Genomic DNA, 115343 nt, shown 5'->3' with positions numbered 1-115343 from the left:
GATAATCTGTGATCATATCCGGTTTATGCAGTGTACCAATTCGCAGCCATTTTTTTGTATTTGTATGACTATCAATTTGATAAATATAAAAAGTATGTTCACCACTTTGGGGAAATGGTGGTAAAGGTTTACTGATTAATCCTGTTCCCGGTTGTTTGACACCATCTTGTAAATAATGAAATGTTTCCATGGTCTTACTATCATTATTATCAACTGCAAATACTAAATGATAAGCATGAGGTTGATCAACGGTGGCTGCTTCTAAAACATTAACAGCAATATCACCATCATTTAAGTTATGCTGGGGGTTTTCTATGGCTATATTCCATTTTAAATTACCATTATTAAATAAAGTATTTTCCGGCGGAGATATAACTGAATTAATGTTAATACCAGGTACATCTATTAAGTAATGGGGATTACCTCGACATAGTAAAATACTAAATTGTAAAGCTTGATCAATCTCAAATTGGATTTTGATTTTTTTGAGAAATTCCTGTTCTTCCATACCCAATTTATCCATTAATATTTTACCGTCAAAACTCCCCCACAGGCGAAAAGTTCCCTTTTCATAATCTTGACGATGGATAATATTAGTTAATTGTATACCCTGCCAAGGTGTCCGCACTTTGGCAACGGTGTCTAAAGGTGCAAGTTGATATAGTTCTTGTCCAGCGGTAAAAATTGCCAATGGTTCGTTACTTTGGGTTTTGCGTTTGAAGTTACAGGGAAGATAATAAAACAGGTTTTTAACATCAATTTCTAATTGATTTGCGCCCTTGCGTAACAGATTTTTAGATTCTTCAGGATCAAATCGAAAACGACGCAATTTTTCGGCATAACAAGCACCTGCGGAGGTGGCAAGTTTTGTAAATTCTAAAACAAAAGTAATCCGTTCTGGGTTCCAAACAAAATATGGTGATTGACTAAATTCTTCATAAATTTGTTGTTGAACTAAATCAAGATTACAAGTTTTTCCAGATAGAATTAACCAATCTACTTTTTGATTAGGTTCTGAATTGAGACGACTTTCTATTAAACCTTTAGCAATACCAATTGCTTCTTTAATAGATGAGATGATAGCCCGGTCAAATTGTTGATTATCTAAAGTTAAGGAAATAGATTCAGGGCTTCTAACTTGAAATTTAACTGAACTTTGGGCTAGAAGTTCGCCTATTTGTTGTTCATTTAAAGTGAAGGTTAATAAAGAACCATCTTTGGGTTTTTTTTGTCCTAATTTAAGTTTAGCAGCTTCAGCATGATCCCACAATGTATAAAAGGTTTGCAGTCGTTGGGGTGCTTGTTGCCAACGAGTTGGTAAGACTTTTTCGGCTGTATCTAAAGCATCTTTAAAAGCAACGTCACCTTCGGGATTTTCTTTATCTATACATTTTAATAAACTACCGCTTTGAAATTTTCCGTTTTCTAAAAAACGTTCGTTTAATTCGGAGTTAATTAAGTCTTCTAATTTATCACTTTCAATGTCACCTGTAGTGACTGCGGTGAGAAGAAAATCAGAAATTGCAACTTTTAATAGGCGAAAAATTCGCAATGTAATTAATTCACCACCTAGTTGTAAATGTCCCGAAGAACCTAATAATTTAGGAGTTAATTTATAGTAACGTCCTCCTAAACCTCTATCTTCATTGTCTGCAAAAAATGGAGTTTTATCTTCTAGGGTAAGTTCAATTAAAGCTAAGTCTGTTGTACCACCACCAATATCTAAAACCAGAACATTTTGTGACCATTTATTCCCATTTTGACGACAACGAGTTTTGAAAGATTCAATGCCAATATTCAAATTACCGCCAAATTCTCGCCACAGAAAAAAGATAGCGACAGAAACCGCTTCGTCATAAGCTGTTTGTACATCATCAATACCTAATTCTTGTACCAGTTGCTTAATTTCTTTGCGAACTATTGGCGGGGCTACGGTGGGATAAGTGACAACTGCTGTTAAAAAATCGCCTTCAGAAAACCTGCGTCTAGCCCGTTGACGATAATCTTCTGTTAACTCAATTAATTGCGCCCAAGCTGCTTGAATTAGGCGATTAACTTGAATATTTTCTTCTTCGTTTTCTAGGATAATTGGGAAAGATCGATCCTGTCCAAAATAGCGTTTGGGTGAATGATGAAATCTGCTAATAATTTCTTTGACTGAAACAGTTGTTCCCTGGGCTATTGCTTTTTTTCTGTTATCTCTTGCGTCTCTACCCATCTGTAGTTTTAATGGGATTAATTGCGATACTTCCATTTCACTGGGAATTTCTGTATTGCGACGGTCAATATCTAAGATTACAGGAATTAAATTTTGTGATTCTAATGTAGGAACACGAAAAACTTCATGATATATAGCATAAAGTTTTTTACTAACAGCCCGACGAAATCTATCGCTTGTTCCTAAACATAATTCAATTTGTCGAATGGCTTCTAAAAATAATTCTTTGTGATCACTTTCAAAAATCTCACTTAATTGATCTGGTTGTATTTGTAAGTTTTTGCTAATATCAACTAGAAACTTTTCCCACTCACTAGCACTAACATCTGCTAAGGCTAAATCTGGGGGAGAATTTAACCATTCAGCCATGCGTTGTCTTAATCTCAGTTCTTGTTCTTTGGGTAAAACTTCTGCAATGGGGACTTCAATGGGATCAAAAAGTGTAACTGTGGAGTTAGAAGTACCAAAATCTAAAGCTAACCAACCCGGAAATCTTTTCTTTTGTTTTTCGTTGAGTTTTTCACTCAGTTGTTGACTTAAATTATTTAGATAGGTGTCAAATTGCGAATTGTTCATGGCTTGATGATTTCTTGTAAATGAATTTGGTGATTTTTGTATGGGTATAAACCAAAGATCACATTCGGCGGATATATGTTTAGATATAGACAAGTTTGGTTGTCCTGCACTGTCAGAGTCGAAGTATTCAACAATTACCTTTAAGGTACAGTCAACTAATGTTATTAAAGGTGAATCTAATTGACATATATCCTGTCCTAATTGACAGATATTAATGATTTGTTTGGGTGTAGCTGAGTGAAATTGTCTATAGGTTCTTTGAATTTTTGCTGCTAATTGATTTGGTGTCCCCCTCACTATACAGGTAATTCGAGAAATGTACGGAATGTTGCTATTAACAGCAACAATTTGAATCGAAGGTAGATGCAACTGTGAGTTTTCTTTAACACCTAATTTAAAACTAGGTGGAATCTGAATTTCCACAGGCATTTTTAATGGTCCTTATTTAAGTTGATGGTTGATCACTGAATGCTGATAAATTAAATAAGGCAGAATTAATGAGGTCAGATCCCCGAATCCTAAGATCAATTTATCATTTATTTACACAATTTGAAAAAGAAGTCAGGGATCTTATGGGAGATTGCTATAAATAAATAATTCAGCCTCATTAATTGTAGCAATATCGGCTAAAATGTCTAACCAGGTGGGAATAGCTAGTTCCCCTTGTGAATCTCTAGCTGCAATATATCTTAGTAGTGCTTCTTGTTTGGAAAGGTTTTGCAAACTGGGAATTATTTGATCTAAAATTCCATTGATTTCTATATTTACCTGCTGATTACTTTCATTGACATATTGTACTAGGTGGAGATTAGCACTAGCGGTAATTTCATCCCTTAGTCGCAAAACAAAAAGTTGATGATTAGCACTTTTCAGTGATGTTTGATTTTTCTCAGGAGACCAATCAAATATTTGTCCTACACTGTGTTTTTCATCTTGTCTCGCTAGGGGAAAAATACTGGCTGGGTTGATAGTTTGATCATGGTTATTTATTTCAGTGATAATGGCTTCTTTCCATTGACGAGGATCACATCCTAATAACAGTTTATAAAATAAATCAGCTTCTTCAGATCCAAATTTTTCTTCAATTTCTTGTTCCATTTCTGGCTGAAGAATGGCTTGCAGTTTTTCCCGTTCTAAGGTGATTTTATGGGCTAATGAGTTCAATAAGTCTATCACAGCTTGACGAATGCGATCGCTGGCAAAGTTTTCCAATTCTTTAATTGTTTTCTCAAAGGCTGGATAAAAGTCATCACTCTTAGTTGGTAGAGAGGTATTCACCCGATTTCCTCGATCAAATAATTTGCCGGCTGCACCTTTAAATTCCGCTAGGGTAATTGTACCATTTTGGATTTTATTAAATAATAATGTCCACTGATTCCAATTCAAAATTCTTAAAGTTAGTTCATCTTTAATCACATCACTAACTACAATTCCTCTTCTATCTTTCAGTTGTTCTTTCCCTAAATCTTTTTGAAAGTTTCTGTAGATTTTATCTAAACTTTCTATGGCTGATCTTAATTCTATCAAAGCCGGAGTATCAGATATAGGTATGCCTTGTTCGTGAATTTCGGCAAGAATTTCTTGAAGATATTCTTGTTGTTGACGAATCGTATCAGCAGCCCGACGGCTATCTTCATATAATTGCTTTAAGCCGTGATTAGCAACATGACTTTGAATCAATTCTCTTAATTTACTAATACCACCATCTTGAGCGAAATAACCTAATTGTCTTCCTAACTGATTACGACTATCTCCTGCTAATAAACCCGCGCTTAAATCACCCCATTTTTTTTGTAATTTCCTCGATTTTTCCAGATAATCTGGATAATCTAAATTCGCCAGAAATTCCGCAGAACCAGCTTTAACTTGACTAGAACGTTTGGCTAATTCAGCTAACCCTAATAATGGTGATAATAAAACAATTCGGTCTTTTTGAGAAGTAAATGCTTCCGCACCGTCAATAATAGTTTTTAGAACTTTGAGTTTTTGGAAAACTGTACTTATTTGTAATGGTTGATCATCAGATTGATTAGCAATTAATAAATCCAGTTCCCTTTCTCCTCCCTCACCTTCTAAAGGTAATTGATCAAAACGTCCTACACCTACTAGAATTAAATCCTTGATGTCTTGTCCATGGCGTTGTTGCTGCATCATGGTAAAGATTTTATTGGCGCGATCGCTCCCCGGAGATTTACCATTAAGTAAGACTAAAATTGTCTGTACCTGCGCCAATTCTCGTAATGATAAAAATGTATCTCTAGTTCCAGAATTAGCCGCACCTAAACCGGGAAAATCTAACAGCACAAATTCTTCCGCACCTGTGAGATCCCAAATTTCCCGTGATATTTTCACTTGAATATCAACACGACGAATTAAGAAAAAACTATTCCGTAATAATTGAATAGTTAATTTTTGCGGCGCACTAGATAAGCGAATATGCGCTGGTGGTAAATCCTCAAATTTCAGAGATTGAATCGCCAGGGGCATTTCTGCCAGTTGTAAACCTTCACGGGCTGTAATACCATCAATTTGGTAAAAGCGACCGCATAAAGCCTCACCATAAGCCTGATAAGCCCGCAAAAATAGCACTAACTCCCGCAGCAAATAACGCAACTCTAAATTATTGGAACTTTTCCAAACTTCCTCACACCAAATACTTATATCTTTACCAGTCTTAATTTTATCTACCTGCAAAGGTGTAACACCAGCGGATATGGCGCGACGGTTTGCTTCTTTCAGCATGAAGTGTAAGCACTCATTTACCCCGTCATGGGATAAATACTCTACAGTGTAATTATTTACTTGAGTAGTTGCAAAATCATCCTGGACTTGAATATGAATAGCGGTGACATTACCAGTGGTGGGATTTTCACTCACCGGTAAAGCGTCTGCATAACCAATGAGACTCCCTAGCAGCAAACTTTTACCACTACTAAATTCCCCCATTACGCCGATTTTCACCGGTGAGGTTGCCAGTTCTACCGTTTTCACAGCGGCTTCTCGCAGCCGCAGCAGACAATCATCAAGGCTAGTGGGAACCCAATCTTCCTCTTGGGAAGGATATTGGGGTACGGAGTCAATTTTGCGGAGGATAAATTCACCGTACTCTTTTATTCGCGCCAGCTTATCTGGTTCCATAGAGTGGTCTTTCGTTTCAGTTCATTTTCACAACAGGGTTATAACACAAAACCCAAAAATCACCACTACCAATGTAACAAAAAGTGGGCGGATCATGTCGAACCTGAAAAAGTTTTTTGGTGATAGAGTGGCGCAAGCCATAAAGTAGAAGTTATTTACAAGTATCATAACTCCTGACTCGGTGACTCCTAGCCACCACGAAAAGACTTTTTCAGCAAGCCGCAATTATTTGCCTATTTTGCGTCTAAGTTGTTCTAATTCATCTTCGGTTTCCCAACGGCGAAATTTATCTTCTAATTCATCAAAATTACTTTGAGAATTACTAGTAGTATTCCAACCATAGTTTTCTAACTTTTGCTGGCTTTGTGCTTTGGTTCTGGCTGTTTGCATTTCTGCTGCTTTATTTTGTACCTCTTGGCGACGTTTTTGAATTTTCCCAAGTAGTTCTTGTGATTGGGTAATGCGTTCTTTTAGTCCTTGCATATGTCCCCACATTTGATTTCCTTCCCGCAATAATGCAGCTTCTCGCTGTTGGGCTGGAGTGATTAGATCTTGTCTACCCGCAGCTTGGGCTTTTTGAATACGGATATGCCATTTTTGAATTTCTTGGGCTGTGGAAAGAATTTCATCTTGCGATCGCTTCTCTTGTAATTGTAACTCAGAAATTAACTTTAATGTGTCTTCTTCCTGTTCCCGCAGTTGTTCTAAAAGTGCTTCTAACTCTAAATGAGGGTTATTCCGCAAAAATTCTTCTAGACGACTTTCTAAAAAGCGACTTAGATCATCAAATAAACTCATTGTTAAAGCTCCAAATCTCAAATATATGTCTATTTTATCAGCAAATTACAAATTAGTTAAATTGGTGTAGTCCAATATTTAATTCCTTGGATGATTTTTTGTTGTAACCCGAATTTCGGTAAGTCCTCCTCTCTCCAACCTAAATATGTCCAATGGGGAAGATCATTAACTACTGTTTGAAACCAGCCATTTTCATTTAAAATCTGTTTTTGAGTCGGTGTTAATATTTCTAAATCAATTGCTAATCCCCACAAATGTTGTGATGTCCCTGGAGGTGCAACTAAACCAAGAATTTTTGTCTCTTTTCCAGCTTTGACTTGGGTTAATATTTCTCTATTTGCGTATTTATTCCAAAATCTTAAATTAGTGGCAAAATTACGCAAACAGTCCCCAGCATAACCAGATTTTAGAGCAATATTTTCTAACTCTTTGGCTTTATTTAAAGCTGCTGCTGCTCGTTTTTGTAAATAACATTCTTCTGTACCATTTACTAGATCTATACTGATTTGATCCTGAAAAGATTGGGTTTCTATTTCATTGTCTAAAATGACTTTTTCTGGTAGTTTAATTTCTGAGTCTTGATTAATAAATACTGTTCCATAGGAACGTAGTAAGGTATATTCAAATGTATCAATCTCAGGAACTGTGGGAATTTTATTGGCAATTGTTGTTAAAAAACGCTGTTGATCATCTAATTTCTGATCAGGAATAAATGGGACATTTACATCTATTTTTGGTTGCTGACAACTTCCATTAAATTTACTTACGCATTCTTTGACAATTTCAGGATTTGATGTTAACTGACTTTGGGAAATTTTGTGAGCAAAGACTAAGGTAACACTGACAAAAATAATTATAGTAACAAATGCTGCTATTTTCTGAATTAGTTTCATGAAAATATTATTTATTTTGAAAATTCCGATTTCATCATATCTTAGATCCCAGACTTCTTAAAGAATTCCGGGATCTTTTAAGAAGTTGGGGAATCTTGTTTTTTATTTTTTGTAACTTTAGATCAAATTCTTGTGTATAATTATTAATTATAGAATCAGGTCTATTTTTTAGTTCATCAATTATAATAAACAAAATTGATACTTAATACACCTTCGTAAAATGATGAATTTAAAAAACTCCCGACTGCAAACTTTACTTATTTATGCCATACTAGGAGCGATCGCTTTAGTCATGCTCTTTCCCATGTTATGGCTAATTAGCACATCACTGAAGTCACCAACGGAAAATATCTGGCAATCACCACCCGAATTATTACTTAGTCAACCTACCTTAGAAAATTTCTCTCAAGTCTGGCAATCTCTACCTTTTGCCACTTATTTATATAATAGTATCCTAGTATCTGTATTAACTGTCGGTTTAAATTTGTTGTTTTGTTCCTTAGCAGCTTATCCCTTAGCTAGACTATCATTTGTGGGCAGAAACGGAATTTTCATTGCTATTGTGGCCACAATTATGATTCCCTTCCAAATCGTCATGATTCCTTTATATATTCTCACAGTGCAATTAGGTTTGAGAAATAGTTATCTAGGGGTAATTTTCCCTAGTTTAGCTTCTGCTTTCGGTATATTTTTACTACGTCAAGCCCTGATAACTGTACCAAAGGAAATTGAAGAAGCTGCTCGTTTAGATGGTACTTCTGAGTTAGGATTATGGTGGTATGTAATGCTACCCGCTATCCGTCCAGCGCTAATTACTCTGGCTATTTTTGTCTTTATTGGCGCTTGGAGTGACTTTTTATGGCCTTTAATTGTGATTCAGGATGAAAGTTTATACACTTTACCTCTGGGAGTTGCTAAGTTAGCGGGGACTTTTTCTTTAGATTGGCGTTTGGTGGCCGCTGGTTCAGTAATTTCAACTACTCCCGTGTTAGTATTATTTCTGTTCTTACAAAAATACATTGTCCCTACGGATACTGCTAGTGGTGTTAAGGGTTAATTAATATTCTAAATTAATATTAGAGGGTGTTTTTCAAGTCAATGGCCAATTCTCGTTTACAATTATTAGTTTTAAGCAATGGTCATGGAGAAGATATCATTGCTGTACGGATTATCCAGGCTTTACAAACATTATCTTCCCCACCTGATATCTTTGTTTTACCAATAGTGGGTGAAGGACACGCTTATCAAAAAATAAACGTTCCCATAATCGGTAAGGTACAGAATATGCCTTCTGGGGGTTTTGTTTACATGGATAGCAAAGAGCTAATGCGTGATGTCAGCGGTGGTTTGATTCAGTTAACCTGGAATCAAATCAAATCTGTACGCCGTTGGGTGAGGCTACAAACAAGCTTAGGGAATCAAAAGGCTATTCTAGCTGTGGGGGATATTGTCCCCCTGTTATTCGCAGCTACAAGTGGTGCTAATTACGCTTTTGTGGGTACGGCTAAATCAGAATATTATGTGCGCGATGAAGCGGGTTTATTACCACGAAAATCAAAATCCGCAAAGTGGGAAAATTTTTCTGGTTCAATTTACCATCCTTGGGAAAGGTGGTTAATGAGTCGCAGCCGTTGTCAGGCTGTGTTTCCTAGAGATTCTCTGACGACGAAGATCTTAAAAAAGTGGTCAATTCCGGCTGTAGATGCAGGAAATCCGATGATGGATGGGTTAAAGACCAATTTTAGCAGCCCAGGGTTTGATCGTGGTAATGCTGAACACAAAGAACAAATTCGTCCTTTGATTGTGACTCTGTTGCCCGGTTCTCGCGCCCCGGAAGCTTATAATAATTGGGAAATGATCATGGTTTCTGTATCTGCCCTGGTTGCCAGTTTACAACAACAAGATTCTTTATTCTCTGGTGCTGGGACAATGATTTTTTTGGGGGCGATCGCTCCTGGTTTAGATTGTGGTATTTTATCTCAAAGTTTACATATTCAAGGTTGGCGACTTTGTGATCAATCTCCTGTACAAATTTCTGACCCCAATAGCTTGACTTTTAAACAAAAAAATGCTTATCTAATTTTGACACAAGCAGCCTATAATGAGTGTTTACATTTGGGTGATTTGGCCATCGCTATGGCGGGGACTGCAACGGAACAATTCATTGGTTTAGGAAAACCAGCCATTGCTATTCCTGGTGATGGCCCCCAATATAACGCCGCTTTTGCAGAAGCCCAAAGTCGGCTGTTAGGAATATCCCTAACCTTAGTTAATCAACCATCTCAGGTGTTACCAGCCATGCAGTCTCTACTGAAAAATCCTGATCTTTTGCATGACATTGCTAAAAACGGGTTACAGCGTATGGGACTTGCGGGTGCTGCACAAAGGATTGCAGAATGTTTACAGGAAAGATTGGTAAACTGATTAAGCTACCAAGCCAGAACGTAAAGCCCGAACTGCTGCTTGAGTACGATCATCAGCACAGAGTTTGTTTAAAATATTGCGAACATGAGTTTTTACCGTTCCTACGGTAATATATAATTTTTCTGCAATTTGTCCATTACTGCAACCACCCACAATCAATTCTAAAATTTCCAGTTCCCGTTGGGTGAGGGGGTAGGTTTCTAAAACTTGTTCATATTCTGTTTCCAAAGCCTCGATTTTTACAGTTTTCGGCTTATCGGATGATTGATTGTCAGCAGAGCTACCCTGACGTACTTTTCTTAATACCACATTAGCGATCGCTGGATCAATCCAAGAGTTACCACTGAAAGTGACTTGTACAGCTTCAGTAAATTTATTAATACTTGTTTCCTTCATATAATAAGAATCTGCCCCTGCTGCGAAGGCCGCCAAGACAGAATCTTCTGTATTATCCATCGTTAAAATCAAGACTTTGGTTTGTGATTGTCCTGTTTCAGCCTGATAACGTCTAAATTTGCGTGTCAGTTCAATTCCGTCCATATCTGGTAGACCAATATCTATCACAGCCACATCTGGTTTCGTCGTTTCTAAAAGTTTTAATCCAACAGTCGCATTAGCGGCCTCACCAATCACTTTAAAGCCGCCGTGTAACTGCAATTCAGTTCTGAGTCCCATACGGGTTAAATCATGATCTTCGATTAATAGAATACTAATTTCACTCATTGTTACACCCATGATAATCGGATTACTGCTGAGGTAGTTTCAGGAGGTAAGAGGGGATAGGTAGTAAAAAAGCTTGTTCGCCCTGCTTCTGAAGTTTTTTATGAATAGCTATATTCTATACATTCTACACGAACTTACTAACTAAAACTTTTTCTAAGCATTTTTTTAACAGTTGCATCTGACTCACCCGTATTCAGGATAGACGATCCTGTTACCAATTAACATCTACCAATGGGAATAATAAATCAGCAATTTTTGAATTTGGGTAGATGTAAAAATCTAGCTAAAGATATATAGATATTTCTCCCAAAACAAATGAGATTATTGAGACGAGTTGGAAAAATTACAGTTAAACACTATCCCCAAATTTGTAATTGACTAAATATAGCAGTTGCCAGCTAGGGGAGTAGTTTTTATTTGGAAATTTCACCATTATTCAAGTAAAAATACCCAAGGTTTTGGTACACAATGTTTCCATGCAACTCTCACTAATGGGTGAAGACAGTTAACTAATTGCTAATTTACAATATTTTCAACTAGATAAAGTATTTGATTTTACTACAGTGAAAATAAAAACCGATGGAAGAAACGCTAAAAATTTTAGTTGTAGAAGAGAATGAAGTAGAGCGTGTGCTATTAAATCTAGCTTTGAGTGAAACAGGTATTAGTATAGAACTTGATGAAGTCAAAGATAGTCATCACACGCTCTCGGCTCTGATCAATAATCACTATGATTGCATATTTCTCGACTATCACTTACGAAATCAAGATTGCTTAACATTAATTCACAAAATAAATTCTTCAGCCATCAAAGTTCCTTTAGTAATTTTAATAAATTCAGGAAATGAAGCAATAGCTGGAGAGTGTATTAAAGCAGGTGCTAGTGAGTATTTTATCAAGTCTACATTATGTTCAGAAACCATAGCCCAAATTTTACGAAGTGTAATTCGTATCCACCGCACCCAAATGCAGCTAGAGTTAGCAAATCAACAACTTAAAGAAAGTCATGAAGAGCTAATTCTCAAGCACAAAGAATTAGCAGCACAACAGCAACAGATTCATTTACACAACCTCGCATTTTTAGAAATATCAAGGTTAAAATCATTATTTTTAGCCACGATATCCCATGAATTACGAACCCCAATGAATGCGATTATTGGATTTTCCCAGATTCTATTACGTCCCAAATTTGGTAATTTAACAAATCAACAAATGGACATGGTAGAACGAATCCTCAAGAATGGTAAAAAATTACTAGTGTTACTGAATGAAATTCTGGACTTTTCTCACCTAGAAGCCTGTAAATTAGAACTCAAGCCAGAAATATTCGATTTATCAGAAGTTGTTAATAATACGGTGACAGAAATCCGTTCTTTAGCTGAAGCTAAGAATTTATCTTTGCTAGTCAAAGGAGATTTAGATAATAAATTAGTATTTAATGATGCAGTGCGATTACGGCAAATTTTAATGAATTTGCTTTCTAACGCCATTAAGTTTACAGAATCTGGAAATATTTTCGTAGAAATCAAAGAAATACATCAAAATAGAGTTACAATTGCTGTAGAAGATACGGGAATTGGTATTGCTCCTCAAGATTTTCAAAATATTTTTGCAGCATTCCATCAAGTTGATCAAGGTATCAGCCGTAAATATCCGGGTACAGGTTTGGGTTTAGCTATTGTTGATTCGTTAGTACGCATGATGGGAGGAAAAATATGTATCGAAAGTCAATTAGGAGTCGGTTCAATGTTTAAAATAGAATTACCACGGAAAATAAATTTGATAGCAGATTTAGGTAATATAGTTTCTCCTACTCATCAGCATCATTTTCATTCTATATATTCCTGTAAGAAAGCATCAATAAATTCAACACATTTGAAGTTGTAGATGATTAAAAGGTTGATTAATTATGTCTATTCTAAAAAAAGATCGAATTTTGTCCGTTGATGATAGCAAAGATAATCTGATTTTAGTGGAAGCAATTTTAGAGTATGAGGGATATCATATTGATTCAGTTGCTAATGGTGAAGCAGCTTTAAAAAACGTGGTAGAATTAGAACCAGATCTAATTATTTTAGATGTGATGATGCCAGGAATAAATGGCTATGAAGTGACGCGAAGAATCCGTAATAATCCAGGAATAAACTATATTCCGATTTTGCTATTGACAGCTTTTGACGAATCTAGTGTTGTGGAAGGTTTAGATGCTGGTGCTGACGATTTTATTCGCAAACCCTTTGACACAGAAGAATTATTAGCAAGAGTGCGATCGCTGCTAAGATTAAAGCACAGTATTGACGAACAGCGAAAAATGACACTACAGCGAGAAGATTTTGTTTCTCGTCTTACCCATGATTTACGTACTCCTTTAGTCGCTGCTGATCGAATGCTTAATTTATTTTTGCAAGAAGTCTTTGGCGAGATTTCTCCAGAAATGAAACAAGCAATTAATATGATAATTCGTAGCAATCAAAATCTCCTAGAAATGGTGAATACTCTCCTAGAAGTTTACCGTTTTGAAGCTGGGAAGAAAAGCTTAAACAGGGAATCGTGTAACCTCATGGAAATCGCCACTGAAGTAGTGGGTGAACTCAGTCCCTTAGCAGTTGAGAAAAACTTAATTCTAAAATTATATCCTCATGAATTAAACCAAACAGGAAATAATGGAGGAATTGTTAACGGCGATCGCTTAGAATTAAGACGAGTATTCAGTAATCTCATTGCTAATGCTATCAAATTTACCGATACAGGTAGCATAGAAGTCCGCATTTTTGAAACCTTATCCCCAACCAATCATCCAAGTCAAATAATCATCGAAGTTCAAGATACAGGCTATGGTATTGCAGCCGAAGATCAAGGAACAATTTTTGAGCGATTTCGCCAGGGAAGGAATAAAAGATCAGGTAGTGGTTTAGGACTACATCTTTCACAATGTATTGTCGAAGCCCATGGAGGTAAAATGGAACTTTCTTCAGAACTTGGTAAAGGTAGCACATTCACAGTCAGATTACCCAAGGTCACTTGATTACCATTAATAAATACAAGGACTTTGAACCTGATTCCCTATTTCCTATTCCCTATTCCCTATTCCCTGCTATATTCTTGAAACCGAACATAGCTGAAATTTTCTACCTAGTAACCGCCGAATAATTGCTTCTAATTCCTCGATCATATAGGGTTTACTAATGTAATCATCAAAACCAGCCTTGAGAATACTTTTTTTATCTTCAGTTCCAGTCAACACCGTGACAGCAACTACAGGAATATGACAAGTTAATGATTCTCCCTTGAGATATTGAATAACATCTAACCCACTCATACCTGGTAAGAAAATATCCAATAAAATTAAATCAGGCTGATACTCCTTAGCCATAAATAGCGTTCTTGAACTTTCTTTTTGACAAATAGATCGACAACCTAATAATTCTAGGGTATAGCTCATTAGCAATAGACTGTCATCATTATCTTCTACTGCTAAAACCAAAGGCTGTTGATGTTTTTGTCGTTTTTCATCACTCATAAATGAATGTGCTAAATACATCTCTTCTCCAGAGTAGTTAATAGGGAGTAGTCGTTTTTATGAGTAGAACGGACGAACCCACAAATTCTCATTGGTTGTTTATCTTCAGTAATTGGAACGGGAAACAAAAATCCAGTTTTAATCCTTTTAGTAGATATATTTTGATTATATGCAAAACTGCTAATAAATTTATTTACAAAAATCAACAAATTTATCATCCTACTTCTTCGAGAAATAGGGTTTATTGTTTTTATTTTTACTAACCATGGAGTTACTATTTAATTTTTAACCCAGCAGACAGGAGATAATTTTGCTAAATACTAAATAATATTGCTCAAATAGCTAAATTATGAGTAGAATAGTTGACACGAGTACCATTTGGGAATATAATATATTACCAATAATGGCTGTAACAAAAAATTGTGCATCATTGTCTCAGCAGAGAATAATTTAAATTATGGATTTTGACTATTTCAGAACTAACGAAAGTAATAACACCAATAAAAACTGTCAAAACTTATTATCTAGCGGTTGGCGGCCATTTCAAAGAGATTTTGATTGGGAATATTTCGGGAAAATTTTATTCCATGATACTCAGGAATTAACCCAGAAAAGTATTAATCTAGTCAGTTATTATGCTGATGCTTTAGCTAGAAAAGAATATGCTTGGTGGGCAAATATTTTAAATTTAGCCTCGGATTATACTCGTGGTGAATTTCAGAAATTTTGGAATTATATCACACCAGATATGCTCACTCCAGAACAGCGCCATAAAGACATTTTGAGTACAGAAACACCTCTTGTACAATTTGTGAGCCGTAATAGTATTCCTATTGATTATGTGCTGAATCTTCTGCAAGAAATCACCGTTCTCCGAGTCTTAAAATTATTAGAACGTCCTGATATTATCACTCAATATTACTCAGAAAGAGACTTTTATTTTCCCGTAGAAAAATTTGTGAACTGGGAAAGATTAGATGTGGTAAATACAGTTTATGCTTATTGGTCAAAACATGATATTTGGTTACAAATTGAAGCCTATGAAAGGGGCAGAAGGAATTATACTTTAATGTCCCAAAATATGAAACCTTTAATTAATAAAGCGACCTATGATTTAGCAGTAATGCTGAGTGGATATCAAAGTCGGGTGGGGAAAGTTCATAGTCAATATCCATTGCGGACATTTCCCCAAGACATCCAAAATTTTAGCGACTTAGTTCAACAAACAATTCTAAATCAAAACCAATTAGCAGTTGTAGTTCATGGCGCACCAGGTACAGGAAAAACAGCATGGACCCAGAGTATAGCTAAAGAAATTCTTGTCCCTTTAGGATATGTAATTTTCATTTTAGATCATGATGCTATTACCAACTTCGTCCCCCCAACATATTTAGAACGCATTTGTATTATCATCAACGAAGCTGATAATCTAGCTCAAGATCGGGCTTCAGAAGTGGCACAATATAATAACAAAACTGAGCATATTTTAGCCTTATTAGATGGCACATTATACCAGAGTATAATTGATGAATCTGGCATTCAAATGAAGCAGAAGTTAGTAGTATTAATGACTTGTAATACCACTGAAAGATTAGATCCAGCCATGTTACGCAAAGGTAGAGTAGATTTAATGTGTGAGTTTGTCAAGAAGTTCGTTTAATCACTTATTATATCTTCGACTGATATTAGAAGTCGGGTATCTGGTATAACTGTATTGAGAAGAGCAACAATTAGTTTTGAGTTTATGATTGGACAAGAAAAACAAGATCACCAAGCGGTAACACGATTATTTTCTCATCTAGAATTTGATGGTAATAAATTTCAACATCAACCAGGTAGTGTTTTAGGAAATACAGCTTTAATTGTGGGAACTACTGTTGGGGCTGGAATTATTGGACTACCAGCAGTAACCTTACCATCCGGTATTATACCATCTACAATTGCCATTATTTTTGTATGGTTTTATACTTTAATATCTGGTTTAATAATTGCGGAAGTGACTTTAAATATCATGCGAGTTGAGGGTATTCCCCATTTAGGCTTATTAGCAATTATAGAAAAGATTCTTGGTAAAGTTGGAGCGAGAATTGCTGGAGTCGCATACTTATTTAATCACTATGCTTTGTTAGTGGCATATATGACTAAAGGTGGAGAAGTTTTAACAACGACAGTTAACCAAGTTTGGAAGTTAGAAAATATTTTACCTCCTTGGGCAGGAACAGTGAGTTTTTCCCTAATATTTGGTAGCATGATTTATTGGGGAAAAAATAACTTTATTGAAAAATTAAATGAAATATTTACCATTATTTTACTCATGGCCTTTGTGGGTTTATTATTATTAGGAGGAAGCCAAATCCAAAGCTCTCAATTCTTAGTCCAAAATTGGACTGCTATTGGTGGTTCTCTTGCTGTTATATATGTGGCCATGTTCTACCATTCTGTTATCCCCTTGGTTGTGACTCAATTAGAAGGAGATATTCCCAAAATTCGTCAATCTATTATTATTGGTTCTGTGATTCCACTCTTGATGTTTTTGGCTTGGAATGCGGTTATTTTAGGCTGCGTGACTCCAGATATTGTACAACTTAGTCCAGGAAATGAGAGGATATTTGACCCATTAAAAATCCTCCGCAATGGTGCTTCTGGAGAATGGTTTGCAATGTTATTATCAATTTTTTCAGAATTTGCCATTGTCACATCATTTATTGGTATTACCTACGGTTTAACGGATTTTTTTAAAGATATTTCTTTGATTACTAAAAGCGAAATTTCTCGTTTACCTCTTTATTCCTTGGTATTGCTTCCACCTTTAAGTTTAGGAACATTTAATCCCACCATATTTTTCCAGGCTTTAGAATACACAGGTACGTTTAGTATTTCTATTTTAGCAGGAATTATGCCAGCATTAATGAGTTGGAAACAAAGTCAAAATCCAGAATTTTTCCATAGTAACCATCAAACCCTAGTTCCGGGAGGAAAAATAACATTAATATTCATCATTATGGGCGGAATCTTTCTTATAGGTAGACAATTTTTTTCAATATATAAATCCTAAAAATGACTAATTTCCGGTTAATAAAATGATGCGAGAAAACCTAATATTTTCTTTCTGGAGTTTGTTCGCTTTGGCTTAGACCAACATACTAGTTTTTGGTGATCATCTACATAATTAATATTCAAAAGTGAATAAAACCCCTCTTGTCGGGTAATGACAAAAGAGGATTTGGAGCTAAAGTCCGGTAGGGTAATCGGGCTATTTAATATATAATATTTAAAGTGGTTTAATCCAGTCCCCCTTTAGATATATAAATTGCTGATAATTCTGTGCAATTGGTATTATTTCAAAATTTATGGCTCTTCGGTACTTCTTATACTAAATTATTTTACCAAACCCGAAAATCCTGATATGGCAAGGATTTTACGTTAATTCATCGGTTAATTTGACATTGATTTGGTATTAAAAACATAGTTTATCCATGACCCTCCCCAGTTTATCATCGTTGAGATATTCTGGTTTGACTCCTCTTCCTATTAAATGCTCACAAGCTAAGTAGGTTGGCGTTAAAAATTGTCCTTATAGTGAGGGAACAGGGAAGAGGTTTTGGGCCACTTTACTTTTCGTTACTTATGTCGGTTTTTTTCCGTTCACCTACTTACAGCAGTTTTCGGCGATTTAAACCAAACTTTGATTACCTTCTTCCTTTGCGTGTTTCCTACTTTGCGCCTACCCTTCGGGATCTCTAAGAGAGATTGCGCGAAACAAAAACCGTGGTTCATTTACCTGAAATTCGCTGTAATTCAGATTAATTATTTAGTTACAGCAGCATAACCTTGAATATTTTCTGGGTCAAACTGCCTTAAAATCCGAGTAGCTTGACGGGTCAGAGTTTCCGAACCTTGGACGACAATTAAATACTTACCCGCATCTAAGCGATTACGATAGGGTAAAGCATCACCACCACCCTCAAACAAACCAACACCACCCCCCACAAATACACTACCCATAGCCCCGCTACCAGCACCCAAAATTCCGCCGATTACGTGATTACCGATTTCTCCAGCCCAAGCAAAGGTATCTAAACCAGTAATCAAACTGAAAGTAAAACCGGAAAAAAAGCCAAATGGGACTAACCAAATCGCCATTAATTTTACTTGTTTTTTTGCTTCTTCTTTGGGATCAATTAAACCAAATTCATCAGCACTTTTATAACCTCTACCAAGAATAGTCCCATTTATGCCTTCTTTTTCTAAAGCTAAATCGGCGGCTTCGGCTTGGATACGATCTGATAATACAGCAACAAGATAATTCATTAATCTTAAACTATTTTTTAAATTCCAGTTGACATCATCAGTATATTCACTAATCAGGATTGATCTGATTTTAGCAAGTCTAGAGGCTCACAAAAGTTATTTACACCTTGTTTAAGAACATAAATTAAAACCGGTGTGGCCAGACTTCTCGGAAAGGTCTGTATTGTCCTCAGATGTTCTATCATCTCTTGAATTGACCCATTTAGCAAGTCTTCTCGATATTCCTGTTCACAAATTACAGCCCGCCATTTTTTGGCTAAGGCATCTAACCATTCAGAATTAGTTTGTTCCGGTTGTTGTCCAGCTTTAATAGCCAGAGTCATTACCGCGTCTTCTAAATCTCCATCGCAGTCCTCTATCAAGTCTAATGCTTCCATTGCTTGAGAATCATCTACCATCAGAGAACGAAATTTTGCAATCTCTTGTGATGTAACTTTAGTCATGATCATGAGTTTTTGACCAAAAATCTGGGATACAAGCCCCGTCCACTTCGGCAAGCTCAGTGCATCGCTTTTAGGACGGCTTTATGTTAAAATTTGGTTATAGTCGCCATAGGGCATTGGGAGACTTTAAACGGACATGGAGGGACGATAAGACCACTTGTGGCGTGTTCCAGTGAAGTGTCAAGAATCATCGCACCTTCAGGTCGGTGAGTATGTCAATAGTTTAGCACTTGCAACATCATTGATCCTTGGTCATTTCTTGTAGGTTGGGTTGAGGCAAGAAACCCAACCTACTAATCTTACCTCTTATTTGACTCCTGATTCCTCTAACTGTTTTAATCCTTTGGCTGTAACATATCTTTGTAATTCTGTTAAGGCTCGATTGTAGTCTAATATGGCTCTGACGCGATTTCCCTCGGACCGTGTTAAATCATTTAATGCGTTAATTACATCGGTTTGAGTACCTACACCTGCTTGGAATCTTAACCGCGCTAATCGTAAAGATTCTCTAGCTTGTTCTAAGGCTACATTAGCAGTTTGTACGTTCTCTAAACTTGAGGCTTGGGTGGAATAAGCTTGTTCTACTTGAAAGCGAATCTGGTTTTTTTGTTCAGAAAACTGCGTTTCAGCAATCGCAATACTGGTTTTAGCTTGGGCTGCTCTTGCAGTTCCTGCTCCTCCACCATATAAATTAATGCTGGCTTGTAGTCCTAATGAATAACCATCGCTCACACTAGTTCCATCATCAAATTGATCTAATAAGTTATATCTCCCTACTAAACTCACCTGTGGACCAGAAGACGCTAAAGCCTGTTTTATCTGTGCTTCGCCGATTTTCCGCTGTGCTAAAGTTTGTTGTAGTTCAGGACGGTTTTGATAAGCTAAAACAATGCTCTGTTCTAGTGGTTGCTGCCATAAACCTGCTAATTTTACTGGATCAGCCGCACTAATGCTCACTGACTGAGACAAATTTAACAATGGCGCTAATTTGCGGCGGGCAATTTGTTGTTTAGAGAGGGCATTGGTTAATTCTTGTTGAGAATTGGCTAGGTTTACTTGCGATCGCAATACATCAAAACGAGTACCAACGCCAGCTTTTTCTAAGGCCATGGCATCTTTCAAACTAGCTTGAGCATTTTCTACCGCTGACTGGGTAATTCTCACGTTTTCGTCGGTTTCTTGCAGATCATAATATGCCTTAGACACATTTAGACGAATTTCCTCAGATTGTCTTTCGATATCTAATTCTTGTACACGTATCCTTTCTTCAGCCTCCTGAATAGCCCCATTACGTCTACCGGAGGTATACAAGTCATATCTTATCTGTGCTGTTCCGGTAAAGTTTGTGTTCGCTGGAGCATCATCTAGCAAAGGATTTGTTTTTCTAGCTTGGTCAATGCGTAGTGCCGTCCCAACGTCACGACCATTTGTTAAATCTCCGCTTAAATCTACACTAGGAAATAAAGCCGCTTGAGCTTCCCGCAGAACTGATTTACTGCGTTGCAATTGTAACAGGGACACTTGTAAATCATTGTTATTCCGTTTAGCCAGTTCCAAAGCCTCTGACAAACTAATTGGCCGAGTTGCCTGTATTTTTACTTCCTCCGCTTGTCCTGGAAATAACAGTGGATTCGGGTTAGGATTTAAGTCATTAGGAGTATTAGTAAAATCTACGGACTGACTAGGTGCAGGTTTTACATTCTCCCCAGGAAGAGGTGTACTAGTTTCTGGTGTATTAGGAACAGTTGTTTGAGCTATCCAATCAGAAGTTTTTTTAGGTAAACAGGTGTTAGAGGCAAGTAGTAAAGCTGCTTGACTCTTCTGCTGTGGGCATTTCCGAGATTCTAGTAATTCTGATACCCTAGTATTACCGCTGGTAAATTGCTGCTCAGAATTGGGATTATTAACAGCCAGCAAATTATGATTGGATAGATCAGAAAAATTGACAAATCTACCATCATCTTTTTTAAGTATTTTTACTTCCTGAATATCAAGATTATTGTCAGCGGTAATTATTGGCAGACTGTAGTTAACAGCAGGCTTTATACTACCCTGACGGAAATAACTGCTAAATAATAATCCTGGGTGATTTGTAACTTGTGTGAATGAATTTCCACTATTGGTAGAAATCAAAACATTAGGATAAGACCCTGGCTGTACCTCACTCATGTTCATAACATTAGCCCAAGCGGGCTGAGTTGTTAATACTGCTACCGTAAAACCGGGTAAGAAACTATGGAATAATTGCTGTCTTTTCACCGCGTCCCCTCACAGAAAAAAATATCAATTTAGCGGCAGAATACTTGTCTTCACCACAAAATATAGCATGATCCATAGATTTGTGAAGGAATATCGCACTCTTCCTATTTTAAGCATCAGAACTCTGTTTGTCTTCAAAACCCTTGACAATGCGAGAAAGTTCTGCTTTTTCATCTATAATAACGCGAGTAGGCGCACCGCTAATAATTCGCTCATAGTTACGCAGTGAATCTTTAATATCTGGTCCGTCGGCTGTGATATTATATTCACGAATGCCCTTATCATGCCAAGAGCCTCGCATTTTAAAGACGTTAATTGCCCGCGACATTTCTCCCCGAATCTCTACATACTGCAACATCAAAATTGTGTCTGTAATTGTGGAAATATGGGAGTCGGTAATAGAATGAGAACCGAGAAACTGGTCTGTAGTATTGGTAAAAAAACCAGTGATTTCTTCTTGTTTAGCATAACCTGTAACCCCAATGACAAATTGACGAAAAGCGTTATTACTAACACCTCTAGCCATGGCTGAAAGTGAATCAATGGCAATGCGAGCAGGTTTAAAATGAGATATTTCTGATTTAATAATTTGTAAATGATCTTCTAAACCAGTTGATTCGGGATAGGTACAAATTATTTTTAACAGTCCTTGATGTTCTAATTCCTCAAAATCAATCCCCCATGAATAAGCATTACGTGAAAGTTGAGCGCGAGATTCTTCATAGGCAAATAATATCGCTCTTTCACCATTAATACAGCCATCTTGGATAAATTTGCTCACTAATAAGGTTTTACCAGTTCCTGTAGCTCCTGTTGCTAAAATAATTGAGTCTTTAAAGAAACCACCACCACACATCTGATCAAGGATTTTCACCCCAGAAGATACTCGCACATTAGAGGATCTTTGTGTTAATCGCATTGCTCCCAAGGGGAATATATTAACTCCTTCGTTGGTAATTGTGAAGGGATATTCACCTTTCATGTGAGTTGTTCCCCGTAATTTGAGAATTTCAATAGTTCGACGACGGCGTTCTCCTTCTAAAACGTTGCGAACAATCACTACATTATCGGAAACAAATTCTTCAACGCCAAAAGATGCTACTGGTCCATATTCTTCACCTCTTTCAGTGGTAATGATTGTGGTGACGTTTAATTGTTTCAGACGCGCTACTAAACGGAAAATTTCCCGTCGCACTACTCCTACAGCTTCATATTGTTGAAATATGGCTGTCATTGAATCAATGGAAACTCTTTTTGCTTTATATTTACGAATTGCATATTGTAACCTTTCAATCAGGGCAGATAAATCAAAATTACCGACTATATCTTGACCTTCGGGATCTGGAGAAGCGTCGAGAATAAATAATTTACCTTCATCAATTAAATGTTGCAAATTCCAATTAAAAATATGGGAATTTTTAATAATATCACTGGGTGATTCCTCAAAGGTAACAAATACTCCTGGTTCGTCAAAGTAGGTGATGCCATTATAAAGGAATTGCAGTGATAACAAAGTTTTTCCTGTTCCGGAAGTGCCACTCACTAAGGTGGTTCTACCAACGGGTAAACCGCCATGACTAATATCGTCAAAGCCCTCGATCATTGTCCGAATTTTTTCTACGCCACCAACGGGTATTTTTTTTTGGTCAAACTGCTCTTTTCTTGTCATGTTATCTAATAAGGATATTCAACCTGGTTTTTTAAAATCAAGAAAGTTTTTGATCATTTTTCATAAATACGGCAGAATTTACGCAGTTAGGAGTCTTTTGGTAAAATCCGCTTAATAATTAAATTGATTTTTTATGAAAATTTTGTACTTCTTTTACCCCCAATCTACTGTATTTTATCCTACTCTTGTTCATATTCTTCACTCAGTTCTTCATAAAGCAGATCCAATCCAATCAATACTCTTTCTCTATCTGTAAGATCACCAATAATTTTCCGAACCGGAGGAGGCAAAATTTTTGATAATGTCGGAGTGGCAAGAATTTTATCTTCTTCAGCTAATTGGGGGTTTTTCAGGACATCAATTACTTTTAAGGCATAAACACCTTTAAATTCTTGCTCTAAGATATCTTTGAGGGTTTTTAAGGCTCGCACTGAATTGGGGGTGTTTCCTGCCACGTAAAGCTTGAGAACATAGGTTTTTTTGGCTTGATTCATACAATATAGACTCCTAAAAATAAGCAATAAATGTGACAAATAAACAAAGCAAAGGTTTTATCTATACTTCTAGTATTTACTCACAATGACTGGAGATGGAAATTCTGCTTGGCCGCATTCAATTCAATTGATTTTAGCAACAGTAGAACGATAGATTTCACAAAGATGTGCCAAAATATCTATTAAGGTTAAACGGTAATCTAGTAATGTTTCATCGCTTCTCCCTTCTAGTCTTAATTGTTTGGCAAATTCGTCAATGATTTCCATGTGTATTTCTATAATTTGTGGCACAGGAATATTAGCATAAAATAGGGCGTTGATAAATTTATCAATTTTTTCTTTTATTGCTTTGTCGGTTAGAAAATAATTTACAATAATTTGCCGATAATCTGATTTCAGTTGCTCTAATATCTCCTGTTTTTCGGTAGTAGTCATATCCTGAAAATTTTGTGTCTTTCTCTGCTGGGCAAAGGCCAGAAAATAATTATTTTTTCTATCTAATGTCTGATTAGGTAAATAGTATATCTGATCAGGTGTAGTAGTAATTGGCAGAGAATACCATTCGCTGATTAATCGGTAGTATTGGCTAAGGAATTTATTCATGAAATTCCATCCGTGAATAAGTAAACCTTTGTGCCTCCTTTGTGCAAATGGTCTACCGGAAATTTGTTTTATATTTATTATTTGTAAAAGCAATATAGGTACTAACATTTACGGTTGATAAATCATGGGTATTATGTAGGAGTGACATATATAAGTCAGTAACTAAGCATATTTAGTTGGCTTAAACAGGATAACTTATATTAATGGGCGTACTTAGGAATCATTGATAAGTACATTAACAAATCAAACTTGGACTTAGGTTACATTACTTTACTCCTTGATAAGATACTTAAACAAACTTAAAGAATTGTCGCATTTTAAATCATTATAATTCCTCAAGGTTCTAAAGCGAATCTTTGGAGTCATAATTATTGTTGTAGTTGTCACTTTCAAAAGTAATGACTTTCAATACAAGTAATAATCTTGTCAAGATGGTTACTTGTTGACTATGAAAATTCACATCTCGCACCGTGAGGGGGAAAATCATCCAAGATTGGCTTTGAGTTCATTTATTTTCAGTCCGTGGACTGTGCCGAAGTCATAGCCAAACCCCCAGCCTGGCTCTTAATCTAGCCTGTAGCTTAAGGCTTATCTACCTGTAGATAGTATCAAAATACTGACCGTATGTAACACTGATGAAAATACCAAAACTATTCAATATTTGGTTTGTCTGGATTTATCTGCTTTGAGGGAAATTCTTCAGCGCGGTTTGTCAATGTCAGGGCTTACCCACAAGTTACGAAACAACAAACGACGAAAGCATAAACCAGAAAGCAGCGTTCGCAAAGCACCCGCAAGGGACAGAACAGGAAGGAAAGAAGGTTTCTCCAGATTTCTCCAGATATTATATTGTGCGTAATTCCTAAATATGTAACCGGAATCCCACAATAGCGTAGCCATTCTCAATATTCTGGCCGGATACTGCTTCAGGCTTGAAGACCATCTCAACGAAGGCTAATGGTGAGGCCGGAGTTGATCATCAGCAGAATGACCACTGAGGAATTATATCAATGCTACAGTACCCGCTTTATCAATTTCTAGCAAATGTACCAATCTGCTTAGAAACAAATACTCTAGCAACCGTGCTGGATATTTTTACCAACCAACAGTGCGATCGCTTGATGGTAGTCAATTCACAACAAGTCCCAATTGGTTTGTTATACTCTGCTCGGTTACTGCCACAATTATTAGCAGCAACCACTGATGACTACCTTTTAAATTTACAGCGACCACTCTCACAGCTGGATAAATCGCTTTTAGAACCAATACAAACCATATCAGCAGCACAGAGTCTAGAACATTTCCGCCTATTTTTACAATACCAAGAAACTCAACAACAAAGAAATTTAGATTGGGCATTGGTTGACTCAGATGGTAAACTTCTGGGAATAGTGGACACTTTACGCTTATTGCAACTCTTAGCTCAAAACAAAAATCCTATTAACTCAATCATCAATCAGGAAAAAGAACCGCCAAAAATACACACATCCATAGTCCATTTGTTAGGGCAACTGCCTTGGCCAATTATGTTACAAAATAGTCATGGCAAAGTAATCACCCAAAATCCTGCTTGGTGGCAACAATTGGGAGCATTAAAAGACATCGAAGGTGTTAGAAAACAGGTAGAGACCATACTTGCCCCGACTCACTCTCAAAAATCTGCTTATATTTATGCTCATGAGTCCGAAAATCTGAAACCAGATCCTTTCACGAGTCCCAAAACAACTGTCTCCCCAACGGTTTTTTCAGATGACTCATCATCAGCTTTACCATTTCTGGAAGAGTCACCCGTCAATGTAAATAGTGGTTCTGACCGCTGTGTTTTAGATACGCATCTGGGTATTTGTACTTGTGTGGTGCAAATCAAAAATGGTCAAGAACGGGTTTGGCAATTTGCCAAAATCCCTTTGGATAGTAGGGAGTTGCAAGTTTGGGTTTCTGAGTCACCAGTGCCGGCAACTACCGATGACCTATGGCTAATATTAGCAACAGATGTAACGGAACAACAACAACTTTGCAAGGAATTGGCAACAAAAAACGCCGATTTGATTCAACTCAATCGCTTAAAAGATGAATTTTTAGCTTGTATCAGTCACGAATTAAAAACACCACTAACGGCAGTTTTAGGACTATCTCGACTACTTGTAGACCAACAGTTGGGACAATTAAATGAGCGCCAAGCTCGTTATGCTGGGCTAATTCACCAAAGTGGCAGACATTTGATGAGTGTGGTTAATGATATTTTAGATTTGACTCGCATGGAAACTGGACAAATGCAACTCACTTTCACCCCAGTACAAATTCAGGTAGTCTGTGAACGAGCTTTATCAGATGTAAAAAATATCTATCAGCAAAATAACAAAACTCAACAATTATCCCCAGCAGAAAATCAAAGTTCGTCTCATCGTCAATTTAGTCTGGCCATTGAACCGGGTTTAGAACAAATGGTAGCGGATGAATTACGCTTGCGTCAAATGCTGGCACATCTACTTTCTAATGCCTTTAAATTCACAGAAGTATCTGGAGAAATTGGGTTACGGGTAAGTCGTTGGGAAGGTTGGATTGCTTTTACTGTCTGGGATACAGGTATTGGGATTCCTGAACAACAACAACATTTAATCTTTCAAAAATTCCAGCAATTAGAAAACCCCCTCACCCGTCAGTTTGAAGGAACGGGTTTAGGATTAGTCTTAACCAGAGCTTTGGCTCGCTTACATGGTGGAGATGTCAGTTTCCTATCTCGTGAGGGTAAAGGTAGTCAATTTACCCTGCTTTTACCACCGAGTCCACCAAAACTCAGTTTTAACGACTCTGAAGATATAAAACCAGAAAAGCGGGAAATAGGCAACACTGCCAATTCTTGTCGTCAAAATCTCCACAATTCTCCACAATACCAACCTAATTCCTCCCCAAGATTAGTGTTAGTGGTGGAAGCAGTAGCCCAATATATTGAAGAATTAACTGAACAACTCAAAGGTTTAGGTTATCGTGTTGTCATTGCTAGATCGGGAACAGAAGCATTAGAAAAAGCTCGACGTTTACAACCAAAGGCTATATTTTTAAACCCTTTATTACCTTTACTCTCAGGTTGGGATGTTTTAACTATATTGAAATCTGATGCTTTAACTCGTCACATTCATGTTGTTGTCACGGCTACAGCGGCTGAAAAGGAGCAAGCACTTACTAAACAGGCTGATAGTTTTTTAAGTTTACCCATCAAACACCACCTATTGACTACACTATTAGAAAAATTATCCACATCTCTAAAAGTTCAGCATTCAGGGATGGAAAATAATCAAAATCCTCAGATTGTCCCTCTACGAATTCTCCGGTTAGTAAATCCAGAATTAGAAGCGGTTAATCTCTACCCTTCCCTCCGAGAACATCGAGTTATTGAAGTAGATGATTTAGATCAAGCAGATTTGTTAGCACGAGTCTGGCAGTTTGATGTGATATTACTAGATATGGAAATTTCTACGGCTCGCACTTATCTACAACAATTAACTAAACACCAGCGATTAGCAACTTTACCATTGGTCACTTGTGATGTTGCTACTACTTTAGCCGCTTCCCAAATACCAGGATTGTCTGTATTTCCTTGTTTAAGTCCCTTGCATCAGGAAAATGATGCCCACAATTACCAGGGAAATGCTTTATCATCTGTATTACAAATTGCTGCCGGCATCAGTTGTCCACTCAATATTCTCGTGGTAGATGTAACTATGTTGCATGATTTACCCAAAATCAATCGCAAACCAGTTAAGAATTATCAGTTAATTAAAAATTCTACTCTCAATCTCAAAAATCAGCCCGGTAATAGAGGCTATGAGTGGTTTCAAGCTCTAATTCAATACTTACAAACTGCTGGTTTTAGAGCTTCTATTGCTAGTTGTTGGTCGGAAGTTTTACAACAAGTTAGTCATAAAAGTGTTGACTTACTATTAATTTGTTTACAGGAAACGCCGATGCATCAAGAAGTACACAAAGCTATACAGTCCTTGGGGGATTTATCCTTTAAATTACCCCCAATTTTGGTACTTGACCAAAAATTAAATCAGCCTAATTATCACAATCACAATAGTACAAAATCCCGTAAGCAAAGATATACATCTTCTGTAGAAACTGCGGTAAGTGAAATTGCTACCCAGATATTACCCCGTTCTATTTCTATGGAAGAGCTATTAACTCAGATAAATCAAGCTTTATCTAGTTAAGTAGGTGAACGGAAAAAACCGACATAAGTAACGAAAAGTAAAGTTGCCCAAAACCTCTTCCCTGTTCCCTTGTTATAAGGACAATTTTTAACGCCAACCTACTTAGCTTAAACATTGTGGTGCAGGCATCTTACCCCCTATATCTGCAGCCATAAAAGTTATCTGTTTCAAGATAAGTTGGACTTACAGCAGCAAAACCCTTTAACTGCAAGGCTTTGTGGTTAAAACTTGTACCTCTTTGACTTGCAATCAATATGCTGTATTCTTTTTGTCTATTTTCACAGAAAGAGGAATACGAATTAAATGATAAGATCCTTTTACGACTAGACTTTTATAAGTATCTGGTTGTAAGTCCATTTCTTGAAATTTTCTTTGTTCAATTAGCATTAATAATGATGATAATCTAGTTTTTTGAGATTCTTGGTTTTGAATGTATTTTAGAGCTGCTTGGGAAAGTTCAATGTAATTAACATTTTGTTTCGTGTAGAACGTCAGAGTAGGTTTTTTAAACCCAACCATAATTAATTCTTCATTGGGTTGTTTTAATTCAACAATTAGGGCCGATAATTCTCTCAGAGGTAGTTGACGCTGTTGGTCCATGATCAAAACGGCAGGCATTAAAGCAAGAGCAACAAAGGCCATAAATCCGACTAAATTAATGACGATAATCTGTCGGTAACGGTGAGTTAATATCGAGCCAGACGAGATCAGAGCAGTTATTAACCAAATTATGCCCCCATATTTGAGTATACCTGATTTCTCCATTTCTGCATATAATTCAGGAGCAGCAGGATCAAGTACAACAATTTTGGTAAGATTAAACAGGGCTATGGAAATAAATGTAAGGAAAATTACATTTATCCAAGCACTGATACGTAAAAAGGCGAGATGGGTTGGGGTGGAGTTTTGTGAAGTGGGGAAAAGATCACTCCAGGATAATGCCACAAGAATAGCTGCTGCTGGCATCAAGGGTAACACATAACTGGGTAATTTGGTGACGGAAACGGTGAAAAATCCAAATACGCCCAAAAACCATAAACTGACAAATAAACCTAATTGTTGAGAACGTTCTTGTTGTAACCAATATAATCGCCGCCACAATTTTAGCCTAAATAGGGACGCAGGGATATATACTGCATAAGGCGCAAAACCCAGCAACACAACTAAAAAGTAGAAATACCAAGGCGCTGAGTGACCATTGACGACTTCCGTAAAACGTTCTATGTTATGATACACAAAGAAAGCGTTAATAAAATTCCAGCCATTACGCCAAGTTACTAAAATATACCAGGGAAGTGATAGGACTAAAACTATAACCATGCCCAAAATCGGCCGCATTTCCCGCCAAATCTGCCAAAATTTGCCGATATACAAGGCAAAAGCAATCATAATTAGTCCTGGTAAAACAATTCCTACCGGACCTTTGGTTAATATTGCTCCAGCAATTAAAACATAACTTGCTAAGTACCATTGATTAGGAAATTGCCAATTGGCAATGACAACTGGTCTGTGATTCTGAGCATATCCCAGAAAAAAACATAACAAAGTTGAACCTATACAGCCTGTGAGTAACATATCAGAAACCCCAGTTCTGCCCCAAACGATCATTTCTGGGTTAAGTGCTATTAAAGCTGCGGCCACCGCTGCTGTTAAGTAACGTCTGGGTAAGTTGGTAACTTGTTCTAATTCGTCCTTTTGAGTAAAACACCACTGTACAGTATAAAACGCTAAAGCAATTACGCCCATGGCTGCTAATACAGAAGGGATACGGGCAGCCCATTCATTCACACCCATAATAGAATAGGCGATGGCTTGACACCAATAAATTAAAGCTGGTTTGTCAAAGCGAGCTTCACCGTTAAAAAACGGAGTAATCCAATCACCAGTAAGTAGCATTTGTCGGGAAGCTTCGGCAAAAAGTGGCTCAGTTTCATCAATTAAGCCCACACCTAAATTCCAGCCAAAAGCTATCCAACCAATTACCAGTACCCATAGAGAAGAGAGAGCTACAACTAGAACTGGACGCTGCTGTAAATAATGAAACCACTTATCAACCATTTTACCAGGAATACTCAATTTTATGCTCATGAATTTGTACTTAAAGACGCGGTAATCGTGTCCTGGCTAATACACAATAGTTTATAATCAAACAAAATACAAATAAACTCCTGCTGTTATCAATTACCTATTTTGTAAGACCAACTGCCATTCTTGTCTTTGAGGTTGCCATTGGGGGGAGGAAGTTTCCCCGACAACACAGGGTCCCCAATATTGCCGAGAACCATCTTGGGCAAAAGCTACTAAAATGTCGCCTTTCTCCAGTCTTAAATTAGCTTGAGGCAAGGATAAAACTAATCCTCTCTCACTTCCTTCTTCTGGTGCAAAATCCCAATGAGCGGGAGGAGTAGATTTGATTTTATTAGCATTGGCACTTTTTTGAGATAATTGTCTGGCTAATAATACCAGACGTATGGGTTGAGTTGTTTTGTTGCTGACGCGCAGCAATCCTGGTACTTTAGTTGTAGTATCTGAATTAACCTGATCAGACAAAACGGTAGACTCTCTTTTTTGGCTACTTGATTCTACTGGTTGACTTGGTATACTATTAATTTCAAAATCAGTCACTCTAGGCAATGTGTTAGGGGTGACTGTTGATGCTGTTTCTGGATTTGTAGACTCAAAAGATATGCTGATATTTAACCATGCTGCTATTATTCCAATTAGTCCCAATGCCGCAAAAGTAATCATCAAGTTACGATACTGATACATGGAATTTTTCATAGTCGGATACATTTAGAAATAAAATTTTTGGTAGGCTAAATCCAATGGTTATTACTGATCCCCAATGGGAAGTAAAAGGGTTTACTTAGATTATCTAAAGTAGATTATCAAATTTCACAGCATCAAAACTAGTTTTTCTCACCCTGTTTTCTGTTCTTTGCTACCATGCAAAATACTCGTCTCAACAACCTGTTAGACACCATAACTAGAAGCCTAAGTCAATGGTTTCTTAATCCTTGGCGACGGTTATCATTGATACTAATTAGTTTTCTGTTTGGCTTTTTTTTGGGATCAGCAGTATCAACAACCGCTGGACAAAAGGCAGAATTAGACATCGTGGTAGCTGCATTTTTAGTGATACTTACTGAAATATTCAGTAGAATATTTTACAGTCGCTCCTGGTTGGCGCGGGCAGCACTTTGGGTAGAAACACTCAACTATCTGAAAGTTGGTTTTATCTACAGCCTATTTCTAGAAGCTTTGAAACTGGGTTCTTAATTTTATGAGTAGTGAATGGCTAAGTAAAATTTTGACAACGGATACGTCTTGGCAACTATTAGCACAAGCCGCCGCCCTGGCAGATCCTTTGAGAGCTAAGGTATTTAATATCACTGCTGATAATGTAGCCCCAGTTATGCAAAGGAGAGGGGACTTATTAAAGTTAGTTTTCCCTGATTTTAGTCAGTTTTGTGAAACTACTTTAAAAACTGAACCCCAAAAAATGTTAGAGGTACTATGGGATTTGTGGCTACCTTTGAGTATCAAAATTGCAGACCAGCGTCAACAGTTAGGTAAACCTTTTATCCAAGGTATTTTAGGTTCACAGGGAACAGGTAAAACTACCATGTCTAAAATACTGGGTTTGATTCTCCAGCATTTGGGATACCAGACTTTAAGTTTGTCTTTGGATGACTTGTACAAAACTTATAATGATCGCTTGGCTTTAATACAACAGGATTCTCGTTTGCTTTGGCGCGGACCGCCTGGAACCCACGATATTCACCTAGCTTTAAGTGTACTCGATCAAGTTGCTCAAGGCAAGGGTCTTGTCATGATTCCTAGATTTGATAAATCTGCTTATGGGGGCGCTGGCGATCGCACTACTCCTGAGTTTATCACAAATCCTGTAGATATTGTTCTCTTTGAAGGTTGGTTTGTGGGTGTACAACCAATTAATCCCAGAGCGTTTTTAACAGCACCACCACCTATTATTACAGATGCAGATAGACAATTTGCTGCTGATATGAATGCTCAACTTAAAGATTATTTACCACTTTGGGAAAGATTGAATAGTTTAATAGTCCTTTATCCTACAGATTATCGTTATTCTTTAGTATGGCGAAAACAAGCGGAAAAACAAATGATTGCTACTGGTAAATCAGGAATGAATGAATTACAAATAGAGGAATTTGTGAATTATTTTTGGCGTTCTTTACACCCCGAATTATTTATTAATCCTTTAGTGAAATCATCCTCTGTTGATTTAGTAATTGAAATTAATGCTGATCATAGTTTTGGAAAAGTTACATCCCCGACTTTTTGAAATGAACCACTCCAGGTACAGAGATCACAGAGGTAGTGAGAAAGGAGATATTTACATCTCTTTTATGAGCGATATACTGGTACGTACTTGAATGGATAAATTTTAGCCCCCTCCTCCCTTGCGGGGAAGGGGTTGGGGGTGGGGTTCTGGTATTACTTCCCTTTTTGCAGTATTTCTACTAAATCATAAAAAGGTTGCCAATTATCATTTTCAGTGATTTGTTCCCAAACTGACTCAATTACAGGTCTTAATAATGCTGTTTTTGGATTAGTTTCGGTTAAATTTTTCCCAATTTTATCCATTTGTTCAAGATCAAAATGATTCAGGATTTTATGATAGAGAAAACACCAATTATCAAAGATTACTGATTGTCCCAACGGGGGGATAATTTCTGAACCATTCATTACTAAAGCTGGATCATCTCTCCATTTACTAGAAAAGGTATTAGCTATATCAGCAAAGAATTGATGATAACCAACTTGACTATCATGTAAAAAGGTAATAGTTAATCGCAAAAATTCATCAGCTTCCTCTAATTGTAAATCTGCAAAACCCAATTTCCTCAACATCAAAGCTCGATATTCGGTTTGATAATATTCACCGAATTTAGATAAACTAATATCTAAATCATTTTGGGGAATTATCGCTTTTAAGGGTTCTTGCAAAAGTTCTAAATTCAGTTTGCAAATTCCCGGTTGTTGACTGTAACAATAACGTCTATAATAATCGAAATATGCCGCTGTAAATTGCAGATCATAGGTAGGAATAAAAGCATAGGGTCCATAATCAAAACTTTCCCCGGTAATTGACATATTATCAGTATTCAGCACTGCATGACAAAAACCCGCTGCCATCCATTGGGCTACTAATTTTGCAACTCGTTGCACTAATTCGGCGTAAAATAAAGCATATTTATCATCTTCAGCCTGTAAATGAGGGTAATATTGCTCAATGACATGATCTAAAAGCTTTTGAGTTAAATCAGGTCGTTGGAAATAGTTTAATCGCTCAAAAGTCCCAAATCGAATATGTGATTTACTCATACGTATCATCACAGAGGAACGAGTCGGTGAGGGTTCATCACCACGCCATAGTTGTAAACCTGTTTCAATCATACTTAAACAGCGAGAAGTACCCACACCTAAACGATGAAGTGCTTCAGCTGCGAGAACTTCCCGCACTCCCCCCTTTAGTGTTAGCATACCGTCACCACCGCGCGAGTAGGGGGTTCTCCCAGAGCCTTTTGTACCAAAATCGTATAATTCTCCGTCAATACCCCGTACTTGTCCATAAAGAAAGCCTCTACCGTCACCTAATTGGGGGTTATATTGTCCAAATTGATAACCGTGATAACGCAGGGCTAATAGGGGTTCTCTGTACTCAAATTTACCAAATGCACTAATAAAATCCTCGTCTTTTACGGATTTGGGATCAAGTCCTAACCGGGGTAATAGTTCGTCATTACGCCAACGGAGAGTATGTTGAGGAAATTCTTCTGCTACAACTTGATCGTAATATTCATCACCAAGAGATTCTAGGGCTGGTTCATAGTTGAGGGTCAGCAAAGGATTGGTAGAATAGGTATGATTGGGAGTTTCATCCAGAGTCATTATAATTAGGCTTAATTGATATTTCTTTAATAATAGACAAAAAAGGTCTACCATTGGCTGATAAACCTACCCTGAAATTCATTTTAGCGCCAATAAGTAAAGTTTACTAGAGTAAACTGGGGATTTTTAGTCATCTTCAGATGACTTTGGCTATGAGAATGGGAATTTATTCCCAGGCGGTCTTCAAAAAATCCAGGCTTTAAGGATTACAATATTCACATAAACTAGGATCAGCAAATTCTTGATTGTTGGGAAATAATTTTTGTTGGGTAAAACTGCATTTTTGACATTTAAAAATTACTGCTTTAATTGATGAAGTTGGCTGATGACAAAGTTCACAAGGTAGTCCGGGTATTTTCTGATTAATAATAAAACCAGGAGTATTACATCGGGGACATAAACTATTAATTTTATTAATTAGGTCTTGAGTAGTAAGGGCGATATTTTTCATCCTGGTAGGATTATACATTGCTCTCATATCTGTTTCTATATTAAATTTACCCTTTGTGTTTTTTATGGCAATTTCTACTGAATTGATCAAGTTTTCTTGGCTGGTAATACCTTTAATAAATTCTGTTTTTCCTGTGGATATATTATCAAATGAAACTACTAAACCATGTTCAGGAAAACCTACTTTTTTTCCAAATTCTTCAGCTTCTTCTAAACTAGAGATAGTTTGATGATTAAAGTTAGTTTCTGTGGAAAATACTTCACCAATAATTTCTAAATTATTTTCTTTATCCAAAAAAATAATTATTTCTCGGTTAGCATAAATATAGGGAATTAGGGGATGAGGTGTAAAACTTCCTTCACTAGCTATCGCTATTTTTTGATCATACATTTCTAAGGCTTTTTTAGCTTTTAACCTAGCAGTAATAACTTGTGTATCTGGACGTTTAATTTCTCTGGTGAAAGTCCCAAAAACATCTGTATTTAACCCTTCAGTAACTATCACATTCATTCCTAAATGTTCTTTCAATAAAGGAGAAATTACTTTTTCTTTATTGTGCATTGTCGCTAAAATAGCCCCGCGATTATTATAAATTGACATAATTTATTTCTCCATAATTATCTATAAATGACCGACTTTTTGAGGTATTATAATTCTGATCTCCAGTGGGGATTTGTCAAACTGGTGAAAATATGATCTTCCCATTTCCCATTAATCATTAAATAATCCCTAGCATATCCTTCGACTACAAAACCGAGTCTTTTAAGAACATTACCACTGCGGCGATTATGCGGCATATAATTAGCCATAATGCGGTGGAAATTTAATTCTTCAAAAACATAATTAATAGCAATAGAGAGCGCTTCTTTCATGTAACCATAACCTTGTGCTGATTCTGCTAAACTGTATCCTAACTGACAAAACTGAGCAGCATTATAAACAAAGTTGTTAAAATTAGCAGTTCCAATTACAATTCTTGGCTGATGTTGTAAATAAATAAAAAGTTTTAATGAATAGTTATTGACAAATTCCCAAAAACTGGTTTCTACTTGATATTGCCAATATTCTTCAGTAAAAAAATGTTTATCCCATTTAGGATAAAATGGCGTAAGATGTTCTTTATTTTCCGTAAAATATTTGAGTATATAGGGAATATCCTCTATCACGGCCATTCTTAATAATAGGCGATCGCTCCTCAAAATTGGTGGCTCTGATGTCATATACTCAAATGTAAATATTTTAAGAACAGCTATACTAATGAAAAATTAAACCACAAGACTACAAAAAGGATCATTACAGTGGAAATACGCTACAATTGGCAACCAACAGAGATTTTAACAATATATAACACCCCATTTCTAGAGCTAATTTACCAAGCCGCTACAGTGCATCGTCAATATCATAAACCAGAACAAATACAAGTTTGTAAGCTTATCTCTATTAAAACTGGTGCTTGTCCAGAAGATTGTGGTTACTGCGCTCAATCTTCCCGCTACAAAACCGAGGTAAAACCTGAAGCACTGCTACAAAAAGCAACAGTGATGAATATTGCGAAAACAGCCAAAGAAAGCGGTGTTAGTCGGGTTTGTATGGGCGCTGCTTGGAGAGAAGTCCGGGATAATTCCCAATTTGAGGAAGTCCTGGATATGGTCAAGGACGTAACCAGCATGGGTTTAGAAGTATGCTGTACCTTGGGAATGTTGACAGAAAACCAAGCCAAGCGTTTAGAAGATGCGGGATTATATGCTTATAACCATAATCTTGACACTTCAGAGGAATACTACAGCACTGTAATTACTACTCGAACTTATAGCGATCGCTTAAATACAATTGCCAATGTTCGCCAAACTAATGTTACCGTATGTTCGGGCGGTATTCTCGGTTTAGGGGAAAATATTAGCGATCGAGTCGGAATGTTACATACTCTCTCCAGTTTACAACCTCACCCCGAATCTGTACCCATCAATATTCTTTCCCAAGTTCCCGGTACACCCTTAGAAAATCAACCCGATGTCCCAATTTGGGATGTAGTGCGGATGATTGCGACTGCTAGAATTATTATGCCTCAATCTGACGTGCGGTTAAGTGCGGGTAGAGCAAGACTTTCCCAAGTAGAACAGGCTTTATGCTTCATGGCTGGTGCAAATTCCATCTTTTCCAGCGATGATCATAAAATGTTGACTGTAACCACTCCCTGTCCCGATTATGACGCAGATAAGGAAATGTTGAATTTACTTGGTTTAGAAATGCGTCCCCCATTTCAAAAGCAGGAAAAAACACCAACTCCAGCGATGATATAACAAAAGTAGGTTGGGTTAAGCGACAGCGCAACCCAACCAATTGACCTAAATTATCTTCTATTTCATTTAGAAAAATTGATATAATCAAAAATAGCCATAAGTCACAGCAAATTTTTAAGCGTTAAATAATATGGATATTGAAAAACTGAAAATACAAATCGAAGAACAGAGAAACTTATTAAACACCGATAGACTTGATGTTTCTTTCGGAGAAATAATGCGTATGTATGAAGATAAAGAAATTGTTATTAAACCTGCATTTCAAAGATATTTTCGTTGGGATGAAGAACAGAGAACACGCTTTATTGAATCTATACTTTTAGGTATTCCCATTCCTCCAATATTTGTAGCCGAAGATGGAGATGGAGTATGGGAATTAGTTGATGGACTACAAAGAATTTCTACTGTACTTTCGTTTTTTGGAGTTTTGAAAAGTGAAGATGAAGGTATTAGAAATAGAAATAATTGGGAGTTGATGAAAGGTGAAAGAGTAGAATCTTTAGAAGGATTCACTTATGAAACCATACCAAATCAATTTCGACTAAACATAAAAAGATCAACTTGCAGAGTTGAAATTCTGAGATGGAATAGTAAATATGATATGCGCTTTGAACTGTTCAATAGATTGAATACTGGTGGTTCTCCGTTGACTACTCAGGAAATTAGAAATTGTATTTACAGGGATATTTCACCTAAGTTTAATGATTTTCTTAAAGAACTTGCAGCTAATCAAGATTTTCGGACATTAATCGCTTTAAGTAATGAGCAATATGAGCAATTATATGATGAAGAATTGGTTTTGAGATTTATTTCTCTTTACAACAATCTCAAAGAAGTCCGCACCAGTATTTCACAACACATGACTAAATTTATGAAAGATGCTTTAGAAAATGAAAGTTTTGATTATGACGGATACAAAAAAATATTTACTCAAGTATTTGCATTGCTTAAACCTTTAGGAACAAAGATTTTTCGTCAGGATGACGGCAATTTTGCCACTGCGCTTTATGATGTTATTACAATTGGTGTGGCAGAAAACTATGATTATTACAAATCTCAACCATCAGAAGTGATCTTAAATAAAATAGATAAGGAAGTACGTAAAGATACAATTTTAATCAAGTTGTCTAGAAGAGGAGGAAATAATCAAAAAGACAGAATTATCAATCGTCTGACAGAAGCAAAGAGAATATTTGGAAACATCAATAAATAATGACTAATCAGATTACTCTTTTAGAACAAGAAATAATGTCAGACATTGAAGAAAGAAGAGAATTAATGTCACGGTTAAGATTGCTGTATGTCAGATACGGATTTTCGCAAAGAGATGAAGAATTATTTCTTTACCATTCAATCCCAATAATTTATTCTATTTGGGAAGGTTTTATTCAAACTGCTTTTAAAATATATGTTCAAGAGTTAAATAAATTAGAACTTACTATTGATAAAGTTTGTGATTCAATAATAATATATCATATTGAATATACATTTCCCCAATTTAAACAATATCCAAGTCCAAATAACTTTCAGGACAAAGTAAAGTTTTTCAATAAGTTGGGTATGTTTTATAAAACTAATCCACTGATAATAACAGAAAATGTAAGCACAGAAAGCAATGTAGGTTTTAAAGTCTTAAATAGAATATTATCTAATTTTAATTTGGATAAAATTCTAGACTATCCAGAACCTGGATCTGCATATTCCTTAACAGAAGAACTCGATAAATTCCTCCTCAAGATTAGAAATAAAGTTGCTCATGGAGAACCTGGTTCTATAGTAGTAAAGAGAGAAGATTTAGAAAGAGCAATTAAGCTGGTTGATAAACTTATGGATTTAGTGTTTGAGAGAATTAAAACTGGGTTTATAGAAAAGTCCTATCTCAAATAGTAAATATCTGAAATTATGTTCGCCCAATCACTTACGATATAGTTCATCATTGTACTTCCTTTTCCCAATTACCAATTACCCATTACCCATTACCAGCCTCAACAGATACGATCAGTATGCAACTGGACATGATATAATAGCAACATTTATTTCTAAAATACTATGCAACCTAAGCATCCTTGGTTACAAAAATGTATACAAAAGCTGGAAGAACTACCCCAGATAGAGACAACAATAATTATAGAACCTTTTTTAGAAAACACTCTCGCGGATGGACTTTTAACTATATATACGCCTCACAACAAAATCCACCAATATATAGTTGAAATTAAAGTTCCTATTACTTTAGATACAGTTGATGCAAATATTAATTATATCCATCATCTGCAAGAAAAACTAAGCCATGATAAGAGAACACTGCTCATTACAAATGCACTTTCTGACGCAGTTATGGATTCCTTGCTAGAAAACAATATTGAATTTATTGACACCACAGGTAATATTTACCTTAACAATTCATCACTATATATTTTAGTTAGAAGTAGTTCAACACAAAGGAAAAAATCTAAAATTACTACCAGCACACTAAAAGTTGCTTATCCTATACTTCAAGACCCATATATTTTACAATATCCTACTTTAGAAATGATAGTAAACGTTGCAGGTGTTGACTCTAAAACTGTAAAACGCAGTCTCGAAACTTTGTATCAACTGAATTATTTACAGCGTCAACGAAATGGAACATATAGAATTGAAAATTACACAAAGCTTTTAGAAAGATGGGAAATGGGATATATAGAAAATTTGCGTCCAGAACTTTTAATAGGGACATTTAGCACCAGAGAAAATATAGATTTTAACGATATATCGAAACAAATACTAGAAATAGCCCGAAATCAAAAAATTATAATTGGGGGAGAATTAGGTGCTGCAATTATCACAGGTTATTTAAAACCTATCAGCATGACTATTCATATTCCTGAAGAATATAATTATCGGACGATAACAACCATGTTACGTCTCAAACCAGATCCCAAGGGAAATATTATCATTTTGAAGCAATTTGGTAATAAAAATCAAGCTAAATATGACTCATTTGAACCTGTAGCAGATCCTTTACTTATTCATGCAGAATTGTGTTTATATCCAGATGAAAGACTAAAAGAAACAGCTAAACGTCTCTATGAAAAATATATTATTACAAGACAAGAAATAGCGGAAATGGTATAAACATGAAAAACTCATATCCTCAAATTGACTTAGAAACTAAAAAATTTCTTACCGATTTTAAATCTATTATTGATTCTTTAGAAGTTCCTATGCTGTTGATAGGCGCTCAAGCAAGAATATTAATCTTTGATAGTCAATATCAAGTTCAAGGTCGTGCAACAAAAGATTGGGATGTAGCAGTAAAATTAGATAATTGGGAGAGATATAATCTACTGATTAGTATAATGACGACTGGACAAAATCCCCTTTTTAAGAAAACTAGAGTCATTCACAAGTTTATTCATATTGAAACAGAACTGGAAGTTGATGTTATTCCTTTTGGTGATATAAGTAAACCAAATCAGGAAATTAACTGGCCTGATGGTAATCAAATGAATATTTTGGGTTTAGAGGAAGCGTTTGTAAATACAGAAATTATAACAATTGAAAAGTTAGAAATTCGGGTAGCTGATATTGACGCTTTTATAGCTTTGAAATTATTAGCTTGGAATAATAGAAGAGAAAATAAAGATTTAAAAGATATTATCACAGTATTACTGAAATCTCCTAATGAAGAAGATGAACAGCGCGTTTATGATGAATTTATTGATGAAATTATAGAAGGAAGATTTGAAGTAGACGAAGCGGCTATTATTTTTATAGGTAGAAATATCTAAAATAAATTTAAAAGTGAAACTATTAACAAAATCAAACAAATTGTCGAGATAATTTTGGGACAAGACACATATATTTCCCAATGTATGCCTAAAATTTTAGATATTGAAGAATGGGATGAAACTTTTGATAAAATAGTGAAACGGTTTGAATCACTTCAATATGGATTAACTAAGGAGTTGTGAATGCTAATAAATAATTAAATATTTAGTTTATAGACTAAACCCACATAAGGTGGGTTTAATTAACGTTTAATTATAGCCCACATTCCGCACCCTTAACTGTAACAATTATTGGTTATTATTCTGAATCTGTTCACTTTGAGGTAATATATAAGTTAAATCTCCAATAGCTTATTTGCTTGGTAATTTTGGGTGTTCTTGGGAGTATTTACTGACTAGGTTGGATACTTCCGGGTTATAAAGTCGCAGGTAATTCCAGTAATTACCGAATACTTGACGGACATAATTCTTGGTTTCATCAAAGGGAATTTCTTCCACAAATTCATCAGGATCTCTTTTGGGTATGGTTTGCAACCATTTAGCCACGTTACCCGGTCCTGCATTATAACTAGCGATCGCTAACATGGAATTATTGTTATACTGTCGGTGAGTATAATCTAAATACCAAGTCCCCAACATAATATTATCATTGGCATTTTCCAAATTGATTTTTTTGATATCTGCATTCATTTGTGGGGCTATCCACGCTGCTGTACTGGGCATAACTTGCATTAACCCTGTTGCACCCACAGGGGATTTAATTTTTGTCTGAAACCGAGACTCTTGCCGCATCAAAGCTGTTACTAACAGTGGATTAAGTTGACGGGAAATAGACCATTTTTCAATTTCCTGAAAATAAGGAAAGGGATAACGGGCTTGCCAGTAGATGCTTTTTTGGCTTAAAGCTTGATATTCGGCTTTTTCGGCGGGTTTTTCCCGGTCTTCTAATTTGGCAATTTTCTCAATCCCAGCCAGGTACTCACCCTTTGTTAATTTCATCAACCCTTCTGTAAATTCTTCAGCGACACTAGGCTGATTTTTACTCTGAAACTCCGTTTCCCATTGTAACCAAGCATCACGGTCTTGTCCTAATAAATACAATTCTTTAAAGGTTTCAGAACCCGCAGGTGGTACAGGACGTTGAAATGGTATAATTGTCGGGTTCATCAAGCGCAAGCTGTCAAAATTACCTACATTTAAACCCAAAATACTCGCAGAACGCCAGGCATAATAAGAGTAAGGAAATTCACTAATCACAGACTTATAAGCTGTGACAGCTTCCTCTTGCTTACCTAATATCGTCGCCCATTTACCTACCCAAAATCCGGCTCTGGGTGCTAAAATACTACTCTTGTTATTAATGGTAATTGGTTGCGCCCATTCCCATGCCCCTAAATAGTCATTGTTTTTTGCCTTGGTTTGGGCTGTTTTCCAACGAAATTCTGCCGCTTCATCACTGTTACTATATTTACCTATTAATAATTTATATGTGCTATCAGCCGATTCATGATCTTTCAAAGTTGTTAATAATGTGGCTTTTTTGACCAATGCTTGCGGCGCTATTTCAGGAAAATTACTAATAATTTCGTCAAGATAGGTAATAGATTCTTGACCTTTGCTAATGTCTGATAATCTTAATAGAGCTATACCTGTTTCTGTCGCAGTGGGGAATTTTTGCAGCAGTTGTTGATAAACCGTAACGGCTTGATCTTGCTGTTTATTTAATTGTAATCCCCTAGCAATGCGGTAGAGGCTGGTGGCCGTTTTCGGGGCTTGAATATAAGCATCTTTAGCTTTCGTGAATTGATTATTATTCCAGTAAACTGAACCAATTAGTTCCCAGTCTCCTGGTTTGAGTTGGCTTTGTTTGACTAATTGATCTAATACACCCACAATTCCCGGCTCGTCAGCGGCGTATTTAGCTAGGATTAATTGTAAGTTCGGCTGATTTGAGTTATCTTTTAAGCTTTTGCGGATAATTTCCCAAGTCAGAGGATGGGAGGGAAATTGTGCGATCGCTTGATTATATAATTTTGGTTGGGCGATCGCATATATGGCTTTGACTACGGCCGCTTCCTTGCTATATTCCTTTACTACCTTTTGGCGCAAATCTGAAGCTTTCCTATCTTCACCTAAAATATCATGAGCTTGGGCTTGTTTAAGTAAAATATAAGGAGCTAAAACAGGATAGTCTTTTTCTAATCCTACCAATAAACTCAGCGCTTTTTTTCCTTGGGAGGTTCCCACGTAATCACAGGCCAATAGATAACGAGCCCGTTCCCGATCTGGTGAACTACCTTTTTCAGCAATTTCCTGGAGTTTTGTTAATCTTTCTGGTACAGATTCAGACAACAGAGAAAATACAACTGACTTAACTTTATTAGCCTCAGATAACCCTTCTGGCTTACTCTGACTCAAGTTCAACCATTGACTTAGGGTTTTGCCAGCTTGGGGGGCTGACACCATTGCCCCAGCCAAAAAGGCACATAGTCCAGCACCAGCAAGCAGATAAATTTGTCTTTTTTGTAGTTTCTTTAACATTGATACTCGCTGTTTGCCTTGTGTCTCCAAAAGTTGGCGATTAATCTCTTTGCAACTCTAACATTAGGGTAACACCCATGACCAACTTTTACAGCTATAGTGGCAGACTTTCCACTAATTTAGAGCAATTCTTTGGTCTCAACAGGGAATAGGGAATAATCAGTTACCTTTTAAATATCCCCTAATTCGCCCCCCCACACCGGACAAATGGCAATAAATCCTCTAAAATCACCTCATGATAATGTTCTTGGGGGTAATGTCCCACATTATTAAGTTTGATAATTTCACCATTTGCTACAGATTTAACCAAGTTTTCCGCTATATCTACAGATAACCAAGGATCTATCATCCCCCATTGTACTAAAATCGGTTTTTGCCATTCTTTTAACCCATTTTCTATTTCTATCATCGCTTTTTCTAATTGTAAATTGCGAATTGTCCCTAGGAGACTTCTCCCAGACGCAGAACTTTTCAAAAATGGTTTTCTATAAACATCTAAATCTTGATCCTCAATGCGGTAACAACTACCACTTTCTAAGGTTCTATCCACTAATAAGGGGTCCTGGGTGATTATATCCCCAGCTAAAGGTAAACCCATTTGTTTGATTTTCCAAGGGATTTTCACCGACGTAGAAATCGGTGTATTTAAAATGGCTATATTAGCAATTTTATCAGCATGACGTAAGGCGTATTGTAACCCAACTGAACCTAAAAATCCTTGGACAACTAAGGAAAATCTCTCTAATTTTAGAGCTTCAACAAATCCTGCTAGTGCTTTGATAAATTCATCTGGAGTATAAGCAAAATCCTCCTTCTCTGGTTTACCTGAAAATCCGCAACCAATCCAGTCAGGAGCGATCGCTCTAGTTCCCTGTGCTGCTAAACTAGGAATAATATTCCTCCAACTATAACTTTGAGAAACTAACCCATGTAACAATAACACGGGAATTAAGTCCGTTCTACCCATCGGTTCAGCTTCCCGATAAAACCATTCTAAAGAATCTACTGTAATTTTATGTTCTTGAATTGACACTTTATTTTCCTATGTGGGAATTGAACAGTACCGCACAGATAGCACAGAACTTTCCTATCATCCTACTAGGTAATAGGCAACCAAATTTCACAAGACAAAAAAATAATTTTAAATATTTTTCGCATTTTATGAGTTAAGAGTATTGACTGGCGGCTGGGAATTTGCTATACTAAATCCTGACAAGGAAGAACCATCTCGCCATAAAATCACCGAAAATACCATCTTCACAAATTCTTATCCCTATTAATAAAACTCTTGTGGGGTGGGCATCTTGCCCGCCTATCTCTACTTTACTCAAATCATACAGGGGTTTCCGCTCTTATGAGGTACATCTTAAGCCCCCTCCTCGCACCCCCCTCAATCCCCCCGCTGCGGGGGGAAGAAAAGGATAAACTTTTGATATGGGAGGGGGTTGGGGGTGGGGTTCTTGTACCTCATAACATCGGGAAGTGCTGTATATACTGTAAGTTCAAATAATTTTCAATTTTTTTCGCATTTTATGAGTTAAGAGTATTGACTTGCGGCTGGGAATTTGCTATACTGAATCCTGATAAGGAAGAACTATCTCGCCATAAAATCACCGAAAATACCATCTTCACAAATTCCTATCCCTATTAATAATCAAACTCTTGTGGGGTGGGCATCTTGCCCGCCTATTCTACCTTACCCAAATCATATACACTGTAATTTCAAATAATTTTCAATTTTTTTCGCATTTTATGAGTTAAGAGTATTGACTCGTGGCTAGGAATTTGCTATACTAGATTCCGATAAGGAAGAACTATCTCGCCATAAAAAATATCCTAAACCCCAATTCCCCGTCCCTCTTCTCGCCATAATTGATTTAACCTAGTAGCCGGCATAGTTAAATATAGAACATCACCAGGGGCCAAAATAGTTTCCAATAAATCCCAGCCTTGGACAGTTTCGTGATTGATTTCCACATATAAAGGCACAAAATCCGCAGACTTAGCTACATCCTTTACCCACTCATCACAAAAAGGGTGTATAGGTGTAATCACAGTCGCAAAAGCTACCCATAAACTATCGGCGATCATACCATTACCAATAATCCTACCACCAATAGCCGCAGCAGCAAAAGCAGGAGCGGCTAATTCAGCGGGACTGAGTACAGCTTCAAAGTCAAATACCTGTTGCGCTATACCCGCGAAATCAGGATCAGCATAGTTGACAATTACAGGAATATTTGGCGCTAAAGCCTTCGCTTTGAGAGCAATTTCCAAATTCGTGGCATCATCACTAGTAACGGCTAAGACTGAGGTAGCAGTATTTATGTTACTCCTTTGTAAAGTAGCACGAAAACTAGCATCAGCCAGGATCACAGGAATACTCATGTCTCTTGCAGTAGTTACAAATCTGTTATTAGCGTCTGTTTCAATTACTACTACTTCATGGCCACTCAGATGGAGTTGTTGAACAATTTTAATACCAATACCACTTAACCCACAAACAATATAATGATTACGTTCAGGAATTCTGGCTGCGTCTAAAAATTGCTTTAAACGACTACCCAGAATAAAATCTGTTAGCATAGCATACCAAATCCCAATCACCGCCGCCCCAATGAGCATAATCACAACGGTAAATAATTTAATACTATCCGGTGCATTTTCTACCACTTTATCATTACCACCGGCTCCCGTAATCATGCCTACAGCAAAATATAAGGCATCTATAAAGGAGATACTATGTTTAGTGGAAATATAAGTAAATGTAGATAGTAGAATAATTACTAATAGTGCAATGGCCATACCAGTAACAGATTGGGCGTGCTTTTGAAATTCCCTGATATTGGCAAATATTTTGACCAGTTTTCTGATTAGTGATTTACGCGGTTGACGAATGCGCGGTTGTGTGCCGATAATTAAGCGATCGCCTACTCTTAATTGTTGTTCTGATAAAACCGCAGAAACTAAATTCATTTTTCCCTGCACAGGTACATAATAAATTAGCATCCGTGTAGGATCTTCCCATAAATCACTCAGTTTTTTACCTTTCCAAGGATGATTTTCGTGAATATATTCCTCCTGAATTGGCCAAGTTTGCTGGAGTAATTTAATTTGTCCAATAGCTTTATTTCCCAAAGCTGCAAAGGTAAATACTGGTGCTGCTAAACCAACAACACTCATACTTAAATGGTTTGACAAGGTTTGATCTAAACGCTCACCTAAATTTGTATTATAAAAACGATTAATAATCCGAATTTGCGGGTTTAGAACTCTTGCTTGCATCATAATTGACAAATTCAGCGCATCCTCAGTAGTTGTAATTACTAGAGTATGTGCTTCTTTAATTCCTGCTGCTTGCAGGGTAGAAGCTGCTTGTAACTCACCAACAATCACATTAGCAGCGGTTTCTCCAGAAACGGGTTGGTGGTGAATACCGACAACTATAGCGCCCTGTTGTCTCAGTAATCGCAAAATCTTATATCCAGTAAGTCCTAAGCCACAAACAATAATTCGAGGTTTCATAAAACAGCAGCATAAAGCATAATAATTTGTATAAAGGGCTATCAGTTATTCAATACCTATGCCAATTGTCCGAAAATAGGTCTCAAACCCAATAAAATCCTTACCCTATAAGCGTTCCAGGCTGTTGGCGAAGGTATTAAGTTATTAGAAATAATTCATATATAGGAATAATATTTGATTTATGAAAAGATACGGTTGGTGCGTCAGATATTACAAATCTGTTTATTGATAGAATTTATGCAGTAGTAAAGCACCCTACAATACCTAATTTTTTTCAAAAATCAAATACGAGTTCTATAGTTAGGAAACAGAGAACAGGGAAGAGGATTGAATGTTTTTTCCTGTATAGTTTTCTAGGTAGGGCTGGCTGATGATTAATTATTTCCTATTCTTGCTCAATTTGCCCCACAATAACTGTAACTGCTTATACACCAGCGACTTTAACTTCTTTGTCGCCCCCTCAATACAATTCCTCCAAACAGCAACAAAACTCCCAACCAAATCAAAGGTTGTGCTAACCTAATTCTTGTACCTTCCTGACTACCATTTTGTTCAGGTTGAGGAGTATCTACAGCCTTTCCTGTGGCCACAGTCACCGCAAACTTTAACTCAAAAGGTTGAAAACTTCCCCCATTGACAGATTTACCACTCAATTGCAACTGATAAGCCCCTGGTTTAGGAAAAATAAATTCTGTTCCTGGTATGCCTTGATACCGTTCAGCCTGAATGGGTTTTAATAGAGGTTCAATTAATGCCGGTTCTCCTGTGACATGAGGTTCAGCATAAACAGCTAATTGACAATGACAATCTTTTAAAGGAATTACCTGACCACCTTTACGGGTCAGGAGAAACCAAGCTTGAGTAACTTCTCCAGCGCGGGGATTATCATTAGGTTCTAAGTGGACAGTACCACCTACGTCTGCTGATATTTTTACTGTATGGGCTAAAACTTGAGTATTTTCAGCTACTATTAAACTAGATAAAACTAATAATAATAGATACTTAATTTTGATTTGGTGATAAGTAAAAATAGTCAAGATATTTAATCTAGCGCGATTTCTTGGGAGGAACATAAAACTTTTCTAACCCTAAATATATCCAAAAATATCGAGAACGTACCAATAAAACACCAAAGGTAATTATCCCCAACAAAATGACGGTTAATTGGTTTTGGAAGTAATGAGAACCCATTAAAACTGTATGAATAGCACTTAATAATAAAGCTGGTACACTAAAAAGATGAATTTGCCGCCAATATTTACCTAGTGACTTTTGCATAAAATCAAAACTTGTACAAGCAGCAGGAGTTATTAATACTAATGCTACAGCCCCAGCGCCCATTCCCCATTGAAATTCTAACGGTAAAAACCAAAAAGCGCTGAAATTCCAGTTTAGGGAGTGTTGAAGATGATGAATACTATGTACCCCAGATAGCACAAAAGCCCCAACTCCCAAAGCCCGACGGTAACGCAGTGGTGCAGACCAAAAACTATTGACAGGCCGAGCAATCAAGGACAGAATTAAACAGATTAGGGCAGCGTGGCCGCTATAGTCTGTCATGGTGTCTCCTGTCCGCAGTAAGGTAATAACACCAATAATCAAAGTTACCCACCCACCCAACTGGAATAATTGACTACGGCGATCTTTACTAATTAATGCCGTAGAAACACCTACACCTACCATGATGGGTAGTGTACCAATCCCAAAAGCTAACATTGTCGCTGCACCTTGCCACAAATTCCCTGTAGCCGCTGCTTTGATTTGGGCTGCGTATAAAAAACCACAGGGCATTAATCCCCATGTCATGCCCAAAAGTCCTGGTGTCCACCAATGAGTTTGTGAAGATAACTTCATCATGCCCGCACTGAGGCGGCTGTGTAAGTTACCTTTTAATATAGGGTGTAACAGGGGAATATGGGGTAAAAAGTCTGGTTTAATTTGTCCTAAACCAAACCAAATCAGCATCATACCGGCAATTATGGCTATCCAGCGCCGCAAGTCGCTGCCAATTCCCGCTAGTTGTCCACCTTCTACTAAGACTGAACCTAGTGAGCCAATGCCAGCGCCGACTAAAGTATAACTCAACATTCGCCCCAAGTTCAGTAAAGTATGAAATTTTAATTGTTGTTGCCAACTCGGATTTTCTTGCTGCTTGGAAAGGGAAAAGGCAACTGTTAACGGTCCGCACATTCCAAAGCAATGTCCAAAACTGCCCAAAAGACCTAGCAGGATTATAAGTGACAAGTCTAGCATATTAATTAAATTATGGAAACTGGAAAAGTATTCTATTTTTCATCTCTTACCATGGTGTCCATGTCAAAAGACAAGTTGTCAAACTTGCTATGGCCACGCTAGAACAATATCCCCGATTAGTGTAGGGTGGGCAATATCTAACCTACGTATATTTTACAGGATAATCCAAATATTACGTTAAAATTTAACAAATAAGAGAAAAATTATTTTCCAGTGTTTCCAATTTTTCCAGTTTTCCTTAACTTATGTTTTTGATTTGCTCTTACGGGGGTTTGAGGATTTAATTGTGGATTAGTAGTTGTTTTAGTAGTTGTAGTTGCTTGGGGTGTATACTAGGTGTAGAATCAGCAGCAAAAGCATTCTGAGACATTGCACCTAAAGTTAAGAAACTGATTAAACCTAGACTGAAAATTACTTTAGTTGTAGTTTTCATTGTTCTATCTTTCCTGATGTTAATTTTGTGCAAGATTGTTTTCTTGCCTATGTTTAACGATAGGAAGTAAAAGTAAAGAAGTTGGAAAGATTTTTAAATATTTTAAAAAATCCAGAAAGATAGCTATACACCAGTATTCAATCCCTGGATAATTAGTAACTTAATATACAGTAATATAATGAAATGAGGTACAAACATAAAGAATTAAACCCTTTGAGTGCGGGCATTTTGCACTATGACAATAATAATCACCGTTGCATGAGTGCCTCTTGCCTTGTGCTATATACTAAAAAAAGACCCCCGGTTGTAGACCGAGGGATTCTGCAAGTCGGAATTATCGCACAAAGACATTCGCGTACCTAACATAGCAAAGCAACAACTCAAAAAAATGCCAAAATGCCAAAACTTGAAATATCAGTATTTTTGGGATTCCATATTTTAAGTTTGATTAAAAATGTTTATTTTTTGCCAATAATCTTCTGCTTGAAGAGATAAGTAGGTGAACGGAAAAAAACCGACATAAGTAACGAAAAGTAAAGTAGCCCAAAACCTGTTACCAGTTAAGAGTTGCCTTGTCATAACGACAATTTTTAACGCCAACCTACTTAGTCTTACTGAATGGTGTTTTCCCAGGTAATGGAACTTAGACAAAACATAACATAAATATGACTTAGGCACTAGTTACAGAATAACAAACCACTTCAGGTACACAGATAAGAGAGAAATAAGGGTTTGAGAGGTATTCTGTGTAAGTTGTAATAAAAACAAAAAAGAGTATAATGGATATCTCCAAAAATGAGGTATTAACCCTGACCACACAGGGCTTTTATGTTCTTTTTACCAGATATCTATTGCAGATTGCTTTGGATGTGCCAGTAGAACTCACAAAAGTGTCATCATGAAATTTGATCTGATAGTAGGGAAGGGATTTTAAATGTCCAATAAATATCTACCACCATTCACATATTTATGAATAACCAAATGAATAACCAGCCCAAAATAATTGTCCTGGATGATGATCCCACCGGTTCCCAAACCGTCCACAGTTGTTTACTATTGATGCGTTGGGACGTGGAAACCCTGCGTTTGGGATTAAAAGATGATGCCCCTATTTTCTTTATTTTAACCAATACTCGTTCCCTCACCCCAGAAGCGGCCGCATCTGTCACCAGAGAAGTTTGTCATAATCTCAAACTTGCATTAGCAGCGGAAAAAATTGTCGATTTTCTCATAGTTAGTCGTTCTGACTCCACTTTGCGGGGACATTATCCCATAGAAACCGATGTGATTGCCGAAGAACTAGGCCCATTTGATGCTCATTTTCTCGTCCCGGCATTTTTTGAAGGTGGAAGAATTACCCGTGACAGTATTCATTATTTAATTATTGATGGTGTTCCCACTCCCGTACATGAAACAGAATTTGCCCGTGATTCGGTTTTCGGTTATAATTATAGCTACCTTCCTAAGTATGTAGAAGAAAAAACCAAAGGACGAATAAAGGAAGATACTATTACCAGATTTTTACTTACAGATATTCGTGGTGGTAGTTTGGAACGCTTGTTACAACTTGAGAACAATGTGTGTGGTGTCGTGGACGGGGAAAATCAGGAAGACCTCAACACCTTTGCTGTTGATGTATTAACGGCCGCAAGTCAGGGAAAACGATTTTTATTCCGTTCTGCTGCTAGTATTTTAACAGCTTTGGCAGCCTTACCCCCCCAACCCATTGCCGCTGAAAATATGGCAGAATATGTGCGCGGTGGTAAACCCGGTGCAATTATTGTCGGTTCTCACGTTAAAAAGACAACTCAACAGTTAGAATCGTTATTACAAGTCGAAGGAACAGTAGGCATAGAAGTTAATGTTAGCAGATTGCTTGATCATGGGGTGGGGGAATCTGCTAAACTGCTAACAGAGATTCTAGAAAATGTCAACGTAGTACATAATGCTGGTAAAACTCCAGTAGTTTACACTAGCCGGCAGGAATTGACTTTTAAAGATGTTAAAACTAGGTTAGATTTTGGCAGCACGGTTTCGGCTTTACTCATGGATATTGTTCGAGCTTTACCATCTGATATAGGATTCCTCATCAGTAAGGGGGGTATTACTTCTAATGATGTCTTGAGTACGGGACTGGCTTTAACTTCGGCTAGATTACTTGGTCAAATTTTGGCAGGTTGTTCAGTGGTAATTACACCATCGGATCATACTTTGTTCCCTAATTTACCAGTAGTTTTGTTTCCCGGTAATGTTGGTAATGCTGATGCTTTGGGGACGGTTTATCAAAGATTGGTATGTGAATTGACAATTATCAATTGACAATTATCAATTTTAAATCTCAATGTTGGTATATTTTGGTTAGTATTGCATGACTTCTGATTCTGCTAAACCTAATGAAATGAACTCTGAAGTTCCTACTTCAGAGTCAATTGATCATGAGGTTGATCAAGGGGTAAATAATTCTAATTCTGGCGAGATACATACAGATTTTGCTAAACCTAATGAAATGAACTCTGAAGTTCCTGCTTCAGAGTCAATTGATCATGAGGTTGATCAAGGGGTAAATAATTCTAATTCTGGCGAGATACATAGAGATTTTGCTGATCAGGCAGAATCTAGTTCTATACTCCAGAATGCTGAGTCGAAATCTGTTGTTGCCTATTTTCAAGGTAATTCTGCTACTGAGAATATGGCTACACCACACAGGCTATCACAATCTAATATTCCTAATTTTATGGAATCTGGTTCTATTTTGTCTGATTTAACAGATGAGGACTTAAATTATCAGCTACAGAAAGCAGATCAAAATATTCAAGTTCAGTTGAAAACTCAAGGAGAGCGTCTATTATTAATTTTGCCCAGTGAATCTCAAGTACCACCATCAGAATTTAGTTGGTGGGAGATTTGGCAACAAATGAAACAGCGTTTAAATGCAGGCGATCGCTTACGAAAGCCAAACACAGCTCTGCATCTGGTAGCTAAAGATAGGTTGTTAGATAACAGACAACTGCAGGATTTGGCAGAAACTTTAAACACATATCAAATACAACTAAAATCCGTAGCCACCAGTCGGAGACAAACGGCGATCGTTGCTTGCACCCTGGGTTACTCCGTAGAGCAAATCCAAATAGAAACACCCCTGAGTGCCGATTTTCAAACTACCCCTACCCCACTGGCAGATGCTCTTTATCTGCAAATGACAGTCAGATCAGGTGTGGAAATTCGTCATGCCGGTACAGTAATTATCCTGGGGGATGTCAATCCCAGTGGTATCATAATTGCAGATGGGGATATTCTAGTTTGGGGACGATTGCGGGGAGTTGCCCATGCTGGGGCTGGAGGTAATCAGGAATCTCTGATCATGGCTTTGCAAATGGAACCGACCCAATTGCGAATCGCTGATGCTGTCGCAAGAGCGCCAGAAAAATCCCTAACTAATTTCTTGCCCGAAGTTGCACATATTACAGATGAAGGAATTCGCATTGTTAAAGCCGCTGATTTTTCTCGCAGTCAATTAAATAGTCGGACGCGATTAATTACACAAAATCTGAGCTAAAATTATTACCTAGTCAAGAATCTGTATGTAATTAATTTCGTCAGGTGACTTAATTAAAATCAATCAAAAGCTCTAAATATTTTACTGTTTCTGAATTTTATACAGCATTATCATGAGTCGCATTATTGTCATTACCTCCGGTAAGGGAGGAGTGGGTAAAACCACAGTTTCAGCTAATTTGGGCATGGCCTTAGCCAAAATAGGCAAGCAAGTAGCCTTAATTGATGCGGATTTTGGTCTGAGAAATTTAGATTTACTACTAGGATTAGAAAATCGCATCGTTTATACAGCAGTGGAGGTCTTAGCTAGAGAATGTCGTTTAGAACAAGCCTTGGTTAAAGATAAGCGACAACCTAATTTGGTACTCCTCCCAGCGGCCCAACATCGTAATAAAGAAGCGGTGACACCTGATCAAATGAAATTATTGGTAAATGCACTGTCTCAAAAGTACGAGTATGTGATGATTGACTGCCCAGCAGGGATTGAAATGGGATTTAAAAATGCTACTGCTCCAGCAAAGGAGGCTCTTATTGTCACTACTCCCGAAATTTCCGCCGTTCGTGATGCTGATCGTGTAGTGGGATTACTTGAAGCACAAGGTGTGAAAAAGATTAACTTAATAGTTAACCGGATTAGACCGGCAATGGTACAAGCAAATGATATGATGTCTGTACAAGATGTTCAGGAACTTCTAGCTATCCCTATAATAGGAGTAATACCCGACGATGAGCGTGTGATTGTCTCTACCAACCGTGGCGAACCTTTAGTATTATCTGATACACCATCTTTGGCGGCCACAGCTTTTGAGAACATTGCTCGGAGATTGCAAGGGGAAACTGTGGAATTTCTTGAGCTTGACTCATCTAGTAAAAACATCTTTTCCCGCTTGAGAAAGATGTTTTGGTCAAAACTTGTTTAATTAACTTCCCTAACTTCCCAGTTTCTCGTGCCTTACACATACCAGCAATGATTCTTGAAATTTTAGAAAAACTTTTTGTTCGTAGTCCCGATAACAGTCGCAATGACGTTAAACGTCGTTTGCAATTTGTTATCTCCCATGACCGTGCTGACTTGAACCCCCAGACTTTGGAAAAAATGCGGCAGGAAATTCTGGAAATCGTTTGTCGCTATGTGGAAATAGAAACAGACGGTTTGGAGTTTTCCTTAGAAAGCAATCAACGAACAACGGCTTTAATCGCTAATTTACCAATCCGTCGGGTTAAGGAAACTCTCGATGAGACCCAGTTAGAAAACACTGATATTTTACTTTTATAGTTTGTCGTTTGTCTAGAAAATAGCCTTACTTGTGACAATACCTTGGCCAACATCCTGAAACCCTGTTAATCTGGTAAGAATTTTATTGGGTTTCAAACCTATTTTTGGAAAATTGGCTTATGTATTGTTGTGACGCGACTATGAAGTAATTGGCGTTGCTGATTAAGAGTATGATTTTATTTCACGCAGAGGCGCTCCATTCTCAAAGGGTAAGAGTTTCATTTTTTTGATTTTTCAATTTCATACCCCAATTCAGCAACGCCAAATAATTTAGTGATTGAGATTGATCAATTATCGAGATGCAACCTGTGGATCAGCCCAAATTCTAGTTTTTTCACCAAAGGTTATCGGCTGGTCTTCCTCTGCTGAAATATCTACGGTTTTCCCATCATTAGCCACTTGCACCAAAGGCCAATTTTCTTCCCCTAGTTCACCCGCACGAAATAAAACATTGTTAGGTTGCTTTTTACTCCAACCCAACAAAATGGCTATTTTTTCGTGGTCATCTTCTGATTGCACAGGATTAACTACATTGATATTATTTTGTTGACGATTCCAAATTACAGCCTGATCCGTAGCATCTGCTGTGTTGAAAATAGCCACAAATTTACGTGCTAGAAAGCGATCGCCTTTTTCAGACCAACTAACAGGCACTAATACCCCGATTTTACCATCATTATCAGCTTTTTCAGACAAACTTGCCTCTTTATTTAATAAAGGATCAATCTCCTTATCGGTTGATATCATCACCCGCAACTTCTTAGTTTGTCTATCTTCCATAAACAACACGCTCTTAACTCTGCTATTGTGCATTTCTGGCTTCACTTCCATTTGCACCCGGCTATAAATCGCATATTTGCCATCAGGTGACATTACTGGTAAGCTGCGGTAATATCTGACACCAGAAACACCTCTACCACCAATCGCTTCCTGAGTTGCCATAATCCATTTCCAAGGTATGGGATGGGGGCTACCTATGGGATCATTATGTGTTATTTCTGACTCATTTATCCCCTCAATTACGGGTATTTCTCCGGTTTCATCTAGTTGTAATTTATTCCCTCCAGGTATAACTGTTGATGTTGCTAATACTTCTGATTCAGAACCCTTATTCTCTAGAGAATTAAACTCAGCTTCTTCCTTTGTGTTCTTTAATTTTTGACTTAAATTAACTTGATGAGTGGATATTTGTTCTTGAGCTTCTACAGCATCAACTGATGGTACAGTTCCCTCAACAGGATTATTCCCGGTTTGCTGGTTCTCTGTTTTTGCTTTCGTGATTACTTTATTGGTTGATAATGACTGTATTCCTTCCCCAATAGATATTTTTCCTGTCTGAGAATTGACTTGAGCAAATTGTAAATTTATTTTCCCTTGGGCATCAGATTTGTCATTTCCTGAATTGGTATTTGCTACTTGGGATTGTTTAGCTAAAGTACCATGAAGAGACATTCCTACAAAGGTTGAAATTACAATAGTAATAGCAATGTACTTGATAAATGGTTTAACACGGAACCATCCTAACACCAAAAGTGATTTAAGCATGATGAGACTCTCTGGAGGCAGTTGCTAAGTGCGGGCAGTATTTATACAGGAATGATAAAAGCTATGACTATATAATATATATATCAATAAAGCAAAAGCTTTTACAGGATAATTTATGCAAATGTTACAAGGCTTTACAAAAGTTTTAGTGTCACCATTCACCCCTCATAATCTCTAATATAATATACATACAGCAGCTTTCAGCTATCAAAGGCTTTGTGATTCAAACTCGTACCTGGTTTGCAATATGCTGTAAGGAAGTTATTATTGATGCACAGTCAATAATAAATAAATATGCTCAAGTGCAAACACTCAACCTGACAATTTACTGGTGTAATTAGTAAATTATAGGATGAAGCCAACGCAGTTTATTTGAAACGTGGGTAGTGATCGAATAATTTTGATTTAGTAGATAAATGGTCAGGTGAAGGACACAGTTAGACACACAAAACTTGTCAATAGTAGATGCAATTAGCGATAACTTCTCTTTGAGACACTTTGCGTTAGCGCGGCCTGTAGGATTTAGGAGACGCTTCCTCTAGCTTGCTTTTGCTCCATAGCCAAGTCGGTGGTTAGCATCACTTAACTAATTGACTTGACATCATAGTTAATTTCGGTCATTTTCACTGGACTAATAGTAGACACTATACCATGAAACCTTGAAAATTCATATCCTGCCGGGAAAAATTCTGTAATTAAATTTCGTGGCAGAGATAATTTCATTGATATTTAGATTTTGCAGTTGTCAACAATGGGGAACACACCTAATATTGATTAATGACTTATGACTCGTGATTAATAATTAATAACTAATGAAAGTAGTATTTTTTGGCACTCCTGATTTTGCAGTTCCCACCTTGGAAAAACTTTTATTAAATAGTGATTTCCAAGTATTAGCCGTTGTCACTCAACCGGATAAACGTCGAGAGCGTGGGAATAAATTAACACCTTCACCTGTGAAAACTTACGCTACAGATCATCATATTCCAGTTTGGCAACCTGAGAGGGTGAAAAAAGATGTGGAAACCTTAACACAACTCAAACAAATGGAAGCTGATGTATTTGTAGTTATTGCTTACGGTCAAATTTTGTCTAAGAAGATATTAGATATGCCAAAGCTCGGTTGCATTAATGTACATGGTTCAATTCTACCTCAATATCGGGGGGCGGCACCAATTCAATGGAGTTTATATCACGGAGAAAAAGAAACGGGAATTACAACCATTTTAATGGATAAAGGGATGGATACAGGGGATATGATTCTAAAAGCTACTACAGACATTCAATTACTAGACAATGCTCAGATCTTAGGGGAAAAATTGGCTATTATTGGTTCAGATTTACTAATAGAAACCCTATATAAACTGGAACGTCAGGAAATTCAACCTATTCCCCAAGATCATAGCCGTGCTACTTACGCATCTTTGATTCAAAAGCCTGATTATAATTTAGACTGGGGACGAAGTGCTATCCAATTACACAATCAAATTCGCGGTTTCTATCCTAATTGTACTACTGTTTTTCGCAATCAACCATTTAAAATCACTGCTAGTGTTCCCCTAGACATTGCCTATATTCAAGAATTACCAGAGCAGTTGCAAGAAAAAATACACAAGATATCTAAATCAATGGTATCAGGAAAAGAAGGAGAAGTAGTTAATATTATTAAAGGAGTAGGGGCAATTATCCAAACGGGTCAGGGTTTATTGCTATTGCGAGAAGTACAGTTAATGGGTAAGCGGCCTCAGTCAGGATGGGATTTTGTCAATGGAACTCGGTTGACAGTGGGTGAGGTAATGGGTAATGGGTAATGGGTAATTGGTAACTGGTAATTGGTAATGGGTAATGGACTAATGACTTTCATAAAAACGGCAGGACTTACAGGGTCCTGCTGGGTTAACTGCACAACGAATAATTTCCGAAAGAGCATTATAGTTACAAGTAGCATCACCAATAACCCAACGTCCCTCTACTAAAGTTTTTTCCTCTGGCCTTTGGGCTATTTGTACGTAAATAGCGATATTGTTTAATATATAGCGTCCACCTTGAAGCTGGTATCTATGACAACGCTCTAAGACTGCGTAGGTTTTCCCAGCAAAATCTAAATAATTTCCCGGTTGAGGTGTCCAATCAAGCTGTAATTTACCAAGAGATTGACGCGGATGTGTTAAAATTACCTCTGTGGGTAAGAAATTTAGCTCCATAATATGTTATCTGATTTACTTATTGAGCATATTATCACTAATTAGGATGTTTTTGCTAGAATTTAGGTCTTATCTAAATAAGGTTAAGCGTTTTTTGTTAAGTTATATAAATTATCTATATTTATATACTATTTAATCTTTGATCATAACTTGACAGGTATCTGAAAAATTATATAGATTATTAATTATAGGTGTTGTAGATAACTTCCAGGAAAATCACGATTAGTTTACATATCTTTACAAATCGGCACTTACGGGGAAAAGTGATTTAGGTAAACACTTGATGTCTATGTTGTTGATTATGACTGAATCAGAGGGATATTGGTAGATAAATTGTCCAAAGTGTCTATTACATTGTTTAAAGTTATGTAGCCTTTTGCTTACAAGCTATCAAGCCCTGGGGTAAACTATGCCTTGATTATGATTTTGTCATTCATTCTAGAAGAACACCCAAGAGGAGAAGTTTTTCAATGTCTCATACCGTAAAAATCTACGACACCTGTATTGGCTGTACACAATGCGTCCGCGCTTGCCCCACCGACGTACTGGAAATGGTTCCTTGGGACGGCTGTAAAGCTGCTCAAGTGGCTGCGTCTCCCCGCACTGAAGACTGTGTAGGTTGTAAGCGGTGTGAAACTGCTTGCCCCACCGACTTTTTGAGCATTCGCGTTTATTTAGGCGCTGAAACAACTCGCAGTATGGGCTTGGCTTACTAGGAATTGCAAATTTCTACAATTTCTAAATTCTTGGTAATTTAGTGTTGGGGAGTGAGAAGGGGGAAATATTGAGATTCTTCCCTCATTCCTCAACATTTTTGTTGTTCTTTGTGAGTGGTCAGTGGTCCGTTGTCCGTTGTAAAAGGTGAATTACCCATTACCCATTACCCATTACCCATTACCCATTACCCATTACCCATTACCAATTTGCTTTTATCTGCTAAAGTGGCTGAACTATCCCAGCAACTATACTTAAAATTTAATCATCCTGTAATTGGAGTGGTTTAAGCAATGTGTGGAATAGTTGGATATATAGGCACTCAGGCAGCGACAAATATTTTACTGGCTGGTCTGGAGAAGTTAGAATATAGGGGTTACGACTCGGCAGGAATTGCCACTATTTTGGAAGGTGACGTGCATTGTGTGCGGGCTAAGGGTAAATTACTCAACTTGCGTTCTAAACTAGAACAAATCGAAAATCCTGCCCAAATTGGTATTGGTCACACTCGCTGGGCAACTCATGGTAAACCAGAAGAGTACAATGCTCATCCTCATTTAGATACAGATTTGCGGGTAGCAGTAGTGCAAAATGGTATTATTGAGAATTACCGAGAGTTACGAGAACATTTAAAAGCTTTAGGTCACACATTCCGTTCGGAAACAGATACAGAAGTAATTCCCCATTTGATTGCTGAATGTTTAAAGCATTCTTCTGATAATCAAGTTTCTGCTTCTGTATTTTTAGATGCAGTGCGTAAAGCTGTAAGTAAGTTAGAGGGAGCTTATGCGATCGCTGTTATTTCTGCTGACTACCCTGATGAAATGATTGTAGTTCGTCAACAAGCGCCTTTAGTCATTGGTTTTGGCCAAGGTGAGTTTTTCTGTGCTTCAGATACCCCAGCAATTGTTCCCCATACCCGCGCTGTATTGCCCCTAGAAAACGGGGAAATTGCTCGTTTGACTCCTTTAGGGGTGGAGGTGTATAACTTCGCTGGACACCGCTTGAAAAAGCATCCTCGCACCCTGAACTGGAATCCTATTATGGTGGAAAAGCAGGGATTCAAACATTTTATGCTCAAGGAAATCTATGAGCAACCGGGGGTAGTACGGGATTGTTTAGAGGCTTATTTTTCTACGGAAGAGAGAGAAAATACTGATCAATCACCAGTAAAGTTAGGTCTAAATAACGAATTTTACGCAGATATAGAACAGATTCAAATTGTTGCCTGTGGTACAAGTTGGCACGCTGCACTAGTGGGTAAATACTTATTAGAGCAATTGGCAAAAATTCCCACTCAGGTACAATATGCTTCTGAATTTCGGTATGCACCATCACCGCTAACGGCTAATACTCTGACTATTGGCGTAACTCAGTCGGGAGAAACTGCTGATACTTTGGCGGCTTTGTCTATGGAAAAGGAAAGAAGACAGGGTAAAGAGGGTAAGTATCAAGCACGACTTTTAGGAATCACGAATCGCCCGGAGAGTAGTTTGGGTAATATGGTTGCAAATATTATCAATACCCATGGGGGAATTGAAATTGGTGTAGCCGCGACGAAAACTTTTGTAGCGCAATTGATGGCTTTTTATGCTTTGGCCTTAGATTTGGCTTATCGTCGTCATCAAATTAGTAATTTGAGATTTGAGGAAATTCTCACCGGGTTACGGGAATTACCAGGGGAAATTGAAGCGATTTTAGAAACTCAAGAACGTTATATTGAGCATTTAGTACATGATTTTTCAGAAACGAAAGATTTTATCTTTATTGGGAGAGGAATTAATTTTCCCATTGCCTTAGAAGGAGCTTTAAAATTAAAGGAAATTAGCTATATTCATGCAGAGGGTTATCCTGCGGGGGAAATGAAACATGGACCAATTGCGTTATTAGATACTAAAGTTCCTGTAGTAGCGATCGCTGTTCCTGGTAATGTATATGAAAAAGTGATTTCTAATGCTCAAGAAGCTAAAGCCAGAGATTCTCGTTTAATTGGGGTAACATCTGTTAAAGATGGTGAAGCGGGGGAGATATTTAATGATTTAATTCCGGTTGCGGAAGTGGAGGAAATTCTCTCACCAATTCTCACAGTTATACCGTTGCAATTGTTAGCTTATCATATTGCGGCGCGGCGAGGTTTAGATGTAGACCAACCAAGGAATTTAGCTAAGTCTGTGACAGTTGAATAATTGATATTTTGCTGATTTAGCAAATAATTAGGTGGGTATTGCCCACCTGATAAAATTGTATCTTTATGGAGTTATTTTTGAATTGTGAGCATTCTCTAAATCATGCAAATTATTAAAACCTAATAATGCCTCGCTTGAATTTTCTAAAACGCAATTTTATTATTCGCAATAAAAAGCGTAAAGAAAAACACACGCTAATTAATCAATACTTGATAATTTTAACAAAATTACCTATAATTAGGAACATTAATTAAAATTCGGGCAAATAAATAATATGGATTTCTCAGCTTGGTGGCAATGGATTATCAATTTTCTTTTACCTTTAATTGCAAAAATAGCTCCAGTAGTTGTGTTGATAGTGAATTTGCCAAAAATTTATGCTTGGGTGAGAGGAGTAATTGTCAGAATTGAAGTTAAACAGTTTACTCCAGGACTTACGCAAAATATCTCTCAAACCCTCTCTTCTTCGTTCTCTTCGTTCCTATCCCTGACGGGACGCTCCGCGAACGTGGTTCATTATTCCGTGACTTGTGCGTAAGTCCTATGCTCTTGTCGAAAGAGTTCCCGGCTTAGTCGATTTTCAACTTAATTTATGTATGCACGCCTCACATGGAAAGGCAGTGCTTAAAGGAATTTATCTGGTAAACGATAAACATAAATTCCATTTACGATACAATGAGCCAATTTGCTTATATAATGAACCAGATAACAATACACCAACTAATAAGGCAGAAATAAAACTTGCCATGCCTATGATTGAATTTGAGTTCACCCAATTTGTAGAGGATAGATTTAAAGAGTTGCTTTGCAAAAAATTGGAACAATCTCAAGTGGATATTCTCGGATTTGAAATTCCTGAAAATTCATTCAAATGTTTAACAATGGCTGGTAGATTAAAAGGAAAACTTGATGGCATAAATTTTTCAAATATTTCTTTGGAAAATTGGAGTGTCTTGGTTGAATATGGTACTGATAAATGGACACACACCACCAAGACAGAACTTAAGTCTTCGATTATTGACAATAATAAAACCATTTATTAACTATCAATACCTCCGTTTAATGATTCGAGTTGCAACAGCCATGAATTAAAGTGAGGCTAAGGATACAAACCCCGATCATTCAAAGCTTGAGCCACCCTACCTACACCCAAAGTATAAGCAGCTAACCGCAGATTTACTCCCCTTACCTTTGACTCATGAATCACCTTACGGTAAGCTTGAACCATTAAATATTCCATTTCTTTATTAACTCGTTCCTCGTCCCAGAACAGGTAGGAAAGACCTTGTACCCATTCTAAATAACTCACTACCACACCCCCAGCATTGGCTAAAATATCTGGTAAAACAGTAACACCACGGGCTTCTAAAGCTCGGTTAGCTTCTAAAGTTACCGGACCATTAGCAGCTTCCGCGATAAATTGCGCTTTGATTTGATTAACATTCTCTTGAGTAATTTGGTTTTCTAATGCAGCGGGAATTAGTACATCACAGGATAAAGTTAGCAAATCTGCATTACTAATAGGTTTACCTTGGGGAAATCCCACTACACTGCGGCGGTTTTCAGCAGCATAAGCTTTAACAACGGGAATATCAAGACCAGCTTCAGAAAATATACCTCCAGCACCACTGGAAACAGCGATAATTTTCGCACCTGCTTTATGTAGCAATTCTGCCGCAGCACTGCCCACATTACCGAAGCCTTGAATCGCTATCCGCGCTCCAGCCAAGGATTTACCATGATCTGCCAGGGATTCACGGATGATAATCATTACACCGCGTCCTGTCGCCATTTCTCGTCCTAGTGAACCACCGATAGATAGAGGTTTGCCTGTAACTACTCCTGGAACAGAATGACCAACATTAACAGAGTAAGTATCCATCATCCACGCCATTTCTCGCGCTGATGTTCCCATGTCTGGAGCAGGTATATCTACTGATGGACCAATGTCTTTAATTAATTCACTAATATAACGGCGGCTAATTCGTTCTAATTCCCCCACACTGAACTTTTTGGGGTCTATGGGAATTCCCCCTTTTCCACCACCATAGGGAATACCTAACAATGCACATTTCCAAGTCATGAGCATGGCCAGGGCGGAAACTTCCCGTAATGTCACCGCTTCATGGTAGCGAATACCACCTTTATATGGTCCTAAAATATCCGAATGCTGTACCCGGTGTCCTGTCAAAACCCGCACATCTCCATGGTCCATTTTCACTGGTATGGAAACTGTGACAACCTTGCGGGGATGACTAAGTATTTCTACGATACTTTGATCTAATTTTAATTCTTTAGCAGCCCATTCTAAATAGCTACAAGCTTGATCATACGGGCAAATATGAGCGGGAGAATCACTTTCCATAAGTGGGAGAGAGGTTGTTACCATAATATTTATTCCTGAGCATAGTATCTTTGTCAACTGGATTCATAAGGTTAGCTTACCCTGTTTTTTGCGAAATATATGAATTTTGTATTTTTTGTTACAATTTTATTGATCTGATTCAATGGTATGTGATGAACGGAATAAATGATGATGTTGAGGATGATATAAACGGGAGCGTCCGGTTACTGGTAAAAGCGCTGGACTGATTACATAAAGTGTAGTTCGTTGTAATTTCTCTTCATGAGTACAAGTGGTCATTTCTGCTAAAGTAACAACGCGGATTTTTTCATCCGGCCAGCCTAAGCGATAGCAAATTGCTACGGGAGTCTCTGGATTATAATGTTCTAACAACTGAGTTTGTGCTTCAGTGATATGATGGACACTCAGATATAAACATAAACTGGCCTGATGTGCTGCTAAACTCGCTAATTCTTCCCTAGCGGGAACATAAGTGCGTCCACTAATACGAGTGAGGATAATAGTTTGTACTAAACCGGGAACAGTTAACTCAATTTTCAATTTAGCTGCGGCTGCTTGAAAAGCGCTGATACCGGGAACAACTTCAAAAGGAATATTAGCCGCTGCTAATACCTGCATTTGTTCATGAATAGCGCTATAGAGACTAGGATCACCAGAATGCAGTCTCACAACAGATTTATGGGCTACTACGGCATCAATCATCAGTGGTAAAATTTCTTCTAGAGTCCGATTTGCAGTTTTGATAATTTCCGCATCTGGACGACAAACAGCTAAAATCTGTTCAGGGATCAAAGAATCTGCAAATAAAATCACATCAGCCCTAGCCAACAACTTTTGCGCTCTAACCGTTAATAAATCAGGATCTCCCGGTCCTGCCCCCACAATATAAACTGCTGGGTCTAGAGAATTTTGGTAGTTACTAACACTTAAGTTACTCGTATATTCCTTCATTAACTTTGCTCTGAAAAACTCCGACAAAAAACTTTTGGCAAATCCTTCAGTACCCTTCCGGATTAACTACTTTTGAATTGTAGAAATAGATGGTAGATGCACCCTGGTTAAGCCCTGGAGATTAATTACTCTGGGGCATTTTTTATTTTTAGTCATCTCCCTTGAAAGAGGAAACAACATCAGGTAAAGGACGCTTGAGTACATACAGCCAAGCTAAACCAACCATTCCTAAAAACATTCCTCCTAAACTGACCATTTGTGCCATTCGTAAAGGTCCTAGCATTAAGCTGTCCATGCGTAAACCTTCAATCCAAAACCGCCCCAAGCTGTAGGCTACCAAGTAAACTAAAAATAAAGTCCCTACTTTCAAAGGCGGTTTTTTAGATAAAGCTCGGAAAAACAAAGTTAGCAACAGTGCAAAAACCATGAAATTCCACAAAGACTCATAGAGAAAAGTGGGATGAAAATATTCAAAATTAACTAAATCTAAAGGACGACGTTCTGGGGGAATATACAACTTCCAAGGCAAACCAGTGGGACGGCCAAAGGCTTCCGAGTTGAAAAAATTTCCCCAGCGACCAATTGCTTGCCCTAAAATCAAGGAAGGCGCGACTAAATCAGTTAATTGCCAAAAGGATATTTGATTAAGTTTAGCAAAAATCAACGCCGCCACAACACCGCCAAGAATTGCCCCATGAATAGCAATACCTCCTTCCCAAATGGCAATGATCTTTTCTGGGTGTTGAGAATATTCTGACCATTGAAATAAGACATAATAGAGCCTAGCTGCAGGAATAGAGGCAATTACCAGCCAAATTGATAAATCATTGAGTAAATCTGGGTTAACGTGACGACGTTTGGCCAGATATTGGGAAAGGGTGACACCAATTAAGACAGCAGATGCAATTAATAACCCATACCAGCGAATAACAATTGGTCCTAATTTAACTATAATCGGACCTGGAGAAGTAAATTGAAACCCCAAGGGCAAAATCGAAAAATCCACTACCATGGAAAATTACCTATAGGAATATGAAATCTACAAAGACAAAGACAATAATAAGGCAAGAGGCCAGTTGGTTTGATTGTGTTAACCTACTTAGTCACTAATTCCCAATCATGAAGCATGAGATGTTAGATTTAACTAAGTTATGGAAAAAAGCTGTTAGTTTATTTAATATCTAGACCTAAGTAGGTGAGCGGAAAAAAACCGACATAAGTAACGAAAAGTAAAGTTGCCCAAAACCGTTCGGCTGACGCTCACGGCGAAGCCCCTTCCCTGTTCCCTGTTCCCTGTTCCCTGTTCCCTGTTCCCTGTTCCCTGTTCCCTGTTCCCTTGTCATAACGACAATTTTTAACGCCAACCTACTTAAAATAACATTGTGATTGCTATTTATCCTGGTAGTTTTGATCCCATCACCTTGGGACACTTAGACCTAATTCAGCGTAGTAGTCGCCTGTTTGAACAGGTGATAGTTGCCGTTCTTCGCAATCCGAATAAGATACCATTATTTACAGTCGAGCAAAGATTAGAACAAATTCGTATAGCTACAAAACATTTACCAAATATAGGAGTAGACAGTTTTGATGGTTTGACTGTAGAATATGCTCAAATGCAACAAGCACAAATTTTGTTGCGGGGGTTAAGAGCGGTATCCGATTTTGAAATTGAGCTACAAATGGCTCATACTAATAAAACATTGTCTACTCAGATTGAGACAGTTTTTCTGGCGACATCAAATGAGTATAGTTTTTTAAGTAGTAGTGTGGTAAGAGAGATTGCCAGGTTTGGTGGCTCTGTTGATCATCTTGTTCCCTCACACGTTGCCCGAGATATATACCAATGCTACAACCAAGTTCAATCTCAGCCCATGAGTCCAACCAAAACGGAAAAAATCCTACCTCACAAGATTATGTAAAGGGAATCCCTCAAAATGGGAATCCAGTGCCAACGGAAGGGGTGGATATTCAGCAAGAACTCAACCGCTTAGAGGACATAATTCTCGATAGCATGAGGATTCCCTTGACGGGACGTACCCTAGTAGATGAAGATAAATTACTCGAACAACTTGATTTTATCCGCATATCTTTGCCGACGGTTTTCCAAGAAGCATTAGATATTTTGACGCAAAGGGATGAAATTCTCCTAGAAGCCGAAGAATATGGACAACAGGTTGTAGACGTAGCCCAAGCCAAAAGGGCGCAAATTTTGGCTGAAAGTGATATTATTAGGCAAGCACAACGGGAAGCTGACCAACTGCGACGACAAGTCCAGCAAGATTGTGAAGCGATGATACAGGAAACCATGGCAGAGGTTGAGCGTAAGCGTCGCGCTTGTCAGCAAGAGTTAGAAGAAATGCGCCAAAGTGCAATTTCTCAAGCTCAAGAGATTGAAGATGGTGCTGATAAATACGCTGATCATGTTTTGAGTAATATGGAACAGGATATTCAAGAAATGTTACAAATTATTACTAATGGTCGCAAACAACTACGTGGAGATAATCCACAGCGGAGTTCAAATAATTCTAATAGTTCTAAAAAGAGTTTTCCTAAGTCAACAACAAAATAAACAAAACTAATAATAGTGTTAGTAAATCAAAATATGAATTTGTATCACGCAGAGGCGCAAAGACGCAAAAATCTAGTATAAGCCTTTTCAAGAATTATTCTTAATAATGGTTAAATAATTAGGTTAGGGCTTGCTGAAAAAGTGGAAAAAGGCAAGAAAAAAATTTACCAAGTAAGTAGGTAGACGGCAAAAATCCTAACTATGTTAAGATAAGTAAATACGGAAAATGTACTTATCGAGGTGAAGAATTATGGGCGTAGAGCCAGGGTATATCTTCAATTTACCGTTCTACCACTTTTTTGTATATATTGCGGACAGGTGTATTAGAAAAAATGTTTAATTTATCCAAAATGAATCGCTTTTGGCGTTTACCTGTAGGTAATAATTGGCAACAAAATAAGGGAAAGTCACCAGTTAAAGAGGTGGAAGATTCAATTCCTTTACGATTGCTAGTGCTGGTATTGGTTACATTGGGGATTGTAGCTACGGATATTGCGGGTGAAACTCAATTTAGTCTGTGGACAATACCACTGACTATGGTGGGGACATGGTGGAGTTACTACTGTCGTGGTCGTTCTAATATTCCAGTGCAGTTTTGTATTGCGATAGGAATGTTATTGGCTTTGGGGGCTTTTTTTGGCCGGTTTGCTGGTAATTGGAATGATACCCGGCTGAGTTTGGCAGAATTATTGATTCAATTGCAAGTGCTACACAGCTTTGATACACCTCGACGCAAAGATTTAGGGTATTCTATTGTAATTGGGTTGATATTGGTAGGTGTGGCGGCAACATTGAGTCAAACTATGGCCTTCGCGCCTGTGTTACTATTATTTTTGGCTGTTGCTTTGCCAACTTTGACCCTAGATTACCGTTCCCGTCTGGGTTTGAAGCAATCCAATGCTGAAAAATCCCCAAAAAAGAATTATCCTAGTTTTAATTTTAAATTTCTGATTTTAAATTTTTTGTTGATTGTGGCTTTAGGGCTGGGGATTTTTGCTATTTTACCCAGGTTTCCCGGTTATCAACTTCGATCTTTTCCTGTGAGTGCGCCGATTAAAGCCCCAGAAAATTTTACAGGACGTAGTATTATTAATCCGGGTTATGTGCGTGAAGGTAAGGGTAATAGTAATGATAGTGGTCGAGAGTCGGGAAATGCCGGCGAACCGGGGAAAATAGACGATAATTTTTATTACGGTTTCAATAGTGAGATGAACCAAAACCTGCGGGGAGAAATGAAACCCAAGGTAGTGATGCGTGTGCGATCGCAAGCGGAAGGATTTTGGCGCGTCCTGGCTTTTGACAATTATACAGGTAAAGGCTGGAAGATCTCCCGCCAGGATCAAGTTACCACCCTCAGACAATCACCTTGGTCTTACCGTATTTCTATTGACTCCCCACCCTTTATTAATATGACAAAGGAGGTGGTACAAACTTATAATTTGGTATCGGAATTGCCTAATCTAATTCCGGCGATGTCCTACCCGAAAGATTTATACTTTCCTACGCCAATGATAGCAGTTGATCAAGAAAATGGTTTACGTGCGCCAGTAGAGTTATCAGTAGGGCTAACATATACTGTAGTTTCAGATGTTCCCTACCGCGATCGCTCTTTGCTAGGTAAAGCCTCCACTAAATATCCAGCCAATATTAAAAAGTATTATCTGCAAGTTCCCCCAGAAATTGCCGATAAGGTGCGAAAACGGACTGAGGAAATACTGGCTAGTTATGATCAACAAAGGGTTTCCCGTTCTCCAGGTACTAAAAACCTCAATTCAGCTTACGAAAAAGCTCTCTATTTGGCTCAGTATCTCAAACAAAATTACGCCCTGCCCACAAATCCCTTAGAATTGCCTTATTTGGGTGAAAAGGATGATTTAGTGGCAACCTTTTTATTCAAAAATAAAGGTGGTTATCCCGACCATTTTTCTACTGTATTAACGGTAATGCTACGTTCAATTGGCATTCCAGCGCGGTTAGTAGCGGGATTTGCTCCGGGTGAGTTTAATCCCTTTACAGGTATGTATGTTGTCCGTAATACGGATGCTTACGCGATGACGGAAGTTTATTTTCCTAAGTATGGCTGGTTTAGCTTTGATCCAATTCCGGGACATCCCTTGATTCCCCCTTCCATAGAAGAAGAACAAACTTTTAGTGTTCTGCGTCAACTTTGGAATTGGGTGGCTGGTTGGCTACCTTCACCAATTACAGCTATTTTAAATACTGTGTTTGGGACGATATTTAAGTTGTTATTTCAAGGGATAGTCTGGTTTTTGGCTTTATTTACGAAAGGTTGGTTAGGGGTATTAACTGGTTTAATTGTGGTGACAATTGCGGCTTTCTTTGGTTGGTTAAGTTGGGGACAATGGCGCAGGTGGCTAAATATCCGTTGTTTAAATAAATTACCACCCATGGAAAGACTTTACCAACAAATGCTGCAATGGACTGCTAACAAGGGTTTAGGTAAGCATCCTAGTCAAACACCTCTAGAATACGCCCAGGTTTCATACCAATACCATTCTCTAGAGATAGCTGAAGTAATAGATGAAATCTGTCGTGCTTATGTAAGTTGGCGTTATGGTGATTATAATCCTAATTGGCGGCAGTTACAACAAAAATGGCAAAAATTAAAGAAAGACTCATCTGTTGACTTGTGAGGGATGAGACAGAGCCAAAAGAACAGCGTTCCTAGCCTCTAACCAGGAACGACAGAAATTCTGCAACTCCACAATTCAGTTAAATTCAGGACTTTTATAATTTATAATTCACGTAAATTCAGTATATATTTGGAAGAGGGAATAGGGAATAGACAGGAAATACAGAGATTCGTGTTTGTTCCGAAAATGTTGAATTAATTTTGCTCAGGCAGTTATTTTCAGTTGAATAGCCAATAATAAAGGCCGTTGATCTAATTCTGGGAACTCCACCGCCAAAGTATAAGTTGCAGCAATTCCATCAATTTGTAACTCTATAATTGGTATTTCGGAAGTCTCAGATTTTATAAAATCTTGAGTATTATTAGCCTGGAGGTGTAGAATCCCAGGTATGGGTAATTCACCCTCAACAATTAACTTCGTAAATTTGCCTATATTCCATAACTCTACTCGGATACTCAGAGTTCCCACAGTAGTCAGCCATTGTCTTTCCACTAAGGGCTGAGTAGATGAAATCGGCAAAGTTAAATTTTCGAGCAGTTGTTTAGCTGCCATTAAGGACAACGCCATTTGTTGACGTGGTAGTAAATCAAAATAATCGCTCTCAATATTAGGTGCTGTCAAAGTATCGGCAGAACGATAAGAGCTTCTCAAGACTAACCCAGCCAAATCATTAATAGTCTGGGTATCCTTAGGGAACATACTTTCCACCACCTGAACTAATTTAGCTCCTAGTGGTACAGGAGATGCCAATAATACGTGAGCTTTTTCTAACAATTGCCAGAAAACTTTCTCAGGGAGAGGAATAGGCAAATTCAACTTAGACTGATGGAGAGTCCACGCCCAAATAGGAACTAATTCGGGTGATTGTTCTTCAACACATTCAGGATACTCTACTAATTGTGTTTCCCAGGGGAACAAAGGTGGATTTTGTATTATTTGGTCTTGTAAACGACGCTTAATAATGGCTTGAAAACGTTCTTGCACAGTAGGAATTTCTCCCGATTGAAAGGTTTGGGGCCTTTCTCCCAAGCTCAGTTCACCATAAAAAGGCCACCGTCTTGAGATAAATGTCTACCCCGTCAATTTCCTCACATTCTAACAAGCCATACCCGTAGGTGTTGAAGTTATAATTTTTCAATACCCAAGCAAGTTGATAATTTTGTGAAGATTCACAAGTCACCATTCATGGGTAGATGCACTAGATCCGGAAACTAGGGAGTTACGAATTTCCCAAGCTTCTTCGAGAATCTTAAACCAACGTTTCTGTAATTGTGCCATTGACAAGCCGACAGTCTTGGCTATTTGCTCGTCAGATTTTCCCTGCTGTTTTAAATCTAAGATGAACTTTTGTTTATCATCTAGCTGGGCTAAATAAGTTTCCCATTGAATCGGAGTTAAACCCAAATTAGTGGGTAAAGAAACTTCTAGCCACTCATGGACCAATTCCCAGCGATGTAAAAGAGAAAACCGAATTAAATGATATTTAAAGCGTTGCTGTAAGTAATCACGCTGCCGAGATGTTAAACCCAAAATTGACTCAATTTCTGGTGCTGATAAATCCTGAAGACGAAGAGCAAAGTAATCGGCACAGTCAGATTGTTCTTTTTCCTTTAAATAGTTGATTAATTCTGTAATTACAACGGAGCGCAGCGTATCTTCTTCCGGTTCAGGTTGGGAAGCCATAGCCGAACGCAATTGATGAATAACAGGCTCTTCCCAAGAACTGTCAGACTCACCGCTACCTCCTTCCGAAGCTTGTTCTATATCTACACTTGTTTCTGGAGGTTGCTGTTTTGAGAAAGTTTGCGCTCGGAGAATAATTAGTTGTTGCTGTCTTCCAGGTAGGGGAATCCGGCGTTTACCATATCTCTCGGTAAATGCCATGTATTCTCCCAATTCCAATAGAGTCTGTGGGCGATAGGTGGGATCTAGTTGGTTCTCCCTTCTAAAAGCATTTAAAGCCTCCAGATAAAAACTCTGAAGAAAATCTTCAATGATAGTCAACCGCCCTTGATAGCTTAATTGCTTGTGAGGAGGATTAATATAACGATAAACGATGGCACTCAGTGTGCCGTGTAGTTCTACCCTGCCACGACTTGAACCTAATTGATAATATCGGATACACTGTTGTAAGCGATGTTTAGCTAGGCTCATGGCTGAACTTTCTATAGACCCGGAAGTTTGAATGCGTTTACTTTCATTACAAATCCGTAGGACTTCATTGGTAATTCTCACAGATACATCATGACAATTTTGCTCCGAAGCCCTAGTTGACTGTCGAAGCTCCCTAAACAGGAATTGAAAGATGACCTCGACGCTGATAGAAATTTTCCCCTGAGTAGTTGCGATTGTGGCTGAATTCATAGTCCCAGTTCTCAAAAAGACCCTAACATATTTTGGACACGACTTGTTAGACTTTGGATATTAGCTTCATAGTTTTTTTCTTGAACCCAAACTAATTTACATTGAGGGTGTGGCCGCCAAAAAATATTGAACTCGTAAATCTCAATTTTCTGGGGTCTTCCTCTCTTATGTTTTAGCCATTACCCAAAAGTCATTAACAATTCATGATGGATTTAGAAGCACAAATTCAATTGCTGATAGATAATGCACCCCAGGATGGTATGACACCACAACTTATGGTATCAATCGCTCCTGTGTTAATCGCTATTGCCCAAAGGTTAAAACACCACCAATACTTTATTCTCGAAAATTCTGACCATGATTGGGTTTTAACAACATTGAGCAACCGCGCAAATCCAGGAATAGAAAAGCAAGTTATTTACGCTTTCCCTACCATACAGGATGTTTCCCTAATCTCAGATGCTGGGCGTGACCCTCTTATGCTGCCAGCCTCCATGTACGTCACCCACCTTTTGTTCCAATTAGTAGCTGTCAAACCATTACACAGCATAGTTTTTGTAGAAACACCAGGAATTATCACTAATACTGTCGAAGTGCGACGATCTGAACTGGAAACACTGATTGGGCAACAACTACAAAAATTTAGACGCTCAAGAAAAGTTCCTCCCCATATTGCCTAAACAGCCCGAAAAATTCAAAAAAACATAGGAAATCAACTGGGATTAAGGAGATTTAACATCCAAAATCCCAAATCTTAAATCTCCCTAAATTTTTTAGTAGAGCCGACTGAGTACATGTCCAGTCAAATCCATTAAAGCTTGGCGTGATTCTGATGGATCTAAAATGCTGATATGCTCAGTGGCCAGTTTAGCATGGTGTGCAGCTAATTCTTTAGCACGCTCAATACCTCGACTATCATGAATTAGTGCCAATGCCTGCTCTAAATCCCCACTCTGGGCAAACTCTCTGGCAATTAAGGCCTCCAAGTCAGGTTTTTCTTCTAAGGCGTATAAAGCTGGTGCTGTTAGGTTGCCACTTTTGAGATCAGAACCGACTGGTTTACCCAGAGTTTCTGTTGAACTGGTGAAATCAAGAATATCATCTACTATCTGAAAGGAAAGACCTAAATGGCGACCATAACTATGCAAGTGTTCGGCAGTTTCTAGGGATGCTTCACTAATTAATCCAGCGGCTTTAGAACTGTTGGCAATTAATGACGCTGTTTTGTAATAGCTCTTTTGCAGGTAAGTTTCTGTAGAAAGACTAGCATCAAAACGATTTAGTCCTTGCTGGATTTCCCCAGCTGCTAAATCCATAATTACTTCTGAAAGTAGTTTGACAACATCCAAATTGTTGAGATTCGCTAAATACCACGAAGATTGAGCAAAGAGGAAATCCCCCGCAAGTACAGCAATGCGATTACCAAACAAACTATGTACAGTCGGTACACCACGGCGGACACTTGACTCATCTACTACATCATCATGTACCAAACTAGCTGTGTGGATCATTTCTGTAATTTCTGCTAATCGTCTGTGACGCGCTGTGATATCTTTGTTTAACATAGTCGCCCGCGATATAAGTAGCACTATGGCGGGTCTGATGCGCTTACCCCCAGCACCGAATAAATGTTCGGCTGCGGCATAAAGAATGGGGTGGCGATTTCCAACTAGCTGTTTAAGGTTATCTGCTAGTATTTGCAGGTCTGCTTCCACAGGGGCAAACAGGGAGGTGGCTGGGGTCATGGATGGGCGGACTCTGGCTTAGGTTACAAAAGTTTACATATCCTTTAATTTTAAGATAACCCAGTAGCACGGCAAAGTTTTCCTCCAGCAATCTGATTTTCAATATCTATATCTATGGTCACGAGGCAATATTGACATACTTCCTCGTCCTAAAATCCCAGGATTCCTTGCTTCATTGGGTTGTGCTAGCAAAATAGTCTTATTATCCCTCGACGTTCGTTGATAGTCTCCTCATGCCGTAAATAAGGCTACTATATCTTGTTTTATCATAAAGCTGTCCTAGAAGGACGGGGCTTTTATCCCATATTTTTGGTCAAAAGGAAAATTTTAGATTTATTCAGCAAACTCTCTATATGAGTTTGAAAATATGTTACGATGGGGGCTAATTCGCTAAAAACCCTATTAATGGGGTAAGGATTTTATTCGGTTTGAGACCTATTTTGAGAAAATTGGCATAGGTATTGAATCAGGAATTACTTAAAAATAATAGATTTTTGTTAACTTGAGGAAGAAGTAAGTAATGATCCAAGATGTAACGTGATACAAGCAACACTTATATTTAATAAATTTAAGCTGGTTGTCAGCAGTAAAAAAATTTAAAATTTAGTCTAGAAGATAGCTTCAAATTCAGGCCGATTGTGTTACGCTAGGTTGTAGAAATATTAAATTTTTCAGATTATTCACTTCCGAAGTAAAATCATCACAGCGTGTTTTTGCTCAGTAGTGTTGTGAGTCTAAAATAACTCCCTGCCAAAGAGAAGATGGAAATTATTCCTATTTAAACTCTGTACGGCAAGCATACCTTTTGAGTTGAATTATGCTTTTCCAATCATGGAACTAACTCAACGTATTCAGCCCACCTTGAGTATCAGCGCATATCTATTTAAATTGGTGTGAGGTCAATAACACAGGCTAGGTAGACTGCTGATGAGCGCAGTTATTGGTTACTATGTAGCAATCTTACTGCTGTCAGATGTATAGCCTGGGAAGGTTGATACTAAAGAAAATAAATGGACTGACCAGAGAAATTCGGGTTTTCCTCTGGAAGTCCTGGTGTAGCTAACTACAGAAATCAAGAAGACACTTGGTTGACTGGAGTTTTGCTAATTTTGTGTGCAATTTTATATTCCTTAGCAATCAAAGATGGTGGAACAATGATTTACGGAAATATGCCTATGATGATATTTATTTTAGCTGCTGGCTACTTATTTAGTGTATACCTATTATTAGCACTAGCAAAGCGAACGGGCAGGAAAGATGTTCGTCGAAGCAATTCTAATACTATCCGAGATAATTACAAGCAGCAGAGGGGACTAACTGCGAATGTCACCGGAGTAGTCAATAGTCAATGACGGGGACTTTCCAGGAGGGGAGGGGGGAAGCAGGGGAAGAATTTTCTTATTTTCTCTCCCTCGTGACTCCTGACTTTAAGATACAACTGCATCAGCAAAACATACCTGTTCTACCATGGGAGTATAGCCCAACCACTGGAAACCAGACTGAGTAAATTGTTGAGGACAACCGCTGACCGCGAAGCGGGTAGGCATGGGTGGATGAGTATTTTTAATACCTAATATGTCTAACTCTTGGGAGCAAGCTGCTACCACATAAACCGCCGGGTCAATTAGCTTGACTTGGGTGGGGAGGAGCGATCGCAAAACTGGTGATAAATGAGGATAATGGGTACAACCATAAACTAAAGTATCTATTTCTTGGTGAAGTAAAGGTTCTAGATAAGTTTTGGCTATTTGAGTAGTATAAGGGTCATGGATGCGATTTTGCTCAATTAGGGGGACAAACTCCGGACAACTGACCTGCCAAACTTGGACATTAGATTTAATTTCTAAAATAGCTTGACGATAGGCATTACTTTGAGCCGTTGCTGGGGTAGCAATAACACCAATACGCTGCCCTTGCTGAACAGCCGCCTTTGCACCCGGTAAAATCACACCTAAAATGGGGAAATCAAATTCTTGACGGACAATATCTAATGCCAGAGCCGAACTGGTGTTACAAGCCATAATTGCCATTTTAACCCGTTGCTGGTGCATCCAGTGGAGGATTTCCCGGACAAATTGCAGAATTTCTGTTTGAGAACGAATACCATAAGGAAGACGGGCTGTGTCCCCCACATAAATAATTGATTCATTGGGAAGCTGTTGATACAGTTGTCGCAGTACGGTTAGTCCGCCGACACCGCTATCAAATACCCCAATAGGAGCGCGTTGAGGTTCTTGAGGGGAGAAAGCATGAAAATGACTATCAAAAATAGAAGGTGAATACACAGCAAATATTAATTTAGATTGTGGTTAGTGGTAAATAGAAAACAATATACCATTTCCTAGTCCACTGAGGTACAAAATTATCTGCGTTTATCTGCGGTTAATTCTCTATTCCTGTACCTATGAGGATGGGAAATGCTATGATTAGCGTTGTTTTAAATAATTGAGAACACCACGAGCTATGCCCTCAGCCATACGAGTTTGATACTCTGATGATCCTAAACGGGGATTATCTTCTCGACCAGTCATATAACCTGTTTCCACTAAAATAGCAGGCATAGAATTTTTTCTCAGCACATAAAATCTAGCTTTACGAGTTCCTCGATTATTCAGGGTACTGATATTTTGGAGAATGGCTTGACGAACAGTTTCTGCTAAACCATAACCACTGTCATAATAATAGACTTCTAAGCCATTGACATCAGGGCGATTATCCACGGAATTGGCGTGAATGCTGACGAACAGAGTAGCATTAACACGCCTGGCTATATCTACCCGTCCTTGGAGTTCCACAAAAAAGTCAGCATCTCTAGTCAGTACCACCTGCACACCATTTTGCTCTAAAATCCTAGCCAATTTTATACTAATAGGTAGAACAACATCCTTTTCTAGCAACCCACCTAGTCCAGGAGCGCCAGAATCTTTACCACCATGTCCCGGATCAATAACTACTAAAATTTTCCCTTTAGGGACTGGTAGAGGTGGCTGGGGTTTTGTTTGAGAAGTATCTGCGCTAAAACTTGGGGGATCTGGTCGTGGTATAGGAGGGACAGGGGGTATAATTCCAGGGCGTTGAGCGCGGAGGGTAGTTTGTAATGGTAGTGCTAACAAACCAGAGGTGACTTGATTGAGTACACCAAAGCTAACACCGGAAGCAGGTTGAACAAGAACAACTACGGTATTGGGAGCTTGGGGTTGAAGACGGACTTTAAGAATAGGGCTGTGAGCATTAAAACTAGGACCTTGGACCTGATTGGCTAACTTAGCATTAGGAATGGTGATGCGAAATAGACCTGAGCTTCTATCCCAGCCAGTGGTAGCAGATATTCTTTGATCTGCCCGAATCAGTAGTTGTGTGCCGTTTCCACCCATTTCCACAGATTGAATAATCGCGGGGGAGTCATTAGCTGATGGTGTATAAGATTGATCATCATTATTAGATGATTTACTAACACGATCTGGGATGACGATAAAACCGCTATTACTGCTAGCCATTGCTCGCCAATTACGACTAGTGCTATCTAACTGCAAGGTCATGCGAACAACAGACGGACTACTTGGTAATTGGCTAAATTGGATGCGCCGGACACCATAGCGATTAATTAATAAATCCCGTTGTCCCATATTTGGTGATAAAGATGCACCAATGATATCAATGTTTACAGAGCGATGATCATTGCTGGGATTGACTTGCAATTGAGGATTACCACCACTGCTACTAATAAAAAAACCATCTCCTGTGACTTGTAATTTCTCTATCTGAACTACGGTTGCTGGCGATATTTCCTGTTTAGATGGGGTAATGGGATTTGTTGTGACTACATTGTAAATACTTTGAGGGGGCAGTGTAGTTTGAGATGATATATCTGAAGGCGGTAGTGTTGATGGTTCTTCAGTTTCCCCAGAAGCAACTTCTGGCTTCGGTAATTCTACTATCCAGCGGTTACTACTTATGGGAACAAATTTGATTAGGCTAGAGTTGAAGGTGTAACCAGGAGCAAGTTCTACAACTAAGCGTGTTGTTTGTGCGTCAAATTGCCCAATGCGGACAGCGCGAATTTGGCCACCAATTTGTTGTATTAATTGCGGACGACCAAATTCCGTCCCTGGTAAGTCAATTACCAAGCGAGTCGGGTCAAAAATCAGTTGGGCTTGGGGTTGGACAGCAGTAGATGTATTAATTTCCAGCCGATTTTGATTAGGATCAAACCGCCAAGATTCTAATTTTCCAGCCAAAGCAGGGGAAGATAGCATGAAGACCGTGCCAAAAGTGCTGGGTATTAACCAATGTAGTTTCACAATCCTTTCTCCTGATTTGCATTCATCATCATTTGTCAATATCTCAATTTAGAGGCTAATCTTCACACACTTCACCGCTTTAACTTTGACTTTGCTCAAGTCCAAGATTGTGGCGTTGCCATAATACACGGCTAATGGCGTAACATTTTAGCATATAATTTTAGTTTTAAGATTTTTTGAGCAAATTTATTTTTCTGGCATTGGTGATTATGTGTGGTGTTGAGTGTTATAAATTACTATTTATCTGGATCTTAAATACTGAAGAATCCCCTGGGCGATCGCATCTGCCATTTTATTTTGATAGGCTGGACTATTGAGATTGGTAACATCTTCTCTGCCAGTTACGAAACCAGTTTCTACTAAAATTGATGGCATGGAGTTTTTGCGAAGTACATAAAATCTGGCTTTGCGTACATTCCTGTCTCTAACATTGAGATTTTGCAGAATTTTACTATGGACAATGCGAGCTAATGTTAAACCATTATCATAATAATAGGTTTCTAAACCGTTGACTTCTGGACGATTCGCACCTGCTGAATTAGCGTGAATACTCACAAATACATCAGCTTTAGCCCGTTGGGCTATGGTTATTCTTCCTGGTAAGGTAACAAAGTAATCAGAATCTCTAGTCATAATCACCTGAATACCGTTTCGTTCCAAAACTTCAGCAATCCTTTTCCCAATGGGTAAAATGACATTTTTTTCCTGTACTCCCCCGATACCAACCGCACCTGAATCTTTACCACCATGTCCGGGGTCAATGACAACTACTAATTTTCCTTTGGGAACTGTGGGTTGAGGTCTGTTTTCTGGCTGTTGTGGATTTAGGTCAGGTATTTCTTGCTTTGGTGGTGATAAAGGTGGTAAGATTAAAGGTGGTCTCATTAAACGAGATCCTTGTAGTTTTAAAGCCAACAGGTTGTCTCCGGCTGGATTAATAGGTCCAAGGCTAATACCTGACGCAGGTTGAATAAAAATAACTACAGTATTTGGCGGTTGAGGTTGAAGACGGAGTTTGAGTATAGGACTATTAGTTTCAAAGGTGGGACTTTTGATATCCGGCGCTAAGTTAGCGTTGGGAATAGTAATGCGAAATAAACCAGTGCTTCTATCCCAACCAGTTGTCGCAGATACAGTTTGATCGGATCTAATCAGTAATTGTGTGCCATTATTCACAATTGCTACAGACTCAATAGTTGCAGTCGAGCCGTTATTATCGTTATTATTTATACTTGGCGGCAGATTCCCATTTTCAGGTAAACTCACAACTCCCCTGCTAGGAAGCAGAACTAAACCGCTGCTACTGGAAGTTACTCGCCAGTCAGGGCTATTTTCTTCTACCCTCAAGGTCATACGCACAGATGTTGGTGTGGTTCGCAATTGAGTAAATTCAATGCGGGAAACACCGTATTTATTAACTGCTAATTTTCCTGGGGTTAAGTTTGGTGATAAGGTTGTATCTAGGATATCAACAAATATAGTAGTTTTATCACGGCTTCTGATGGTTCTTGTTTGAGGACTACCGCCATTAGTACGAACAAAAAAGCCGTCACCAGTAATTTGTAAATTCTCTAACTGAGTTTTTCCCCCACTACTACTCGCTATTGGTGAAAACTCAGGTTTAGATTGGGGGACGATATTAACTAGATTGTAATTATTATTAGTAGTATTTTCAGGATTTTCCCCCTGGGGTGATAGAGACTCCCTTTCTAATTTTGGTAATTGTACAGTCCAACGATTAGCACGTTTAGGGACAAATTTTACCTGATTAGGGTCTAGGGTATAACCAGGACTCAATTCTAAAACTATCCGTGTTGTTTGTTCGTCAAACTGGCCAATACGAATTTCCCGCACTCCTCTACCAGGTTGGGTTAACTGAGAAGGTCCCAATTTTACACCCGGTAAGTCAATTACTAAGCGAGTGGGATTAAAAATTAGTTGTGCTTGTGGTTGGACACCACCACTTGTATTAATTTCTAACAGGTTTTGATTGGGGTAAAATCGCCAAGATTCCAGGGTTGTGGCTAAACTCGGCGACGATAGCATGAGTATACTTCCAAAAGTACCGGGTAGCAACCACTCTAATTTCACAGTTCTTTTCTCCTGATTTATATTTATTGAATTAGTGAATATCAAATTAATATCTTTAAATTTCTCAAAAATTTGATAATTTATGACACTATTTCCATTATTTTCCTACACCTGAGAGTAAGAAGTTTATCAAAAATCCCTACTACACAAACGGAGTCAATACTTAGACAAGTTTAGTCATACCCTGGACTAAGGAAAATTTCCGGGTTTTGTTTGTATGATCTACCTGTTCTAGTGGTCAATGTCAATAAGAAATACCAAAAATACCCACCACTGTCAACTGCTGACATACAGCACTTCCCGATGTTATGAGGTACAAGAACCCCACCCCCAACCCCCTCCAATATCAAAAATTTATCCTTTTCTTCCCCCCGCAGCGGGGGGATTGAGGGGGGTGCGAGGAGGTGGCTTAAGATGTACCTCATAAGAGCGGAAACCCCTGTAAAAAATGCGGGTTATTCTCCTTACTAAAAAATCTACAGTTTATAACACTTAAACAGGGAAAAATAGATCGATAAAAGATGATCATGTCTACTAAATAATGGGAAACAAAGAAAAATTTATCAAACCAACGGGGAAATTCAATTAACCTTTCTATTTATTTTCTAGGTGAGATGATAACAATACCCAAAGAGACGGATCTTTCATGAGATAAGTTTCCTTTAACCTCCTTACTTAGTCAACTTAAAAGGCACAACAGATATAGAAAAACTAAATAGTTCGATTATAGCATTAATTCACCAGTTATTGACATGATTAAGGAACAAGTCGGGGATTTGAGACTTTTGTTGATTCAACCCCCTAAATACTTGCTTTTTAAATATAGGAATTTGCCTTCATTCCTGCTATAATAGTTTTTCAGTTTTACTATCTAAGTTGGCTGTAGTGTTTGATTCGGGAAATACGATTCTTAACAGGGGAGGAGCGATAAATGTGGTAATAATCACCATCATAATGATTGCTGCCCCTAGTGGTTTGGAAAGGACACCACTAGCAGCACCTACACCAGCGAATACTAAACCTACTTCACCCCTGGGAATCATTCCTACACCAATAGCCAAGCGATTAATTCCCGGTTGACCAAATACTGTTAGTCCTGTCACCACTTTACCAATAATGGCGACGGTAATCAGGAAAGTTGCCATGATTAAGGCTTCTTGATTTGTGGGAATGGCTGGGTTTAAGACTCCTAAATCAGTTTTTGCTCCCACAGTCACAAAGAAAACTGGAACTAGCATATCCGCAATGGGGATAACTTGCTTTTGTAATTCCTTGCGTTTGTCCGTTTCTTCGAGAACTAAACCAGCAGCAAAAGCTCCCAGAATTGCCTCTAAATGGATGACAGAGGCTAGGTAAGACATGATTATGGCAAAAATGAAGGCCGGGATGACTAATTCCCCTCTAGTTTTAAGTTTATCAGCGATCGCCACAAAGGATTTATTAAATACATTACCAAAAACCACCGCCCCAATCAAAAAAGCACTGGCGCTAATAATTAAATAAACCACATTACCGACATCAACCGCGCCATCTTTAGCTAAACTAGCAACTACAGCCAGCACGATAATTCCCAAAACATCATCAATAACCGCAGCACCCAGGATAATCTGTCCCTCTTTAGAATTTAAGCGACCTATTTCCGAAAGCACTTTAGACGTAATTCCAATACTAGTTGCAGTTAAGGCCGCACCAGCGAAAATAGCAGGTATAGCACTAACACCAAATATTGTCATTAACCCCACAGTTCCCGCAGCAAAGGGAACTATCACCCCCACGGTAGCCACAACAAAAGCCTGAATACCCACGGCCATAAGGTCTTTGAGATTAGACTCTAAGCCAATTTCAAACAAGAGGATAATCACACCCAATTCTGATAAAACCGAAATCACCTCAGACTGGGCTGCAAATACCTGTGGTGTCGCTTCTGGACTTAACCCAGCGGTGATTTGCAAAAAGGACATAATCAAAGAATTAGCAGCGTCTGTACCACCTTCAGGGAATATCAACAAATGCAGTACAGAGACACCGATAACCACACCCCCGACAAGTTCACCTAAAACCGCTGGTAAACCGATTTTGTTGGATAATTCCCCCCCCACCTTGCTGGCAAAGTAAATCACGACTAAACTCAATAGTACGGCCGCTAATACCATGGAACTATCTGCTGTTTCTGTGGCTGTAGCCAATAAGGGAACGTTAAAGTTGATTTCCATGAAAAACTGTATTGGTTATACAAAGATCCTTTTTTTTATTTTTACCTATTTTTGGTGGTAATTTGTGCAGTTAACTTGATCTGATCTGCTTTTGGTCGGAATTGAAAAGTTTTATCTCCCGCAGAGACGCGAAAGCGCAAAGAGTAAGTCCTGAAATAGTAGGGTGTGTAAGCATTGCGTAACGCACCTGAATCTATAGGTTTATTATTATACAGAAATAGTAGGGTGTGTAAGCATTGCGTAACGCACCTGAATCTATAGGTTTATTATTATACAGCCTATTAGGTTTATGAGGTACACCCCTTACTTGAAGGGGTGGAGTATTTTTGTACCTCATAAAGTTGAACTCTACTGTAAATTTGGTGCGTTACCTCGCGGATTTTATTTAATAGTTGATTTTATCATCTTTTAACGCTTCTAACGCACCCTACATACTTACTACTAATTTGCTATTTCTGGTCCAATAATTTTAATTCCCTGTTTTTCTTTTTCAGCTAATTCTAAATTTAATAGCAGCAGTCTTTCTAAAATATCATCTTCTGGGTTGAATTGATAAGCTGACATTACCAGTTTATCCAGTTGTTGATGTAGTTTATAAAGTTGACTGCTCGGTTCGGTGAAAAATTTATTATATAATGTAGTGATTCCCCATTGTTTGGTTTCCATTTGTTGACTACGATATTCATGTAGTTCTTCTGTTTTAGTGCGAATTTGTTGGACTAGGTTGATATCTACTGTTTGCGGAAAGGGGAAGGTTTCAAAACAAGTGTTGTGAGTGTAACGAGTGTCACCTTTTAAAGTCGAACTTTGCGCTTTTACCCAAACACGATGTACGTTAGATGTGAGAATACCAAGGATATAAAAATCATCTAATGCGAGAACAGTAATAGAGTTATTAGGTAGCCAATCTTTATTAACTCGTGAAAAAATAAACCATTTAGAATGACAAGGAACTGCAAAATAAAATGATAAAGTAGATAATGCTGTTCTCATTGCTGGTCTTTTTTCACCATATTTCCACCAATTCATTCTGGTAACATCTCTACGATTACTATCACGTTCATATTTAACATAGGTTTTAATGTGTTCAAAAGGTAATTGATAATCACTAGCATCCTCAAGACTCATATCATTAAAATCAATAATCCATCTTTTCGGTGTACCATGAGGATTATCTGTTAAATCTTGTGCTGAAATAGATTGTTTAAGAACATCTTGATTTTTTACATCTGTTTTTATCCAATCTGTAACCTGTTGTTCAGTTACAAAAAATCCTTTTCCCACAGGAATTACACCCTGAAAGCATTTATTGAGATTTACTTTTAACCGCACAGCTTGAGAAACATCAACACTAGATTTTAGAGAAGAATTGATTTGTGAAACTACAAGATCATCTAAATAATATTTTCGCGGTTTATCCTTACACCAATTAATAATACTCACATGAACCTTCGCAGCACCAGACCAAGGTTGTGTAGAAACAGCCTCATGAATATAACCACCATTTTGAGTAATATAATCTAAAGCCGCAATTCTACTTTTACCTTGACTTATAGAATTAGTACCAACCAAACCAACTCTACCCTTCTCATCAATTTTATCATGAGCCAACCGAAACCAATAAGCACAAAAATCTACATCTTTAACTTTCGGAAAACGTTGAAAAATTCTATCTACATATTCATCATTCAAATCCATTCTCATGTTTTTACCACCTAAAAACGGTGGATTTCCAATAATAGCATTAGCTTTGACCCATTCACCAAACAAAGCATCTTGACAAACAATATTATCATCCAAAGTATCCAAAGGTAAAGCAGGTTCAGTTAAACATAAATCATCAATCGCAATTTTCCGCGCTATCATCAAAGTTACCCGCGCTAATTCCACAGCAAAAGGATTTGTATCCATACCATAAAACTGTAAAGGTGTTACCAAACCCATTTCCATTTGTTGACTTTTAGACCCATTCAAAGACTGGATTTTTTCTAAAAGCATTCTTTCCACTCTTTTCAATTGCTGATATGCTATATAAAGAAAATTTCCCGAACCACAAGCAGGGTCCAAAACCCGATAACCTTGTAATTCTATCTGTAATTTTCCCAATTCCTTAACTGTATTTGCTTCCTCAATTTTATCCTCCCAATAACGACTAATTGTGGGACGGACAATTTTCATAATATCTCCCTCAGAAGTATAATGAATTCCCTTCGCGTGACGTTCTTTCTTATCTACCGTTCCCTCAAATAAATTCCCAAAAATCGCCGGACGGACCTTACTCCAATTCTCCCGCGCAGAAACATCTAAAAAATTTAATTCTTCCCTAGTTAATTCAATGGGGTCAATGCGAGAAAATAAACCCCCATTAAAATAATCTACACCTTGATAACGTCCCGCAGGAGTTTTCCCCGGTAGATTCATTTCCCGAAACAAACCACCTAAAAGATCATAGGAACTTGACCCATTCATACAATCTTGAACACAAGAAACAAACAAATCACGGGGTAACAACTGTCTATCTTCCGCAAACATAGCCAACACACATTGTAAAACAAACCGCTGTGCTGTTAACTTTTCAATACCCCTAGCTTCCAACTCTAATAATAACTCTCCCATACGACGAGCAGCCCTTTCCGTCACTTCCACCTGGTTATTTTGGAATATAGGAGTTTTTTGACCTAATTCCATAAAAGCCAACGCTCCCGACCGTGCTGGTAGTTCCTCAAGGGAGATTTTATCTACAGGTGTATCTATCTGAATATCAAAATCAAAAATCCAGAATTGATCAAAATTACATAAGATCACATATTTAGGACGGTTAGGAACTAACCTAGTCCAATAATCAAATGCTTGGGAATAATGTTTATTTAGGTCTTCTCCGCGCTTTTTCATTTCAATTAAAACGCGAGGTTTCCAAACCAAATCAGCAAAACCCGTTTTTCCAGATTTACTACCTTTTTTAATAGCTTCCTCATATTTCGCACCAGCCTCCAAAGCACCTTCATGACCAAAAGCCCGAAAAAATCGGTCAAGAAAAGTTTGTGCTTCTTTACGTTCCTGTCCGGTGATGTGTTGGTTGCAAAATTGGACGAATTTAGATAAACTTTCTGGTGTTGATGATGTCATAGTTTTTTTTCCGAACAACAAGATACCCAACCTGTCAATAATTACAAAAATAACATTTAATTTCCCCAGCAAGTCGCGCGAAAAAAGTAGAATTAGGGGTTGACAATTGATTTTAAAAATGTTATTATAGAACCGACAAGGAAGAACTATCACCAAATAATAAAGTTCAACAACAGAGAAAAACCCTGGAAAACCTCTTACCTTCCTGTTCTTCGTGACTTCGTGGTTAATTTATCTCCTCATCAAAGCCCGCGAAAAAAGCAGATTTAGGGCTTGACAATTAATTTTAAATGTGTTATCATAGAACCGACGAGGAAGAACTATCATCAAATAATTAAGAGATTGGTATTTATTGACTTAAAATAAGAGACTGTGGTATAGGTTCATTAAACCAAAGACAAAATGCGATCGCTATTTAGGAATCGCTGTAATGAAGCTATTGGTTGTGAAGTTAAACCAATTAATAAAAGACTTAAACCCAGTAGCTAACAGAAATGGTCGTAAATATGGATTTACAAGAAACCCAACTCCAAATTTATCAACTAAAGCAACAAATGACTTTAACTTTAGATCATCCAAAATCAGTGAAATTACAAGTCAAAAATATCAGCTTAATTCAAAAACAACTACGAGCTATTAAAAAAGAGGTGAATTTAGCTATTCGAGAAATTAATCAACAAGCTACACAAACTACCCCTGATAGTATCGTCTCTGTTGCTTTAGATTTATTTGGTAAACGTAAATTAGCAGGTCAATTAAGACAAAGTACCAGAAGGGCTATTCAGTCAGAAAAAATTAGCTTGAGACAACCTTACATGGATATTAAAGATTATATTGACCAGTTGCTTTTGGAAGGGGATAAATTGAAGCTAGAAGCAGAACAATATTTATCGTAGCATCTAACTATCATCTCCTTCATTACCTCATGGTTAATTTAACTCTTCATCAAAGCCCGCGAAAAAAGCAGATTTAGGGCTTGACAATTAATTTTAAAAATGTTATCATAGAACCGACGAGGAAGAACTATCATCAAATAATAAAGTTCAACAACAGAGAAAAACCCTAAAAAACCTCTTACCTTCCTGTTCTTCGTGACTTCGTGGTTAATTTATCTCCTCATCAAATCCCGCGAAAAAAGTAGAATTAGGGGTTGACAATTGATTTTAAAAATGTTACCATACAATCGGCGAGGAAGAACTATCACCAAATAATAAAGTTCAACAACAGAGAAAAACCCTGGAAAACCTCTTACCTTCCTGTTCTTCGTGACTTCGTGGTTAATTTATCTCCTCATCAAATCCCGCGAAAAAAGCAGATTTAGGGCTTGACAATTAATTTTAAAAATGTTATTATAGAACCGACAAGGAAGAACTATCACCAAATAATAAAGTTCAACAACAGAGAAAAACCCTGGAAAACCTCTTACCTTCGTGTCCTTCGTGACTTCGTGGTTAATTTATCTCCTCATCAAAGCCCGCGAAAAAAGCAGAATTAAGGCTTGACAATTAATTTTAAAAATGTTACTATAAAACCGACGAGGAAGAACTATCATCAAATAATTAAGATATTGGTATTTATCGACTATTGACTTAAAATAAAAGCGTGTCAGATACGGAATATTTTAGGTTAATGGGTATTTTCGTACCTCACGAAGTTGAAGGGTAAGTCGGTCTAAATTTATACGTTTATTTTCGATTAGAAAGATGCTTCCAGCACGCTACACGGACGCAGCTAAACATACAATACCCACTTTCGTGGGTTTATAAGCCTTGATTTTTCATTGTTTCAGGTATCCCTTACGGAACCGCGGGAATGGGTAGACTTCGCTTGTGTAGTAGCGTATCCCTGACGGGAGGCGAAGCCATATTATATTCGCCCAATACTTTTAAAACATCCTCTTAAGGCAATTTAGCAGAATCAACGTCCACAGTTTCTCTAGTCGGAGGTGTATAACTAGATGTATTTTTGGTACTATTTTCTACAGTCCCCTTTTTAGCCTTCCAACCATCAATTACTAATCCCGAAACTTCAGTAACGAATAAAGTTACAAGGAAAACATCATCAATTTGACCAATAATAGGAATAAAATCCGGAGAAATATCCAAAGGGCTGATTAAATAGGCCACAGTACCAATAATTACCCACCAACGGTATTTAGGATTACGTAATGTATTCCGATACCATGTATACAGGGATTGAATTGAGAAGTTCATACTCTTAACCTCCAGTGATTTTTTTATTTTGGCAAATAATCCTCTAAACTCCCGGTGGGAATAACCGTCAGATTGTGTATAGAAGATGTTACTTCTTAGCAATTAATTAGAAAATTTTGTGAATTTTGCATTAATCTCTAAAATGAAAATGCTTTGATTACTAGTAATGGAGTGAGGAAACCAAAACAGTGGATATTTCAGATTTGTTGAATAAGAGCGGGACCTCTATAGTTTTTGACTTGTTCAAGAAGGGTGGTCCTTCTATGTGGCCTTTGCTGGTTTTATCAGTGCTATCACTAAGTGTGATTTTTGAACGTTTTTGGTTCTGGTTACAGATTCTTACCCAGGAAACACAAATAGTTAATCGTGTTTTGGATGCTGCTGGTGAAAATTGGGAAATAGCGGAAGCAATTGCTGAAAAAGCAAGAAATCAGCCTATTGGTAGGTTTTTATATGCACCTTTACGTCTAAAGAAAAACGATCCAGAAACCTTTAGATTGGCGCTAGAATCAACCGCAGCAGACGAAATAGCAGGAATGCGACGGGGGGAAAAACTTTTAGAAGCTGTAATTGCTCTCTCGCCCCTGCTAGGATTGTTAGGTACAGTCTTGGGTTTGATTCATTCCCTGAGTTCAATTCGTATTGGTGATTTAGGTACAGAGTCTGCTGCTGGTGTTACAACTGGGATTGGGGAATCTTTGATTAGTACAGCCGCAGGATTAATAGTAGCAATTAGTAGTTTGGTATTCTACCGCCTATTTCAAAGTTTTGTTGTTAACCAAGTTAAGGTTTTCAACAAAGCGGGAAATGAATTGGAATTACTCTACCGTCAGTACCCTCCTGATCCTCATAAAATGAATTTAGGGATAGTCTCAAATGGAAAATCATTTCCCGACAATTCTGTAATTGAGTCAGAGGGTACAATTGATAATTCCCCCTTGAACTCTTTACCAGGAGAAGAAGATGAAAGTTAAGTTAGACACTCCCAGTGAAGACGTTCAGATTCAAATTATCCCCTTAATTGATGTTGTTTTTTGTATTCTGACATTCTTTTTATTAGCAGCTTTACAATTTACTCGTCAACAAGCAATTAATGTTGATTTACCTAAAGCTAGTACAGGTACAAGCTCTGCTGCTAATTCCCAAACTAAAAATAACATTTTACCCGTGACAATTGATGCTGTGGGGATGACCTATATAGAAAAAGAACCTGTAAGTCGGGAGCAATTGGAATCGCGTTTAAAGCAATATATCCAAACAAATCCAGAGGGTATTTTAGTATTAAATGCGTCACGTACAGCAACTTATAATGATGTTATTGAAACATTAGATTTGCTACGAAAAGTGGGAGGAAATCGAGTATCCTTGGGTATTATTCCCGGATCATCTCAACCACTGACAAATTCACCTAGCTTCCCTACTATTCCTATTCCGGTAATACCTAATAATCCTAGCAACCCAGGAATTAACCCACCAGGAAACTTCAATTCTTTACCACCCGGTAACCCAAATTTAGCTCCTGTTCCAGGAAAGGGAATAACTCCTGGTATCTTAATTCCCAATAATACTTTACCGCAAGCACCTGTAAAACCGGGAAAAAATAATTCCTCTCCTCAAAATTAATACCATTTCGCCAGAAATTTTGTTTTTGTATGTTTATATTATATCTCTCCATATTTTCCTCAATTACGAGTTTATGGGGAGATTTTTATTGATAAGGACAGTAAACCTAAAGATATTTAGAATAAATTCCAGTTCTGGAAAAAACTTCTGTTAATTTGTAAATAATTGGTTAAGCTACAAAGATTTTTACATCCACAAAACCAAGTTAACCAGGTAATTTATCACCAATCACCATTTACGTTTCAGGGGTTATGGTAATGGATATTACGACGCTGTTAATTGTTTGGTTAGTCACCGCTGTTAGTTTGTTTTTTATTAGTAAATTACCTTTGGGAGTGGAAATTGATACTCCAGAAAAGGCGATTTTATCCGCAGCAGTTTTAGGTATTATTACAGCACTTGTGAAGCCAATTCTCAAACTTTTGTTTGTGGTTCCAAGTTTAGCCAGTTTTGATTTATTATCTGGTATCTTCACCTTTATGATAGCTGTTGTTTGTTTTAGTATTGCTGCTTGGTTGGTAGATGGTTTCTATTTGCGTTTTGGTATTTGGAGTGCTATTTTAGGCGCTTTTGCACTTACTATTATCAATAATATTATTTACAAATTATTGGGTGTATAACTGGTAATTGGTAATTGGTAATTGGTAATTGGTAATTGGTAATTGGTAATTGGTAATTGGTAATTGGTAATTGGTAATTGGTCATTACTTCCTATCACCTATCACCTATCACCTATCACCTATCACCGATATCCATTACTTATTCATTGATTCTAGATGGTGCGGTAGTTGTCTCCGCTTGTTGTTGTCGTTGATCCCGTTTTTTGCGGTCTGCTGACAATATATCTGCCATGACGATGAGTGCTTGCGCCATTTTTTCTAGGTTAGAACTGTATAGTTCTAAATCTTTGATCAGTTTGTCTTCTGAAAGATGTAACCCTTTGGCTATCGTTTTTAGTGCTTCAGTTCGTTGTGTATCATCTTTGACCAATGCCGGAGCAGATTCTGCCAATAATGCAAATAAACCAATAGCAAATAAGCGACTGTATTTAAAGTTAGAATTGGCTGCAATTGCCTCTAGTTGTCTTTGTAAATCTGCATCTTGATTTAAGAGAGTTGCTTGACTCAAACCGACAATTAAATCCTGAACTGGTACCTTGGCCGCTAAAGCTTGTAATCTAGAAGCATCTTGTCGGTAGCGGTGGGGGTCCTGTTCCACTGCGTGACAAATTGCTTGAAAAATTGACTCTTGATCTTGTTCTGGCTGGTAGCCAGCCATGAAGCGGTCAAAAGTTGTCACAACGCCCAAAGCATAAATCCCATCATAGCTAAAATCAACATTGACTGACAGTAGGTGCATTTCTACCATCAATTCTTCCACTACCCGGCGGTAAATAGTATTAATCGGCCTGGTATGAAGGGTGTAGAACGTTTTTTTTGTATCAGATACTGTACGGACGTTATTCACAAAGAGAATTTTTAAGAGGGACGTATTTCCATTTTCTAGTATGAACCAATTAGGGCTAAATAGTTCAAGTTCTCTTGAAGCTATATTCCCGGGTAAGCCCACCACAGTTAAGGTAAGTATCAAATCATGTATATGGGATGATACTTACCTATAAATGTCCTTTAGTGTCATGGTTTTTTAGGCGAATAACCGGAAGTTGATAACTGTCAATTATCAATCAATTATCAATAAATTATCAACTGCCTATTCTTGAATTGGTTTCCAGTTAATCCAATCTTGAGGTTTAAGGAAAGTCTCATACAACTCGGCTTCGGGAGAATTTGGTTCTGGTTGATAGCCATATTCCCAACGGACTAAAGGTGGTAAAGACATGAGAATTGATTCTGTGCGACCGTTGGTTTGGAGTCCAAAAATTGTTCCTCGGTCATAAACCAAATTAAATTCTACATATCTACCACGACGGTATAATTGAAAATTCCGTTGGCGATCGCCGTATTCCATGTCATGGCGACGTTGTACAATGGGGGTATAGGCTGGTAAAAATGCCCCAGCACAGTCTTGAACCAAAGCAAATATATCTTCCCAAGTGCGTGATGGTAAATCCCCCACCTGATTACTATAAATAGCAGCGTCCCCATGAGGATCTGGACCGCGATATATAGAACCTTGACCATCTTGATAATCTAAAAATAAACCGCCAATTCCCCGTGTTTCTCCCCGATGTTTCAGATAAAAATACTCATCACACCAACGTTTAAACACAGGATAATATTCAGGATGATGTTGATCACAAGCTTGTTTTAAAGTCTTATGAAAGTGTACTGCATCTTCAGCAAAGGGATAATAAGGTGTTAAATCTGCCCCACCACCAAACCACCACACAGGACCTGCTTCAAAATAGCGGTAATTCAAATGCACCGTAGGTACATAAGGATTGCGTGGGTGTAACACCAAAGAAGTACCAGTTGCGTAAAAACCATGTCCTTCTGCTTCTGGACGTTGGACTAAAATCGAAGGTGGTAAATGAGAACCCCAAACTTCAGAAAAATTCACACCAGCTTGTTCAAATATTCTACCATCTCGTAGTACACGCGATCGCCCACCACCCCCTTCTGGACGCTGCCAACTATCTTCCTGAAACTTACCAACACCATCTAATTTTTCTAAACCCTGGGTAATTTGGTCTTGAACATACTGCATAAACTGACTAACTCTAGCCTGAGCATTGACACCAGGGAGAAAATTAGATGATTCTTTTGTGATAGTGGGGGTTTGTGAGTTGGTTAACATAGATTCCCGAACCTAAAATTACAATTTCTAAACAATTACAAATTTTTGTTGTCAAAACTTGTCAGCAGTCAGAGTCAAAAATCCGGCTTAATCTGTCAGAACAGCTTTTTATTAGAGGTGAAAACACAACCGTTCAAAACGCCTGTCAATCTCCTTTAGCACGGAAAGTTATTCTTATCCACAGATATCATATCTGAGGGATCATTTTCCTAGTTATACAAATAATCTTATGATTTTGTTTACAGACTTTCTCCATAGTTTTTTTCACAAGGAGGAGTTTGAGTACAATTTTTTCAACAGTCATAGTTACCAGACAAAATATCAAGCAATGTTAAGCATTGTCACGGTTATATGCAGCAGATCAAAATCATACCAAATTGGTTATCCAAACTCATCCACGGTAAACGTCGGCGGTTTTGTGCGTCCCTAGTGCGAACCTATCGAGAAATCAGTTCTGCCTCCGTAGATGAACTTTGGCAAAAAGTCGTAGATTTAACAGATGTTTCCTGGCATCCCCTACTTAAAAGTACCAATGTTCCCTTAGGATTAGTCCCCAAGCCGGGCTTAATTTTTCAAGCAGTGACAAGGTTTTGGCCAATTCCGATTCGGATTTTTGTAGAACGAGTCAGTCCTAAACAGACGTTAAGTATCCGGGTTTTAGCAATTCCTGGTATAGAAGAAAGAGTAATATACCAAGTAGAATCAACCCTTTGCGGATCTTACTTATCTTATTCTGTGACTTTGCGTGGTTGGTTATCCCCCCTCATTTGGTCTTTATCTCGTCCTTATGTAGATCGGGTGGCTAGAGCGCTGATAGAATCTGTAGAAAATCCTGGATTATCCCATAAAAAATCTTTACATGGTGGCTGCTTTGATTTTTAGAGTCTGGGAAATTCTTGACCAATGACTAATGACCCCAACAGGACTTACGCAAAATATCTCTCAAACCCTCTTTTCTTCGTTCTCTTCGTTCCTTCGTGGTTCATTATTCCGTGACTTGTGCGTAAGTCCTACCCAATAAAGTTAAGATTCATCTATCAATGAAAATTTTTTAAGCTTTATAGAAGCAGCAACGGTAAACACATTATGTATGATGTCTTAGATTCCCATTCAGTCCTGGAAGTGTTGCGACCAGTAGAAGATCCAGAACTTCGTAAAAGTCTGGTAGAACTAAACATGATTCGCAACGTTAAAATTGACGGTGGCCAGGTTAGTTTCACTTTGGTGTTAACTACCCCTGCTTGTCCTCTCAGGGAATTTATAGTTGAAGATTGTCAAAAAGCTGTTAAAAAGTTGCCCGGTGTCACAGATGTAATTATAGAAGTCACAGCAGAAACACCCCAGCAAAAAAGCTTACCAGACCGCAATGGTGTTCCCGGAGTGAAAAATATTATTGCTGTTTCTAGCGGTAAAGGTGGTGTTGGTAAAAGTACAGTGGCGGTAAATATTGCAGTTGCTTTAGCACAAACCGGGGCTAAAGTCGGTTTATTAGACGCGGATATTTACGGACCAAATGATCCCACCATGTTGGGTTTGAGTGACGCTGAAATTAATGTTCGTTCCAGTGATGGCCGCGACATTCTCGAACCAGCATTTAATCATGGTGTTAAACTAGTTTCTATGGGCTTCTTAATTGATAAAGATCAGCCTGTCATTTGGCGTGGTCCCATGCTCAATGGTGTAATTCGGCAGTTTCTCTATCAAGTAGAATGGGGAGAATTGGATTATCTGATTGTGGATATGCCACCAGGAACAGGAGATGCTCAATTAACTTTAACCCAAGCTGTACCCATGGCAGGGGTTGTAATTGTGACTACACCACAAACTGTTTCCCTGTTGGATTCCCGTAAGGGTTTACGGATGTTCCAGCAGTTAAATGTACCAGTTTTGGGAATTGTGGAAAATATGAGCTATTTTATACCCCCAGATCAACCAGATAAACAATATGACATTTTTGGTTCTGGGGGTGGTTCTAAAACAGCCACAGAATTAGGAGTCCCCTTATTAGGATGTGTACCATTAGAGATTTCTACGAGAATAGGCGGTGATAATGGTGTACCAATAGTTATTGGTGAACCTGACACAGCCGCAGCTAAAGCCTTAACAGCGATCGCTCTTACTGTAGCAGGTAAAGTATCAGTTAATGCCTTGACATAGAATTTTGGGAAGAGGTGATTGGGAATAATTTATTACCAATTACCCATTACCAATTACCCCTTACCAATTACCCAGTACCCCTTTAAAGCCCTCCGCCTCACACAATGTTATCAAAACCTTCTTTCCCGAAAATGCGTTGGCAATATTGGCTCAAGCCTTGGCAACAAATGGACGGGCTATTGTTTTTTTTACCCGTTGCCGTTAGTATGTTTGGTGGGCTGATGATTCTGAGTACAGAACTCAACCAACCTGTAACCGACTGGTGGTGGCACTGGTTAATAGCCGGTATTGGCTCAACTATCGCCTTATTTTTAGCTCGTTGTCGTTACGAAAATCTAATACAATGGCATTGGTTTATTTACGGGCTAACTAACTTTAGTTTAATAGCGGTCATGTTTGCCGGCACTAGTGCCAAAGGCGCACAGCGTTGGATTAGTATAGCTGGTTTTAATGTCCAACCCTCGGAATTTGCCAAGATAGGATTAATTATCACCTTAGCTGCTTTATTACATAGGTCTACAGCCTCCACACTGGAAAGTGTTTTCCGGGTTTTGGCAATTACGGCTATACCTTGGGCATTGGTATTTTTACAGCCAGACTTAGCCACATCTCTTGTATTTGGGGCTATATTTCTGGGAATGTTGTATTGGGCAAATGCTAACCCCGGCTGGTTAATACTCATGATTTCCCCTGTCATAGCCGCCATCTTATTTAGTATATCTTGGCCATTATCAACACCCATAATGTTATCTAAAGAAATATCATTGAGTATATTAGGTTTAATATGGGCAGTGGCCATGGGAATAGTCGGTTGGTTTAGTCTGCCCTGGAAGAGATTTGGTATTGCTGCTATTGGTTCATTATGTTTAAATATGCTCGGTGGTGAATTAGGTATTTTTGCCTGGAATCATATATTGAAAGAATATCAAAAAAATCGGTTGAGTGTATTTATTAACCCTGAACATGATCCTCTGGGTGCGGGTTATCACTTAATTCAATCGCGTATTGCTATTGGTGCTGGTGAAATTTGGGGCTGGGGTTTATTTAAAGGTCCTATGACTCAACTGAATTTCGTTCCTGAACAACATACAGACTTTATTTTTTCGGCCGTTGCTGAAGAATTTGGCATTGTGGGCTGCTTAATTTTACTATCTATCTTTTGCTTAATTTGTTTGCGCTTACTTCATGTAGCACAAACCGCTAAAGATAACTTTGGTTCGCTTTTAGCCATTGGCGTTTTATCCATGATTGTGTTTCAACTTATTGTTAATGTTGGCATGACCGTGGGTTTAGCACCAGTGGCAGGAATTCCTTTACCATGGATGAGTTATGGGCGATCGGCCATGTTGACTAACTTTATTGCTATTGGTATAGTAGAATCTGTAGCTAATTATCGTCAACGTCAAAAGTATTGAGTTTAAATCACAAAAATCTAGTCCGATATAGTCGAATATTAACATCTGCGGCCTAAAAATATTGACACTCATTCCTCCCTAAAAGCATTAAGCTAGAAATAGGAAATCAAGGAGGGTAAATATAATATGATGATCCTGCCAGGAACAACTGTTCGCGTCAAAAATCCCGCTGATATATATTATCGCTCTGAAGGACTTGTACAACGAGTTAGTGATGGTAAAGTGGCTGTACTATTTGAAGGTGGTAATTGGGATAAAATAATTACTTTCCGTCTCCCAGAATTAGAATCTGTGGAAACTACAGTCCAGAAAAAGGGGAAATAGCAAGTTAGTCAGTGGTCATTAGTAAATATTAAATTCTAGACACGCAACTTGCATAATACATGAGATCGTAGTCAGGACTTTAGTCCTCTTTTTGAGACGCTATGGGGACAAAATCAGGGCTAAAGCCCTGACTACAAAGAAAAGATGATAATTTTTTGTGACACTTGCGTGTCGTCCTTTTTTAATTCTTAATTGTTCATGCGTTTACCTTTACCACAGTTCACTACGGGTGATAGCGGATTGCCACCTAGTAATCGCTATTCTCAACATTTTGCGGAAGTAATTGAAACCAACACTACAGAATTTTTAGCTCAGTGTTTAGAACCGGAAGACTTGAGTTTCCCACCAATGCCACCTTTTGGTAGTTGGGTGAGTGCTGTGGATGAAGAATCTGGTAATCAAGTTTATGCTATAGTCTATCATGCCACAACTATGCCTGTTGATTCTGTACATCGGGCAGTTGCTTTAGGGTTATCCTTAGAAGCTTTGCGTGAGGAACAACCCCAAATATTTGCTATGCTAAAAACTGAATTTAGAGCCGCAATTGTGGGATTTGAGGAAAAATCTATAAATAGTCATCATGGCAAGATGTATCAATATTTGCCACCTCGTCCCCCACAAATTCACCAAGCCGTTTATCGCTGTCAACCGGAGGCCATTATTCAGTTTACTGAAGATTTGGATTTTCTGCGAACATTGCTGATGATTAATGGTGCGCCAGTAGATTCTCTGGCCGCAGCAGCTATACGTGGAGTGTATCAGTTACGCAAAACTGAGCGAGAATGGTTGATTAAAGCCGGACGACACCTGAGTATATTACTCAAGGATGATTATGACCGTCTGCGCTTTATTTTGAGTCAAATCCACCCATAGTGATTTTTGACAAACCCTAATTAATTGCGTTTAACTAAGTAGGTGAACGGAAAAAAACCGAAATATATAACGAAAAGTAAAGTTACCCAAAACCGTTCGGCTGACGCTCACGGCGAAGCCTCTTCCCTGTTCCCTGTTCCCTGTTCCCTTGTCATAACAACAATTTTTAACGCCAACCTACTTAGTTGGCTTTCCCCTTTCCTAGATTAAGAGAGTTGATGATAATGATCAAATTACTTATTTTTGGACTAATCGTGATTTATGTTGGTGGTGTGTGGAAATTTTGGACTGGATTTAACAGAACTAATTTTAACCAAACTTTACCCAACCGCATAGGTTTAGCTTTGTTGTGGCCTGCTTTATTTTTGGCTAATCCATCCTATCGTCGCAATTTTAGAAAAGCGTTGAAAGGATAATTAATTCATAATTACCAACCAATTATGAATTAATTATCTTTGTGAGAATCTTTGTTAAAAATTGTGCAAATTGACTAAAAAGCTTGAATCCACTCCTTAACAGAATACTCTATCCAAATACCGTTTTGCCAATAGGGATCAGATTCCACTAATTGACGAACGGTGTTTTCGTCTTCGGCTTCATAAATAGCAAAAACTTGAGTTACATCTTTTGTCGGTCCAATAGTAATCAAAATCCCCGCTTGCTTCTGTTTTGCTAATCCTGCTAAGTGATCTTGACGATAGGGTTCACGTTTCGTTAATACGTCTTCACAGTAACTTCCCCACATTATGTATTTTGTCATAACTGCTGATGATTGATAGTTATTAAAAACTATAGCAACATGAGGTTTTTTTCAGATAGAGATTGATGATTAAGTTTTTACAGCGATTTTCGGGTAAATGAACCACATTTTATATCTCACGCAAAGGCGCAAAGACGCAAAGGAAGAAAGGAATAGAAAAATTAGCGTGTGGTACAAATACATGAAAAATGCTGTAATTTCACCAACATCTCTGTATACTTAGGGCTTGCTGATAGCCTGCGTGGCGTAGCCATAAAAGTTGTCTGTGAGGGGAGGGAACAGGGAACAGGGAACAGTTAAAACTGTCTGGATATCCTCAATTTTCCAAATCCGACAAAGGAAAATGCAATTCATTTTGAGACACCATTAGCCAAAACCAGGCACTTTTTTGTCTTAAAAATCCGCGAAATCCTTAATCCATACTTAATAACATTTAATATAAATCTCGGCATTTATACAGATATTTATAATTATATGAAGTATATCCTAACCTGCTAATCGCTGGCGGGGAGGTAGCTAGGTATGTGGTTATTACACCAATCCCAAACCAATGCCAATGAGAAAGAAATTATATTTTCATCTATCTTGAGGTAGATTTTTATTAAAATAAATTACAATTTTGTATAGCACATCACAGTTTAATAGTTAAATATGGAACTAATATCTCACTTTAAAAAGATAACTAATCAAAAATATGGGTAGACAATTTAACCGACGTAAGTTTCTGCTTTACGGTGCTGCGGGTATTGGTAGTAGCATTTTCTTAAAAGCTTGTGCTAATAATACCCCCAACACTGCGAATAGTCCCGCAGCATCTACCAGTACACCTACCGTAGCTAGTACGGATAGTAAAACCATCAAGGTAGGTATTTTACATTCTCTCAGTGGCACAATGGCCATTAGCGAGAAAAGTGTGGTAGACGCGGAAAAACTAGCAATTAAGGAAATTAACGCCGCTGGGGGTGTTTTAGGTAAACAAATTGAAGCAGTTGTGGAAGACGGCGCTTCTAATTGGGATACCTTTAGAGAAAAAGCTACTAAATTGATTGACCAGGATCAAGTAGCTGTAGTTTTCGGTTGTTGGACTTCCGCTAGTCGCAAAAATGTCAAGCCAGTTTTCGAGAGTAAAGACCATATGCTGTGGTATCCTGTGCAGTATGAAGGTCAAGAATGTTCTAAAAACATTTTTTACACTGGTGCAGCCCCAAATCAACAAATTGAACCTTCTGTTGATTGGTTGTTGAAGAATAAAGGTAAAGAGTTCTTTTTAGTCGGTTCTGACTATGTTTTCCCCCGCACTGCTAATAACATTATTAAAGCTCAATTAGAGGCTTTAGGTGGGAAAACTGTTGGGGAAGATTACTTACCTTTGGGTAATACGGAAGTAACAGCTATTATCACGAAAATTAAGCAAGTTTTACCAAAAGGTGGAGTGATTTATAATACTCTAAATGGTGATAGTAATGTTGCTTTCTTCAAACAGTTGAAAGGAGCGGGATTGACACCAGATAAGTATCCTTCCATGTCTGTGAGTATTGCGGAAGAGGAAGTTAAAGCTATTGGTGTGGAGTATCTAAAAGGACATTATGCCGCTTGGAATTATTTTCAAACAGTAGACACACCTGCGAACAAGAAATTTGTGGCGGCTTTTAAGCAAGAATACGGTGAAAATAGAGTAACAAATGACCCAATGGAAGCCGCCTATATTGCGGTGTATTTATGGAAACAAGCGGTAGAAAAAGCCACTACAACTGACTTAGCGAAAGTCCGGGTTGCGGCCTATGGTCAAACTATAGATGCACCGGAAGGAAAAGTGACAGTTAATGCGAATCATCACATATCAAAAATTGTGCGGATTGGTCAAGTCAGACAGGATGGCCTATTTGACATTGTTTATGCTACCCCCGCACCAGTTGAACCAGTTCCCTGGAATCAATTTGTGAAAGAGACTAAGGGATTTGCTTGTGATTGGTCCGATCCCGCAAAAGGTGGTAAATACAAGAAAGGTTAATTTTATGATCAGTTGTCAGCGGTTAGTTATACAATTGCATCTCAATGAGGTATGTATGGGCGGGCAAGACTTGTACTGAGCAGTTCGACAAGCTCACTGTAACACTTGCCGAAGTATGCCCACCCCACAGGAGTTTTACTATTCATATTTGTACTTTGTTGAGTAGCAATTTTGTGATGTGAAAATAACTAAAAAATAACTAATGGCTGACAACTGACTATTAAGAATAAATTGATAATTGCGGGGAGAAAATGTTAACAGGTTTTTTAGAAGCTGTCTTTAATGGTGTTAGTATTGGCGCGGTTTTATTAATTGCTGCGTTAGGATTAGCGATCATATTTGGCTTAATGGGTGTCATTAATATGGCTCATGGTGAGCTAATGATGTTTGGTGCTTATACAACTTTTGTTGTCCAAAATGTTTGTAAGCAATTGGGTGGGGTTTGGTTTGATGTTTATATATTTTTGGCTTTGATTATCGCTTTTGTTTTCACTGCTGGTGTGGGATTAATTCTGGAAAAAAGCGTAATTCGTTATCTCTATGGACGACCTTTAGAAACTCTGTTAGCAACCTGGGGAGTAAGTTTAATTTTTCAGCAGTTTGTCCGCAGTGTGAATTTATTATTGATCATCGGGATAGCTTTGTTTTCTCTTCTGTTTTTTGGGGGTTTATGGATTTTAAATTCTCGGAATAATTTGCAGAAAACTCGTAATTTGGTTGTGGGAGTTTTACTATTTTTATCGCTAGGATTGACAATTACAATTTGTGATCTGTTAGGTAAAACTTATCAGCAAGGAGTAACTTTACCCTGGTTTGGCGCTCAAAATGTGGATGTTACAGCCCCTAGTTGGTTACAAGCTGGCGTATCTTTAGCAGGTGTACAATTACCCTATGCGCGGTTATTTATTATTGCTTTGACGATTATTTGTGTGGGGGGAATTTATCTATTTTTGCAAGGTTCTCATTGGGGATTAAGAATTAGGGCTGTAACCCAAAATCGCAGTATGAGCGCCTGTTTGGGTATCCCCACTCAACAAGTTGATGCGATTACTTTCGCGCTGGGTTCAGGGTTAGCTGGTGTAGCTGGATGTGCAATTAGTTTACTCGGTTCTGTTGGACCAAATACTGGACAAAATTACATTATTGACACCTTTATGGTGGTGGTTGTCGGTGGTGTGGGTAATTTAGCTGGTACGATTTTGGCCGCTTTGGGAATTGGGACAATTAATTATTTGATTGGTTCGGGAACTTTGGCTTTGTTGTTGGGTGGGGTTAAGCCTTTGGCTGATTTATTGAGTTTTTTTGCAACTACAAGTATGGCTAAGGTGATGGTTTTTGCGTTGATTATTGTGTTTTTACAATGGAAGCCAGGAGGAATTTTTCCCCAAAAGGGTCGTCATGTTGATGTTTAAATTATGAGAAATTAACCGCAGATAAACGTGGATTTGAGAAAATGGATAAGTTAGGAATGATGAAAATTAAAAAGGGGCGAAATTTAATATTAGTTGAAGTTGGGGTGGTTTGTGCGATCGCTTTAATTTTGATTTTGATTATGCCGGTGTTACTTTCAGATTTTCGTCTGAATTTATTGGGACGATTTTTGTCTTTGGCTATTGTGGCTTTAGGAATTGATTTAATTTGGGGTTACGCTGGTTTATTGAGTTTGGGACATGGGATTTTCTTCGGTTTGGGTGGATATGCGATCGCTATGTACCTAAAATTGCAAGTTCCTACGGGGGAATTACCGGATTTTATGGCGCTTTATGGTGTTACGGAACTTCCTGGATTTTGGCGGCCTTTTTCTTCTTTTCCCCTGTCTATGGCTGCTGTGGTGATGATTCCAGGTTTGTTAGCAGGATTACTAGGATATTTAGTATTTCGTAATCGCATTAAGGGGGTTTATTTTTCAATTTTGACTCAAGCTGCAATTATTGTATTTTTCAATTTTTTTAATGGACAACAACAATTTTTCAATGGCACAAATGGACTCATAGATTTTACCACTTTTCCGCCTTTATCTTGGGGAATTAATGGCAGTGGTGCTATAGTTAGTGATAGCAAAACTCAATTTGTTTTTTATGTCTTGACGGTGATATTTTTGGCGGCTATTTATGGGCTGTGTCGCTGGTTAACTAGTGGACGTTTTGGCAGATTATTAATAGCTATTCGTGATGATGAAAGTCGGGTCAGATTTTCTGGTTACGACCCCACAGACTTTAAAGTATTAGTATTTGCAGTTTCGGGAGCAATTGCTGGTATAGCTGGGGCATTTTACACCGTTCAAAGTGGTTCTGTATCCCCTAGATCCATGGATATTGGCTTTTCTATTGAAATGGTGATTTGGGTGGCTGTGGGGGGACGAGGGACGTTAACTGGGGCATTTATTGGCACTTTATTAGTTAATTATGCCCGCACTTTTTTGAGTGAACAATTCGCCGAAATATGGCTATTTTTTCAGGGTATACTATTATTAACTATCGTTATTTTGCTTCCTGACGGCATCATGGGATGGTTAAATAAACAAAATATTCCTTTTTGGAAACGTCAGCAATTAAAATTTTCTGATACCTATCCTAGTTTAGAAGAAGATATGGAAGTGAAACATGAACGCCAAAATCTTGGAAACTGAAAATGTCACCGTTAGTTTTGACGGTTTTAAGGCCATAAATCGCCTAAACTTTAGTATGAATGTTGGTGAATTGCGGGTAGTAATAGGTCCAAATGGGGCTGGGAAAACTACCTTTTTAGATGTGATTACGGGTAAGGTGCAACCAACCATAGGAAGAGTTCTATTTAAGGGTAAAAATTTACGTTCTTTAGCTGAACATCAAATTGCACGCTTGGGAATTGGGCGCAAATTTCAAACACCGCGAATTTATCTGAATTTAACACCTTTTGAGAATTTAGAAATCACTAGTAATCGTCAAAAAAATGTTTTTTCTACCTTGTTTCGTTCGATCAATTCTGCGGAAAAAAATAGTCTCAAAGGCTTATTAGAAACCATTGGTTTAACTGCAAAAGCAAATATTCCAGCGGCTTTATTATCCCACGGAGAAAAGCAACGTTTGGAGATTGGAATGTTAGTAGCACAATCTCCTGATTTATTACTTGTTGATGAACCTGTAGCTGGTTTAACAGATGAAGAAACCTATAATATCGGTAATTTGTTATTAACATTAGCGGAAAGTCATTCAATTTTAGTCATTGAACATGATATGGAATTTGTGCGACAAATTGCTAAGAAGGTGACGGTATTACATGAGGGTTCGGTATTGTGTGAAGGTGATTTTGAGCAAGTCAGAAATGACCCCCGCGTTATTGAAGTATATTTGGGAAAACAGGAATAAAATTACACCCCTCCCCTCGAAGGGGTTGGGGGTTAGGTTACTGAACCTTTAATATTACCGGAAATACTTTTAAAACATCTTCCTATTCCCCTGATTCCTTAGGTTCTTTAGTTGCTGGTTGAAACACTTGGTAAATATAATATGTGGCCATTGGTATCACAGTAGCCGCAATTAAAAGCCCTACAACCCAAACAGTAGCATTCCCTTTATCAGTGTCTTCCGCTTTAGTGAATGTTCCTTCTACTTTTACAGTTTCTACTTTCTGTGGTGGACCTGGATCTGGTTTACCAGATAGAACCGCAACCAGGCGATCGCTCACATCCAAAAAACCTTGATTATATTTATTGCCATTACGCAATAATGTACCTAATGTTTCTTCAGTAATACTCTGGGCGATACTATCAGTCAATAGAGACTTAATATTATCACCACTAATTAAAACAGTACCATTAGTAACAGTATCAACTAGTAGTAACACTTGATTAGCTTGCTCTGCTGCTGTGGGAAACCATTTAGTAAATAATCCTTGACCAAAACTTTCCGGTGTTTCTCCGTAGTCAAGCCTGTGAATTGTTACAAGTCTTACTTCATAGCCAGTTTCCTGAGCCAAATCCTTGAAAGTCTTAGTCAGATTACCTTCATTAAATCGGCTAATCACATCACCTTGATCTAAAATCCAAGTATCTGCTGTTAAACCTGGCATTTCGTATACACCAGTAGCAGAAGCAGGTAAAATAAACAGCGAAGTCCCCATCACCATTACCAGTAGAGGTAAAAGAAGACGAGTAAAGTATTTTTTGTTACTAAATATTTTTTTGAGTAACTGTTGCATGGTATGAATCCTTAAACAGACTTGCAATCAAAATACTACATAATGAGGGACTTGGTAATTGGTAATTGGTAAGAAGTTCTTTCCGCTGTACTCCAGCGTCGGCGGGGATATGTAACTTTATTAAGGTAATATTAAATTTAATAAAAGTAAAAAAATCTTTGTTTAAGGAAATATCATGACAGCCTCTACCACCTTTGACTTAGTAGCACTAAATCAGCAATTGGAAACCGCAACTCCCAAGGAAATTTTAGCCTGGTCTATCAAGAATATCCCCACGGGACTGGTACAAACTAGTGCCTTTAACGTTGATGACATCATCTTGACACATATACTGTATACAGAACTTCAGCATCCAGTTCCTGTAATTTTTCTTGATACCCTTTATCACTTTCCCCAAACCCTAGAATTAGTTGCTAAAGCCCAAGAAATCTATAATCTTGATTTAAAAACCTATAAAACACCAGATGTAGATAGTCGTGAAGCCTTTGCTGCTAAATTTGGTGAAGCCCTTTGGGATACAGATATTGCTAAATTCCACGATATTACCAAAATTGAACCATTGCAACGGGGTTTAGATGAACTGAATACCGTAGCCTGGATTACAGGCCGCCGTCGTGATCAAGCCGTTACCCGTGCTACCATGCCTGTATTAGAATTAGATGGTAAAGGAAGATTGAAAATTAACCCCCTAGCTACTTGGACCCGTAAACAAAGTTGGGAGTATGTAGCTGAACATAAGGTAATTTACAACCCTCTCCATGACCAAGGTTATCCCAGTATTGGCGACGAACCTATTACCACTAAAGTAGGTGAAGGTGAAGACGAACGCGCTGGACGTTGGCGCGGAAGTGAAAAAACTGAGTGCGGAATTCATATTTAGTCAGTTGTTAGCAGTCTAGACGACTAAACCCCCGACTTCTTGAACCAGTCGGGGATCATCCTACAGCAGTTTTCGGCGATTTAAACCAGACTTTGATTACCTTCTTCCTTCGCGCCTTCCCTAAGTAGGTGAACGGAAAAAACTAACATAAGTAACGAAAAGTAAAGTTACCCAAAACCTATTCCCTGTTCCCTATTCCCTATTCCCTGTTCCCTGTTCCCTATTCCCTGTTCCCTTGTCATAACTACAACCTACCTATAAGTAAATAAATTATGAAAATTCTTCATCTTTCAGATATCCATATTGGTAGCGGTTTTTGTCACGGGCGTGTTAATCCCCTCACAGGTTTAAATACACGATTGGAGGATTTTGTCAAGACATTATCTTTGTGTATTGACCGGGCGTTAAATGATGGTGTAGATTTAGTTTTATTTGGTGGTGATGCTTTTCCTAATGCGACACCTGCGCCCTATGTTCAAGAAGCTTTTGCTCATCAATTTCGTCGCTTAGTAGACGCAGATATTCCCACAGTATTATTAGTGGGAAATCATGACCAACATTCCCAAGGTTTGGGAGGCGCTAGTTTAAATATTTACCGAACTTTGGCTGTACCAGGTTTTGTGGTTGGTGATACTTTGACCACTCACCGCATTTCTACCCGCCATGGAGATATACAAATAATTACTCTCCCTTGGTTAACTCGTTCTACTTTGATGACTCGTCAAGAAACTCAGGGTTCTTCTTTGGCCGAAGTTAATCAATTACTCACAGAACGTTTACAGGTGGTCATAGAGGGCGAAATTCGTCGTCTTGACCCTAGTATTCCTACGGTACTTTTAGCTCATTTAATGGCTGATAATGCAACTTTGGGCGCAGAACGCTTATTAGCAGTGGGTAAGGGTTTTACTTTACCTTTGTCTTTGTTAACTCGCTCATGTTTTGATTATGTGGCTTTAGGTCATGTTCATAAACACCAAAATCTCAATAAATCTAATCACCCACCAGTGATTTATCCCGGAAGTATTGAACGGGTAGATTTTAGCGAGGAGAAGGAAGATAAAGGTTATGTCATGATAGAGTTGGAAAAGGGGAAGGTAAATTGGGAATTTTGTCCTTTACCAGTGCGAATATTTCGGACGATTGAAGTAGATTTATCTAAACACGATGATCCACAAGCAGCTTTATTAAAAGGAATTGCTAAATATGATATTCAAGACAATGTAGTGCGACTGATTTACAAATTGCGCTCAGATCAATTGGATTTAATTGATAACTCTTCCCTCAACAATGCTTTAAAATCCGCCCATACTTACACCATTCAAGCAGAACTAGTCAGTCAATTAGCAAAACCCCGGATTCCTGAATTGAGTACGAGTAGTAGTATTGACCCAATGTCTGCTTTAAAAACATACTTAAATAATCGGGAGGATTTAAAAGATATCGCCCCGTCTATGTTGGAAGCAGCGCAGAATTTGTTAACAGATGATCAGGAAATTTTTTTAGTACCATAGGGGGGAATGAAAAAGCAACAATTCAAGAGTCAGAATATTTGTTTGTAGCAGAAATCTACAGTAGAAAATTTTTTCATCATTAGCAGCAGAAATTGATCAAATGATTTATCAAATTTATAATTTAACCCCAGAGGAAATTGAAACTATAGAAAGTTATAGCGGGTAGAGATTTACTATTACTAAACCCCTCAGATTAATTCATAAATAATGGATTAATAATTTAATTTTTTAAAATCTCCGTTCAAATTCAACTACAGCGCGAGTATCATCAGTTAAATTAGTAGAAGAACGCAGACGAAGTTCATTATTTATTCGGTAATTAATCCCCCATTGTAAAGGATCACGAGCCGTCAAAATCTTAATAGTAGAAAAGGAAAACTTCGGGGAAAGATCAATTCCTGCTTCTAAAGCCAATTCTAAAGATGAATTATTTCTCCCTGCTTCTGGCCTTTGGGAAAGAATAGTCGGAAATACTCTTAATTCGCTTAAACCAAAAGCATCACCAATTTGATTAAATGCACCTTGGAAATTACTAAAAACGGCCGAACCAGCAATATTAATTAAACCCAGTTTAATATCACCACGTTCTTTAGTATCAATGAACCCACCCCCTAACAAGGCCACAATTTGTGTTTCTGAACGTGAAGGATTACTTTTGAGTTGTAAATTCTTATTGATTTGACTCGCTAAACCATTAATACTTGCTTCAACTCGAACTGTTTCTAAACCCGATAAACCTAAAGAACCTACAGAATTTTGTCGGCTAATATCGTTATTTTCAACTACATCTAGAATTTTAGCAAATAAACGAATGTCTAAATAAGGGTCGCGGGGTTGACTAGAAACAAAAGTAGCGGTATGTTCATAACCTCGTGCTAAACCTAATTGGGTAGTAAATAAATTCACCGCACCTTTAGTTAGTTTAATAGTTCCTTCCGGTAAGGGTTCAGCTAAATAACCACCAACAATTAAATCCCCAGCAGCTTGGAACTTAAAAAGCGGTGGACTAGTAATTTGTACATTTTTACCTAAGTTTAATTCTAACTTATTTAACTTGGTAATTTTATTTTCTACCTCCGGAGATTTTTTAGAAATACCGATTTTAGCATTTGAGGAATTAACATTTTTAGATTCTGCTAACAATATTTGACCATCAAATAATTCTATCTTACCACCAATTACAGGTTGCAGCAAAGAACCCGTAATTTCTAAATTACCGCTAGCACCCCCTTGATATAGTCCCTTGAGGTTTAAAGCTAATTGTTCTAAATTAACAATCAGCGGATTTTCTGTTTTAATATTTTGACTGGTAAAAATTGGTAGTTCTCCCACAACTTCAACTTTACCATTACTAAATCTACCTTCCAGACTGTCTACAAATACCCGGTTTAAATCAAACTCTGCACTACCATTTATATTGGTTAATTTTCCCGGTAATGCTTGAGCGCTAAAGGTAGCATTACTTAGGGAAGCTTTACCTTCAACTAACGGTTTTTTTAAAGTTCCTGAAACTTTTAGATCTAATTCTCCTTGTCCATTTTCAAAAGCTACTTCATTAGTAAAAAGATTTAAAAGTGTTAAACCTTCGTTTTTGACTTTCACATCTAAGGTAATTTGATTACTCTCTGATTTTCTAGCAGCAAAAGGTATTTGATAAGGAATACTCCCCGAAATTTCAGTTCCAGATTCTTTCCCCGTTCCTGAGACATTGCTACTAAAGTTTAATCTTCCATTAGCATAATTGAAAGTAGCATTAGTTGATGCTATTTGTTTTTGATTAATTGTTCCTTCTGTAATGTTTAATTCTCCTATAGCTTGAGGATTATTAATACTACCTGCTATTGCTGTCGTTAAATTCAGTTTACCTCCAATTCCTACTGGTAGTTTCACTAAATCATTTACTCGCCCAAGAGGAAAATTTTCTACTGTCAATTTACCTGATTGTTTACTATTACCAATGTTTCCTGTAAAGGAAATTAGCTTTTCCTGATTTTGAATCTCCAAAGGTTGTAAACGGAAAATTCCCTCTTCAAAACTACCTTTAACTACTACTTTTTCCACAGCATAAAATCGGCTTGGTTCTGTTGGTTTACCCCAATTCAAATTTTGTCCTTGCAGGTTAAATTTTATCTTTGGTTGGTCGGATGAGGCAATATTAATAGTAATAATACCATTGACAATCCCTTTTAAGTCTCTTAATTCTGGTATGGGTGTAGAATCTATCCGCTTTTCGTCTTCCATAGCTACTAGGGCATCAATTTCTGATAACCTTTGAATTTGGGTGAATAAGGATTGATTTGGTAATTTTTGGGATTTAGCGGTCAAATCCCCAGCTTTGCCGTATTTTGGTGCTTTTAAACCACGTTGCAAGTCTTGAAGTTCAAATATTTGGACAACATTAAGAATGTTTTGAATATTGCCTTTGTTAATTTTTATGTTTGCTTGTAGTTGCGGTTTTCTAGTCCATGGTTTGATATTTGCATCAAAGTTATATCTGCTTTCACCTTTGCTAAATTCGCTGTTACTCAAACTGAATGTGCTATTATCATATCGCAATTGGGTTTGAAAACGATCGCCTTTAATTCGGCCAATTTGTGGTTTCTCAATGGTTATATTTCCCTCTGTCGCTAATGTCTGGGAATTAATTTGCAAATTTCCACTTAATAATCCCCCCACACCTCCTGGACTTAATGGCGTATTATTTGGTAAAACTATATTTAAGGTGTTTAATGGTAGATTATTCATACCCACGGCTAAGTTACCATCTGTTTCCATACCTGACAACAATGTTTGTTGCCACTTGACCAAAAAAGATTTAGGACGATTATTACCATCTAACTCAAATGCTACGCGCTCTTTTGCACCTGCAACATCTAAGCTTAATCCCTGTCCTGATATAGCTTTAACACTACCAGTTAGATATGGTTCAAAGGCAAATTTTTGAAGTCTTAAATCTGTAAATCCCAACTTACCTGTAATATTTGGTGCAGTCGCTTTTCCTCTCAACTGTCCGCTAAAATCCACATTTCCAGCAATATCTAGGTTTTTAGGTAATTTAATCGGCAACTGTTGCAGGTTATAATTATTTATATTTAAGTTGAAATTCATATCCGTAATTTCGGGAATACCTACTCTTTCTGCATTAGCTAATAAATAACCTTTAACTTGGAAATCAGCATTATTAGAACTGTCTATGGTTAGCTTTTTCCCATTCCAACCAACATCTAACCGAATAGGTGAATCAATACCTATCAAACCTCTATTAAACCGCAGTTGACCAACAGCAGCAATATCTGCTAATTTGGGAGCAGCTAAAGTTCCCGCTACTTGTAATTTCCCTCCCAACTGTCCTTGTAACTGCTGACCAAAGGAACGCAATTTTAACCCAGAAGTAGCCAAAGAAGCTTGATAATTTCCATCATTAACTCGAATATCAGCGGCCGTAACCGTTCCGCTAGGGAGTTTCAATCTACCTTTTCCCTCTCCCTGAATAGTTTCAGGTTGGAATGACTCCACAGAACCCGCTACTTGCAATTCACCTGTGATATTTCCTTGCCATGGGGATGGTACAGGTGCTAAACTGAGCAAAGGTACATTATCAGCTTGAATTTTCGCCTCATAGCGACCTTCCGCAACTTGAATATTCCCAGCTTTAATTTTCCCCTCTCCCACAGATAAAAAGGCCTCACCCAATGCTGTGATGGTTTTGAGTTGGAAATTTTCCCGATTACCCCCAATCATGAATTTACCTGTGAGGGGATAATTTAAAATCGGGTTGGTTTGTTTTTGTTTTAATATTGTACCTAAGCGTAAATTTCTCCCTAGTAACAAGGCTGTGAAATTTTGCTCTTGTAAGTCGAGTTGGGCTATATTGACTGTACCACCGGCAATGTTAACATTCGCATTTTCAGGAATAATTGTCTCAATTTTAAATGGTGAGGAATTTCCTGATAAACGCAGACCTCCATTAAATTCAGCCCCAGTTAAGGAAATGTTTTCCTGTTGTTTTTGGTCTATAAAGGAGGCTAGTTTAATCTTACTAGCTTGCGCCAAAGCTTGCCAACGACCATTAACATAAGTACCACTACCCCTAACTATGCCACTACCTACATTAGCAACTACATCACGAAAGTCAACCGTTTGGTCAGAATTAATAATTGTTGTTAACGTTGTGGGATATTTAGCTTCAGGTGCTTGCAATTTTACTACAGTCTGGGTTTTATTATCCACTCCTTTGAGTTGGGCTGTAGCTGATAATAGTCCAATGGGGAATCCTGTTTTAATATTGTATACTTGAGCGATCGCATCTCCGGCTATATTTTCCCCAGTCAAGTTAAAATCTAGTTGGGGTACTGGACTGAGTTTAATTGTTCCCCCACCTTTTACCTCACCTTGCTCTGTAGTTTTTCCTTGGATATCTGTAATTTTCAGCAGAGACTTACTGCTTATCAGTTCAAATTTACTACTAACTTTCTGAAAATCTACTTTATCAATTCGGACAGTTTTCAAACTGCTGACACTACCGGATAATACTGGCTGGGAAATTTCTCCCAATATCTGTACATCTGCTTGAGCTATCCCAGTTACAGGAACTGGTAACTTGACTTTCAGAGTAGTTTGGGCATTAGCTAAACTTACCGCATTGACACGCCCTTTTAAATTAAATCCAGCTTCCTGGTCAATTGTACCTGATGCTGTAACCGGGATTTGCCCATAGTTGGTAATTATCTGCTCTAATTTAATAGCTAGTCCATCAAAACTGAGATTCCCTTGACTATTATTTAATAATTGAGGTATTTTAGGGATTTGTACCGTCACTCCCGCTATGGCCGCCTTACCATATAATAAGGTTTTCCCTCTGGGAACTACTTTAATTTGCAAATCACCATTGACTCTACCAGTTTTTAAGGTTAGTGGTAAAGTGACAATTCGCGTAATATCTGCTGCGAGAATGTTTTCCGCTTGTAGTCGAAAATCCCCAGCTAAAACCTTCCGAGGAATTAAATCCCCGACAATGGAAATATTACCCCCACTCACTGCCTGACCAGCTAATTCTAATTTAATCAGACGATTTTGATTTAAGAGTTTAGCTGTGCCATTAATTCCTGAAAATGCTACTTTCTCTGGTAAAGAATTTTTTTCTAAAACCGATACTTTCGGCACTAATACTAAATTAGCATCACGAAACCGCAATTTATCCAAATCAGTTTTAATCAATGCTTTACCCGTAGGCGGAGTTATACTAGTAGTTAACCAGCGTCCTTGGGAATCTTGTTCAATATAAATATCTGGATTAATTAAAGTAACATCTAATAAAAGATGGCGGTTAATAACTAATTGCCAAGGATCAAATCCTACTTCAACAGCTTTTGTATTTACCTTATCTGAATCTGTGTTGGTAGTTGGTATCTCTGAAGCGTCAAAACTTACCCCTGTCAGGGAAAATGACTTAACTGCTCCCAATTTTACCGGACGGTTCAGGGTGGTAGTTAGATTTTGGGTAACTAATGGTACTAAATCATTATAAACGAAATTCCGCAACCGCCAAATACCAGCAATAATTCCCAGCACCAATACAGCACCTAAAACTAGTCCACCTCGACTTAATATTGTTAACCATAGACGCTCAAACCCAGAGTTTCTGGAGTGAGAATTTTGACCAGGAGAGTTAGACATCTTGTTTTCACCACAACTTATGGGATGAGGAAGCCCGCTAAATTTACGCTGCTGGATATTTGACACTCACCCTGCCTATTATACCAAAAGCTGTCTTTCTAGAACGGAGTTTTTAACCAAAATTTTCGGCAAAAAGAGAGGAAAAGCTATTGACAACGAGTTTTTAATCTGTTATTATAGAACCGACGAGGAAGAACCATCTTCTATTTTTATATGGATTAATATTTTTTGAATCACGCAGAGGCGCGGAGAGTTGGCACTTTTTCTAGGAAAAAAGTGGAAAAGGTATTGACAAGGAATTTTTAATCTGTTATCATAGAAACGACGAGGAAGAACTATCTTCTGATAATTTTAGAAATCTACAGCAAATAAGCCCAAGCAGATTTTATCAAAAATTATTTTAAAAAAAATAGTTGAGAAAGTCAAGCCCAAAAATGAACTTTTTTCGTCGAGTTATTGAGAATATTCTCAAGATTATTGAGAATAGAGGGGCAATTATTCGACTTTACCTTTTTTGTCAAATTCTTATTTAAAAAACTTATGGTTAATTAACTATATAATTGGAAAATCTTTTAGTTTAGCTGTGAGTCCTGAAAATCCGACAAAAATGATCTCAGACTTTTGCAAATGCACAACCTAGAACTCTAATATAAGTTAGACAAGAAATCAAAGGATGGATAATGCGTGTTTTTGTACTAATTTTTAATGCTGGTACGGATAATGAGGGCATTCATAGCGTTCGCATTACCAATGGCCAAGGGTTAGAAGGTAATCAAATCCTCATGTTTGAATCAGAAGATGATGCTACTCGCTATGCTTTAATGTTGGAAGCTCAAGACTTCGCTGTACCAACAGTGGAAATGATGGATGCTGCTGATGTTCAGGAATTTTGCGAAAGTGCCGGCTATGATTGGGAAATTATTTCCGAAAATAGTGAGTTAGCGATTCCTCCAGCAATGAACGTGGAAGAAACTGACTGGCAAGCTGAAGCTGAAATGGGATATACTGGAAAGGATTTCCCAGACACAGGTTCATCCGTCCCGGAAATTGCTAATTCTGATTTAGACAGCATTCGTCGTCAACTGGAAGGGCTATTATGATTTGTCATGGGTCATTAGTCATGAGCAGTAAATGACAACTGACTATTGATTTGTTACCACTGACCAAGAATATAGACTACACAAAATGACAAATTTCCAGGAACGCGGCCATCTACTGACGGAACAAGTTAATCCTCATAGTCTCAATTTAGATCAACTCAATTCCCTGGAATTGGTGGAGTTATTTAATCATGAAGACCACAAAGCAGTAGCAGCAGTAGCAGAGGCTAAAGTTCAATTAGCAGCAGCTATTGATTTGACAGCGGACAGGTTGCGTCAAGGGGGACGTTTATTTTACGTGGGTGCAGGGACAAGTGGTAGATTGGGAGTATTAGATGCTGCTGAATGTCCACCTACTTTCTGCACTCCGGCCGAGTTGGTACAGGGAATTATTGCCGGTGGCGCTGGTGCATTGGTTCGCAGTTCTGAGGATTTAGAAGATCGATCTGAAGATGGGGAAAGTGCGATTTCTCAACGACAAATTACCCAACTAGATGTGGTCGTCGGTATTACTGCGGGAGGAACAACACCTTTTGTTCACGGTGCTATTAATGCTGCTCGTCAACGCGGAGCTAAAACTATTTTTATAGCTTGTGTCCCCGCTGAACAAGTCACTATTGAGGTTGATATTGATATTCGTTTGTTAACAGGTCCAGAAATTTTGGCTGGTTCTACTCGTTTGAAAGCGGGAACTGTAACAAAATTGGCTTTAAATACTCTCTCCACTGGGGTAATGGTCAAACTCGGTAAGGTCTATGGTAATCGCATGGTTGATGTCGCTGTGACTAATCAAAAGTTACGCGATCGCGCTTTACGGATTCTACAAGACTTGACGGGCTTAAGTCGAGAAGCGGCGGGTTTTTTACTGGAACGCAGCGGTAAATGGGTGAAGTTGTCCTTATTAATGCACTGGACGGGTTTAGATCAGGAAGCCGGTAAGGAACTACTAGCTGCACATTTGGGTAATCTCCGTCAGGCTGTAACTAGTTATAATCAAGATCATAATTCGGGTGTTGGTAAATAAAAGTGTGAATTTCACTTCACCTATATCTTCACCTATATCTAGGGTGTTTTAGCTGTCTTCGTAACGCACCACTCCAGGCACAGAGGACGCACAGAGGAAGAGTGTTTATATGTTAGATTTGCGTCAAAATAGTGAAAGTTGACCTTCTTTTTTTAGTTTCCAACTGTTTTCTCCCATGCGTTCTCCTATGTCTTCTAACACACTCAAAATGGTTTGATCTTCTGGGGTAGTTCCATTTTTTAAAAGTGGTAATAAATGCAAAACTATTTGATCAAAGTTGGGATTTTTCTTTTCTCTTTCCATTCTGCGTAAGTAACTGATTAAGTAGTATTTAATTCTCAATTTTACATCTATATGTGATTTGAATTTTGCATCTTTTTTGAGAGTAAATAGTTCTGTTTTTTCATCATAGTCAAAATTACCTAATAAAATTGGTGTTAAATCAGAATATTCTTTTTTTAATAAGTCTAAAAAACCTAATTCTAAACCTTTAATAATTAGTTCGTCGTTAATTTGTTCTAGAGTTGCACCATCATTTTTAGCTATAATTCCTTCAATAGTTTGAATGACAATTTCTGCAATATCCATTCCTAAGTTAGCTTTCATAATAGCTTTAGGACTGCGAACTTTACGAAAATTAATGATTAATTGTCCTGATAAAACTGTGAAAGGGTTTTGTCTTTTTTTAAAGCTTGTTTGGCCATTTTTTTGTGGTACTGCACCAATATATTCAAAACCGCAACTTTCCGCAGTATCAATAATTAAATGCCAAAATTCAGGATCTTTATGAGCAAATACAAATGATAACCACCGGTCAAATTTTAACACTCGATACATTTCTTTGATGCTTTCAGCTATTAATTGGTTATATTCATCTTTAGTTTTTTGATGTTCTCCTCCCTCAATTGCTTCTTGTTCATAGTCTGCTTCTGTTACTTCTAAATCTAACCAAGCATTCCACATTACAGATAAATCTAAATAAGGAATTTTCTTACCATAGGGAGGATCTGTATATATATAGTCTACACTTTCTTTGGGAATAAAACTTAAATTTGTGGCTGAACCTTTAATAATTTGTCCATAAGAAATAGTTTTTTCGTTAATAAAATATTCCATCTCTTTTTTTGCTGCAACTACTTTTTTAAATCGCATTTCAAAATAAGTTAAGATATGTATATCCTTTGGTGAAGGAGCTATTCTATAACGATAATATTGAAATGCACTTGCATTACCCTGACCATCTTGTGTTGATGTTTTTCCTGTGTGGTATGTTAAATTGGCTTTTGTCAAAAGTCCAGAAAACATTAGCATTAATGAATTTCTAATATTTTTGTTTCTCTCTTTTTTAATAATTGACTTTAATAAACCTAACTGTGCTAATTGTTTATCACTAAATAACTGTTCTACAGTTTCCACGTCTGAACCTTTAGGTAATTGTAAACCTTGAGGATAGGGATATTTTATTAATGCTTTTTGAATATCAGTTTC

Annotated in this window: 91 protein-coding genes and 1 pseudogene (2 of these 92 cut by a window edge); 46 read left to right on the top strand and 46 right to left on the bottom strand. The window is 37.8% G+C overall.

Annotated elements, in window-relative coordinates:
• From H6G25_RS03135 to H6G25_RS03120, 4 genes are all read right to left on the bottom strand, one after another.
• Positions 1–3223 carry the 5' portion of a virulence factor SrfB gene (locus H6G25_RS03135; protein WP_190391216.1) on the bottom strand. The gene continues 185 nt to the left of window position 1, outside the view, so 3223 of the gene's 3408 nt are visible here — the first part of the coding sequence; the start codon lies at positions 3221–3223; its stop codon lies beyond the left edge, outside the window.
• A 141-nt stretch (positions 3224–3364) separates the two neighbouring features.
• Positions 3365–5932, bottom strand: a complete 2568-nt coding sequence (locus H6G25_RS03130) for a dynamin family protein (protein WP_190391215.1) — start codon at positions 5930–5932, stop codon at positions 3365–3367.
• A 225-nt stretch (positions 5933–6157) separates the two neighbouring features.
• Complete coding sequence (locus H6G25_RS03125) at positions 6158–6730, bottom strand: TIGR04376 family protein (RefSeq protein ID WP_190391214.1); 573 nt, start codon at positions 6728–6730, stop codon at positions 6158–6160.
• Between the two features lie 56 nt (positions 6731–6786).
• Positions 6787–7623, bottom strand: coding sequence for a D-alanyl-D-alanine carboxypeptidase family protein (locus H6G25_RS03120; RefSeq protein ID WP_190391213.1), 837 nt, complete (start codon positions 7621–7623; stop codon positions 6787–6789).
• 220 nt (positions 7624–7843) lie between these two features.
• Here H6G25_RS03120 and H6G25_RS03115 point away from each other — a divergent pair, with 220 nt between their 5' ends.
• Positions 7844–8680, top strand: a complete 837-nt coding sequence (locus H6G25_RS03115) for a carbohydrate ABC transporter permease (RefSeq protein ID WP_190391212.1) — start codon at positions 7844–7846, stop codon at positions 8678–8680.
• Positions 8681–8721: 41 nt separating this feature from the next.
• A complete protein-coding gene (locus H6G25_RS03110) occupies positions 8722–10047 on the top strand; it encodes a lipid-A-disaccharide synthase-related protein (RefSeq protein WP_190391211.1) in 1326 nt (441 codons plus the stop codon).
• Here the strand turns inward: H6G25_RS03110 and H6G25_RS03105 are convergent, their stop codons facing one another.
• Positions 10048–10770, bottom strand: a complete 723-nt coding sequence (locus H6G25_RS03105) for a response regulator transcription factor (RefSeq protein ID WP_190391210.1) — start codon at positions 10768–10770, stop codon at positions 10048–10050.
• Positions 10771–11349: 579 nt separating this feature from the next.
• Here H6G25_RS03105 and H6G25_RS03100 point away from each other — a divergent pair.
• Both H6G25_RS03100 and H6G25_RS03095 read left to right on the top strand, forming a co-directional pair.
• Positions 11350–12657: a response regulator gene (locus H6G25_RS03100; protein WP_190391209.1), complete on the top strand. Its 1308-nt coding sequence runs from the start codon at positions 11350–11352 to the stop codon at positions 12655–12657.
• 22 nt (positions 12658–12679) lie between these two features.
• Positions 12680–13795 carry a hybrid sensor histidine kinase/response regulator gene (locus tag H6G25_RS03095; RefSeq protein WP_190391208.1) on the top strand — a complete coding sequence of 372 codons (1116 nt, stop codon included), beginning with the start codon at positions 12680–12682 and terminating at the stop codon, positions 13793–13795.
• 69 nt (positions 13796–13864) lie between these two features.
• Here H6G25_RS03095 and H6G25_RS03090 read toward each other — a convergent pair whose 3' ends face one another.
• The gene (locus H6G25_RS03090; protein WP_190391207.1) at positions 13865–14311 is read right to left on the bottom strand and encodes a response regulator; all 447 of its coding nucleotides are present in this window, start codon (positions 14309–14311) and stop codon (positions 13865–13867) included.
• Positions 14312–14747: 436 nt separating this feature from the next.
• On the opposite strand from H6G25_RS03090, the gene H6G25_RS03085 reads away from it, so the two are divergent.
• Positions 14748–15950, top strand: a complete 1203-nt coding sequence (locus H6G25_RS03085) for an AAA family ATPase (RefSeq protein ID WP_190391206.1) — start codon at positions 14748–14750, stop codon at positions 15948–15950.
• An 84-nt stretch (positions 15951–16034) separates the two neighbouring features.
• The gene (locus tag H6G25_RS03080) at positions 16035–17345 is read left to right on the top strand and encodes an aromatic amino acid transport family protein (RefSeq protein ID WP_190391205.1); all 1311 of its coding nucleotides are present in this window, start codon (positions 16035–16037) and stop codon (positions 17343–17345) included.
• 411 nt (positions 17346–17756) lie between these two features.
• Here H6G25_RS03080 and H6G25_RS03075 read toward each other — a convergent pair.
• The 7 genes and pseudogenes from H6G25_RS03075 to H6G25_RS03045 form a co-directional block, all read right to left on the bottom strand.
• Positions 17757–17837, bottom strand: a pseudogene (locus H6G25_RS03075) (DUF4277 domain-containing protein); the annotation flags it as partial.
• A gap of 260 nt (positions 17838–18097) precedes the next feature.
• On the bottom strand, positions 18098–18601 hold the full coding sequence (locus H6G25_RS03070) for a hypothetical protein (protein ID WP_190391204.1): 504 nt from the start codon (positions 18599–18601) through the stop codon (positions 18098–18100).
• 53 nt (positions 18602–18654) lie between these two features.
• Complete coding sequence (locus tag H6G25_RS03065) at positions 18655–19044, bottom strand: hypothetical protein (RefSeq protein ID WP_028083973.1); 390 nt, start codon at positions 19042–19044, stop codon at positions 18655–18657.
• Between the two features lie 306 nt (positions 19045–19350).
• Positions 19351–21303, bottom strand: a complete 1953-nt coding sequence (locus H6G25_RS03060) for a TolC family protein (protein WP_190391203.1) — start codon at positions 21301–21303, stop codon at positions 19351–19353.
• A gap of 109 nt (positions 21304–21412) precedes the next feature.
• A complete protein-coding gene (gene kaiC / locus H6G25_RS03055) occupies positions 21413–22972 on the bottom strand; it encodes a circadian clock protein KaiC (RefSeq protein ID WP_190391202.1) in 1560 nt (519 codons plus the stop codon).
• 179 nt (positions 22973–23151) lie between these two features.
• Positions 23152–23466, bottom strand: coding sequence for a circadian clock protein KaiB (gene kaiB / locus H6G25_RS03050; protein WP_190391201.1), 315 nt, complete (start codon positions 23464–23466; stop codon positions 23152–23154).
• Positions 23467–23589: 123 nt separating this feature from the next.
• Positions 23590–24177 (bottom strand): KaiA family protein, encoded by a 588-nt coding sequence (locus tag H6G25_RS03045; protein WP_190391200.1) that lies wholly within the window; start codon positions 24175–24177, stop codon positions 23590–23592.
• A 902-nt stretch (positions 24178–25079) separates the two neighbouring features.
• Here H6G25_RS03045 and H6G25_RS03040 point away from each other — a divergent pair.
• A complete protein-coding gene (locus H6G25_RS03040) occupies positions 25080–28283 on the top strand; it encodes an ATP-binding protein (RefSeq protein ID WP_199319636.1) in 3204 nt (1067 codons plus the stop codon).
• A gap of 249 nt (positions 28284–28532) precedes the next feature.
• Here H6G25_RS03040 and H6G25_RS03035 read toward each other — a convergent pair whose 3' ends face one another.
• Entirely contained in the window at positions 28533–30371 is a 1839-nt protein-coding gene (locus H6G25_RS03035; RefSeq protein ID WP_190391199.1) for a glycosyltransferase family 39 protein, read from the bottom strand.
• 93 nt (positions 30372–30464) lie between these two features.
• Positions 30465–31052: a hypothetical protein gene (locus tag H6G25_RS03030; RefSeq protein WP_347239142.1), complete on the bottom strand. Its 588-nt coding sequence runs from the start codon at positions 31050–31052 to the stop codon at positions 30465–30467.
• A gap of 177 nt (positions 31053–31229) precedes the next feature.
• Here H6G25_RS03030 and H6G25_RS03025 point away from each other — a divergent pair, with 177 nt between their 5' ends.
• On the top strand, positions 31230–31562 hold the full coding sequence (locus H6G25_RS03025) for a DUF565 domain-containing protein (RefSeq protein WP_028090780.1): 333 nt from the start codon (positions 31230–31232) through the stop codon (positions 31560–31562).
• 4 nt (positions 31563–31566) lie between these two features.
• Positions 31567–32607 (top strand): glycerate kinase, encoded by a 1041-nt coding sequence (locus H6G25_RS03020; RefSeq protein WP_190391197.1) that lies wholly within the window; start codon positions 31567–31569, stop codon positions 32605–32607.
• A 152-nt stretch (positions 32608–32759) separates the two neighbouring features.
• Here H6G25_RS03020 and H6G25_RS03015 read toward each other — a convergent pair whose 3' ends face one another.
• From H6G25_RS03015 to H6G25_RS03005, 3 genes are all read right to left on the bottom strand, one after another.
• Positions 32760–34217: a YdiU family protein gene (locus H6G25_RS03015; RefSeq protein WP_190391196.1), complete on the bottom strand. Its 1458-nt coding sequence runs from the start codon at positions 34215–34217 to the stop codon at positions 32760–32762.
• Positions 34218–34416: 199 nt separating this feature from the next.
• Positions 34417–35268 (bottom strand): DUF6671 family protein, encoded by an 852-nt coding sequence (locus tag H6G25_RS03010; protein ID WP_190391195.1) that lies wholly within the window; start codon positions 35266–35268, stop codon positions 34417–34419.
• 47 nt (positions 35269–35315) lie between these two features.
• A complete protein-coding gene (locus H6G25_RS03005) occupies positions 35316–35888 on the bottom strand; it encodes a GNAT family N-acetyltransferase (RefSeq protein WP_190391194.1) in 573 nt (190 codons plus the stop codon).
• Positions 35889–35966: 78 nt separating this feature from the next.
• On the opposite strand from H6G25_RS03005, the gene bioB reads away from it, so the two are divergent.
• From bioB to H6G25_RS02980, 5 genes are all read left to right on the top strand, one after another.
• Complete coding sequence (gene bioB, locus H6G25_RS03000; protein ID WP_190391193.1) at positions 35967–36968, top strand: biotin synthase BioB; 1002 nt, start codon at positions 35967–35969, stop codon at positions 36966–36968.
• 130 nt (positions 36969–37098) lie between these two features.
• A complete protein-coding gene (locus H6G25_RS02995; RefSeq protein ID WP_190391192.1) occupies positions 37099–38181 on the top strand; it encodes a DUF262 domain-containing protein in 1083 nt (360 codons plus the stop codon).
• Positions 38181–38855: an MAE_28990/MAE_18760 family HEPN-like nuclease gene (locus H6G25_RS02990; protein ID WP_190391191.1), complete on the top strand. Its 675-nt coding sequence runs from the start codon at positions 38181–38183 to the stop codon at positions 38853–38855. Before H6G25_RS02995 ends, H6G25_RS02990 begins: the two co-directional genes overlap by 1 nt.
• 162 nt (positions 38856–39017) lie before the next feature.
• On the top strand, positions 39018–40085 hold the full coding sequence (locus H6G25_RS02985) for a type IV toxin-antitoxin system AbiEi family antitoxin (protein WP_190391190.1): 1068 nt from the start codon (positions 39018–39020) through the stop codon (positions 40083–40085).
• A gap of 2 nt (positions 40086–40087) precedes the next feature.
• A complete protein-coding gene (locus tag H6G25_RS02980; RefSeq protein ID WP_242034869.1) occupies positions 40088–40741 on the top strand; it encodes a hypothetical protein in 654 nt (217 codons plus the stop codon).
• 351 nt (positions 40742–41092) lie between these two features.
• Here H6G25_RS02980 and H6G25_RS02975 read toward each other — a convergent pair whose 3' ends face one another.
• The 7 genes from H6G25_RS02975 to H6G25_RS02945 all read right to left on the bottom strand — a co-directional run bounded on the left by H6G25_RS02975 (position 41093) and on the right by H6G25_RS02945 (position 50072).
• Entirely contained in the window at positions 41093–43282 is a 2190-nt protein-coding gene (locus H6G25_RS02975; protein WP_190391189.1) for a transglycosylase SLT domain-containing protein, read from the bottom strand.
• Positions 43283–43463: 181 nt separating this feature from the next.
• Positions 43464–44315 (bottom strand): alpha/beta fold hydrolase, encoded by an 852-nt coding sequence (locus H6G25_RS02970; protein WP_190391188.1) that lies wholly within the window; start codon positions 44313–44315, stop codon positions 43464–43466.
• A gap of 803 nt (positions 44316–45118) precedes the next feature.
• Positions 45119–46807, bottom strand: coding sequence for an NAD-binding protein (locus tag H6G25_RS02965; protein WP_190391187.1), 1689 nt, complete (start codon positions 46805–46807; stop codon positions 45119–45121).
• 440 nt (positions 46808–47247) lie between these two features.
• Positions 47248–47880, bottom strand: coding sequence for a hypothetical protein (locus H6G25_RS02960; protein ID WP_190391186.1), 633 nt, complete (start codon positions 47878–47880; stop codon positions 47248–47250).
• Positions 47855–49060 (bottom strand): sulfite exporter TauE/SafE family protein, encoded by a 1206-nt coding sequence (locus H6G25_RS02955; RefSeq protein ID WP_190391185.1) that lies wholly within the window; start codon positions 49058–49060, stop codon positions 47855–47857. The genes H6G25_RS02960 and H6G25_RS02955 overlap by 26 nt, the downstream gene beginning before the upstream one ends.
• Positions 49061–49340: 280 nt before the next feature.
• Positions 49341–49493: a hypothetical protein gene (locus tag H6G25_RS02950; protein WP_190391184.1), complete on the bottom strand. Its 153-nt coding sequence runs from the start codon at positions 49491–49493 to the stop codon at positions 49341–49343.
• A gap of 438 nt (positions 49494–49931) precedes the next feature.
• Positions 49932–50072 (bottom strand): hypothetical protein, encoded by a 141-nt coding sequence (locus tag H6G25_RS02945; RefSeq protein ID WP_190391183.1) that lies wholly within the window; start codon positions 50070–50072, stop codon positions 49932–49934.
• A gap of 402 nt (positions 50073–50474) precedes the next feature.
• Between H6G25_RS02945 and H6G25_RS02940 the strand changes: the two genes are divergently transcribed.
• The 4 genes from H6G25_RS02940 (at position 50475) to minE (ending at position 54324) form a co-directional block, all read left to right on the top strand.
• Positions 50475–51812, top strand: coding sequence for a four-carbon acid sugar kinase family protein (locus H6G25_RS02940; protein ID WP_190391247.1), 1338 nt, complete (start codon positions 50475–50477; stop codon positions 51810–51812).
• Between the two features lie 157 nt (positions 51813–51969).
• A complete protein-coding gene (gene minC / locus H6G25_RS02935) occupies positions 51970–53049 on the top strand; it encodes a septum site-determining protein MinC (protein ID WP_347239143.1) in 1080 nt (359 codons plus the stop codon).
• A gap of 112 nt (positions 53050–53161) precedes the next feature.
• Entirely contained in the window at positions 53162–53968 is an 807-nt protein-coding gene (gene minD, locus H6G25_RS02930; protein ID WP_190391181.1) for a septum site-determining protein MinD, read from the top strand.
• A gap of 47 nt (positions 53969–54015) precedes the next feature.
• Complete coding sequence (gene minE, locus H6G25_RS02925) at positions 54016–54324, top strand: cell division topological specificity factor MinE (RefSeq protein WP_190391246.1); 309 nt, start codon at positions 54016–54018, stop codon at positions 54322–54324.
• Between the two features lie 291 nt (positions 54325–54615).
• Here the strand turns inward: minE and H6G25_RS02920 are convergent, their stop codons facing one another.
• Positions 54616–55869: a hypothetical protein gene (locus tag H6G25_RS02920; protein WP_190391180.1), complete on the bottom strand. Its 1254-nt coding sequence runs from the start codon at positions 55867–55869 to the stop codon at positions 54616–54618.
• A gap of 812 nt (positions 55870–56681) precedes the next feature.
• Between H6G25_RS02920 and fmt the strand changes: the two genes are divergently transcribed.
• Positions 56682–57680, top strand: coding sequence for a methionyl-tRNA formyltransferase (gene fmt, locus H6G25_RS02915; RefSeq protein WP_190391179.1), 999 nt, complete (start codon positions 56682–56684; stop codon positions 57678–57680).
• Positions 57681–57719: 39 nt separating this feature from the next.
• On the opposite strand, the gene H6G25_RS02910 is transcribed toward fmt, so the two are convergent.
• Positions 57720–58073 (bottom strand): DUF6464 family protein, encoded by a 354-nt coding sequence (locus tag H6G25_RS02910; RefSeq protein ID WP_190391178.1) that lies wholly within the window; start codon positions 58071–58073, stop codon positions 57720–57722.
• Positions 58074–58543: 470 nt separating this feature from the next.
• Between H6G25_RS02910 and psaC the strand changes: the two genes are divergently transcribed.
• The 4 genes from psaC (at position 58544) to H6G25_RS02890 (ending at position 62016) form a co-directional block, all read left to right on the top strand.
• The gene (psaC, locus tag H6G25_RS02905; RefSeq protein WP_015080270.1) at positions 58544–58789 is read left to right on the top strand and encodes a photosystem I iron-sulfur center protein PsaC; all 246 of its coding nucleotides are present in this window, start codon (positions 58544–58546) and stop codon (positions 58787–58789) included.
• Positions 58790–58918: 129 nt separating this feature from the next.
• A complete protein-coding gene (locus H6G25_RS02900; RefSeq protein ID WP_190391177.1) occupies positions 58919–59077 on the top strand; it encodes a hypothetical protein in 159 nt (52 codons plus the stop codon).
• A 3-nt stretch (positions 59078–59080) separates the two neighbouring features.
• Complete coding sequence (glmS, locus tag H6G25_RS02895; protein WP_190391176.1) at positions 59081–60973, top strand: glutamine--fructose-6-phosphate transaminase (isomerizing); 1893 nt, start codon at positions 59081–59083, stop codon at positions 60971–60973.
• Positions 60974–61569: 596 nt separating this feature from the next.
• Complete coding sequence (locus H6G25_RS02890) at positions 61570–62016, top strand: hypothetical protein (RefSeq protein WP_190391175.1); 447 nt, start codon at positions 61570–61572, stop codon at positions 62014–62016.
• Positions 62017–62072: 56 nt separating this feature from the next.
• On the opposite strand, the gene H6G25_RS02885 is transcribed toward H6G25_RS02890, so the two are convergent.
• The 3 genes from H6G25_RS02885 to lgt form a co-directional block, all read right to left on the bottom strand.
• A complete protein-coding gene (locus tag H6G25_RS02885; RefSeq protein WP_190391174.1) occupies positions 62073–63362 on the bottom strand; it encodes a Glu/Leu/Phe/Val dehydrogenase in 1290 nt (429 codons plus the stop codon).
• A gap of 102 nt (positions 63363–63464) precedes the next feature.
• On the bottom strand, positions 63465–64289 hold the full coding sequence (gene cobM / locus H6G25_RS02880) for a precorrin-4 C(11)-methyltransferase (RefSeq protein ID WP_190391173.1): 825 nt from the start codon (positions 64287–64289) through the stop codon (positions 63465–63467).
• 148 nt (positions 64290–64437) lie between these two features.
• The gene (lgt, locus tag H6G25_RS02875; RefSeq protein ID WP_190391172.1) at positions 64438–65301 is read right to left on the bottom strand and encodes a prolipoprotein diacylglyceryl transferase; all 864 of its coding nucleotides are present in this window, start codon (positions 65299–65301) and stop codon (positions 64438–64440) included.
• A 370-nt stretch (positions 65302–65671) separates the two neighbouring features.
• Between lgt and coaD the strand changes: the two genes are divergently transcribed.
• The 3 genes from coaD to H6G25_RS02860 all read left to right on the top strand — a co-directional run bounded on the left by coaD (position 65672) and on the right by H6G25_RS02860 (position 69512).
• On the top strand, positions 65672–66208 hold the full coding sequence (gene coaD, locus H6G25_RS02870) for a pantetheine-phosphate adenylyltransferase (protein ID WP_190391171.1): 537 nt from the start codon (positions 65672–65674) through the stop codon (positions 66206–66208).
• On the top strand, positions 66133–66858 hold the full coding sequence (locus H6G25_RS02865) for a DivIVA domain-containing protein (protein WP_190391170.1): 726 nt from the start codon (positions 66133–66135) through the stop codon (positions 66856–66858). The genes coaD and H6G25_RS02865 overlap by 76 nt, the downstream gene beginning before the upstream one ends.
• Before the next feature lie 332 nt (positions 66859–67190).
• Positions 67191–69512, top strand: coding sequence for a DUF3488 and DUF4129 domain-containing transglutaminase family protein (locus H6G25_RS02860; RefSeq protein ID WP_242034868.1), 2322 nt, complete (start codon positions 67191–67193; stop codon positions 69510–69512).
• A 204-nt stretch (positions 69513–69716) separates the two neighbouring features.
• Here H6G25_RS02860 and H6G25_RS02855 read toward each other — a convergent pair whose 3' ends face one another.
• Together H6G25_RS02855 and hetZ are read right to left on the bottom strand one after the other, a co-directional pair.
• Positions 69717–70496, bottom strand: coding sequence for a PatU (locus H6G25_RS02855; protein ID WP_347239141.1), 780 nt, complete (start codon positions 70494–70496; stop codon positions 69717–69719).
• Between the two features lie 192 nt (positions 70497–70688).
• Positions 70689–71876: a heterocyst differentiation protein HetZ gene (gene hetZ, locus H6G25_RS02850; RefSeq protein ID WP_190391168.1), complete on the bottom strand. Its 1188-nt coding sequence runs from the start codon at positions 71874–71876 to the stop codon at positions 70689–70691.
• A 206-nt stretch (positions 71877–72082) separates the two neighbouring features.
• Here hetZ and H6G25_RS02845 point away from each other — a divergent pair, with 206 nt between their 5' ends.
• Positions 72083–72556: a hypothetical protein gene (locus H6G25_RS02845; protein WP_190391244.1), complete on the top strand. Its 474-nt coding sequence runs from the start codon at positions 72083–72085 to the stop codon at positions 72554–72556.
• A gap of 93 nt (positions 72557–72649) precedes the next feature.
• On the opposite strand, the gene sds is transcribed toward H6G25_RS02845, so the two are convergent.
• On the bottom strand, positions 72650–73621 hold the full coding sequence (sds, locus tag H6G25_RS02840) for a solanesyl diphosphate synthase (protein WP_190391167.1): 972 nt from the start codon (positions 73619–73621) through the stop codon (positions 72650–72652).
• 1154 nt (positions 73622–74775) lie between these two features.
• On the opposite strand from sds, the gene H6G25_RS02835 reads away from it, so the two are divergent.
• Positions 74776–74973, top strand: coding sequence for a hypothetical protein (locus H6G25_RS02835; protein ID WP_190391243.1), 198 nt, complete (start codon positions 74776–74778; stop codon positions 74971–74973).
• 75 nt (positions 74974–75048) lie between these two features.
• Here the strand turns inward: H6G25_RS02835 and murI are convergent, their stop codons facing one another.
• From murI to H6G25_RS02810, 5 genes are all read right to left on the bottom strand, one after another.
• Positions 75049–75906 carry a glutamate racemase gene (murI, locus tag H6G25_RS02830; protein ID WP_190391166.1) on the bottom strand — a complete coding sequence of 286 codons (858 nt, stop codon included), beginning with the start codon at positions 75904–75906 and terminating at the stop codon, positions 75049–75051.
• A gap of 141 nt (positions 75907–76047) precedes the next feature.
• The gene (locus H6G25_RS02825) at positions 76048–77922 is read right to left on the bottom strand and encodes an N-acetylmuramoyl-L-alanine amidase (RefSeq protein WP_190391165.1); all 1875 of its coding nucleotides are present in this window, start codon (positions 77920–77922) and stop codon (positions 76048–76050) included.
• Positions 77923–78162: 240 nt separating this feature from the next.
• A complete protein-coding gene (locus H6G25_RS02820; protein WP_190391164.1) occupies positions 78163–80013 on the bottom strand; it encodes an N-acetylmuramoyl-L-alanine amidase in 1851 nt (616 codons plus the stop codon).
• An 845-nt stretch (positions 80014–80858) separates the two neighbouring features.
• On the bottom strand, positions 80859–82226 hold the full coding sequence (locus tag H6G25_RS02815) for a cation:proton antiporter (protein ID WP_199319635.1): 1368 nt from the start codon (positions 82224–82226) through the stop codon (positions 80859–80861).
• A gap of 441 nt (positions 82227–82667) precedes the next feature.
• Positions 82668–85352 (bottom strand): DNA methyltransferase, encoded by a 2685-nt coding sequence (locus H6G25_RS02810; protein WP_190391163.1) that lies wholly within the window; start codon positions 85350–85352, stop codon positions 82668–82670.
• Between the two features lie 494 nt (positions 85353–85846).
• Here H6G25_RS02810 and H6G25_RS02805 point away from each other — a divergent pair, with 494 nt between their 5' ends.
• Positions 85847–86248 (top strand): hypothetical protein, encoded by a 402-nt coding sequence (locus H6G25_RS02805; RefSeq protein ID WP_242025893.1) that lies wholly within the window; start codon positions 85847–85849, stop codon positions 86246–86248.
• 1002 nt (positions 86249–87250) lie between these two features.
• Here the strand turns inward: H6G25_RS02805 and H6G25_RS02800 are convergent.
• Positions 87251–87565, bottom strand: coding sequence for a YkvA family protein (locus H6G25_RS02800; protein ID WP_190391162.1), 315 nt, complete (start codon positions 87563–87565; stop codon positions 87251–87253).
• Between the two features lie 263 nt (positions 87566–87828).
• Here H6G25_RS02800 and H6G25_RS02795 point away from each other — a divergent pair, with 263 nt between their 5' ends.
• The 3 genes from H6G25_RS02795 (at position 87829) to H6G25_RS02785 (ending at position 89808) form a co-directional block, all read left to right on the top strand.
• Entirely contained in the window at positions 87829–88539 is a 711-nt protein-coding gene (locus H6G25_RS02795) for a MotA/TolQ/ExbB proton channel family protein (RefSeq protein ID WP_190391161.1), read from the top strand.
• Positions 88529–89188, top strand: a complete 660-nt coding sequence (locus H6G25_RS02790) for a biopolymer transporter ExbD (RefSeq protein ID WP_190391160.1) — start codon at positions 88529–88531, stop codon at positions 89186–89188. The genes H6G25_RS02795 and H6G25_RS02790 overlap by 11 nt, the downstream gene beginning before the upstream one ends.
• 257 nt (positions 89189–89445) lie before the next feature.
• Entirely contained in the window at positions 89446–89808 is a 363-nt protein-coding gene (locus H6G25_RS02785) for a phage holin family protein (RefSeq protein WP_028090007.1), read from the top strand.
• Here H6G25_RS02785 and H6G25_RS21005 read toward each other — a convergent pair.
• The 3 genes from H6G25_RS21005 to hemF form a co-directional block, all read right to left on the bottom strand.
• The gene (locus H6G25_RS21005) at positions 89783–89893 is read right to left on the bottom strand and encodes a hypothetical protein (RefSeq protein WP_242034867.1); all 111 of its coding nucleotides are present in this window, start codon (positions 89891–89893) and stop codon (positions 89783–89785) included. The two genes, H6G25_RS02785 and H6G25_RS21005, sit on opposite strands and share 26 nt — an antisense overlap.
• Before the next feature lie 54 nt (positions 89894–89947).
• Positions 89948–90655 carry a photosystem II biogenesis protein Psp29 gene (gene psb29, locus H6G25_RS02775; RefSeq protein WP_190391159.1) on the bottom strand — a complete coding sequence of 236 codons (708 nt, stop codon included), beginning with the start codon at positions 90653–90655 and terminating at the stop codon, positions 89948–89950.
• A 243-nt stretch (positions 90656–90898) separates the two neighbouring features.
• Positions 90899–91945 (bottom strand): oxygen-dependent coproporphyrinogen oxidase, encoded by a 1047-nt coding sequence (hemF, locus tag H6G25_RS02770; RefSeq protein WP_028090004.1) that lies wholly within the window; start codon positions 91943–91945, stop codon positions 90899–90901.
• A 369-nt stretch (positions 91946–92314) separates the two neighbouring features.
• Between hemF and H6G25_RS02765 the strand changes: the two genes are divergently transcribed.
• The 6 genes from H6G25_RS02765 to H6G25_RS02740 all read left to right on the top strand — a co-directional run bounded on the left by H6G25_RS02765 (position 92315) and on the right by H6G25_RS02740 (position 97130).
• Positions 92315–92827 carry an SRPBCC family protein gene (locus tag H6G25_RS02765; RefSeq protein ID WP_190391241.1) on the top strand — a complete coding sequence of 171 codons (513 nt, stop codon included), beginning with the start codon at positions 92315–92317 and terminating at the stop codon, positions 92825–92827.
• Positions 92828–93031: 204 nt separating this feature from the next.
• A complete protein-coding gene (locus H6G25_RS02760) occupies positions 93032–94102 on the top strand; it encodes an Mrp/NBP35 family ATP-binding protein (protein WP_028090002.1) in 1071 nt (356 codons plus the stop codon).
• Between the two features lie 104 nt (positions 94103–94206).
• Positions 94207–95517, top strand: coding sequence for a rod shape-determining protein RodA (rodA, locus tag H6G25_RS02755; protein ID WP_190391158.1), 1311 nt, complete (start codon positions 94207–94209; stop codon positions 95515–95517).
• A 129-nt stretch (positions 95518–95646) separates the two neighbouring features.
• Entirely contained in the window at positions 95647–95841 is a 195-nt protein-coding gene (locus H6G25_RS02750) for an NAD(P)H dehydrogenase subunit NdhS (RefSeq protein ID WP_190391240.1), read from the top strand.
• Positions 95842–96039: 198 nt separating this feature from the next.
• Positions 96040–96714, top strand: coding sequence for an HAS-barrel domain-containing protein (locus H6G25_RS02745; protein ID WP_190391157.1), 675 nt, complete (start codon positions 96040–96042; stop codon positions 96712–96714).
• A 224-nt stretch (positions 96715–96938) separates the two neighbouring features.
• Positions 96939–97130 carry a hypothetical protein gene (locus tag H6G25_RS02740; RefSeq protein ID WP_028083513.1) on the top strand — a complete coding sequence of 64 codons (192 nt, stop codon included), beginning with the start codon at positions 96939–96941 and terminating at the stop codon, positions 97128–97130.
• A 74-nt stretch (positions 97131–97204) separates the two neighbouring features.
• Here H6G25_RS02740 and H6G25_RS02735 read toward each other — a convergent pair whose 3' ends face one another.
• On the bottom strand, positions 97205–97474 hold the full coding sequence (locus H6G25_RS02735) for a YciI family protein (protein ID WP_028089999.1): 270 nt from the start codon (positions 97472–97474) through the stop codon (positions 97205–97207).
• Between the two features lie 694 nt (positions 97475–98168).
• Here H6G25_RS02735 and urtA point away from each other — a divergent pair.
• From urtA to urtD, 4 genes are all read left to right on the top strand, one after another.
• Complete coding sequence (urtA, locus tag H6G25_RS02730) at positions 98169–99485, top strand: urea ABC transporter substrate-binding protein (protein WP_190391156.1); 1317 nt, start codon at positions 98169–98171, stop codon at positions 99483–99485.
• Between the two features lie 251 nt (positions 99486–99736).
• Positions 99737–100897 carry an urea ABC transporter permease subunit UrtB gene (urtB, locus tag H6G25_RS02725; RefSeq protein WP_190391155.1) on the top strand — a complete coding sequence of 387 codons (1161 nt, stop codon included), beginning with the start codon at positions 99737–99739 and terminating at the stop codon, positions 100895–100897.
• 41 nt (positions 100898–100938) lie between these two features.
• Positions 100939–102114: an urea ABC transporter permease subunit UrtC gene (gene urtC, locus H6G25_RS02720; protein ID WP_242034866.1), complete on the top strand. Its 1176-nt coding sequence runs from the start codon at positions 100939–100941 to the stop codon at positions 102112–102114.
• Complete coding sequence (gene urtD, locus H6G25_RS02715) at positions 102089–102832, top strand: urea ABC transporter ATP-binding protein UrtD (RefSeq protein ID WP_190391154.1); 744 nt, start codon at positions 102089–102091, stop codon at positions 102830–102832. Before urtC ends, urtD begins: the two co-directional genes overlap by 26 nt.
• 82 nt (positions 102833–102914) lie before the next feature.
• Here urtD and H6G25_RS02710 read toward each other — a convergent pair whose 3' ends face one another.
• Entirely contained in the window at positions 102915–103664 is a 750-nt protein-coding gene (locus H6G25_RS02710) for a TPM domain-containing protein (RefSeq protein WP_190391153.1), read from the bottom strand.
• Positions 103665–103839: 175 nt separating this feature from the next.
• Here H6G25_RS02710 and cysH point away from each other — a divergent pair, with 175 nt between their 5' ends.
• Together cysH and H6G25_RS02700 are read left to right on the top strand one after the other, a co-directional pair.
• Entirely contained in the window at positions 103840–104544 is a 705-nt protein-coding gene (gene cysH, locus H6G25_RS02705) for a phosphoadenosine phosphosulfate reductase (RefSeq protein WP_190391152.1), read from the top strand.
• A 269-nt stretch (positions 104545–104813) separates the two neighbouring features.
• Positions 104814–106055 carry an exonuclease subunit SbcD gene (locus H6G25_RS02700; protein ID WP_190391238.1) on the top strand — a complete coding sequence of 414 codons (1242 nt, stop codon included), beginning with the start codon at positions 104814–104816 and terminating at the stop codon, positions 106053–106055.
• Between the two features lie 228 nt (positions 106056–106283).
• On the opposite strand, the gene H6G25_RS02695 is transcribed toward H6G25_RS02700, so the two are convergent.
• Positions 106284–111731, bottom strand: a complete 5448-nt coding sequence (locus H6G25_RS02695; RefSeq protein WP_190391151.1) for a translocation/assembly module TamB — start codon at positions 111729–111731, stop codon at positions 106284–106286.
• Between the two features lie 680 nt (positions 111732–112411).
• On the opposite strand from H6G25_RS02695, the gene H6G25_RS02690 reads away from it, so the two are divergent.
• Together H6G25_RS02690 and murQ are read left to right on the top strand one after the other, a co-directional pair.
• Positions 112412–112831: a DUF3110 domain-containing protein gene (locus H6G25_RS02690; protein WP_190391150.1), complete on the top strand. Its 420-nt coding sequence runs from the start codon at positions 112412–112414 to the stop codon at positions 112829–112831.
• Positions 112832–112916: 85 nt separating this feature from the next.
• Positions 112917–113855, top strand: coding sequence for an N-acetylmuramic acid 6-phosphate etherase (gene murQ, locus H6G25_RS02685; RefSeq protein WP_190391149.1), 939 nt, complete (start codon positions 112917–112919; stop codon positions 113853–113855).
• Between the two features lie 123 nt (positions 113856–113978).
• On the opposite strand, the gene H6G25_RS02680 is transcribed toward murQ, so the two are convergent.
• Positions 113979–115343: the 3' portion of a DNA methyltransferase gene (locus H6G25_RS02680; RefSeq protein ID WP_190391148.1), read on the bottom strand. 876 nt of this gene lie beyond the right edge of the window; 1365 of the gene's 2241 nt are visible here — the last part of the coding sequence; its start codon lies beyond the right edge, outside the window; it ends in the stop codon at positions 113979–113981.

This window comes from Dolichospermum sp. FACHB-1091 (assembly GCF_014697585.1).
In the GTDB taxonomy this organism is placed as follows: Bacteria; Cyanobacteriota; Cyanobacteriia; order Cyanobacteriales; family Nostocaceae; genus Dolichospermum.
The sequence above is the reverse complement of the archived record's forward strand: the minus strand, read 5'-3'. Positions and strand labels throughout refer to the sequence as shown.

What these genes read in the sequence shown, in the direction of transcription:
- H6G25_RS02760 (WP_028090002.1), top strand. Translation starts at nt 93,032, where the DNA reads ATGTATGATGTCTTAGATTCCCATTCAGTCCTGGAAGTGTTGCGACCA.
- H6G25_RS02865 (WP_190391170.1), top strand. Translation starts at nt 66,133, where the DNA reads ATGCTACAACCAAGTTCAATCTCAGCCCATGAGTCCAACCAAAACGGA.
- H6G25_RS02990 (WP_190391191.1), top strand. Translation starts at nt 38,181, where the DNA reads ATGACTAATCAGATTACTCTTTTAGAACAAGAAATAATGTCAGACATT.
- urtD (WP_190391154.1), top strand. Translation starts at nt 102,089, where the DNA reads ATGAACGCCAAAATCTTGGAAACTGAAAATGTCACCGTTAGTTTTGAC.
- H6G25_RS03010 (WP_190391195.1), bottom strand. Translation starts at nt 35,268, where the DNA reads ATGTCAATTTATAATAATCGCGGGGCTATTTTAGCGACAATGCACAAT.
- H6G25_RS02950 (WP_190391184.1), bottom strand. Translation starts at nt 49,493, where the DNA reads ATGAAAACTACAACTAAAGTAATTTTCAGTCTAGGTTTAATCAGTTTC.
- H6G25_RS03090 (WP_190391207.1), bottom strand. Translation starts at nt 14,311, where the DNA reads ATGTATTTAGCACATTCATTTATGAGTGATGAAAAACGACAAAAACAT.
- H6G25_RS02695 (WP_190391151.1), bottom strand. Translation starts at nt 111,731, where the DNA reads ATGTCTAACTCTCCTGGTCAAAATTCTCACTCCAGAAACTCTGGGTTT.
- cobM (WP_190391173.1), bottom strand. Translation starts at nt 64,289, where the DNA reads ATGAAGGAATATACGAGTAACTTAAGTGTTAGTAACTACCAAAATTCT.
- H6G25_RS03095 (WP_190391208.1), top strand. Translation starts at nt 12,680, where the DNA reads ATGTCTATTCTAAAAAAAGATCGAATTTTGTCCGTTGATGATAGCAAA.
- H6G25_RS03065 (WP_028083973.1), bottom strand. Translation starts at nt 19,044, where the DNA reads ATGACTAAAGTTACATCACAAGAGATTGCAAAATTTCGTTCTCTGATG.
- H6G25_RS03085 (WP_190391206.1), top strand. Translation starts at nt 14,748, where the DNA reads ATGGATTTTGACTATTTCAGAACTAACGAAAGTAATAACACCAATAAA.
- H6G25_RS03100 (WP_190391209.1), top strand. Translation starts at nt 11,350, where the DNA reads ATGGAAGAAACGCTAAAAATTTTAGTTGTAGAAGAGAATGAAGTAGAG.
- H6G25_RS03015 (WP_190391196.1), bottom strand. Translation starts at nt 34,217, where the DNA reads ATGACTCTGGATGAAACTCCCAATCATACCTATTCTACCAATCCTTTG.
- H6G25_RS21005 (WP_242034867.1), bottom strand. Translation starts at nt 89,893, where the DNA reads ATGACCAATTACCAATTACCAATTACCAATTACCAATTACCAATTACC.
- H6G25_RS03115 (WP_190391212.1), top strand. Translation starts at nt 7,844, where the DNA reads ATGATGAATTTAAAAAACTCCCGACTGCAAACTTTACTTATTTATGCC.
- H6G25_RS02945 (WP_190391183.1), bottom strand. Translation starts at nt 50,072, where the DNA reads ATGACAAGGCAACTCTTAACTGGTAACAGGTTTTGGGCTACTTTACTT.
- H6G25_RS03110 (WP_190391211.1), top strand. Translation starts at nt 8,722, where the DNA reads ATGGCCAATTCTCGTTTACAATTATTAGTTTTAAGCAATGGTCATGGA.
- lgt (WP_190391172.1), bottom strand. Translation starts at nt 65,301, where the DNA reads ATGGTAGTGGATTTTTCGATTTTGCCCTTGGGGTTTCAATTTACTTCT.
- H6G25_RS02745 (WP_190391157.1), top strand. Translation starts at nt 96,040, where the DNA reads ATGCGTTTACCTTTACCACAGTTCACTACGGGTGATAGCGGATTGCCA.
- H6G25_RS03045 (WP_190391200.1), bottom strand. Translation starts at nt 24,177, where the DNA reads ATGTTAGTACCTATATTGCTTTTACAAATAATAAATATAAAACAAATT.
- hemF (WP_028090004.1), bottom strand. Translation starts at nt 91,945, where the DNA reads ATGTTAACCAACTCACAAACCCCCACTATCACAAAAGAATCATCTAAT.
- H6G25_RS02740 (WP_028083513.1), top strand. Translation starts at nt 96,939, where the DNA reads ATGATCAAATTACTTATTTTTGGACTAATCGTGATTTATGTTGGTGGT.
- urtA (WP_190391156.1), top strand. Translation starts at nt 98,169, where the DNA reads ATGGGTAGACAATTTAACCGACGTAAGTTTCTGCTTTACGGTGCTGCG.
- H6G25_RS02795 (WP_190391161.1), top strand. Translation starts at nt 87,829, where the DNA reads ATGTGGCCTTTGCTGGTTTTATCAGTGCTATCACTAAGTGTGATTTTT.
- urtB (WP_190391155.1), top strand. Translation starts at nt 99,737, where the DNA reads ATGTTAACAGGTTTTTTAGAAGCTGTCTTTAATGGTGTTAGTATTGGC.
- H6G25_RS02710 (WP_190391153.1), bottom strand. Translation starts at nt 103,664, where the DNA reads ATGCAACAGTTACTCAAAAAAATATTTAGTAACAAAAAATACTTTACT.
- H6G25_RS02815 (WP_199319635.1), bottom strand. Translation starts at nt 82,226, where the DNA reads ATGGAAATCAACTTTAACGTTCCCTTATTGGCTACAGCCACAGAAACA.
- H6G25_RS02995 (WP_190391192.1), top strand. Translation starts at nt 37,099, where the DNA reads ATGGATATTGAAAAACTGAAAATACAAATCGAAGAACAGAGAAACTTA.
- H6G25_RS02960 (WP_190391186.1), bottom strand. Translation starts at nt 47,880, where the DNA reads ATGTTCCTCCCAAGAAATCGCGCTAGATTAAATATCTTGACTATTTTT.
- H6G25_RS02890 (WP_190391175.1), top strand. Translation starts at nt 61,570, where the DNA reads ATGCACGCCTCACATGGAAAGGCAGTGCTTAAAGGAATTTATCTGGTA.
- psaC (WP_015080270.1), top strand. Translation starts at nt 58,544, where the DNA reads ATGTCTCATACCGTAAAAATCTACGACACCTGTATTGGCTGTACACAA.
- fmt (WP_190391179.1), top strand. Translation starts at nt 56,682, where the DNA reads ATGAAAGTAGTATTTTTTGGCACTCCTGATTTTGCAGTTCCCACCTTG.
- H6G25_RS02785 (WP_028090007.1), top strand. Translation starts at nt 89,446, where the DNA reads ATGGATATTACGACGCTGTTAATTGTTTGGTTAGTCACCGCTGTTAGT.
- H6G25_RS02750 (WP_190391240.1), top strand. Translation starts at nt 95,647, where the DNA reads ATGATCCTGCCAGGAACAACTGTTCGCGTCAAAAATCCCGCTGATATA.
- H6G25_RS02835 (WP_190391243.1), top strand. Translation starts at nt 74,776, where the DNA reads ATGATTTACGGAAATATGCCTATGATGATATTTATTTTAGCTGCTGGC.
- minD (WP_190391181.1), top strand. Translation starts at nt 53,162, where the DNA reads ATGAGTCGCATTATTGTCATTACCTCCGGTAAGGGAGGAGTGGGTAAA.
- glmS (WP_190391176.1), top strand. Translation starts at nt 59,081, where the DNA reads ATGTGTGGAATAGTTGGATATATAGGCACTCAGGCAGCGACAAATATT.
- H6G25_RS02910 (WP_190391178.1), bottom strand. Translation starts at nt 58,073, where the DNA reads ATGGAGCTAAATTTCTTACCCACAGAGGTAATTTTAACACATCCGCGT.
- H6G25_RS02940 (WP_190391247.1), top strand. Translation starts at nt 50,475, where the DNA reads ATGAATAACCAGCCCAAAATAATTGTCCTGGATGATGATCCCACCGGT.
- kaiB (WP_190391201.1), bottom strand. Translation starts at nt 23,466, where the DNA reads ATGAATCAAGCCAAAAAAACCTATGTTCTCAAGCTTTACGTGGCAGGA.
- cysH (WP_190391152.1), top strand. Translation starts at nt 103,840, where the DNA reads ATGACAGCCTCTACCACCTTTGACTTAGTAGCACTAAATCAGCAATTG.
- H6G25_RS02790 (WP_190391160.1), top strand. Translation starts at nt 88,529, where the DNA reads ATGAAAGTTAAGTTAGACACTCCCAGTGAAGACGTTCAGATTCAAATT.
- H6G25_RS03080 (WP_190391205.1), top strand. Translation starts at nt 16,035, where the DNA reads ATGATTGGACAAGAAAAACAAGATCACCAAGCGGTAACACGATTATTT.
- H6G25_RS03030 (WP_347239142.1), bottom strand. Translation starts at nt 31,052, where the DNA reads ATGTATCAGTATCGTAACTTGATGATTACTTTTGCGGCATTGGGACTA.
- H6G25_RS02955 (WP_190391185.1), bottom strand. Translation starts at nt 49,060, where the DNA reads ATGCTAGACTTGTCACTTATAATCCTGCTAGGTCTTTTGGGCAGTTTT.
- H6G25_RS02860 (WP_242034868.1), top strand. Translation starts at nt 67,191, where the DNA reads ATGTTTAATTTATCCAAAATGAATCGCTTTTGGCGTTTACCTGTAGGT.
- minE (WP_190391246.1), top strand. Translation starts at nt 54,016, where the DNA reads ATGATTCTTGAAATTTTAGAAAAACTTTTTGTTCGTAGTCCCGATAAC.
- H6G25_RS02810 (WP_190391163.1), bottom strand. Translation starts at nt 85,352, where the DNA reads ATGACATCATCAACACCAGAAAGTTTATCTAAATTCGTCCAATTTTGC.
- H6G25_RS03005 (WP_190391194.1), bottom strand. Translation starts at nt 35,888, where the DNA reads ATGACATCAGAGCCACCAATTTTGAGGAGCGATCGCCTATTATTAAGA.
- H6G25_RS02735 (WP_028089999.1), bottom strand. Translation starts at nt 97,474, where the DNA reads ATGACAAAATACATAATGTGGGGAAGTTACTGTGAAGACGTATTAACG.
- H6G25_RS02985 (WP_190391190.1), top strand. Translation starts at nt 39,018, where the DNA reads ATGCAACCTAAGCATCCTTGGTTACAAAAATGTATACAAAAGCTGGAA.
- H6G25_RS02975 (WP_190391189.1), bottom strand. Translation starts at nt 43,282, where the DNA reads ATGTTAAAGAAACTACAAAAAAGACAAATTTATCTGCTTGCTGGTGCT.
- murQ (WP_190391149.1), top strand. Translation starts at nt 112,917, where the DNA reads ATGACAAATTTCCAGGAACGCGGCCATCTACTGACGGAACAAGTTAAT.
- H6G25_RS03120 (WP_190391213.1), bottom strand. Translation starts at nt 7,623, where the DNA reads ATGAAACTAATTCAGAAAATAGCAGCATTTGTTACTATAATTATTTTT.
- H6G25_RS03040 (WP_199319636.1), top strand. Translation starts at nt 25,080, where the DNA reads ATGCTACAGTACCCGCTTTATCAATTTCTAGCAAATGTACCAATCTGC.
- sds (WP_190391167.1), bottom strand. Translation starts at nt 73,621, where the DNA reads ATGACCCCAGCCACCTCCCTGTTTGCCCCTGTGGAAGCAGACCTGCAA.
- rodA (WP_190391158.1), top strand. Translation starts at nt 94,207, where the DNA reads ATGTTATCAAAACCTTCTTTCCCGAAAATGCGTTGGCAATATTGGCTC.
- H6G25_RS03035 (WP_190391199.1), bottom strand. Translation starts at nt 30,371, where the DNA reads ATGAGCATAAAATTGAGTATTCCTGGTAAAATGGTTGATAAGTGGTTT.
- H6G25_RS03125 (WP_190391214.1), bottom strand. Translation starts at nt 6,730, where the DNA reads ATGAGTTTATTTGATGATCTAAGTCGCTTTTTAGAAAGTCGTCTAGAA.
- H6G25_RS02965 (WP_190391187.1), bottom strand. Translation starts at nt 46,807, where the DNA reads ATGAAACCTCGAATTATTGTTTGTGGCTTAGGACTTACTGGATATAAG.
- H6G25_RS03130 (WP_190391215.1), bottom strand. Translation starts at nt 5,932, where the DNA reads ATGGAACCAGATAAGCTGGCGCGAATAAAAGAGTACGGTGAATTTATC.
- H6G25_RS03070 (WP_190391204.1), bottom strand. Translation starts at nt 18,601, where the DNA reads ATGAATTATCTTGTTGCTGTATTATCAGATCGTATCCAAGCCGAAGCC.
- H6G25_RS02980 (WP_242034869.1), top strand. Translation starts at nt 40,088, where the DNA reads ATGAAAAACTCATATCCTCAAATTGACTTAGAAACTAAAAAATTTCTT.
- H6G25_RS02845 (WP_190391244.1), top strand. Translation starts at nt 72,083, where the DNA reads ATGGATTTAGAAGCACAAATTCAATTGCTGATAGATAATGCACCCCAG.
- H6G25_RS02920 (WP_190391180.1), bottom strand. Translation starts at nt 55,869, where the DNA reads ATGCTTAAATCACTTTTGGTGTTAGGATGGTTCCGTGTTAAACCATTT.
- kaiC (WP_190391202.1), bottom strand. Translation starts at nt 22,972, where the DNA reads ATGACAAGAAAAGAGCAGTTTGACCAAAAAAAAATACCCGTTGGTGGC.
- H6G25_RS03020 (WP_190391197.1), top strand. Translation starts at nt 31,567, where the DNA reads ATGAGTAGTGAATGGCTAAGTAAAATTTTGACAACGGATACGTCTTGG.
- H6G25_RS02800 (WP_190391162.1), bottom strand. Translation starts at nt 87,565, where the DNA reads ATGAACTTCTCAATTCAATCCCTGTATACATGGTATCGGAATACATTA.
- H6G25_RS02805 (WP_242025893.1), top strand. Translation starts at nt 85,847, where the DNA reads ATGGTCGTAAATATGGATTTACAAGAAACCCAACTCCAAATTTATCAA.
- H6G25_RS03025 (WP_028090780.1), top strand. Translation starts at nt 31,230, where the DNA reads ATGCAAAATACTCGTCTCAACAACCTGTTAGACACCATAACTAGAAGC.
- H6G25_RS03105 (WP_190391210.1), bottom strand. Translation starts at nt 10,770, where the DNA reads ATGAGTGAAATTAGTATTCTATTAATCGAAGATCATGATTTAACCCGT.
- hetZ (WP_190391168.1), bottom strand. Translation starts at nt 71,876, where the DNA reads ATGAATTCAGCCACAATCGCAACTACTCAGGGGAAAATTTCTATCAGC.
- H6G25_RS02885 (WP_190391174.1), bottom strand. Translation starts at nt 63,362, where the DNA reads ATGGTAACAACCTCTCTCCCACTTATGGAAAGTGATTCTCCCGCTCAT.
- H6G25_RS02690 (WP_190391150.1), top strand. Translation starts at nt 112,412, where the DNA reads ATGCGTGTTTTTGTACTAATTTTTAATGCTGGTACGGATAATGAGGGC.
- urtC (WP_242034866.1), top strand. Translation starts at nt 100,939, where the DNA reads ATGGATAAGTTAGGAATGATGAAAATTAAAAAGGGGCGAAATTTAATA.